This is a genomic window from Dyadobacter sp. SG02 (assembly GCF_900109045.1).
Taxonomy (GTDB): Bacteria; Bacteroidota; Bacteroidia; order Cytophagales; family Spirosomataceae; genus Dyadobacter.
The window spans coordinates 173,014-288,356 of the sequence record NZ_FNYL01000007.1 but is presented as its reverse complement, the minus strand read 5'-3'; the positions used below and the strand labels follow the sequence as shown (position 1 = coordinate 288,356).

At 51.5% G+C, this 115,343-nt stretch carries 94 protein-coding genes (2 of these 94 only partly in view); 51 read left to right on the top strand and 43 right to left on the bottom strand.

The window, feature by feature from the left end:
• The 3 genes from BMW93_RS18530 to BMW93_RS18520 all read right to left on the bottom strand — a co-directional run.
• A protein-coding gene (locus tag BMW93_RS18530) for an ammonium transporter (RefSeq protein WP_090379535.1) crosses the window boundary here: on the bottom strand, positions 1-855 show its 5' portion. Its footprint begins 465 nt before the window's first position; only the first 855 of its 1,320 coding nucleotides appear in the window; it begins with the start codon at positions 853-855; its stop codon lies off the left edge, out of view.
• A 65-nt stretch (positions 856-920) separates the two neighbouring features.
• Positions 921-2,120 (bottom strand): porin, encoded by a 1,200-nt coding sequence (locus BMW93_RS18525; protein ID WP_090379532.1) that lies wholly within the window; start codon positions 2,118-2,120, stop codon positions 921-923.
• Positions 2,121-2,466: 346 nt separating this feature from the next.
• Positions 2,467-2,814, bottom strand: coding sequence for a 4Fe-4S binding protein (locus BMW93_RS18520; protein WP_083769031.1), 348 nt, complete (start codon positions 2,812-2,814; stop codon positions 2,467-2,469).
• Positions 2,815-2,943: 129 nt separating this feature from the next.
• On the opposite strand from BMW93_RS18520, the gene BMW93_RS18515 reads away from it, so the two are divergent.
• Positions 2,944-3,969 (top strand): acyl-CoA reductase, encoded by a 1,026-nt coding sequence (locus BMW93_RS18515; RefSeq protein ID WP_090379528.1) that lies wholly within the window; start codon positions 2,944-2,946, stop codon positions 3,967-3,969.
• Here the strand turns inward: BMW93_RS18515 and BMW93_RS18510 are convergent.
• The gene (locus BMW93_RS18510; RefSeq protein WP_090379525.1) at positions 3,966-4,754 is read right to left on the bottom strand and encodes an esterase family protein; all 789 of its coding nucleotides are present in this window, start codon (positions 4,752-4,754) and stop codon (positions 3,966-3,968) included. The two genes, BMW93_RS18515 and BMW93_RS18510, sit on opposite strands and share 4 nt — an antisense overlap.
• A 133-nt stretch (positions 4,755-4,887) precedes the next feature.
• On the opposite strand from BMW93_RS18510, the gene BMW93_RS18505 reads away from it, so the two are divergent.
• The 9 genes from BMW93_RS18505 (at position 4,888) to BMW93_RS18465 (ending at position 13,760) form a co-directional block, all read left to right on the top strand.
• The gene (locus tag BMW93_RS18505; RefSeq protein ID WP_090379522.1) at positions 4,888-5,601 is read left to right on the top strand and encodes an esterase family protein; all 714 of its coding nucleotides are present in this window, start codon (positions 4,888-4,890) and stop codon (positions 5,599-5,601) included.
• Between the two features lie 26 nt (positions 5,602-5,627).
• Positions 5,628-6,935, top strand: coding sequence for a RimK family alpha-L-glutamate ligase (locus tag BMW93_RS18500; RefSeq protein WP_090379519.1), 1,308 nt, complete (start codon positions 5,628-5,630; stop codon positions 6,933-6,935).
• A gap of 28 nt (positions 6,936-6,963) precedes the next feature.
• Positions 6,964-8,064, top strand: coding sequence for a carboxylate-amine ligase (locus BMW93_RS18495; protein WP_090379516.1), 1,101 nt, complete (start codon positions 6,964-6,966; stop codon positions 8,062-8,064).
• A 122-nt stretch (positions 8,065-8,186) separates the two neighbouring features.
• A complete protein-coding gene (locus BMW93_RS18490) occupies positions 8,187-9,029 on the top strand; it encodes a type 1 glutamine amidotransferase (RefSeq protein ID WP_090379513.1) in 843 nt (280 codons plus the stop codon).
• Positions 9,022-10,215, top strand: coding sequence for a hypothetical protein (locus tag BMW93_RS18485; protein WP_090379510.1), 1,194 nt, complete (start codon positions 9,022-9,024; stop codon positions 10,213-10,215). Before BMW93_RS18490 ends, BMW93_RS18485 begins: the two co-directional genes overlap by 8 nt.
• Position 10,216: 1 nt before the next feature.
• Entirely contained in the window at positions 10,217-11,428 is a 1,212-nt protein-coding gene (locus tag BMW93_RS18480) for an aspartate aminotransferase family protein (protein WP_090379508.1), read from the top strand.
• A gap of 5 nt (positions 11,429-11,433) precedes the next feature.
• A complete protein-coding gene (locus BMW93_RS18475; protein WP_090379505.1) occupies positions 11,434-12,324 on the top strand; it encodes an aldose 1-epimerase family protein in 891 nt (296 codons plus the stop codon).
• Positions 12,317-12,913 (top strand): Crp/Fnr family transcriptional regulator, encoded by a 597-nt coding sequence (locus tag BMW93_RS18470; RefSeq protein WP_090379502.1) that lies wholly within the window; start codon positions 12,317-12,319, stop codon positions 12,911-12,913. Before BMW93_RS18475 ends, BMW93_RS18470 begins: the two co-directional genes overlap by 8 nt.
• Positions 12,914-13,067: 154 nt before the next feature.
• Positions 13,068-13,760: a hypothetical protein gene (locus BMW93_RS18465; protein WP_229240574.1), complete on the top strand. Its 693-nt coding sequence runs from the start codon at positions 13,068-13,070 to the stop codon at positions 13,758-13,760.
• Positions 13,761-13,851: 91 nt separating this feature from the next.
• On the opposite strand, the gene trxA is transcribed toward BMW93_RS18465, so the two are convergent.
• The 3 genes from trxA to BMW93_RS18450 form a co-directional block, all read right to left on the bottom strand.
• Positions 13,852-14,184, bottom strand: a complete 333-nt coding sequence (trxA, locus tag BMW93_RS18460) for a thioredoxin (protein ID WP_090157505.1) — start codon at positions 14,182-14,184, stop codon at positions 13,852-13,854.
• A gap of 85 nt (positions 14,185-14,269) precedes the next feature.
• Positions 14,270-17,920 carry a DNA polymerase III subunit alpha gene (gene dnaE / locus BMW93_RS18455; protein ID WP_090379499.1) on the bottom strand — a complete coding sequence of 1,217 codons (3,651 nt, stop codon included), beginning with the start codon at positions 17,918-17,920 and terminating at the stop codon, positions 14,270-14,272.
• 49 nt (positions 17,921-17,969) lie between these two features.
• Positions 17,970-18,641 (bottom strand): DUF2461 domain-containing protein, encoded by a 672-nt coding sequence (locus BMW93_RS18450; RefSeq protein ID WP_090379496.1) that lies wholly within the window; start codon positions 18,639-18,641, stop codon positions 17,970-17,972.
• A gap of 116 nt (positions 18,642-18,757) precedes the next feature.
• On the opposite strand from BMW93_RS18450, the gene BMW93_RS18445 reads away from it, so the two are divergent.
• The 6 genes from BMW93_RS18445 to BMW93_RS18420 are packed head-to-tail and all read left to right on the top strand — an operon-like array spanning position 18,758 to position 22,424.
• A complete protein-coding gene (locus tag BMW93_RS18445) occupies positions 18,758-18,979 on the top strand; it encodes a hypothetical protein (protein ID WP_090379493.1) in 222 nt (73 codons plus the stop codon).
• Positions 18,976-19,269 carry a type II toxin-antitoxin system RelE/ParE family toxin gene (locus BMW93_RS36300; RefSeq protein ID WP_177194121.1) on the top strand — a complete coding sequence of 98 codons (294 nt, stop codon included), beginning with the start codon at positions 18,976-18,978 and terminating at the stop codon, positions 19,267-19,269. Before BMW93_RS18445 ends, BMW93_RS36300 begins: the two co-directional genes overlap by 4 nt.
• Positions 19,270-19,285: 16 nt before the next feature.
• Positions 19,286-20,263 (top strand): tryptophan--tRNA ligase, encoded by a 978-nt coding sequence (gene trpS / locus BMW93_RS18435; protein WP_090379486.1) that lies wholly within the window; start codon positions 19,286-19,288, stop codon positions 20,261-20,263.
• Positions 20,260-20,835: a phosphatase PAP2 family protein gene (locus BMW93_RS18430; protein WP_229240573.1), complete on the top strand. Its 576-nt coding sequence runs from the start codon at positions 20,260-20,262 to the stop codon at positions 20,833-20,835. Before trpS ends, BMW93_RS18430 begins: the two co-directional genes overlap by 4 nt.
• Before the next feature lie 42 nt (positions 20,836-20,877).
• The gene (locus BMW93_RS18425; protein ID WP_090379483.1) at positions 20,878-21,822 is read left to right on the top strand and encodes a ribose-phosphate pyrophosphokinase; all 945 of its coding nucleotides are present in this window, start codon (positions 20,878-20,880) and stop codon (positions 21,820-21,822) included.
• 35 nt (positions 21,823-21,857) lie between these two features.
• Positions 21,858-22,424: a 50S ribosomal protein L25/general stress protein Ctc gene (locus BMW93_RS18420; protein ID WP_090379480.1), complete on the top strand. Its 567-nt coding sequence runs from the start codon at positions 21,858-21,860 to the stop codon at positions 22,422-22,424.
• A gap of 60 nt (positions 22,425-22,484) precedes the next feature.
• Here the strand turns inward: BMW93_RS18420 and BMW93_RS18415 are convergent, their stop codons facing one another.
• Complete coding sequence (locus BMW93_RS18415) at positions 22,485-23,498, bottom strand: 2-hydroxyacid dehydrogenase (RefSeq protein WP_090379477.1); 1,014 nt, start codon at positions 23,496-23,498, stop codon at positions 22,485-22,487.
• Positions 23,499-23,506: 8 nt separating this feature from the next.
• Here BMW93_RS18415 and pdxA point away from each other — a divergent pair, with 8 nt between their 5' ends.
• The 7 genes from pdxA to BMW93_RS18380 all read left to right on the top strand — a co-directional run bounded on the left by pdxA (position 23,507) and on the right by BMW93_RS18380 (position 33,253).
• Positions 23,507-24,613 carry a 4-hydroxythreonine-4-phosphate dehydrogenase PdxA gene (gene pdxA, locus BMW93_RS18410; RefSeq protein WP_090379473.1) on the top strand — a complete coding sequence of 369 codons (1,107 nt, stop codon included), beginning with the start codon at positions 23,507-23,509 and terminating at the stop codon, positions 24,611-24,613.
• Positions 24,614-24,760: 147 nt separating this feature from the next.
• Positions 24,761-25,648, top strand: a complete 888-nt coding sequence (locus BMW93_RS18405; RefSeq protein WP_090379470.1) for a YicC/YloC family endoribonuclease — start codon at positions 24,761-24,763, stop codon at positions 25,646-25,648.
• Complete coding sequence (locus BMW93_RS18400; protein WP_090379467.1) at positions 25,648-26,271, top strand: DNA-3-methyladenine glycosylase; 624 nt, start codon at positions 25,648-25,650, stop codon at positions 26,269-26,271. Before BMW93_RS18405 ends, BMW93_RS18400 begins: the two co-directional genes overlap by 1 nt.
• A gap of 70 nt (positions 26,272-26,341) precedes the next feature.
• The gene (locus tag BMW93_RS18395; RefSeq protein ID WP_090379464.1) at positions 26,342-28,144 is read left to right on the top strand and encodes a sensor histidine kinase; all 1,803 of its coding nucleotides are present in this window, start codon (positions 26,342-26,344) and stop codon (positions 28,142-28,144) included.
• A 72-nt stretch (positions 28,145-28,216) separates the two neighbouring features.
• Complete coding sequence (locus BMW93_RS18390) at positions 28,217-29,401, top strand: SAM-dependent methyltransferase (protein WP_090379461.1); 1,185 nt, start codon at positions 28,217-28,219, stop codon at positions 29,399-29,401.
• 71 nt (positions 29,402-29,472) lie between these two features.
• Complete coding sequence (locus BMW93_RS18385; protein WP_090379459.1) at positions 29,473-31,794, top strand: RND family transporter; 2,322 nt, start codon at positions 29,473-29,475, stop codon at positions 31,792-31,794.
• Positions 31,795-31,870: 76 nt separating this feature from the next.
• Complete coding sequence (locus tag BMW93_RS18380) at positions 31,871-33,253, top strand: M28 family peptidase (RefSeq protein ID WP_090379456.1); 1,383 nt, start codon at positions 31,871-31,873, stop codon at positions 33,251-33,253.
• 43 nt (positions 33,254-33,296) lie between these two features.
• Here BMW93_RS18380 and BMW93_RS18375 read toward each other — a convergent pair whose 3' ends face one another.
• Positions 33,297-34,019, bottom strand: a complete 723-nt coding sequence (locus tag BMW93_RS18375) for a peptidase (protein ID WP_090379453.1) — start codon at positions 34,017-34,019, stop codon at positions 33,297-33,299.
• 106 nt (positions 34,020-34,125) lie between these two features.
• On the opposite strand from BMW93_RS18375, the gene BMW93_RS18370 reads away from it, so the two are divergent.
• Entirely contained in the window at positions 34,126-34,947 is an 822-nt protein-coding gene (locus BMW93_RS18370) for a maleylpyruvate isomerase N-terminal domain-containing protein (RefSeq protein ID WP_090379450.1), read from the top strand.
• Positions 34,948-35,000: 53 nt separating this feature from the next.
• Complete coding sequence (locus BMW93_RS35855) at positions 35,001-35,189, top strand: hypothetical protein (protein ID WP_229240572.1); 189 nt, start codon at positions 35,001-35,003, stop codon at positions 35,187-35,189.
• Between the two features lie 173 nt (positions 35,190-35,362).
• Here BMW93_RS35855 and BMW93_RS18360 read toward each other — a convergent pair whose 3' ends face one another.
• The 3 genes from BMW93_RS18360 to BMW93_RS18350 form a co-directional block, all read right to left on the bottom strand.
• Positions 35,363-35,686, bottom strand: coding sequence for a 2Fe-2S iron-sulfur cluster-binding protein (locus BMW93_RS18360; protein WP_090379447.1), 324 nt, complete (start codon positions 35,684-35,686; stop codon positions 35,363-35,365).
• 2 nt (positions 35,687-35,688) lie between these two features.
• Positions 35,689-36,693, bottom strand: a complete 1,005-nt coding sequence (locus BMW93_RS18355) for an NAD(P)/FAD-dependent oxidoreductase (RefSeq protein WP_090379445.1) — start codon at positions 36,691-36,693, stop codon at positions 35,689-35,691.
• A gap of 110 nt (positions 36,694-36,803) precedes the next feature.
• Positions 36,804-37,706, bottom strand: coding sequence for a diacylglycerol kinase family protein (locus BMW93_RS18350; protein WP_090379441.1), 903 nt, complete (start codon positions 37,704-37,706; stop codon positions 36,804-36,806).
• Between the two features lie 85 nt (positions 37,707-37,791).
• Here BMW93_RS18350 and surE point away from each other — a divergent pair, with 85 nt between their 5' ends.
• The 4 genes from surE to BMW93_RS18330 all read left to right on the top strand — a co-directional run bounded on the left by surE (position 37,792) and on the right by BMW93_RS18330 (position 44,783).
• On the top strand, positions 37,792-38,526 hold the full coding sequence (gene surE, locus BMW93_RS18345) for a 5'/3'-nucleotidase SurE (protein WP_090379438.1): 735 nt from the start codon (positions 37,792-37,794) through the stop codon (positions 38,524-38,526).
• Positions 38,527-38,756: 230 nt separating this feature from the next.
• On the top strand, positions 38,757-40,049 hold the full coding sequence (locus BMW93_RS18340) for an MFS transporter (RefSeq protein WP_090379437.1): 1,293 nt from the start codon (positions 38,757-38,759) through the stop codon (positions 40,047-40,049).
• Positions 40,050-40,105: 56 nt separating this feature from the next.
• Positions 40,106-42,427, top strand: coding sequence for a c-type cytochrome (locus BMW93_RS18335; protein ID WP_090379434.1), 2,322 nt, complete (start codon positions 40,106-40,108; stop codon positions 42,425-42,427).
• 286 nt (positions 42,428-42,713) lie between these two features.
• On the top strand, positions 42,714-44,783 hold the full coding sequence (locus tag BMW93_RS18330; RefSeq protein ID WP_090379432.1) for a T9SS type A sorting domain-containing protein: 2,070 nt from the start codon (positions 42,714-42,716) through the stop codon (positions 44,781-44,783).
• Between the two features lie 185 nt (positions 44,784-44,968).
• Here BMW93_RS18330 and BMW93_RS18325 read toward each other — a convergent pair whose 3' ends face one another.
• Positions 44,969-46,003, bottom strand: coding sequence for a type VI immunity family protein (locus tag BMW93_RS18325; RefSeq protein ID WP_090379429.1), 1,035 nt, complete (start codon positions 46,001-46,003; stop codon positions 44,969-44,971).
• Between the two features lie 237 nt (positions 46,004-46,240).
• Between BMW93_RS18325 and BMW93_RS18320 the strand changes: the two genes are divergently transcribed.
• The 4 genes from BMW93_RS18320 to BMW93_RS35495 all read left to right on the top strand — a co-directional run bounded on the left by BMW93_RS18320 (position 46,241) and on the right by BMW93_RS35495 (position 49,288).
• A complete protein-coding gene (locus BMW93_RS18320) occupies positions 46,241-46,795 on the top strand; it encodes a TetR/AcrR family transcriptional regulator (protein WP_090379427.1) in 555 nt (184 codons plus the stop codon).
• 51 nt (positions 46,796-46,846) lie between these two features.
• Positions 46,847-47,755 (top strand): NAD(P)/FAD-dependent oxidoreductase, encoded by a 909-nt coding sequence (locus BMW93_RS18315; protein WP_090379424.1) that lies wholly within the window; start codon positions 46,847-46,849, stop codon positions 47,753-47,755.
• A 100-nt stretch (positions 47,756-47,855) separates the two neighbouring features.
• Positions 47,856-49,019, top strand: a complete 1,164-nt coding sequence (locus BMW93_RS18310) for a class I SAM-dependent RNA methyltransferase (RefSeq protein WP_090379881.1) — start codon at positions 47,856-47,858, stop codon at positions 49,017-49,019.
• 101 nt (positions 49,020-49,120) lie between these two features.
• Positions 49,121-49,288, top strand: a complete 168-nt coding sequence (locus tag BMW93_RS35495; protein ID WP_177194120.1) for a hypothetical protein — start codon at positions 49,121-49,123, stop codon at positions 49,286-49,288.
• Positions 49,289-49,390: 102 nt separating this feature from the next.
• On the opposite strand, the gene BMW93_RS18305 is transcribed toward BMW93_RS35495, so the two are convergent.
• On the bottom strand, positions 49,391-50,830 hold the full coding sequence (locus BMW93_RS18305; RefSeq protein WP_090379421.1) for an arabinose isomerase: 1,440 nt from the start codon (positions 50,828-50,830) through the stop codon (positions 49,391-49,393).
• A 202-nt stretch (positions 50,831-51,032) separates the two neighbouring features.
• Between BMW93_RS18305 and BMW93_RS18300 the strand changes: the two genes are divergently transcribed.
• On the top strand, positions 51,033-51,605 hold the full coding sequence (locus tag BMW93_RS18300) for a hypothetical protein (RefSeq protein ID WP_090379878.1): 573 nt from the start codon (positions 51,033-51,035) through the stop codon (positions 51,603-51,605).
• On the opposite strand, the gene treZ is transcribed toward BMW93_RS18300, so the two are convergent.
• Both treZ and glgX read right to left on the bottom strand, forming a co-directional pair.
• On the bottom strand, positions 51,592-53,439 hold the full coding sequence (gene treZ / locus BMW93_RS18295; protein ID WP_090379418.1) for a malto-oligosyltrehalose trehalohydrolase: 1,848 nt from the start codon (positions 53,437-53,439) through the stop codon (positions 51,592-51,594). The two genes, BMW93_RS18300 and treZ, sit on opposite strands and share 14 nt — an antisense overlap.
• On the bottom strand, positions 53,436-55,616 hold the full coding sequence (gene glgX / locus BMW93_RS18290; RefSeq protein WP_090379415.1) for a glycogen debranching protein GlgX: 2,181 nt from the start codon (positions 55,614-55,616) through the stop codon (positions 53,436-53,438). The genes treZ and glgX overlap by 4 nt, the downstream gene beginning before the upstream one ends.
• Before the next feature lie 408 nt (positions 55,617-56,024).
• Between glgX and BMW93_RS18285 the strand changes: the two genes are divergently transcribed.
• The 6 genes from BMW93_RS18285 (at position 56,025) to BMW93_RS18260 (ending at position 63,471) form a co-directional block, all read left to right on the top strand.
• The gene (locus BMW93_RS18285) at positions 56,025-57,620 is read left to right on the top strand and encodes a response regulator (RefSeq protein ID WP_090379412.1); all 1,596 of its coding nucleotides are present in this window, start codon (positions 56,025-56,027) and stop codon (positions 57,618-57,620) included.
• A gap of 13 nt (positions 57,621-57,633) precedes the next feature.
• On the top strand, positions 57,634-61,236 hold the full coding sequence (locus BMW93_RS18280) for a response regulator (RefSeq protein ID WP_090379409.1): 3,603 nt from the start codon (positions 57,634-57,636) through the stop codon (positions 61,234-61,236).
• An 8-nt stretch (positions 61,237-61,244) separates the two neighbouring features.
• Positions 61,245-61,610: a response regulator gene (locus tag BMW93_RS18275; protein ID WP_090379406.1), complete on the top strand. Its 366-nt coding sequence runs from the start codon at positions 61,245-61,247 to the stop codon at positions 61,608-61,610.
• Between the two features lie 4 nt (positions 61,611-61,614).
• The gene (locus tag BMW93_RS18270) at positions 61,615-62,424 is read left to right on the top strand and encodes a protein-glutamate O-methyltransferase CheR (RefSeq protein ID WP_090379403.1); all 810 of its coding nucleotides are present in this window, start codon (positions 61,615-61,617) and stop codon (positions 62,422-62,424) included.
• Positions 62,406-62,987 carry a chemotaxis protein CheB gene (locus tag BMW93_RS18265; protein WP_090379400.1) on the top strand — a complete coding sequence of 194 codons (582 nt, stop codon included), beginning with the start codon at positions 62,406-62,408 and terminating at the stop codon, positions 62,985-62,987. Before BMW93_RS18270 ends, BMW93_RS18265 begins: the two co-directional genes overlap by 19 nt.
• Positions 62,988-63,090: 103 nt before the next feature.
• Positions 63,091-63,471 (top strand): DUF983 domain-containing protein, encoded by a 381-nt coding sequence (locus BMW93_RS18260; RefSeq protein WP_090379396.1) that lies wholly within the window; start codon positions 63,091-63,093, stop codon positions 63,469-63,471.
• A gap of 5 nt (positions 63,472-63,476) precedes the next feature.
• Here BMW93_RS18260 and BMW93_RS18255 read toward each other — a convergent pair whose 3' ends face one another.
• Complete coding sequence (locus tag BMW93_RS18255) at positions 63,477-64,349, bottom strand: helix-turn-helix transcriptional regulator (protein WP_090379393.1); 873 nt, start codon at positions 64,347-64,349, stop codon at positions 63,477-63,479.
• Positions 64,350-64,450: 101 nt separating this feature from the next.
• Between BMW93_RS18255 and BMW93_RS18250 the strand changes: the two genes are divergently transcribed.
• Positions 64,451-66,235 carry a cytochrome-c peroxidase gene (locus BMW93_RS18250; protein WP_229240571.1) on the top strand — a complete coding sequence of 595 codons (1,785 nt, stop codon included), beginning with the start codon at positions 64,451-64,453 and terminating at the stop codon, positions 66,233-66,235.
• Entirely contained in the window at positions 66,232-68,343 is a 2,112-nt protein-coding gene (locus BMW93_RS18245) for a metallophosphoesterase (protein ID WP_090379390.1), read from the top strand. Before BMW93_RS18250 ends, BMW93_RS18245 begins: the two co-directional genes overlap by 4 nt.
• A gap of 4 nt (positions 68,344-68,347) precedes the next feature.
• Here BMW93_RS18245 and BMW93_RS18240 read toward each other — a convergent pair whose 3' ends face one another.
• The 4 genes from BMW93_RS18240 to BMW93_RS18225 form a co-directional block, all read right to left on the bottom strand.
• Positions 68,348-70,696, bottom strand: a complete 2,349-nt coding sequence (locus BMW93_RS18240) for a T9SS type A sorting domain-containing protein (protein ID WP_090379871.1) — start codon at positions 70,694-70,696, stop codon at positions 68,348-68,350.
• 110 nt (positions 70,697-70,806) lie between these two features.
• A complete protein-coding gene (locus BMW93_RS18235) occupies positions 70,807-71,340 on the bottom strand; it encodes a DUF4199 domain-containing protein (protein WP_090379387.1) in 534 nt (177 codons plus the stop codon).
• A gap of 319 nt (positions 71,341-71,659) precedes the next feature.
• Positions 71,660-72,145 (bottom strand): response regulator transcription factor, encoded by a 486-nt coding sequence (locus BMW93_RS36150; protein ID WP_090379384.1) that lies wholly within the window; start codon positions 72,143-72,145, stop codon positions 71,660-71,662.
• Between the two features lie 67 nt (positions 72,146-72,212).
• Positions 72,213-72,581 carry a hypothetical protein gene (locus tag BMW93_RS18225; RefSeq protein ID WP_090379381.1) on the bottom strand — a complete coding sequence of 123 codons (369 nt, stop codon included), beginning with the start codon at positions 72,579-72,581 and terminating at the stop codon, positions 72,213-72,215.
• A gap of 125 nt (positions 72,582-72,706) precedes the next feature.
• Between BMW93_RS18225 and BMW93_RS18220 the strand changes: the two genes are divergently transcribed.
• Entirely contained in the window at positions 72,707-74,647 is a 1,941-nt protein-coding gene (locus BMW93_RS18220) for a CocE/NonD family hydrolase (protein WP_229240569.1), read from the top strand.
• A gap of 6 nt (positions 74,648-74,653) precedes the next feature.
• Here the strand turns inward: BMW93_RS18220 and BMW93_RS18215 are convergent, their stop codons facing one another.
• The 3 genes from BMW93_RS18215 to BMW93_RS18205 form a co-directional block, all read right to left on the bottom strand.
• The gene (locus BMW93_RS18215) at positions 74,654-76,387 is read right to left on the bottom strand and encodes an ATP-binding protein (RefSeq protein ID WP_090379378.1); all 1,734 of its coding nucleotides are present in this window, start codon (positions 76,385-76,387) and stop codon (positions 74,654-74,656) included.
• Positions 76,388-76,489: 102 nt separating this feature from the next.
• Positions 76,490-76,855, bottom strand: a complete 366-nt coding sequence (locus BMW93_RS18210; protein ID WP_090379375.1) for a hypothetical protein — start codon at positions 76,853-76,855, stop codon at positions 76,490-76,492.
• Positions 76,856-76,909: 54 nt separating this feature from the next.
• Positions 76,910-77,470, bottom strand: a complete 561-nt coding sequence (locus tag BMW93_RS18205; protein WP_090379372.1) for a K(+)-transporting ATPase subunit C — start codon at positions 77,468-77,470, stop codon at positions 76,910-76,912.
• Positions 77,471-77,508: 38 nt separating this feature from the next.
• On the opposite strand from BMW93_RS18205, the gene BMW93_RS18200 reads away from it, so the two are divergent.
• Both BMW93_RS18200 and BMW93_RS18195 read left to right on the top strand, forming a co-directional pair.
• A complete protein-coding gene (locus BMW93_RS18200) occupies positions 77,509-77,775 on the top strand; it encodes a hypothetical protein (RefSeq protein ID WP_090379369.1) in 267 nt (88 codons plus the stop codon).
• Entirely contained in the window at positions 77,772-78,038 is a 267-nt protein-coding gene (locus BMW93_RS18195; protein ID WP_090379366.1) for a Txe/YoeB family addiction module toxin, read from the top strand. The genes BMW93_RS18200 and BMW93_RS18195 overlap by 4 nt, the downstream gene beginning before the upstream one ends.
• Before the next feature lies 1 nt (position 78,039).
• Here BMW93_RS18195 and kdpB read toward each other — a convergent pair whose 3' ends face one another.
• From kdpB to BMW93_RS18170, 5 genes are all read right to left on the bottom strand, one after another.
• Entirely contained in the window at positions 78,040-80,079 is a 2,040-nt protein-coding gene (kdpB, locus tag BMW93_RS18190; RefSeq protein WP_090379363.1) for a potassium-transporting ATPase subunit KdpB, read from the bottom strand.
• Between the two features lie 17 nt (positions 80,080-80,096).
• Positions 80,097-81,785 (bottom strand): potassium-transporting ATPase subunit KdpA, encoded by a 1,689-nt coding sequence (kdpA, locus tag BMW93_RS18185; protein ID WP_090379360.1) that lies wholly within the window; start codon positions 81,783-81,785, stop codon positions 80,097-80,099.
• 13 nt (positions 81,786-81,798) lie between these two features.
• Positions 81,799-81,876, bottom strand: coding sequence for a potassium-transporting ATPase subunit F (locus BMW93_RS36295; RefSeq protein WP_090379866.1), 78 nt, complete (start codon positions 81,874-81,876; stop codon positions 81,799-81,801).
• A gap of 258 nt (positions 81,877-82,134) precedes the next feature.
• Positions 82,135-83,472, bottom strand: a complete 1,338-nt coding sequence (locus tag BMW93_RS18175) for a sigma-54 dependent transcriptional regulator (protein WP_090379357.1) — start codon at positions 83,470-83,472, stop codon at positions 82,135-82,137.
• Between the two features lie 42 nt (positions 83,473-83,514).
• Positions 83,515-83,940, bottom strand: coding sequence for a response regulator (locus BMW93_RS18170; protein WP_090379863.1), 426 nt, complete (start codon positions 83,938-83,940; stop codon positions 83,515-83,517).
• A 188-nt stretch (positions 83,941-84,128) separates the two neighbouring features.
• Here BMW93_RS18170 and BMW93_RS18165 point away from each other — a divergent pair, with 188 nt between their 5' ends.
• Positions 84,129-84,752 carry a YceI family protein gene (locus BMW93_RS18165; RefSeq protein WP_229240566.1) on the top strand — a complete coding sequence of 208 codons (624 nt, stop codon included), beginning with the start codon at positions 84,129-84,131 and terminating at the stop codon, positions 84,750-84,752.
• Between the two features lie 62 nt (positions 84,753-84,814).
• On the opposite strand, the gene BMW93_RS18160 is transcribed toward BMW93_RS18165, so the two are convergent.
• From BMW93_RS18160 to BMW93_RS18135, 6 genes are all read right to left on the bottom strand, one after another.
• Positions 84,815-85,579, bottom strand: a complete 765-nt coding sequence (locus BMW93_RS18160) for an SDR family NAD(P)-dependent oxidoreductase (protein ID WP_090379351.1) — start codon at positions 85,577-85,579, stop codon at positions 84,815-84,817.
• Between the two features lie 92 nt (positions 85,580-85,671).
• The gene (locus BMW93_RS18155) at positions 85,672-86,580 is read right to left on the bottom strand and encodes an AraC family transcriptional regulator (protein ID WP_090379348.1); all 909 of its coding nucleotides are present in this window, start codon (positions 86,578-86,580) and stop codon (positions 85,672-85,674) included.
• 22 nt (positions 86,581-86,602) lie between these two features.
• On the bottom strand, positions 86,603-86,872 hold the full coding sequence (locus BMW93_RS18150; protein WP_090379346.1) for a UBP-type zinc finger domain-containing protein: 270 nt from the start codon (positions 86,870-86,872) through the stop codon (positions 86,603-86,605).
• Entirely contained in the window at positions 86,872-88,533 is a 1,662-nt protein-coding gene (locus tag BMW93_RS18145) for an FAD-dependent oxidoreductase (RefSeq protein WP_090379342.1), read from the bottom strand. Before BMW93_RS18145 ends, BMW93_RS18150 begins: the two co-directional genes overlap by 1 nt.
• A 36-nt stretch (positions 88,534-88,569) precedes the next feature.
• The gene (locus BMW93_RS18140) at positions 88,570-89,970 is read right to left on the bottom strand and encodes an ATP-binding protein (protein ID WP_090379340.1); all 1,401 of its coding nucleotides are present in this window, start codon (positions 89,968-89,970) and stop codon (positions 88,570-88,572) included.
• A 97-nt stretch (positions 89,971-90,067) separates the two neighbouring features.
• On the bottom strand, positions 90,068-90,442 hold the full coding sequence (locus tag BMW93_RS18135) for a hypothetical protein (RefSeq protein WP_090379338.1): 375 nt from the start codon (positions 90,440-90,442) through the stop codon (positions 90,068-90,070).
• 117 nt (positions 90,443-90,559) lie between these two features.
• Between BMW93_RS18135 and BMW93_RS18130 the strand changes: the two genes are divergently transcribed.
• The 4 genes from BMW93_RS18130 (at position 90,560) to BMW93_RS18115 (ending at position 99,084) form a co-directional block, all read left to right on the top strand.
• Entirely contained in the window at positions 90,560-91,321 is a 762-nt protein-coding gene (locus BMW93_RS18130) for a DUF72 domain-containing protein (protein ID WP_090379335.1), read from the top strand.
• A gap of 112 nt (positions 91,322-91,433) precedes the next feature.
• Positions 91,434-94,175, top strand: a complete 2,742-nt coding sequence (gene ligD, locus BMW93_RS18125) for a DNA ligase D (RefSeq protein WP_090379332.1) — start codon at positions 91,434-91,436, stop codon at positions 94,173-94,175.
• Between the two features lie 250 nt (positions 94,176-94,425).
• On the top strand, positions 94,426-97,536 hold the full coding sequence (locus BMW93_RS18120; RefSeq protein WP_229240564.1) for a TonB-dependent receptor: 3,111 nt from the start codon (positions 94,426-94,428) through the stop codon (positions 97,534-97,536).
• A gap of 18 nt (positions 97,537-97,554) precedes the next feature.
• Positions 97,555-99,084 (top strand): RagB/SusD family nutrient uptake outer membrane protein, encoded by a 1,530-nt coding sequence (locus tag BMW93_RS18115; protein WP_090379860.1) that lies wholly within the window; start codon positions 97,555-97,557, stop codon positions 99,082-99,084.
• Positions 99,085-99,123: 39 nt separating this feature from the next.
• Here the strand turns inward: BMW93_RS18115 and BMW93_RS18110 are convergent, their stop codons facing one another.
• Positions 99,124-102,102, bottom strand: a complete 2,979-nt coding sequence (locus BMW93_RS18110; protein ID WP_090379326.1) for a triple tyrosine motif-containing protein — start codon at positions 102,100-102,102, stop codon at positions 99,124-99,126.
• Between the two features lie 140 nt (positions 102,103-102,242).
• Here BMW93_RS18110 and BMW93_RS18105 point away from each other — a divergent pair, with 140 nt between their 5' ends.
• Positions 102,243-103,670 carry a glycoside hydrolase family 30 beta sandwich domain-containing protein gene (locus BMW93_RS18105; RefSeq protein WP_090379323.1) on the top strand — a complete coding sequence of 476 codons (1,428 nt, stop codon included), beginning with the start codon at positions 102,243-102,245 and terminating at the stop codon, positions 103,668-103,670.
• A gap of 113 nt (positions 103,671-103,783) precedes the next feature.
• Here the strand turns inward: BMW93_RS18105 and BMW93_RS18100 are convergent, their stop codons facing one another.
• The 7 genes from BMW93_RS18100 to BMW93_RS18070 all read right to left on the bottom strand — a co-directional run.
• Positions 103,784-107,320 (bottom strand): VCBS repeat-containing protein, encoded by a 3,537-nt coding sequence (locus BMW93_RS18100; protein ID WP_090379320.1) that lies wholly within the window; start codon positions 107,318-107,320, stop codon positions 103,784-103,786.
• 12 nt (positions 107,321-107,332) lie between these two features.
• The gene (locus tag BMW93_RS18095; RefSeq protein ID WP_143061672.1) at positions 107,333-107,767 is read right to left on the bottom strand and encodes a hypothetical protein; all 435 of its coding nucleotides are present in this window, start codon (positions 107,765-107,767) and stop codon (positions 107,333-107,335) included.
• Positions 107,768-107,880: 113 nt separating this feature from the next.
• Positions 107,881-109,323, bottom strand: a complete 1,443-nt coding sequence (locus tag BMW93_RS18090) for a RagB/SusD family nutrient uptake outer membrane protein (RefSeq protein ID WP_090379314.1) — start codon at positions 109,321-109,323, stop codon at positions 107,881-107,883.
• Positions 109,324-109,363: 40 nt separating this feature from the next.
• On the bottom strand, positions 109,364-112,801 hold the full coding sequence (locus tag BMW93_RS18085; protein ID WP_090379311.1) for a TonB-dependent receptor: 3,438 nt from the start codon (positions 112,799-112,801) through the stop codon (positions 109,364-109,366).
• Positions 112,802-112,921: 120 nt separating this feature from the next.
• Positions 112,922-113,923 carry a FecR family protein gene (locus BMW93_RS18080; RefSeq protein WP_090379309.1) on the bottom strand — a complete coding sequence of 334 codons (1,002 nt, stop codon included), beginning with the start codon at positions 113,921-113,923 and terminating at the stop codon, positions 112,922-112,924.
• Between the two features lie 22 nt (positions 113,924-113,945).
• Positions 113,946-114,500 carry an RNA polymerase sigma factor gene (locus BMW93_RS18075; protein WP_090379306.1) on the bottom strand — a complete coding sequence of 185 codons (555 nt, stop codon included), beginning with the start codon at positions 114,498-114,500 and terminating at the stop codon, positions 113,946-113,948.
• 87 nt (positions 114,501-114,587) lie between these two features.
• Positions 114,588-115,343, bottom strand: partial view of a glycerophosphodiester phosphodiesterase family protein gene (locus BMW93_RS18070; protein ID WP_218147708.1) — the 3' portion only. It continues 45 nt past the right edge of the window; the window shows 756 of its 801 coding nt (coding positions 46-801); its start codon lies beyond the right edge, outside the window; it ends in the stop codon at positions 114,588-114,590.

Genomic DNA, 115,343 nt, shown 5'->3' with positions numbered 1-115,343 from the left:
GCCTCTTGCAGCATCAAAAAGTACCCAGGCCAAACCAGCAGCACCAGCGGCGGTGTTGGTAGTAGCGAAAGCTGAAACCGCCAATGGAGAAGCTGTCAGGGCAGAACCGGCGTTGAAACCGAACCATCCGAACCAAAGCAAACCTGTTCCCAACAATACGAACGGAATGTTTGCAGGAGGAAGCACGTGGTCTTCGAGGAGCGACTTGCGACGTTTCAGGTACAAAGCACCAGCGAATGCAGCCCAACCGGCCGACATGTGAACCACAGTACCACCAGCGAAGTCAAGCACACCCATTTTGAAAAGGATTCCATCTGCATGCCAGGTCATGTGAGCCAGTGGCGAGTAGATGAAAACACAGAACAGGATAATGAAAAGAACGTAAGAGCGGAAGTTGATACGCTCAGCCATGGAACCGGTTACAAGCGCAGGAGTGATCACCGCGAACTTCAACTGGAACATCGCAAACAATGCGAAAGGAATGGTTCCCCAGATCGGACCGTCCAATACACCTTTGAACATGAAGTGCGTAGTGGGGTTACCGACGAAGCCGCCAATATCCTCACCGAATGCGAGACTGAAACCGAAAACAACCCATACCACACTGATTACGCCCATCGCGATAAAGCTCTGGAGCATCGTGGAAATGACGTTTTTGGTGTTGACCATTCCTCCGTAGAAGTATGCCAGACCGGGAGTCATAAGCAATACCAGCGCGGATGACACCAGCATCCATGCAGTATCGCCGGAGTTGATGCCTTCCGTCACAATCTGTGTCGGAACATTGGGAATGAAGGCACCGAGGATGCTGATTACCAGGAGGATAATCAGTGGGATAAAGTTACGTTTTTCCATTGTTGTAAATTATTGTTATTGTATTAGATTAAGAAGGTATTCGTGTGAAATGCGGTGTGTCTCTCTTAGAATTTGTAAATGAATGCCAATCCGAATGTAGTCTGGCTGTTTTTGGTCCAGGCGCCGTCTGAATCTTCGAACTGCTGCGCTTCGCCCGATCCGCTCAGTTTAGGATATGCATCCAGGCGGAACTCCGGTTTTACGAGAATGTGTCCGTCGGCCAGGCTGATGTTACCGGTCAATGTAACCGAATTTACTTTGGTACCTGTTTTCGCGGCTGTGAGCAAACCTCTTACACCGTTGTCGTTATTGAAATATTCGTAACGCGCACCGATTCCGAAGTTGTCGGTGATCGCTGTGTTGGCATACACCGCGAAACCACCCCATGATTCGGTATCAACCGGACCACCTGCTCCTTGGTAATCACCCTTTTGCGATCCGTACGCGGCGTTCAGACCCAAGAGGAATTTTTCAGTAACCTGGAAGCTGGTGGTAAGGTCGAATACCTGGTAGAAACCATCCGGCTGTTTGCCGAGTGAATCGGTATTGGCCTCGTTGCTTCCGATGTAGTTCAGGTACACGTTCCAGTTGTTCACCGGCTTGAAGTACAACTGGCTGATAATTCCTTTTGCACGGTTGTTATCACCCAGTCCATCCACATTGTTCACGACACCCACCATCAACGACGCTTTGTCGGAGAATGCGTAGGTCGCTTTCAAACCGGCGTGGTAGAATGGCCCGTTGTTGAACAGGTTAGAGAGCGAGTAGTTGAAGTTGGCCGGTGCGTCGATCACTTCGTACCCGATATGTGTACCGAACTGTCCCGCTGTCATCGAGAACTTGTCGGTAAACTTGTATGTAAAGTATGCTTGCTTGATTGCCAACGCCGTGTTGAACAGTGCGTTACCGTAGTTACCCAAGTTTGCGTTCGGACCGAAAGTAAGGTCAACGACCGCTTCCGACTTTGCATTAGTGTAAGCCACTTTCGCCTGGACAAGACCGAGCGAGAACTGTCCCGATTTCTGATCGAACACCCTTGCGTTGGAGGCACCCATATTGGAGCGGGATGCGGGTTTGTTGAAATTAGCCATGTAATAGGAATCCAGATAACCCGAGAAAGCGAACGCTCCTTTGGCTTCCTCCTCGTCCTTGGCCTCTGTTACCACCGCAGTATCGGCTTTTACCGCCTTCTTATCATCTTCCGCCTTTGCAAAACCCAAAAAAGGAACCATCAAAGATAATACTGTGCAATAGACTTTTTTCATAATTATATTCTGTTTAAGTTAATATTACTCTCCGGCTGTATTACTGGATCAAATATTGTACTTAAATTATATTTATCAAATAATCTAGCCATTTTTTATATCAAAAAATCCAATTTTCTGATTTTTATCATGTTTTTTATCGTTTTTGAAACACAAAAACACTAAAAATGCTTTTTTTATCAAAAATTGAATATTCTGCATATGAACAACAAAACAGAATTTTCTCCAAAGCAACCGATTGCAATTATTAAGAAATTTTATTATTATAATGCCATTTCCAGAACCGAAAGGGCACAAAAAAAGCCTGCTGTGTAGCAGGCTTCGCATTTTTAATATTCAGCAGGGTCTATTCACCGTGCATCCATGCTTTTTTGGCAAGCAAAGTTTCTTCTTCTTCCTCGTTGTCGGGATCAGGTACGCAGCAGTCTACCGGGCAAACCGCAGCACACTGGGGTTCTTCGTGGAAACCAACGCACTCGGTACATTTATCGGTAACTATATAGTAAAATTCGTCTGAAACAGGGGACTGCTTTTCTTTGCCGCTTACGATGGTGCCATCACCGAAGTCCACTTCATCTAAACTCGTTCCATCTCCCCAAGTCCATTCTACACCTCCCTCATAAATTGCAGTATTCGGGCATTCTGGCTCACACGCCCCACAATTTATGCATTCATCGGTTATCATTATAGCCATAGTCGCCGGATTGTTTATATTTGTTGCTATTCTTCTGTATTGGGTAACAAATATAACTATTTATAGTTTCCCAACAATCAGAAAAATAAAAACGGCACCTGCCATTTAACTTTTTAGAGTCAGAGTAGAATGATATCAAGAATTCGGAGAATAAATGCATTCATCCGTCTGGGCCAGTTCATCGGCGACGCGGCAAACGAGGAAACGATCTCGGAATGGGTTGCGGGCGCCAAGAGCCGGAACAACTGGTTTACACCCCCTAATGTGAGGTTGTCACTGAATGCGATTGCCGAACAGTATTTGAATGAGGATAAACTCAAAACCTGGGCAGAAAGTTACCCCGAACCCACCCAATCGCTCAAAATAGGCGTGGTAATGGCCGGAAACATCCCGGCGGTGGGCTTTCACGACGCTCTTTGCGTACTCATAAGCGGACATATATTGCTCGCCAAACCCAGCTCCGACGACCCGCTGCTGATCCGCTCCCTGCTCAATCAACTGATCGAAATCGAGCCGGAATTCGGTGAATACATCCAGTTTGTAGAGCGGCTGAACGATTCCGACGCCTACATCGCCACGGGAAGCAACAATACCGCCCGCTATTTTCACTATTATTTTGCCAAAAAGCCTAACATCATACGTAAGAACCGCACTTCGGTTGCAGCGCTTACGGGCCATGAAACACGGGAAGAACTTAGGGCATTAGCCACCGACATTCTGCAATATTTCGGGCTCGGCTGTCGCAATGTCTCCAAAGTTTTCGTTCCGTCGGGATATGATTTTACCGGGTTTTACCAGGCAATCGAAGAAATGGCGGACGACTACATTAACCACCACAAGTATTTCAATAACTACGAATACAACAAATCCATTTACCTCGTAAACCGCATTGCCCATTCGGATAACGGCTTTTTGTTGGCAACCGAGAGCGAAGCATTGGTTTCGCCTATCAGCGTGCTGCATTACCAGCCATATGATTCGGTCGAAGAGTTGAAAGCATTATTGCGGGAATCGGAAGAACAGATTCAATGCGTGGTGGCGAGGCCGGAATTGCACATTGCCGACGCGTTGCCATTCGGCGGCGCGCAGGCGCCTGGTCTTTCCGATTACGCCGACGGTATCGACACCATGGCATTTTTAAGCAATATAGATTAGACCTTCCCTGCCCTTCCTGATGCCCACACGAGGAAATCAGGAAGGACTTTTGCCCACGTTTCGGGATTGTGCATCCCTTCTTTCATTTCCACATATCGAATATCCCGCCCCCAGGCATACCCTTTCCGTTCCAGCTCGGCAATGCATTCGAGCGTATCTTGGATGGAATCGATCACGCCGTCGCCGTCACGGTCGTCGTACTCGTCCCAGGTTCCGCATTGAAACCAGAAATTCAGCGAAGCTCTCCGTTCGGCATCCCGGATTTGCCGGTGCATAATGCGGTCGCTTTCGGCATAACCTTCGTCCAGCGCCTTTTCCCTCCACCAAAGCGAGCCTGAGAAAACACCTGCATTTGAAAATACCTCCGGATGATTCCATACCGCGTCCAGCGCCATTAACCCACCTAACGAGCAGCCGGCATAGGTAATGCCCTTGGCAACCGTATGATAATGCTGCACTAGCCACGGGATCAATTCTTCGAGGACAAAAGAGGTGGTAAGGCCTGCTTTGTCGCCTCGTCCCGCGTAATCGGGCTGGTGCGCGGTCCCGTACTCGTAGATACGTGCGCCGCCCGCGTGTATGCCCGCGACTACGCACGGGACCATTTTTCCGGCAGCCTGCAATGCAGCCACGGTCTCCGCCATTCGCAAAGTTTCGAAATCCTGCCCGTCATTGAATAGCAACAGCGGGTAAGTGTTGCCAGTATCAAAATCGAGGGGAGCCACGATCGTCACCGTCACCTCCCGACCTAAAAAAACGGATGACAGCGTGGTATTTACGGGCATTATTTTTGGAGAAGAATGGGCTGGATTCACTGCATTGGGACTGCTACGGATGGAAGTAAAACCCGAAAGTTAATAATTTGCTTCCTATGATTTGTTTTGTATATTTCATTTATCAACTATAAACCGTCTTTGTTTGGAAGAGAAGCACATTAAATACTACTCTCATCATCTCGGCAAGGACGTAGAGATGCTTGTTTTCGGCAATTGGGGCTACCCTATCCTGCTTTTCCCGACAACCCTGGGCCGGTACTACCAGGCCAAGGATATGGGGCTGATCGAATCGGTACGATGGCTGGTGGAATCCGGCAAATACAAAATATACTGCGTAGACACGATCGACGCCGACTCCTGGTATGGAAAGCACCTCAACCCCGAATACCGCGTCGCGAACCATATTCAATATGACAAGTTCCTGAAAAACGAGCTCGTACCTTATATAAGGAATGAATGTAATGTAGGCAAGATAGGCGTTGCCGGTTGCAGTTTTGGCGGCTTCCATGCCGCTAACTTCGCCTTCCGCCATCCCGAACAGGTGGCTTACCTCGTAAGCATGAGCGGCGCATTCGATATCCGCGGGTTCCTGGACGGCTTTTATGATGATACGGTGTATTTCAATAACCCGGTCGACTTCATGCCGAACGAGCAAGGCTGGCGTTTTGGCCACATGAAAATCGTACTCGGTACCTCGGAGTGGGACATTTGCCTGGATAGCAACCTCAGGCTGTCGGGCATTCTTAGCAAAAATGGCATTGACCACTGGCTCGACATCCGTGGCCAGGAAAAGCACGACTGGCCGCTTTGGAACAAAATGTTTCCCGATTACCTGTCGCGCATTGTTTTGCAATAATCAAAAACACAACTCAAAACCTGAATATGAAAAAGATTGGAATCCTGTTTGGAATGGAAAACACCTTCCCAAACGCGTTTATCGAGAGAGTCAACAGTAAGGGTGAGGACGGCATTGTCGCAGAGGCCGTAACCATCGATAAAGTGATACAAGCCGCCCCGAACGAATACGCAGTGATCATCGATCGCATTTCGCAGGACGTGCCGTTTTACAGGGCGTTTTTGAAGAATGCAGCGCTGACGGGTACGGCGGTGATCAACAACCCGTTCTGGTGGAGCGCCGACGAGAAGTTCTTCAACAATGCATTGGCAGAGAAATTGGGCATTCCCGTGCCGAAAACAGTGCTATTACCTTCCAAACAACGCCCCGACAATACAAGCGAAACTTCGTTCCGCAATCTGGCCTTCCCGATGGCCTGGGAGGACATATTTCAATATGTAGGATTCCCGGCGTACATGAAACCGCACGACGGCGGCGGCTGGAAAAGCGTTTACCGCGTTGTAAACCCGCAGGATATGTGGATTAAACACGAAGAAACAGGCCAGCTGGTGATGATGTTGCAGGAAGAAATTGTGTTCGACGACTACGTGCGCTGCTACTGCATCGGCCAGAAAGACGTGTTGGTAATGCCTTACGAGCCACGTAACCCGCACCATTTGCGCTACGCCGCCGATTTGAAAGCCCAGGGCGAAGAGCGTGAAAAACTGCTCGAAACCATTAAGGATTACACATTAAAACTGAACATCGCATTAGGTTACGACTTCAATACGGTGGAATTCGCGGTGCGCGATGGCATACCTTATGCGATCGATTTCTGTAACCCCGCGCCGGATGCCGATATTTACTCGGTAGGCCGCGATAATTTTGAATGGGTGGTGGAAGCCGCGGCCAATATGGCCATAGAAAGAGCCAAAGCGCAGGTTCCGGAGCAGATTAACCTCACATGGGGAACATTTATTAACCAGGCGGTGAATGGTGTTCCGGCAGCTGCTGTCGCGGCAGTAGCCGAAACTCCGGCCCCGGTCAAACCAACGGAGCCGGTGAAACCGAAATCTCCGGCAAAACCAACCAAGGCAACGGAGAAAGCCCCTGCAAAAACTGCCGCTCCGGCGAAAGCAACAAAGGCTGCACCCGCCAAACCTGCAAAAGAAGCCACTCCTTCTGCTACGGAGGTAAAAGTCAAAGCCGTAACCCCGAAAAAACCGGCCAAATCCCTCGGTGCGATCGCAACCGAGCCGATTCCCGTAGCGGAGCCGGCAGAACCAAAGGTACCCACTACCAAAGCGGCGGCGACCAAAGCCCCCGCCAAAAACTCCAAATTGAAGAAATCCTGACGAACTAAAATTCAGCCGCTTTTGCATTATGGCAACATTCACCCTGGGAATTGAAGAAGAATTTCAAACCATCGACCCGGTTACCCGAAACCTGCGGTCGCATATGTCAAAGCTGGTTGAAGATGGGAAAATAACCTTGAAGGAGCGCGTGAAGGCGGAAATGCATCAGGCGGTGGTGGAAGTAGGCACGAATATCTGCCATAATATCCAGGAAGCGCGGGAGGAAGTGACCTACCTGCGCAAAATGATCCTGGACCTGGCCGAAAAGCAGGACCTCCAAGTCGCGGCCGCCGGTACACACCCCTTCGCCGACTGGGTGGACCAGCTGATCACACCCGACCCGCGCTACGATGAGATCATCGACGAAATGCGCGACGTGGCGCGGGGCAACCTCATTTTCGGGTTGCACGTGCACGTGGGCATCGAGAGCCGCAACGAGGGGATTCAGATCATGAATGCGGTAAGGTATTTCCTGCCGCACATTTATGCGCTGTCGACCAACTCGCCGTTCTGGTGCGGGCGTAATACCGGTTTCAAATCGTACCGCTCCAAGGTTTTCGACAAATTCCCACGGACCGGCATTCCGGATTTCTTTTCCAGCGCAGCCGAATACGATGAGTATGTGGCATTACTGGTCAAGACCAATTGCATCGATAATGGCAAGAAAATCTGGTGGGACATCCGCGTGCACCCGTTTTTCAACACCATCGAGTTCCGCATGTGCGACGTGCCCATGCGCACGGACGAGACCATATGCCTCGCCGCGATCATGCAGGCGCTCGTAGCCAAGATCCACAAGCTGCACAGCCAGAACCTGAGTTTCCGCCCCTACCGCCGGATGCTCATCAATGAAAACAAATGGCGCGCGGCGCGGTACGGCATCAGCAGCAAGCTCATCGACTTCGGCAAGCAGCAGGAAGTGGAGTACAAAACCCTGATCCACGAGTTGCTCGAATTCATCGACGACGTGCTCGACGAACTCGGCAGCCGCAAGGAGATCGAATACATTCACCAGATCCTCGAAATGGGCACCGGCGCTGACCGTCAGCTGGCTGTTTTCGAAGAAACGGGCAGTTTGAATGCGGTTGTAGATTATATTGTTTCAGAAACCAAAATCGGGATTTGCTAAGAATTAAAACAAACTTTTAACCAAAAACCCGAACTAATCAGGAACACATTTGTTTCAAATAGGTTACCCGATTCTATCACTTAACAGCCGATTTTACTGACACGAACCGGCTACCTACTAAAATGACCACTCATGAAAAGCATTTCCGGATCGCGATCCTGGACATGTACAACGGCCACCCCAACGAGGGAATGCGATGTATCAAAAAGATCATCGCCGCATTCGGAGAGCAGCAGAGCGTGCCCGTTGAATTCACGGTTTTTGATGTAAGACAAAAACGCGAAGTGCCGGGAATGGACTTCGACGCATACATTTCTACGGGAGGTCCGGGAAATCCGGCACCGGTGGGCGAAGCCTGGGAAAAGAAATTCTTCGGGTTTTTGGATAAAATACTGGCTTACAATGCGAAGCGGCAGAACCGCGTCAAAAAGCATTTGTTCCTGATCTGTCATTCTTTTCAAATGGCCTGTATTCACTGGGAACTGGCGGCGGTGAGCAAGCGGCGGAAAACTTCGTTTGGAACGTTTCCGGTGCATAAGACGTCGAATGGCCGCAAAGATCCGCTGCTGAATGCATTGAGCGACCCGTTCTGGATCGTCGATTCACGCGATTTTCAGGTTACCCAGCCGAACCGGGCCGCATTCGATGCTTTGGGCGCCAGGCTGCTTTGTCTGGAAAAAGTCCGTCCGCACGTGCCACTCGAACGCGCCGTGATGGCAATTCGCTTTTCCAACGAGATCGTCGGCACACAGTTTCACCCCGAAGCCGATGCGGAAGGTATGCTACGCTACTTCTTAAATGAAGACAAAAAAATAGCGATTATCAAAGCGCACGGCGAGCAGAAATACAACGACATGATCGAGCATTTGAACGATCCCGAAAAGATTTCGATGACGGAGACGATCGTTATCCCTGCATTTCTGAAAAACGCGTTCAACAAAACGTTCCAGCCAGCCTATGCATAAGCAAGCCCGGGAAGCGTTCAACAACTCCTTCACGGAGAAAGGATACGAGGAATTCGTCGGATCACTCAGCGCGGCGTTTCCCGGTCAACTGGATTTCAGGGTTGCGGAAACGCCTGTTTTTATACCTAAGAACCTGACGGAGAAAATCAGGCAGGCTTCCGACGAAATCATCCGTACATTGGTTTCACCCGATTTTCGCGCCAAAACCGACCGTGCCGTACCATCGAACCAATACGTACCCGGGGAGAACGCGCATACTTCTTTTCTGGCTATCGATTTCGCGATTTGCCGTAACGAGGCAGGCGAGCTCGTTCCACAGCTCATTGAATTACAGGGCTTTCCATCGATTTTCGGGTACCAGGCATTCCTATCCGAGACTTTCAGGAAGCATTTTGACATAAATGAAAATTTCAAATACCTCTTTGGGTCGGATACTTATGATGAATATGTATCCAAACTAAAAGCGCTGATCCTCGGCGAGGAACAACCGGAAAATGTGATTTTACTTGAAATTTATCCTGAAAAGCAGAAAACACGCATTGATTTCGCCGTAACCGAGCAAATGCTGGGCATCAAGGCGGTTTGTTATACCAAACTGATCCGCGAAGGCAGGCAGCTGTTTTATGAAAAAGAAGGCAGGAAAATCCAGGTCAAACGCATTTACAACCGGCTCATTTTCGACGACCTGTTCAACTATCCCGACCTCCAAACCAGCTACCATTTCACCGACGACGTCGATGTGCAATGGGTCGGTCACCCCAACTGGTTTTTCAGGATCAGCAAGTTTGCCATGCCGTTTTTGAATGGAGAATTTGTGCCGGAGACACGCTTTCTGAGCGAGTACCAAGGCGATTTCCCCAATGACCTTCAAAATTATGTTTTGAAGCCCCTGTTCTCATTTGCCGGTTCGGGCGTGCAATTACACCTCACAAAAGCGGATCTGGACGCCATTGCCGACCCGGAAAATTATATATTGCAGCGAAAAGTCGCCTACGAGCCCGTGATCCAGGCGCCCGACGGCCTCGTGAAATGCGAAATCCGCATGATGTACGGCTGGCCCGACGATGCCGAAAAGCCCGAACTGCTGATCAGTCTCAGCCGGTTAAGTCGGGGCGAAATGATCGGCGTCCGGTACAACAAGGATTTCACCTGGGTGGGCGGCAGTGCCAGTTTTTTTGAACATTAGAATGCATATCTCACATCGCCAGCACTTTTTCGACCATCTGGCGCAAACTTCCGATTTCCCGCTTGCCCTTGAAATTGAAAAGGCCGAGGGCGTTTATATGTACGGTCCGGACGGCAAGTCGTATATGGACCTGATTTCCGGTATCGGCGTCAGCAACGTCGGGCATCGGCACCCGAAAGTCCTCGAAGCCATTCACGCACAGCTCGATAAGCACATGCATTTGCTCGTGTACGGGGAGTACGTACAAGGCGCGCAGGTACAACTCGCTAAGGCACTGACCGATACGCTGCATGTCGAAGCCCCGGACCCGTCACCTTTTGGCCTGATCGATAATGTGTATTTCACCAACTCAGGTACCGAAGCGGTGGAGGGCGCGATGAAACTGGCGAAACGTTTTACCAGGCGGCGCGAATTCATTTCCTGCTACAATGCCTACCACGGAGCTACCCAAGGTGCATTAAGTCTGGCCGGGGCGGAGTTTTTCAAAAGAAATTTTCGCCCGCTATTGCCGGGTGTGAAGCATATTCAACATGGTCATTTACCTGATTTAGAGAAAATTACAGACCAAACCGCCGCCGTCGTCATCGAAGTAATCGGCGGAGAATCGGGGGTACGCGTGCCTGATGCCGGCTACCTCGTTGCACTGCGCCGAAGATGCACCGAAACCGGCACGTTGCTCATTTTGGATGAAATACAAACGGGCTTTGGGCGAACCGGAAGTTTCTGGGCATTTGAACAATACGGTATTTACCCTGACATTCTGCTCAGCGCCAAGAGTATGGGCGGCGGTATGCCGATCGGTGCTTTCATGGCATCACAGCAGATCATGAAAGTACTGAAAACCAACCCTATACTGGGCCATATCACTACATTTGGCGGGCATCCTGTGAGTTGTGCGGCATCGCTGGCTGCCTTGCGGGTAACGATCGACGAGCAGCTGGCGGAAGCGTCCATTGCCAAGGGCGAACTGTTTAAATCACTGTTAATTCACCCGGAAATCAAGGAAATACGGGGAAAAGGCCTTATGCTTGCGGCAGAAATGGCCTCTTTCGATCAACTGAAAGCGACCATCGATCAATGCATCGAGCAGGGCGTTGTGACCGACTGGTTCCTGTTTTGTGACAATTCCATGCGCATCGCGCCGCCGCTGACTATCACAGAAGCGCAAATCCGCGAAGCCTGCGCAACCATTATCAAAGTCCTGAATTCTTGAACAATATGAACTATTCCATTCAAAACGACCATTTAAAGATTTCTGTGCAAGAAACCGGCGCCGAGCTCTGCCAGATCCAGTCGACCGTAACCGGCAAAGACTTTCTCTGGAATGCCGATCCGGCCGTTTGGGCCAGCTATGCACCTGTGCTGTTCCCGGTGATCGGGGCTATCAAGAATGGCTTTGTGAAGTATAAAGGCGGTGAATATGCGGTACCCCGGCATGGCATGGTGCGTAACAATGCGAATGTAAAACTAACAAGTCAAACAGCTGATAGTCTTACATTTACACTAAAATACAGCGAAGAAACGCTTGCTATTTATCCTTTTCAATTTGAGTTTCAGATCACTTACCGCCTGGATGGTAAGAAGGTAGTCATCGACCATAAAGTGATCAACCACGGCGGCTCGGAAATGCTTTTTTCCCTCGGCGGCCACCCTGCATTCAAATGCCCGTTGCACGAAGATGAAGTTTATGAGGATTACTATCTCGAATTCGAAGCCATTGAAAACGACTCGACCTGGATTTTGGAAAAAAGCGGGCTCGTAGGCAACACTACCAAACCCGTTCTGGAACATACCAACGTGCTGCATTTGAATGGCCACCTGTTCGATAATGACGCATTGATTTTCAAGCATTTGATTTCAAAACAAGTAAGCCTTCGAAGCACCAGATCGGGGCAGGTAATCACTGTTTATTACAAAGACTTTCCTTATTTAGGCATTTGGGCAAAAGCCGGCGGCAATCCCAAAAACCATTTCGTCTGCATCGAACCGTGGCTGGGTATTGCCGATAGCGACGATTCGGATCAAAACTTTGAAACGAAAGAAGGCATTCTGAAACTGGAAGCGGGCGGGACGTTCGAGGCGAGTTTTAAGATTGAGATTAATGAATAGCTTGACGCCGGAGCGGGAGAAACTCGTCGATTTTATCACCAAAGCATATCCGATGCCCATGAAAACCGCGTCGGATATTGCCGGGCGTTTTTACACCGTCCGTTTCGGCAAAGGCGATTTTCTACTCAAAGAGGGCTCAGTATCAAACGAATACGTTTTCCTGACCGAAGGCTATATGCGATCGTTTGCCACCGATCCCGACGGCAACGACATTACTACCAGCTTTCACGGCCCGCAGCAGGTCGTTTTTGAAATAGCGTCCTTCTTCCACCGCATTCCCTCGCGCGAAAACATACAAGCGCTCACGCCCTGCACAGGCATCGCGATCACGTACGCAACCCTCAACGAGCTCTTTCACGCATTGCCCGAGTTTCGCGAATTCGGCAGAAGCATTCTGGTGAACGGATTCTCCAACCTTAAATCCCGCATGCTGTCGACCATTACGGAAACTGCGGAAGCCCGCTATTTGCAACTGCTGCAAACCAGCCCGGACATTTTCCAGCACGCGCCATTGCGCACCATTGCGACCTACCTCGGCATTACGGACACGTCTCTTAGCCGGATCAGGAAGGAGATTTCCGGGAAGTAGCGCGGTGCATCGGAAGCATTGTCGGTCGGGGTTTGTCAGAAGTTGGCATTTGTAGTCAGGAAGGTCGGGCATTGCCGTGAGATCATTAGTTGCCATTTGGCAAGATTCTTCGCCAATCGATTGATTTTATTTGCCTGAAAATCGATCAAATGCCATGAACAACCTTCCAACATTCCTCCCCGCATTCTTCATCGCCATTGTCGTGGCGACGTGGATAATGCTTTACCAGGCTACCCGCGCTCCGAAATTCATGTGGTTTTTAGCATTGGTCTGGATGCCGGTGCAAATTGCATTGAGTGCCAAAGGATTTTACCTGGATACCACCAGTCTGCCTCCGCACTTTGCATTAGCCATTATACCTCCTGTACTTTTCATCCTCTATCTGGCGGTTTTCCAACGCAGAACCCTCATTGAAAACAGTTCTTTAAAGTATCTGACATTACTTCATACCGTCCGAATAGCCGTCGAACTTGCATTGCTTTTTCTCTTTCGAATGGGAGAAATCCCCCGACTAATGACGTTTGAAGGCAGTAATCCGGATATTCTTTCGGGCATTACGGCGCCATTACTTTGGATCGGCTACCGCAGAGGCATTATCGGCCACAAGGGATTGTTGATTTGGAATGCGGCGTGCCTGGGTTTGCTCCTCAACATCGTGGTCCGCGCCATACTCTCAGCGCCGACTCCGTTTCAGCAATTTGCTTTCGACCAACCGAATACCGGTTTGTTGAAAGCGCCATTTGTTTTGCTGCCCGCATTTATTGTCCCCGCGGTGCTGTTCTCGCATGTTGCGGCGATATTGAAATTGGCTGGCAGCAATGTTACATCCTTGCGGGATTCAGGGTGAACAGCGGATTTTGGCCGGCCATTTGCGCCGCTTGATCCACAAAAAAAGCCCCGTCACCGGGGCTTTAAACTCTTTCGCTAATCGGCGACTATCAAACTGTCGCTTCGATCTGCGCATTCAATTTATCTTCCAGGGTTGTTTTGGGAACAACGCCTACTACTTTATCTACCAGTTGGCCGCCTTTGAAGATCATCAGCGTAGGGATACTACGGATACCGAATTTTGCAGGTACCGAAGAGTTCATATCCACATCCATTTTACCGATAACCGCCTTGCCATCATATTCACCGGCGAGTTGCTCTACAACCGGACCGATCATCTTACAAGGCCCACACCACTCTGCCCAGAAATCAACCAGTACTGGCTTATCGCCCTGGATCAGTTCGTCGAAGGTGCTATCGGTAATTTCAAGTGCTTTTCCCATGTTTTAAGTGTCTAAATGTTATTTATCAATCTGGGTTAATAAGGAATATTACTATCTAAAAGTTCCTCATTTAATTCAATACAAATCAGTTTAAAAAGAATTTCACGCCCAGGGAACCTCTTAGCACCTTAAACAGCTCATTACTAGGCGCTACGCGGTAACCGCGCGACAACATTTCGACTTCCAGATGGCTCTCCGGGTCCTTCACCGTCATGCTCACCTGGCAACCGCCGGGATAACTTCCGAAGGTTTCATTGAGCACGTGAATGAACTGCGCGTCGATCTGATCCAGCGTAAGGTTGATTCTGATTTTCCGGCACATTTTTTCCATGATCTCCGGCAGGAGCTGTATCTGCGAAATTTTGAATTCAAACTGGTCTTCCTGCTTCCAGCGGTTCTGCACTTTGCCTTTGATGTACAGGAACTGGCCGACTTGGAGGTAGTTTTTAAACCTGATGTAGTCCTCACCGCCGATCAGCATTTCCATGGCGCCCTGGTAATCCTCAATTTTGAAGATCATAAAAAGGCTGCCGTTTTTCGACATCCTTTCCTGGGCGCTCGTAACAATGCCCGCCACATTGATTTCCTTGCCATAATACCGCGGCGTACGTTCGCCCTCATGGATTTCCAGCACTTTATCGACCGTGCACGAACAGAAATTGTCCAGCTCGGTCCGGAATGTATCCAGCGGGTGGCCCGAAATGTAGAAACCTACCACCTCCTGCTCGTAACGAAGTTTGGCCAGATCGTCCCATTCGCCGACGTCGGCAGCTTTGGGTTTCGCAAGCGTAGAGCCACTATCGCCCAGCATCCCGAAAAGCGACGCCTGCGCCGACGATTTCTCCGCATGGTAATTGTTCGCGTAGCGTATCAGTTTTTCGATGAAGGTACCCGTTTCCCCCGCCTCGACAGCAAAATACTGAGCCCGGTGATATTCGGGGAAACAGTCGAATGCGCCGGCGTACGCGAGGCTCTCCAATGTCTTTTTATTGACTGTCCGAAGGTTCACCCTCGTCATAAAGTCGAAAACATCCTTAAATGGCCCGTTGTTCGTGCGCTCTTCGATGATCGATTCCACCGCAGCGTCGCCGCTTCCTTTCACACCCGCGAGACCAAAACGTATCTCCTTTTTCTTGTTCACACCAAACTGGCGCTCCGATTCATTAATATCTGGACCCAAAACGGTAATGCCGAGGTTTTTACATTCTTCGAGGAAGAACGTGATCTTGTCAATACTTCCCAGCGAGCTGGTCAATACCGCCGCCATGTACTCCGACTGGTAATGCGCTTTCAGATAGGCCGTCTGGTAAGCCACGAATGCATAGCAAGTCGAGTGGGACTTATTAAATGCGTAGGACGCGAATGCCTCCCAGTCGGTCCATATTTTTTCGAGCTTCTTCGCGTCGAGGCCTTTTTCAGTGCCGCCTTTCATGAAGTCGCCTTTGAGTTTGTTCAGCGTTTCGATCTGCTTCTTACCCATCGCTTTCCGCAGCGTATCCGCCTGGCCTTTCGTAAAGCCGGCCAGCTTCTGCGACAAAAGCATTACCTGCTCCTGGTACACCGTAATACCGTAAGTATCAGCCAGGTATTCTTCCAGTTCAGGCAAATCGTAGGTTACTTCTTCCTGCCCGTTCTTCCGGCGGATGAAGTTAGGAATGTACGCGATCGGCCCTGGCCGGTACAATGCGTTCATCGCGATCAAGTGCTCGAAACGGTCAGGAATGAGGTCGCGCATGTACTTCTTCATCCCGTCGGATTCGAACTGGAATATCGCGTTGGTCTCTCCCCGTTGGAACAATTCGAAAACCTTGGGGTCGTCAAGCGGTACATCGTCGATCACAATATCTACCCCGTGGTTGTTCTTGATCATCCTAAGGGCCTCCTTAATGATCGAAAGGTTTCGAAGCCCCAAAAAGTCCATCTTAATTACCCCGGCGTCTTCGATGATTTTTCCCTGGTATTGGGTAATCAAAAAGTCGGAGTCTTTGGACGTACTCACCGGGATAATTTCCGTCAGATCGCTCGGTGCGATAATGATACCGGCCGCGTGGATACCGGTGTTCCTTACGGTGCCTTCCAATCGGCGCGCCTCCTGTAAAACACTCGCTTGCAAGTCATTACCCAATGCAATCGAGCGCATCCGCTTCACATTTTCCAATTCGTCGGGCGAAATGCCTTCTTTTTTCATGAGGCTGCCCTCCCCTTCTAACGGCGCCGTGAAAATGCGGTTCAGTGTCATATTATAGGTAGGCTTATCGGGCACGAGCTTCGCAAGCATGTTCGCGTCGGGCAGCGGAAGATCCATCACCCGCGCCACGTCCTTGATCGCCGACTTGGCGGCCATGGTACCATAAGTCACGATCTGCGCAACCTGGTTGTAGCCATATTTTTTCACCACATAATCGATCACCTTCTGACGGCCGTCGTCGTCGAAGTCGGTATCGATATCGGGCATGGAGATACGGTCGGGATTGAGGAAACGCTCAAAAAGAAGGTCGTACTTAACCGGGTCGATATTCGTGATCCCGATCGCATACGCCACCGCGGAACCCGCGGCCGAACCACGTCCCGGACCGATGAAGACGCCCATTTTGCGCCCCGCATCGATAAAGTCCGCCACAATCAGGAAGTAACCCGGGAAACCCATGTTCCGGATCGTTTGCAGCTCAAAGTTGAGCCGCTCCTCGATTTCCGGCGTTACCACTTCATATTTCCTGCGTGCGCCCTCGAATGTAAGGTGCCGCAGGTATTCCCACTGGTTCAGCACATCGGCGGTAAGCTCCTTTTTCCCCACCATTTCCGACAGCGTATGCGTCTTGAACTCGTCGGGAATCGGAAAGTTGGGCAGCAGGATGTCTTTCCGGAGATCGAGTGTTTTAATTTTATCTACGATCTCATTGGTGTTGTCCAGCGACTCGGGCAGGTCGTTGAACAGTTCCAGCATTTCGCTGGTTTTTTTGAAATAAAACTGGTCGTTGTAAAATGCGAAGCGGGAGCCTTTCGGAATACCCTTGTCATCGTCAAAATCCTTGGCCGAAGGGGTACTTTGCTTATCTCCCGTATTAATACATAGCAGGATATCATGTGCATTCCAGTCGTCGCGATCCACATAATGCGAGTCGTTCGAGCAAATGATCTTGACATTATATTTTCTCGCGAACTTGATAAGCACCTCATTCACAATATATTGATCACGAATATCGTGACGCTGCAATTCCACGTAAAAATCGTCTCCGAACAGATCCAACCACCACCGGAATTCCTTTTCCGCGGCCTCTTCGCCCTGGCGAATGATTGTTTTCGGGACCATCGCACCAATGCAACACGTCGTGGCGATCAATCCCTGATGATATTTCACGATCAGCTCCTTGTCGATCCGGGGATATTTACCGTACATCCCCTCCATGAAGCCCAGCGAGCACATTTTCACGAGGTTTTTGTAGCCAATTTCATCTTTTGCAAGCAGCAACTGGTGAAAGCGGACATCCTTTTTGTCTTTGGTAAACTGCCGCACATGCCGGTCCTCCACCACATAAAACTCGCAACCGACGATCGGTTTGATACCCTGCTTGTTCCCCTCGGCCACAAACTCGAACACCCCGAACATATTACCATGGTCGGTGATGGCGACGGCGGGCATATTGTCCTCCTTGGCCTTTTTGAAAAGCTTTTTGATATCGGCAGCACCGTCGAGCAGCGAGAACTGTGTGTGACAGTGCAAATGTGAAAATTGCATATTAAATGGGTTGTAATGGGTATGGCAGCCTTGTCAGATCCGGGTCGGGTCAATGCTCTTCCGCCTCTTCGTACAATACATAATTCATATAATCGGTAAAGGGTTTCAGCAATTGAATGCCTTTCAAAACCTGGTCACCGAAGTCTTTGGAAGCCACCTGTTTATCGGTATATCGATGCATGAAGAAAAGTTGTTTGCGTTTCAGCAGCGCTATTTCCGGGTGATCTTTGGAATATCCTTTCGGCACTGTTTTCAGGCTTTCGCCGTGAATTTCAGGAAAATAGTCATAAAATTCCTTTTCGTGAATGATCGTCTTCAGCTCGTCGGCATTGTAGTCAATCTCCTGGCGGAAGCGGGCAAGTTGTTCTGTGGTCACCTCCCACATCCCGCCACCGAGGAACGTCTGGTCCCCTGGCTGAACTTGCAGGTAATAATCAATTTTCCCCGAACTCTTCCCGCCCGGACCGATGCCCGCGGCCAGATTTTTCTTGTACGGGTCTTTATTTTTCGAGAACCGGACATCCCGGTAAATGCGCAGCATGCAATCCTTAACTTGTATATTTCCGAGGTCCTCGAACTTCCCTACCTCGGTGATCAGGTACCCGACCAGCTTCTCCATATCCGCCTTCGCGGCCTCATAAAGTTTCTTATTTTCCTGAAACCACTCCCTGTTATTGTTTTCGGCTAATTGACTGAGAAAGTGCAGCGTTTTAGAATCCATGTCGCGTTGGTGAAGGTATAAAATTCAAATTTACTACGTTTTCTGGTTCAATTTAACGAATTTTGGGATTAAGAAAAGGCTAATGCTTACCGGAAAACGCTAACCTGTTGATAGCTATGAATGTGCAGTATTTGTCGAATGAGAAGGGAGAAAGAACTGGTGTTTATATCTCCATGAAGGATTGGGAAAAAATCCAGAAAAAGCTCGAATACACTGATTTTTGGGATGAACTTCCTGATCATGTGAAAGATAGCGTAGACCGCGGTTTGAAACAATCAGCGGCAGGTGAGACTATCCCTCACGAGGAAGTGATGAAAAAATTCAGTAAATATCTGTGAGTTTACCCATACACTGGACGGCAGAAGCAGTGGAAAGCTTTACCGACATAATCGCACACTTGGAAAGTAATTGGTCTGAAAGGCAGATCAGGAAATTCATCCGAAAAACAAAGGATGCACTAAAACAAATAGCGGCATTTCCTTTGATGTACGAGGCTTCACGAATGAGGCCAGGCGTGCGTAAAGGGTTCATTACCAAACAATGCTCACTATTGTACAAGGTAAAGGAAGAACACATCGATCTAATTGCCTTTTGGGACAATCGCCGCAAACCAACATCAAGTAACTAAGTATCAATAGTAATAAATGGCCAGAATCCTAACAGGCATTCAAAGCAGCGGGCGACCTCACCTGGGTAACATCCTGGGAGCCATCAAACCTGCGATCGAACTCTCTAAAAATCCTCAGAACGAATCTTTTTTCTTCATTGCCGACCTCCATTCGCTCACGACGCTGAAAAATGGCGAAGAACGCGGCGAATACGTCCGCGCGATTGCCGCTACCTGGCTCGCATTCGGATTCGATTACCAAAAGAATGTATTCTGGCGGCAATCGCGGGTGCAGGAGCATACAGAACTCGCCTGGTACCTCAATTGCTTCACGCCGTTCCCGATGCTGGCCAATGCGACTTCATTCAAAGACAAATCGGAGAAGTTGGCGGATGTGAATGCGGGGCTTTTCACCTATCCTGTTTTGCAAGCGGCTGATATTCTGCTTTATAATGCCAATATCATCCCGGTAGGCAAGGACCAGAAGCAGCATCTGGAAATGTCCAAAGACATTGCCAACCGCTTCAACATCCTGGCAGGCGAGGAAATCCTGGTACTTCCCGAGCCACAGATAGACGAGCGCATTATGACGATTCCCGGCCTCGACGGACAGAAAATGAGCAAGTCGTACCATAATTACATTGATATTTTCCTCCCGGAAAACGAGTTGAAAAAGATCACGAAAAAGATCCTTTCCGACTCGAAGCAACTCGAAGAACCCAAAGATCCGGACAACGACATCACATTCCAGCTTTACAGCCTGGTAGCGAGTGAAACCGACGTTGAGACGATGCGCCAGAACTACCTGAACGGCGGTTACGGCTACGGGCACGCCAAACAGGCACTTTTTGAATGCTTCCTGGAAGTGTTCGCTGAGCCACGTCGCATTTTCAATTATTATATGGAAAATACCGAAGAGCTGGAAGGCATTCTGGACGCAGGCGAAGCCAAAGCCCGGGAAATTGCGCAGGATACGATCGGTAAAGTGAGAAAAGTACTCGGTTTCAGTTCATGACGGAGGCGGTACAAAGCATAGTCCGCATCGACCAGGAGCTGTTTTTATGGCTCAACGGCCTGCACACGCCCTGGCTCGACACGGTCATGTACTGCATTACCTATAAATTCACCTGGATACCGCTTTACATGCTGCTGATCGCATTGACAATCAGGGCGGAAGGCTGGAAAAAGGGCGGATTGATCGTGATTACCGTGGTACTGGCCGTTGCTGTGGCCGACAAAGTTACCTCGGGATTCATGAAACCCTATTTCCTGAGGTTAAGGCCCTGCCACGACCCGACAATCACGACGGTCATGCACCACGTGACGGATTGTGGGGGTCTTTACGGCTTTGCGTCGTCGCACGCGTCCACCAGTTTTGCATTGGCGACAGCGTGGTTCAGCTTGCTGCGAAGCAAAATACCTCAAATGGCGTTTTTGTTCCTCTGGGCGCTCGTATACGCTTATAGCCGGGTATATGTAGGGGTGCATTACCCGCTCGATATCCTGGTCGGAGCGCTGGTCGGACTGCTCGTCGGGTACTGCGTTGTGCAGCTTTATTATATTTTTTTTAAAAAGATACTATCTTAATTAACTGGTTTTATTTAATTTTGCGCAAATTTTAGTTTGGCCATGGGTTCATTCAATACAGTAAAAATATTTTCGGGGAGTCAGTCCGAATATTTGGCCAAAGACATTGCCAGGTATTATGGTAAGGAACTGGGAGGCTACACGTTGCGCAAATTCAGCGACGGTGAGTTGTCGCCAAGTTTCGAGGAGTCGATCAGGGGTTGCGATGTTTTTCTCATCCAATCTACGTTCCCTCCGGCCGATAACCTGATGGAGTTGCTGCTGATGGTGGATGCGGCCCGTCGTGCTTCGGCGCATTATGTGACGGTGGTGATCCCCTATTTCGGCTACGCCAGACAAGACAGAAAAGACAAGCCACGCGTGGCTATCGCAGCGAAAGTCGTTGCGAACCTCCTCACGGCAGTGGGAGTTGACCGCGTGATGACCATAGACTTACACGCCGGACAGATCCAGGGCTTTCTAGACCTGCCTGTCGACCACCTCGAAGGAACCTCGATTTTTGTTCCTTATATCAAATCCCTGAACCTCAAAAATCTTCTGATCGCATCGCCCGACGTAGGCGGCGCCGCACGTGCACGGAATTTTGCCAAGTTCCTGAACGCGGACATGATCCTTTGTGACAAGCACCGGAAACGCGCCAACGAAATCGCGAGCATGCAGGTGATCGGAGATGTGGAGGGGATGGATGTAGTGCTGGTAGACGACCTGATCGATACGGGAGGTACGCTTTGCAAGGCAGCCGAGATTATCATGGAAAAAGGTGCGTCGTCTGTGCGGGCGATCAGCACACACGCGATCATGTCTGGCAAGGCGCATGAAAATATTGCCAACTCGGTGCTGGAAGAGCTGATTGTAACAGATACAATCCCTCTTAAGCAACAGAATGAAAAAATCCGCGTGCTGTCTGTTGCAGAAATTTTTGCAAAGGCAATAGGTCGGATCCGCGATCACGAATCTATTAGTTCATTGTTTATAAATTCTCAGTAAATTTTCTTTTATTTAACTTTATTATAAAAATTCTTATGAAAAGTCTTGAGATTGTAGGGTTTAAAAGAGCGAATCTCGGCAAGGTGGAATCACAAAACTTGCGCGCTCAGGGTTATGTTCCATCTGTGCTGTACGGAGGTAACGAACAAGTGCATTTCTATGCACCGACAATGTTGTTCCGTGAATTGCTTTTCACACCGGATATTTTTAACGTTACACTGAATATCGAAGGTACTTTGTACAATGCCGTTCTTCAGGAAACACAATACCACCCGGTCAACGATGCGCTAATCCACGCGGATTTTCTTCAGATCGTACCCGGAAAAGAAATTAAAGTTGAAGTACCTATTAAATTGACAGGTACATCCAGCGGGGTAATGAAAGGTGGTAAAATGAACCAAAAATTGCGTAAATTGCGCGTACAGGGTCTTGCGGATAATATCCCTGACTATGTAAATGTTGATGTAACTGAACTGGATTTAGGAAAATCTGTGAAGGTTGGTGCACTCAAAGCTGAAAATTTTGTTATATTGACAGCGGCAAGTAATCCGATCGCATCAGTTGAAATCCCACGTGCGCTTCGCGGTACACTTGGCAAGTAAGTATTTTATTTTTCATGGCTAATAGATGCAAACGTGCCGACCATTGGTCGGCATATTTGTTTATAGCCAGTTTAGTATTTGTTCTACCAAAACCTTATTGATCCGGACGTAACTCTCGTGTGTCCAGCCGCCAATGTGCGGTGTAAGCACCACACGGTTCGATGCTGTCAAATAGTCAAACACTTCCTGCTGTTCCGCCGTCAGTTTCCCGATCTTCTCATTTTCAAGTACATCCAGGCAGGCGCCTTTGATTTTACCGCTTTCCAATGCTTCGGTAACCGCCTTTAATTTCACCACTTCACCTCTGGATAAATTCAATAAATAAAATGGCTTGGCAAAAGCGCTGATAAATTCTTCATTTACCAGGTAACGGGTAATGTCGGTCAGCGGAATGTGCAGGCTCAGAACGTCGGCTTCTCGCTGGATTTCTTCGATCGTCGATTCCGTAGCGAATGCATCGCCGTAATGGTCACGGTACTTGTCATACGCAAGCACTTTGCAGCCGAAACCGCTCAGTCTCTTCGCAGTAGCCGAGCCATTGTTGCCATAGCCGATCAGGCCGACGGTTTTGCCCATCAGTTCCACTCCCCTATTGCCTTCGCGGTCCCAGATACCGTTTCGAACCTGTTGGTCGGCGCGGAGTATATTGTTGAAAAGTGCCAGCAGCATGCCTAATGCCTGTTCCGCAACGGCATCGCGGTTGCCGGTACCGGCATGAAATACCTCGATACTCAGTTCCTTCGCCACTTCCAGGTCGATCAGGTCCAAGCCCGCGCCCGCTCGTGCGATGAAGCGCAGATTCCGGGCATTTTCAAGCATTTCACGGTCGAGGAAGGTCTTGCTTCGGATCATGAGCCCGTCGTAACCGGGCAATGCGTTCTTTATGTCTTCTCTTTTGTATTCAGGATGGTAATCGTATTCCCACTTTTGCTCTTCCAGCATCTCGAATAATGAGTTATGCATGGAGTCTGCGATCAGGATTTTCATAGTAGCACGGGATTTTTTGTAACTTGCCGGTTGAACCGTTCGGCAAAAGTAATACAGAATTACGCAGGAGAACACATAGAACAGCATTTACCTACATGAGCGAACAACAGAGTGATAAGCCGGTTATCGGGGTCACAATAGGCGATTATAACGGCATTGGCCCGGAAGTAATCCTTAAAGCATTAGAGGGGAACCAGTTATCAAAATTGTGCACACCAATCATCTACGGCTCCCTGAGAGTACTGAACCAATACCGCAACCTGCTTGAAATGAAAGACTGGAACCTGCACGGTATCCAGAAAGTCGAGCAGGTCAACCATAAACTGACCAATGTAATCACCTGCTGGCACGACCATCAGACAGAAATACAACCCGGAAAGATCACCGCGGAAGCCGGACAGGGCTCATTTGCCTCGTTGAAGCGTGCTGTGGAAGACCTCAAAGAAGGAAAAATCCAGGCGCTCGTCACCGGCCCTATCAACAAGGATAATATCCAGAACGAAGATTTCAAATTCCCCGGCCACACCGAATTCCTCGCGGAAGCATTCGGCAAGGACGACGCGCTGATGTTCATGGTCGCGGGCGACCTGCGCGTGGGCGTGCTCACCGGCCATATGCCCCTGCAAAATGTGAAGGAGCATATTACCGCGGAAAAACTCTCGGCCAAGATCGAGCAGATTTTGCAGTCGTTGAAAGGGGATTTTGGTATAAAAAAACCTAAACTGGCTGTGCTGGGCCTGAACCCTCACGCGGGCGAGAACGGTTTGCTCGGATCGGAGGAAATCGAAATCATCCAGCCGGTGATCAAGCAATTTAAGGAAAAAGGCCACCTGGTAGTAGGCCCCTTCCCGGCCGACGGCTTCTTTGCGGCAGGTACTTACCGCCAATACGACGCCGTACTTGCTATGTACCACGACCAGGGCCTGATTCCATTTAAAACACTGGCATTCAACGAAGGCGTAAACTTTACCGCCGGACTTTCGGCCGTGCGCACCTCACCCGACCACGGCACAGCGTACAATATTGCCGGCAAAAACATCGCAGAACCCGGCTCTTTGCTCCAAGCGCTGTACCTGGCCTGTGATATATCGAGGTTCCGCATTTTCAACGCCGATATGGAGAAGAATGCATTGGTCTCGAAGCCACAACCATCCGAAAGCCAGCACCCGGCCAAGTCGGGCGGGAAGCAACGGTTCAACTAGGCCTGACGGCCGACCATGGGTTGTCTTCGACAACCGACCATAGACCGTAAACCATGGCACGATTAAGCAATATCATGGCCGATGTTTCATCGTCCATGGTCAAAAAATAAATTAACCTGTTCCACACCGGAACCAACGCACATCCTTATGTTAAAATCAATGACCGGATACGGTGTATCCAACATCGAATCCGAATCGATCAATGTCACGGTGGAAATCAAGACATTGAATTCCAAATTCCTGGATATTTACTGCCGCATACCGCGTAATTACTCCGAAAGGGAGATCGAAATCCGTAACCTCATTACCCAGTCGCTCGAACGCGGCAAGGTTGAATTTACACTGACTGTCCAGCCCGTGGGCAAGACAGTCGCCTCTACTTCGGTAAACAGACAGTTGGTGGGCGCCTATTATCAGGATTTGTCGCAAACCGCTACCGACCTGGGTTTCATGCCGGATTTCACCGAGCTCTTTCGCATCGCATTGCAGTTGCCGAATGCCTACAACAATGAAACGGTGGAGGACAGCAGCAAAGAGGACGACTGGGCGCAGATCAAGGTGGCCGTACTGGAAGCGTTGCGCAAATGCTCCGTTTTCCGCGAGCAGGAAGGCCGTATGACAGCCGATAAATTCGCCGAATACATCGATACCATTCAGAACCTGCTCAATCAGGTGGCGGAACAGGACAAAACCCGCATTCCGGCCGTCCGCGAACGCCTTGAAAAGCAGGTAAGGGAATTGCTGACCGACGATAACTTCGACCCGAACCGTTTCGAGCAGGAGCTGATCTATTATGTCGAAAAATTCGATATTTCGGAGGAGAAAATCCGTTTGGCCAACCACCTTACCTACTTCACCGAAACGATGAAAGCTTCCGAAAGCAACGGCAAGAAGCTCAATTTCATCGCGCAGGAAATCGGCCGGGAAATCAACACCATCGGCTCGAAAGCCAACGACGCTACGATCCAGCATTTGGTAGTACAAATGAAGGACGAGCTCGAAAAGATCAAAGAGCAAACGATGAACATTATCTGATGCCCGGAGAGCAACTCCCTCTTTCCTTTTTCTCGCAATACGATACCCGCACGCTCGCTCAGAAACTACTGGGCTGCGAGCTGGTGCACGAAAGCCCGGATGGCCTCACGAGCGGCATTATCGTCGAAACGGAGGCCTACTTGCAGGACGATCCCGCGTGCCACGCATTCAACCGCCGCACGGCACGTACCGAGCCGATGTTCGGCTTCGCCGGCACAGTGTATGTGTACCTCATTTACGGCATGTACCAATGCTTTAATATCGTGAGCAATGCGGAAGGTATCGGCGAAGCGGTGTTGATCCGTGCATTACAGCCCACGGCGGGCATCGAGCTCATGGAGATGCGGAGGCTTCTGCGGCCGGGAAAAACACAAATTACTTCATCGGCTGGCAAGGTCGCATTGAAAGAACTTTGCCGGGGCCCGGGCAAGCTGGTGCAGGCCATGGGCATCGAGCGCGATCTGCACAATGGTACTTTACTCTCCGGTGACGCATTATACGTTCGCCCGCAAGTAGCAGCAGCCGAGACGGTTATCGCCGGTCCGCGCGTAGGTATTAATGTAGGCCGCGAGCTTCCTTACAGATATTACATAAAAGACAATATTTTTGTAAGTAAAGGTTAACTAATCACGCCTTATTAGTCCAGCCTTCGACAACCCACTACGCACCTAACTATCAATAGATCAGTGCTATATGAATGAATTCTACAAACTAATTCTCCTCTTCTCGTTAGGATGCATTCTTTCTTTTAGCCAATGCACATCCACCGGCCAGGGAAATGCCGCAAGCAGAAATGCCGAAGTGGTGGAAGCCAAGCCGCAGGAGGGCTTTGCGGAAGACACGGTGCTTATCTACAAATACCACAAGCTTGCTTCCGAATACCTGTTTCAGGATGCTGAAAAGTCGATGTTTTATTCCAAACACGTACTGAGGCTTGCACAGAAACACCAATGGGGAAAAGGCAAGCTGCTTGCCTACAACGTACTGAGTACCTACTACTTGCTGGACGGCAGCTACGACGTTCTCAGGGAGCTATCCAATGAAACGATCACCCTTTCGAACCAACTGAACCTGCCGATGTTCACCGCCCACGGCAAACGTTTCCTGGGCGAGAGCTACTCCGAGTACCGCCAATGGGACTCTTCGCGGATCAATTACGAGCACGCCGTGCAGATTTTCACCCAATTGAAAGCCGACAGTTCGCTCGCATTGAGCATCGAAAACCTGGGAAATTGCTACCGCGAAAAAAGCAAGTATGATATCGCGAAAAAGCTTTATGATCAGTCCTATAAAATGTTCGACAAAATGAACTCCGACTGGGGACGTGCTGTCGTCCTCCAGAGCATCGGGTACATGTATGTGCGAACCGGCAATTACGCAGAGTCCGAAAAGTATTTTTTACAGAGCATTGCACTATTCCGCAAGATCCAGAACCGGTACGGCGAGCTGAACTGCCTGAACGACCTGGGTAATACCTATTATTACCAGAAAAAGTACGATAAGTCCATCGAAGCGGGGCTGCGCGCGTTGGCCTATTCCAAAATTTACCATTCGACCCAGCAGACCAACTGGGCGCTGGTAACGCTCTCCCGCGCCTACAAGGCCAAGGGAATGCATGATGTGGCCCTGGATTACAGCCAGGCCGTCAACTACACGCGCCGTATGATCCACGACGAAACGATCAAGAGGCAGTACACCATGTACCAGCTCATGTACGACAACAAGCTGATGGACTCCGAAATCCAGCAGAAAATTATCAACGAGCAGCGTACCGTACAACAGGTCCTGATCGGCTTTTCCTGTCTCGTGATCTTGTTCGCGATCTTCCTTTGGTTCAACAACAAAAAGCTCCGCAGGAAAAATGCAGAAATCCAGGCGGCTATGATCGAAGGGCAAACGATCGAGCGGAAACGCGTCGCCGCGGAGCTGCACGACCACCTCGGCGGAACACTGGCATCGCTAAACTGGTATTTATACGGGATCGATAAAAAAGTACTTTCCGCGGAAGAACAGAAGATCTACGAAAGCGTGCATCAGATGGTAGGCGCGGCTTACAAGGAGGTCAGGAGCCTTTCACACAACCTGATGCCGGCAGAGCTGGAAGAACACGGGCTGAGTATGGCGCTACACCGGCTGATCAGTAAATTGAACGAAAACAAGAATATCGCATTCCTTTTCAACCAGAAGGGAATGAATAACCGGCTCAACAACAAGATCGAGTTTGAGCTGTACAGCATTGTGCTGGAATTGACCAACAACATTATCAAACACTCCGGTGCGTCCGAAGCGGTAGTTGACCTGACCGAAAATGTCAAAACGATCGTCCTCGTGGTAAGTGATAACGGCAGCGGGATGATCGATCCCGACCGGCAGGGAGTCGGCCTGAGAAATATCAAAAGCCGCGTGGAAAGTCTGCACGGTAAAATACAGATTCACAGCGAGGCACAGAACGGCATCCGCGTCGAAATCGAGATCCCGAAAGTGATCATCAAGTGATTATTCCCGCTCATCGAGACTGTAACGGCACATTTGGTCGTTACCTCTTATAGAAAAGATTGAAGCACCCTCATGAATATTACCGAAAAAGCTCAGGAATTCATTACCGAGAGCCAAAACAGCCTGCACAACGGCTCCTTTGTAAAACTCTCGCTCGGAAACTACCACGGGACCGATGAAAGCCTGAAAAATATCTACATCAAAAAAGTCCTCATCAAAAAAGAGCCGCGACTGAGCCTTACCTACCGGCACAAAACGCGGGACATTACTAAAAATCACACGTTCGAAGAGGTTACCGAACTGTTGGGACAATGGCTGGGAAGCGATTTCCGCGTGGCCACTTTGCAGACGACCGATTCGGATATTCTTTTTGAAACACACCCCAGCGGCAAGACGACCCTGAAAAAAAAGGCTGTCGCAAACCGCGATACGCCGTCTTTGAGTCACGACAAGAACAAAAACCGGCTCATTTCACCCGATAACAAGGGCTACCTGTTCGACCTGAAAATCACCGACCAGCAGGGCAACGTCTTCCATAATGCGCAGGACAAATTCCGGCAGATCAACCATTACATCGACATTCTGAGCAGCCTGATCCGCGAAATCAATCCGGGGAATGCCGTAAAAGTCGCGGATATGGGATCGGGCAAGGGTTACCTCACATTTGCACTGTACGATTACCTCAAAAATGTATTGAATCTCGCCCCGGAAGTGACCGGTATCGAGTTCCGCGAAGACCTCGTGACCTTATGCAACCAAATCGCCCAAAATGCAGGGTTCGGAGGTTTGTCGTTCCGGGAAGGCACCATTGACCAATTCGATGCCACCGGCACTAACATCCTCATCGCGCTGCACGCCTGCGATACCGCTACCGACGACGCCATTTTCAAAGGCATTCAGGCAGAGTCAGATTTAATTGTAGTCGCGCCCTGCTGTCATAAACAAATCCGCAGACAAATCGAGCAGCATAAGGCGGAAAACGACGTCAGCTTCCTGACCCGGCACGGTATTTTCCTGGAAAGACAGGCGGAAATGGTAACCGATGGAATCCGCGCGCTGGTATTGGAATATTTCGGCTACAAAACGAAGGTCTTCGAATTCATTTCCGATGCGCACACGCCCAAAAACGTGCTGATCGTGGGAACCAAGGGTAACAAGAGCGAAAAATCGCAGGCTGCGGCGCTCGAAAAGATCCGGGAAGCCAAGCGGTTCTTTGGCATTGAATACCATCACCTTGAAAGATTGACGGGCATTTGAAGCCTCAAAAATGCCCCTTTTCCCGTCCTAATAGCTATATTTGCAACTTTTTGTGAACTCAATAATCGATTATGTGGAATAAAATAGCAGCTTACATCATCCGCTACCGGCTTTTGTGGGTTGCATTAGTGTTAGTATCGACGGTCTTCATGGCCTATGAAGCCAGCAAAATTGAACTCTCCTACAATTTCGCACGTATCCTGCCCTCCAACGACCCCGTAGAGAAAGAATACCAGGACTTCCGCAAGCTTTTCGGTGAAGACGGCAGCGTGATGGTGATCGGCTGGCAGGACCCGCAACTTTTCGAGCTCAACAAATTCCGCGACTGGTGTAAACTCTCCCAGCAAATTAAAGAGACCGAGGGGATCAAAACTGTGCTTTCGCTGGCGAATGTATACAAGATTACCCGCAACGACAGCCTCACCCGCTTCGATTTCTCCCCGGTTATCCGCGATATTCCCAATACCCAGGCCGAAACCGACAGCATTAAGAAAGAAATTGCCAACCTGCCTATCTACGAAGGGCTGGTACTTAACAGCAAAACCAATGCGACGCTCATTGTCATCACCTTCAACGATAAGGAGCTCAACTCCAAACGCCGCCTGACAATCGTCGACGATATCGAAAAAATGGCGGAAACCTTCGCCACCAAATACAATACCGATCTGCATTATTCCGGGATGCCTTACATCCGGACGGTGAATATGAAGAAGATCTCCGGCGAAATGGAGCTTTTCATGGGACTGGCCGTATTTGTGACGCTGCTCATTCTCTGGGCATTTTTCAGGTCGTTCCGGCTTACTTTGCTCTCCATTATAGTGGTATTGATCGGCGTGGTGTTTTCAGTGGGGATATTGCATTTATTTAACTACAAAATCACCGCATTAACCGGCCTCATCCCTCCCCTGCTCATCGTTATCGGCGTTCCCAACTGCGTGTTCCTGATTAACAAATACCAGGCTGAGCTCGTGCTGCATAACAACAAGGACGAGGCATTGCGTGAAATGATCCGGCAGATCGGGCTATCGACATTCCTTGCGAACATGACGACGGCCATCGGTTTCGGGGTGTTTTATTTCACAAATAGCATTTTGCTCGTGGAATTCGGCGTGGTTGCGGCGATCAGCGTGATGGTCACTTATGTGCTTTGCCTCGTGCTGCTCCCCATTACCTTGCATTACATGAGCACACCTAAGCCCCGCCATTTGAAACACCTTGAAGGAAAATGGGCGTTCGGGTTCCTGAGGATGGTGAACAACCTCGTGCATAACCGCAGGAAAGAGATTTACATCGTGATGGTGATCATGATTGTCGTCTCCGCATTTGGTATGACGAAGATCCAGACGATCGGTTATGTGGTGGACGATCTGCCCAAAAAGGATGTCGTTTATACCGATCTCCGTTTTTTTGAGAAGAACTTCAATGGCGTGCTGCCTTTCGAAGTGATGATCAATACCAAAAAGCCGAACGGTATTTTTGCCGACCAGGCCAAGACGCTCTATAAAATCAAGGCATTTCAAAACGAAATGTCCAAGTTTCCGGAATTCTCCAAACCTGTTTCCATCGTGGAGGCTTCGAAATTCCTCTACCAGGGCTACCGGGGCGGCGATTCGAAATATTATGCATTGCCCGGCGTATTGGAGCTGAACAAAATGACGCAGTACGTGCAAAGCCAGCAGGGCGCTGCCAAGCAACTGACCTCATTCGTCAACGAAGACAAGAGCGTTACCAGGGTCAGTTTCCAGATGGCCGACGTCGGTTCGGAGCGCATTAAGGAACTCATGAGCCGCATCCGCCCGAAAGTAGATTCGATTTTCAGCCCTGAACAATACAAAGTGAGCCTCACCGGCCACAGCCTCGTGTTCCTCAAAAGCAACGATTATTTGCTCAGCAATCTATACGAGAGCCTTTTGATTGCGATCGTCCTGATCGCGATCGTGGGTATGGCGCTTTTCCGTTCCATCCCCATTATCCTGCTTTCGAAACTGCCCTGCCTCATCCCGCTCGCGTTGACGGCCGGTATTATGGGTTATTTCGATATTTATTTCAAACCGACGACCATTCTGATTTTCAGCATTACTTTCGGTATTGCCTCGGACGGAACGGTTTACTTCCTGACGCGCTACCGCGAGGAGCTGTACAAAAAAGGCCTGACGCCTTCGAAAGCGGTGACGGCATCTATTTTCGGTACGGGTCTGAGTATGATTTACACGGCGGTGATCCTTTTTTGCGGATTTTCGATCTTCTCGGCGTCCAGCTTCGGCGGTACGGCTGCCATGGGGGTGATGGTATCGATTACCTTGCTGGTGGCGATGTGTACCAACCTGATCCTTTTACCCGCATTATTGCTTTCAATTGCCAAGCGGCAGGGAAAAAATGTGAAACCGAGCTAAATGGAGTTTAATGTTTATGAGTTTGAGTCCAAAGTTTACCTATGTTTACTTTAAACTCATAAACTCCTGTCACTCGATGAAAAAACTCTTTACAGCGCTGTCCCTTGCCATTACAGGGATGGCGCTTCCTGTTTCGGCCCAATCCGACTTCCAGGCCGACTCTGTCTTTATCCGCAAAATCTACGATACTGCCCTCGGAGAAGGGAAATCCTACGAATGGCTGCGACACCTCACCCAGCAGGTCGGACCGCGGCTGAGCGGCTCGGACGGCGCTTCGAAGGCAGTTGCGTATACCAAATCGGTGATGGAAGGCGAGCATTTCGACAATGTGTTCCTGCAAAATGTGATAGTCCCGCATTGGATACGCGGCGCGAAGGAGAAGGCGCAGATCATCCATGGTAAACAGAAAACAGAGGTAACCATTGCGGCATTAGGAGGTTCCATTGCCACGCCGAAAGGCGGTATCAAGGCGAAAGTGATCGAGGTGAAGAGCTTCCAGCAGCTCCGCGACCTGGGTACCGAAAAAGTGAAAGGTAAAATCGTGTTTTTCAACCGGCCGATGGACCCGACCAAAATCAATACTTTCGAAGCCTACGCCGGTGCGGTAGAGCAACGCGCCGCAGGCGCGAGCGAGGCGGCGAAATTGGGCGCCATAGGCTCCATTACCCGCTCGATGACGACGCGATCGGACGATTTCCCGCACACAGGCAGCATGCGCTACGCGAGCGGTGCACCCATGATCCCGGCAGCGGCCATCAGTACCAATGGTGCGGAACTGCTCAGCAAAGCATTACAGGCCAATCCTGAAACAGAATTCTATTTCGAGCAAAGTTGCGAGACGCTCCCCGACGCTCCCTCCCATAACGTGGTTGGCGAGTTGAAAGGAAAAACAAATCCGGCCAAATACATTGCCGTCGGCGGTCACCTCGATTCGTGGGACTTCGCGGAGGGCGCGCATGACGATGGCTCCGGTTGCGTGCAGGCCATCGAGGCTGTCCGCATTCTAAAAGCATTGGGTTACCAGCCTAACAATACGCTGCGGGCGGTGATGTTTATGAATGAGGAGAATGGCATGAAGGGCGGTGTTACCTATGCGGATTCTGCTAAATCGAGGAAGGAAACGCATATCGCGGCTATTGAATCGGATCACGGCGGGTTTTCGCCGCGCGGTTTCGGGATTGTGGGTACGGCAGCGCAGAAGGCTAAAATCCAGGAATGGGGAAAGCTGTTTGCGGCCTATGGTGTGCATGAGCTCGGACCGGGCGGCGGCGGCGCGGATATCGGGCCGCTGGCGCAACAGGGAACCGTGCTGCTCGGGCTGATGCCGGATACACAGCGGTATTTTGACTACCACCATGCCGCTAATGATAAATTTGAGGCTGTCAGCAAGCGGGAATTGGAACTGGGGGCTGCCGCTATGGCTTCGATGCTGTACCTTATCGACAAATATGGCTTTTAGGCCATCCCTTTTCGGAGAGTAAGGGGACTTTTGGTCCCCTTACCTATTCCATTTTTTCGAAAGTTTTTTCCATCCATTCTTCCGGGATGTCGTCGAGGGCTTGTTTGAGCTTTTCGGCCCATATCCTCGATATTTCTTCCATATCCTTCTGCTCGTAGCGGTGTTCGGCTATGGCGAAACTGTCCTTTTTGTATAACACCACATCGATCGGAAAGTCTACGTCATTATTGCTCACGCGCGTGGAGTCGAATGACAAAAAACCTGCTTTCAGCGCCTGCTTCATGGTCGAGTTTTCGTTCAGTACGCGGTTCAATATGGCTTTTCCCTGACCGGAATTGCCGATGATCACATAAGGCGAACCTTCGTCGAGCTCCACCCAGTTACCTTCCGAATAGAGCAGGAACAGTTTATGGTCCTTGTCGTCTTTCAGCTGGCCACCCACGATGGTGTTCAGATTGAATTTAAGGCCGGCCCTTTCGAGGCTCGCTTTATCTTCCTCCGCCACCCGTTTGATTTGCTCGCCAAATGCGTTTACCGCCTTGTAAAGCTTATTGTAAACGACGCCTTCGCTAATCAGGTCTTCAAAATAATGTACTGCCTTGTCGCGTACAGATCGCAACCCGCTGGTCATGATGAACATCGAATAGTTATCCTGCTGGGTTACGTACATTTTCTTTTTCGTTGTCGTATTGGTGCCTGCGGTGATGCGCGTGTCGGCCAGGGCAACGAGGCCCTCTTTTACTTTTATTCCTAAGCAATAAGTCATTTTTCTACACTTTGTACCAGCCCAAAAATACCAAATCACATCCTTAACATCACAACAAATCCCTTTTTCATCGATATTTAGGACAAAACAAGTCCACACCACCGCCATGATTCACACCATTCACCTGTTCGAAGAACTCGACGAACACCTCATTGACTTACTAAAATCCCTCACCCCCGAAGAGTGGGAAAAGCCGACCGTTGCACGCCTGTGGAAGGTACGCGACGTGGCCGCGCATTTGCTCGACGGCAACATCCGCGACATTTCGATGTACCGCGACGGCCATTTCACGGCGCCCGACCGGGAAATCAACAGTTATGATGATCTGGTAGCCTATTTAAACCGGTTGAATGCAGATTGGGTAAATGCGTCGAAACGAATGAGCCCCGCCCTGCTCACCGAACTCATCGAAAGCACCGGAAAGCAATATACCGTCATCATGCAGCAGCAGGACCTCGAAGCGGACGCTATTTTCTCCGTTTCCTGGGCAGGTGAAGCCGTTTCCAAAAACTGGTTCCACATCGCCCGCGAATACACCGAAAAGTGGCATCACCAGCAGCAGATCCGCGACGCTGTCGGCAAGCCCGGCATTATGACGCCCCGGCTTTTCCGCCCGCTCATCGAAACCTTCCTGCGCGGACTCCCGCATACGTACAGGCACACGCAGGCGCCCACAGGCACAGCTGTGCGTATAGGTATCGTGCTCGACGAAACCTTCGAATGGTTTTTAATTAAAACAGAAAATGGATGGCTGCTCACTGAAACTTCCGAAAACGCTCCGGAAGCCTCGCTAACCTTCGATGCCGACACCGCCTGGAAGCTTTTTACCAAAGCCATTAAACCGGACGAGGCATTGCCAAAGGCACATTTAACGGGAAATAAAGAACTTGCAGGCATTACATTAAACCTAATCGCAGTCATGGCCTGAGCTAATTTTACATTATTTCAATCCAAAACCCTCCGTAAAACGGTATATCAGGCATGAAACTGTTTCAAATTGCTATCCTGATCTCCATGTTGTCCTGCGGCGGCAGCCCGGGTCCTTCGCCTGCCGCGCCCGAGCCGGTCGATGAAAGCGGTAAGCCGCAGTACCTCGCGCTGGGCGATTCCTACACGATCGGGCAGGGTGTGTCCGTGGACGACCGCTGGCCATTTCGAGGCAGGCTTTGACCGATCCGATGATGATTGCCGACGACCATCTGCATTTCTCCGGAAAAATGTACAGGCTCTGGGTCGACGAGGCATTACCACAGGTGAAACGGTTGTTTTGAAAACTAAAAACCTCCGCTGCATGCCCAGCGGAGGTTTATGTACTATTATTCCAAAATTCTAATAACCTTATTTCAAGCTTCCTGCAATGCTTTCAGGCGGAAGACGAGCCCGTCCATTTCCTCGGACGGCCGTAGCTGGCACGAGAGCCTGCTGTTGCTGTCGGCATTCGGCAGTGTGTCGAGCGTGTCGAGTTCCTGGTCGTTGGAGTCCGGCAGTTTTTCCTTGCCTTCGAGGACTTCTATATGGCAGGTCGCGCAGAGGGCCATGCCGCCGCAGGTTGCCTGGATGTCGTATTCGTATGCTTTGAGCAGTTCCATCAGGTTGAAACCCATATCTGTGGGTATTTCCAACGCCTGACGTTCTCCTAAATCGTTCTCTATGAATATATTGATCATGGCTAAAATGGATTGACACCGTTCACAGTGGTGTATTTGAAACTCAATTTCTGATCCGGGTAAACGTACTTGAATGCGCTCTGCATCATGATGGCCGCTTCATGGAAACCGCACAAAATGAGTTTCAGCTTGCCCGGATAGGTGTTGATGTCGCCAATAGCATAGATGCGTTCGACGTTGGTCGAGTAATCGAAGGTATCCACGATCACCGCGGATTTCTCTACGCCCAGGTTCCAGTCGGCAATGGGGCCGAGTTTGGGACTGAGGCCAAAAAGCGGGATAAAATCGTCCGTAGGAATGGTGAAGACCGACTTGTCATTGCCCAGAATGGAGACTTCTTTGAGCACGCCATTACCACCCAGCTTGTTCACCTGCGCTTGAAGTACGAGGTCGATTTTGCCTTTACCGGCCAGGTCGTATACCTTTTCTGCCGAATCCGGCGCACCGCGGAAGGTATCGCCCCGGTGCACGAGCGTCACGCGGGAAGCGACATCTGCCAGGAAGATCGTCCAGTCGAGCGCGGAATCGCCGCCTCCGGCAAGTACCACATTCCGTCCGCGGAACTGCTCCGGCTTTTTCACCATATAATGCACCCCTTTGCCTTCGAAGTATTCCAGCTGCTCCACCGCCGGCTTGCGCGGCTCGAAACTGCCGAGGCCTGCGGCGATCACCACCACCTGGCAATGCACATCGGTACCTTCGTTGGTACGGACAATGTAACTGCCGTCGTCCTGCTTTTCGAGCGCTTCAACCCGCTCGCCCAATGTGAACCCGGGTTTGAACTCCTCGATCTGCTTCATGAGGTTGTTTACCAAATCTTCGGCGATGATGGCCGGGGCGCCGGGAATGTCGTAGATTGGTTTTTGGGGATAAATTTCAGCAAGCTGGCCGCCTACCACAGGCAGGGCGTCGATGAGGTGGCAACGCATTTTGAGCAGTCCGGCTTCGAAAACCGCGAAGAGCCCTACTGGCCCCGCTCCGATAATGCAAATGTCTGTGTGGATCATAATTCAATGTGAATGAGAATTTTGGAAAACTTTGATGTTCCAAAAGTAGCCCTCATTCCCATCGTACGCCAATCACAATTGGTTATCCGCTATAACCAAAAGTTATGGGTTCAACTTTCCGTGATCATAAATTGCAGCATATCAGGCAGTATTTCAATCTCTACTTCCACCGGTTTCTCGATTTTAAGCCGCTCGTCATCGGCATGGACGTCTTTTCCGTCCCAGAACACCTTTACCTTCTTCGCGCGAATGGTCGAAAAACTGAATTCTTTGTCCTCGTCATTGATGCGGCTGAGCAAAAACGATTCGAATTTGTTACGGCTCCCTTCCGACACCATCACCACATCGAGCAGGCCGTCGCCCGGGTCGGCGTCACCCGCGAGCACCAGGTTGGGCCCCATGGAGCGGATATTCATGATTTCCACCATAATATAATTACCCGAATGCTCGACGCCGTCGGCCACGATCGTGCATGGCCGGGCCTCATAGCTTTGCACGATTTCAAGCAGCACCGCACGCGCCGCTTTCAGCTTTTCTTCTGCGGTGTCGCCGATATCGCTCTCTATTTTATCCATTACCTTCATCAGGCGCGGAAAGATGCCGTAACCGAATGCTTCAAGGATGAAAAGATCTTCGCCTACGCCATGTACGCGACCGATATCGAACGGTTGTAGCTTGTAATGATGCCAATGCGGAATAATATCCTTCGGGTGCCCCTCGATCTGCAATGCGGTCGCGATGTTGTTGGCGGTACCGTGTGGCAACAGGGCCAGCGGATATTGCTTATCGAGCCGTTTACGCTTCATGAGCGCTTTGGCCGCCCGCCGCACGGTGCCGTCGCCACCGGCTACGATCAGGAAATCGGTGTCGTTTTCGAAATTATCCCAACCTTCCTCCTTCACCGAGGCATAGGCGCAATCGAAACCTTCTTTTTCAATCAGTTTGACCAGCTCTTTTTTGGAAAAATCATTATCACCGGCTGTCGGGTTGTGCAATAGGGTCGTTTTTTTCATATCAGGATGTATAGCATAATCCCGGTTTTATAAAAAACATACCAGGCATAATTTTATTAACAACCACCTGAAAACGCTATACGTTATGAAAATCCTGGTAACGAACGACGACGGAATATACAGCCCGGGCATTGCGGCGCTTGCCAAAATCGCCTCGCGGTTCGGGGAAGTGAAAATCGTGGCGCCCGATGTGGAGCAATCCTCTATGGGTCATGCCATTACGGCCTCCCGGCCACTTTCCTATAAAAAATCACCCATTGAATTCGAGGGCATCGATGCCTACCGCGTGAACGGCACACCGGCCGACTGCGTGGCATTAGGGCAACACCTCTGGGACAAACCCGACGTGGTGCTTTCAGGGATCAACATGGGGCCGAACCTGGGGAATGCGATGTGGCATTCGGGCACACTCGCCGCAGCCAAGCAAGCGGTGCTTTTCGGAATCAAAGGCATTGCATTGAGCACGCCCACCGACGTGGAACCCGATTTTGTAAAACTCGACCCATTTGTAGAAAAGGCATTGCAGCTGCTTTTCGAAAACCCACATTTAAATCTGGTGAATGTCAACTTCCCGCACGATCCCAAAGGCGTGCGCTGGACGCGGCAATCGGTGCGGCTGTACGACAACAACATCGTTCCCGCCCTCGACCCGATGGGCCGGAAGCACTACTGGTTTACCGTGGTACCCCTGGAACCCGCCGAGGAAGGTACCGACCGCTGGGCCATTGAAAACCATTTCGTCTCCATCACGCCCCTCCGCCTAGACCTCACCAACGAAGCCGAACTGGTAAAAGCGCAGCTGGCGTATCCTATTACATAAGTAAATGCGACGACGCTGTGCCTTTTAAAAGTGATAGTGTGTTTTAAAATTATTTACGATACGTTCCTTCTATTACCCCCGATCCCGCGCCTTAACCCGGTGCGGGATTCCTTTTTGTTCAAGTCTTTTGCAAATACATTAAGGGGTAGAATGGGTAAAATGCAGTCTTATCCCCAAGACAGACGTATTTTTATCAATTCCTGAATCCAAGAAATCAGTTTTTCCCCATCATGAAACAAACCAATATTGGCAACTATCGCTGGGTTATTTGCGCATTACTCTTCTTTGCAACCACCATCAACTACATCGACAGACAGATTCTTGGATTACTAAAACCCACCCTCGAAACAGAATTCAACTGGACTGAAACCGACTATGCGAACATCGTAATGGTTTTCGCGGGCTGCTATGCGGCGGGTTACATCGTCTTCGGTAATATAATCGACAAGATCGGTTCGAAATTGGGTTATGCCATTTCTATTATCATATGGAGTATTGCCGCTGTGGCGCATGCGTTTGTCAAAAGTACTTTCGGCTTCGGTGCCGTCCGCGCGGTATTGGGGCTTGGCGAGGCTGGTAACTTTCCTGCGGCGGTCAAAGCGACAGCCGAATGGTTTCCCAAACGCGAACGCGCGCTCGCAACGGGTATTTTCAACTCCGGTACCAGCATCGGTGCCGTAGCCGCGCCTATTCTGGTGCCTTGGCTTTTAGCTACTTACAGCTGGCAGGGCGCTTTTCTGATCACTGGCGCAATTGGTTTTATCTGGCTGATATTCTGGTGGTTGATGTACGAAATCCCTTCACGCCATAAGAAAGTAGGCCCGGAAGAATATGCATTCATCCACAGCGACAACGAAGCCGGCGATGGAGAGAACCAGAAAACCATCCACTGGACCAAGCTCGTCAGCTTGCCGCAAACATGGGTATTCATTATAGGTAAATTCCTCACCGACCCCGTGTGGTGGTTCTTCCTGTTCTGGCTGCCTTCCTATTTTGCTACCACATTCGCACTCGATCTTAAAAAACCCAGCATGCATTTGGCCATCGTTTACACGGCGACCACATTCGGCAGCATTGGCGGCGGTTATTTGTCATCTTATCTGATCAAAAAAGGCTGGGCGCCGCTCCGGGCGCGTAAAACCACCTTGCTCGTGATGGCATTCGCCGTCATGCCGATCATTCTTGCCCAATTCGCAACGGATATCTGGACGGTCGTAGGCATTATCGCCATTGCCACGGCGGCGCACCAGGCTTGGAGCGCGAATATTTTCACGATCGTCTCCGACATTTTCCCGAAACGCGCCGTTAGCTCGGTCGTAGGCATCGGCGGTATGGCCGGTTCACTGGGTTCGACATTCTTCCCGTTGCTCGTGGGCGCATTGCTCGACCATTACAAGGGAATCGGCAACATCGGCGCGGGCTACAACATCCTGTTCATTGTGTGCGGGCTGGCCTACATTGTCGCCTGGCTCGCCATTCATTTCCTGACCAGCCGCATGAAACCGGTGGAGGAATCGTTATAAACAACTGATTGACCCAAAAATTACCATAGCTGTTAATTTGCTAGCATAGCATTCTGATGAAGAAGTACCGTTATCCCCTATTGATTCTGGCGGTTTCGACTCTGTTGGTATATTGTAAAACCAACAAACAAACCACCCAGCAAACCGCCTCTTCCGCTGCTACCACCGTTGCGAAAGAAGAAAAACCCGCCCAGACACCCGGAAAGTCGCCTTTCATACCCGCATCCGAAACCATCGGCAAAATGGTGATCGAGGATGGTTTTGAAGTCAAACTCGTTGCTTCCGAGCCGCTTGTAAGCGCGCCTGTGGCCATGCAGTTCGACGACAAAGCCCGAATGTGGGTCGTGGAAATGGTTGGTTACATGCCCGACACCATCGGTACCGGCGAGGATATCCGCAACGGTAACATCGTGATCCTCGACGACAAGAACAAGGACGGCGTGTACGACGACCGCAAAGTGGTGATCGACTCGCTCGTGCTCCCACGCGCGATATGCCTGATTGAGAACGGCATCCTCGTAGCCGAGCCGACCAATCTTTGGTTTTATGAACTGAAAAACGACCAGGTCGTTAAAAAAACGCTTGTAGACCCTAAATACACCGAGGGCGGCAACGTGGAGCACCAGCCAAACGGCCTCCTCCGCGCAATGGACAACTGGATTTACAATGCCAAATCCGACAAACGCTACCGGCATATAGGGGGCAAATGGGTGATCGAACATACGCATTTCCGTGGTCAATGGGGCATTTGCCAGGACAACTACGGCCGGCTTTATTACAACAACAATTCCCAGAACCTGCTCGGCGATTACTTCCCGGCCGGCCTCGGCGCGTGGAACAAAAACCAGCGAGGTGTGGCAGGCTACAATGAAAAGTCGGTGGCGAACAACAAAGTGTACCCGCTCCACCCCACACCGGGCGTGAACCGCGGCTATATGAAGAATGTCCTCGACGACAGCCTCCGCCTGAACGAATTTACAGCAGCTGCGGGGCCGGTGATCTACCGGGGTGATCTGTTCGGCAAGAGTTACGAATTCAATGCATTCGTGCCGGAACCTTCCGCTAACCTCATCAAACGCGATTTCCTGAATGAAAAAGGCTATGTGGTCAAAGGCGATATCGCTTACAAAGGCAAGGAGTTCCTCGCCAGCACCGACGAGCGCTTCCGTCCGGTAAGCCTTTACAATGCCCCCGACGGCAGCATGTTCGTGCTCGACATGTACCGCGGCATTATCCAGCACAAAACCTACCTGACACCCTACCTGAAAGACCAGATCGGCAAACGCGCCCTTACCCAGCCACTGTCGGCGGGCCGCATTTACAAGATCGTTCCCAAAGGCTCGCAACCCAGGCCGGTAACAATTCCGGACGGCGCACAGGAACTGGTGAAGCTGCTCGGCCACCCGAACGGCTGGGTACGCGACCGCGCGCAGCAAAAACTGATCGACGGTAAATACAACCAGACCGTGCCCGCGCTTCGGGAAGCTGTTAAACAAACCGCCGACCCATTGCTGGCCATCCACGCATTGTGGACGCTCGAAGGTTTGAACGCTTTGAAACCGGAGGAAGCGCTGAGCTGGATTCGCCAGTCCGCCTGGACTTTCCGTGCACAAGGGCTTTACGCATCGACTGCTGTGATCACTCCGACGTCCTACCAGCAGTTTGCCACGGCATTCGACGGCATCGTCGATTCCGGCGACACCCTGGCGGCACCTTACATTGCCCTCCTTGCCAAAAGCATCGAGAAATTCGACCAGAACGCATCCCGCGGCCTGCTGAACAAGCTCGCTGCCAAATATCCGAACAATCGCTACGTATCCGACGCCATTATCAGCAACTTGCAGGATCAGGAAGAAGCATTCCAGGGCGCTATTTCGGCGTCGGTATCCGATCAAAATGCATTGCTCAACAAGCAATTGACCCGTGTGGTAACGGCTGTCCGCAGCGCGCAAGGCAACCGCAACCCCGAAATGCTGAAAAAAGAATTTCCTAAGGGCGAAGCATTGTTCACCTCCATATGCCAAACCTGCCACGGTGCCGATGGCGGCGGCGTGAAATCGCTCGCACCGCCGTTGAACCAGTCGGAATGGGTGACCGGCAACAAGGATAAACTCATCTCCATTGTCCTTTTCGGCCTGACGGGCCCGGTAAAAGTGAACGGCCACGTGTACCAGACGCCCGAAGTAAGCGGCGATATGCCCGGCATAGGCTACGACAAGGACATGCCCAACGAAGACATTGCCCAGCTATTAAGCTTCATCCGCCGCTCGTGGCGCAACAATGCCGACAAGGTTACCACCGAAGAAGTAACCAAAGTTCGCACCAAGCTCACCGGTCGCGAAAAAGCATTCACCGAATCCGAGCTGAACGGCATTTGATGGCATGTTGTTGATTTTGAATAAAAGACGCCTCGAAAGGGGCGTCTTTTTTCGTGCATTACCTGCATAATGCAGGCTGCAAGCCTGCCAGATCTTCTTCCTTCCCGGACATTCATGCCATGAATTTAATTGTGACGTTTTTGTGACGCGCGCTCTAACCGCTTTCGAGAGAATTAGGGCTTAATTGTCCGGCTAATGTGCCCTTCCATGCTGCCCCGATACCCGGCAGTGCTTCCGGTAATGCGTTCTCCGAATTCAATCAAGACACCATCATCCTTTGGACTTTATGCGCAAACTTTACTTCACAATCGCCCTTAATTTTCTTTCGGTTTGCCTTTGGGCACAATGTCCTCCCGATGGGGACATCACGCTTTCCACACAGGCCGAAGTAAATGCTTTTGGTACGAGTTATGCAGGTTGCTCCAACCTGACCATCGCCGGAGACCTGACTATTGAAGGCGCGGACATTACCGACCTCACCCCGCTGCTCATCATCGACGCCGTTGATGGCGATTTGCGGGTTTACAGCTGCGATGCATTGTCGTCATTGGCCGGATTGAACGGTTTGGTGAGCATCGGTGAAAAGCTGGATATTAACTCCAATGCCAGCCTGACAGCGCTTACCGGCCTGGCCGCGCTCAACGTTGTGGGCGGCATTAATATCGCAAGCAATGCCGCACTCACCGACCTGTCGGCACTCGCGGGCGTTACCTCGCTTAGCGGAGGTCTCACGATCGATACCAGCGATGCACTGGCGTCGCTCAACGGACTTCATAATATCACCAGCGTGGGCGACTACGTGCTCATCCTTAACCTGTCCGCCCTGGCAAGCCTTAGTGAACTGAATATCAATAATATCGGCGGCGACCTGCGGATCAATGATATGGATATATTGACGGATCTCAGCGGCATCGGGACATTCACCAGTATCGGCGGGGCACTGGACCTGTCAACCAATCCGCTGCTGGAATCGCTCGACGGACTGGAAGCGGTTACCTCCATCGGCGGGGATGTACTTCTGAATTTCAATTCGTCACTGCAAAATATTACGGCGCTCAGTGCCCTTGAATCTGTGGGTGGCAGTATTCATATTTTTCTAAACCCGGCCCTGACGAGCCTGTCCCCCCTCTCGTTGATTGAATCGGTGCCGGGTTATCTGATGGTTTTGTCCGCCTCGGCCCTGTCCGACCTCAACGGTCTGCACAACATTACGACGGTCGGAGATTATGTTCTTATCCAGGCGAACCCGGGTTTGGTGGACCTGACCGGTTTAACGAATCTGCTATCTGTCGCGAATGGCATTACAATAAGTGAAAATGAGAACCTTACTTCCCTGACCGGACTGGCGGCGATTACGACCGTCGGTGGTGGGTTGTCTTTATCAGATAATAGTTCGCTCACAGATATCAGCGCATTAAGCGGGATTTCCAGTTTGGGTAGTCTGGTCATCAAAGGCAATCCCCTGCTGGCCGATCTCACCGGACTCGATCACCTAACATCGATCCAATTTGACCTGGATATCCAGCTCAACGATTTGCTCGAAGACCTTTCAGCCCTTTCGGGACTTACCTCGTCAATGGCCGGTGTGACCCTGGCCAGCAACCCTTTGCTGGCCAATATCGAGGGGCTGAAAAACATCACGGGTTTTTCCGATTACGTTTATATCAATGACAATCCCTCTCTCAACCACTGCGCCATTCCTGCTGTATGCTTATTCCTGAGCGGCTCAGCAGTCCCCGGAAGCATCAACTTGAATGCGGGAGACTGCGCCACCACGGACGATGTCCTCGCCGAATGCGGATCGTTGCCTGTTACGCTGATCAGCTTCGCCGGCAAAAAGGAAGAATCTAAAACAAAGCTCGTCTGGGCAACCAGTACCGAGGTTAACAGTGATTTCTTCGAGGTGCAGCATAGTTTAAACCCCGGCAAGAACTGGATTCCGATCGGGACAGTCGCCACAAAAGGTTCTCCTTTATCAAAAGCCGCATATGACTTTGTGCACGATCACCCGGCAGGAGGGATTAATTATTACCGGCTGAAAATGGTGGACAAGGACGGGTCATTCGCATTCAGCAAGATAGTGGCCGTAACTTTCGCAAAAACCACCGGGAGCTGGCTTGCCTATCCCAATCCCGTAAAAGACAGGCTCACCATCGACACGCGCTCCGACCACGACATCGTCAGATTTGAAGTGATCTCATCTTCGGGAATCAAAGTATACGATTCTCCCGGCAGTGCAGTAGCAGATCAAAGCATACGCCACATCGATCTTAGGGGCAAACCTGCGGGAACCTACCTCCTCCGCGCCACCCGGAACCACGGCGAGCGCACGACCCGTCATATCATCAAAGAATAGGTGCCTTGGCAAGAGTGCGCGATATATGGGCTTGGAACAATACGCGCATTCAAGTCATAATCTCGAATAGCAGGAGAGGCTTCATAGCCACGCGCGAGACGTTTACCTGTATTACAAGAATTAGTACGAGCTCATGAAATAAGAATAAGACAATATTAATTCAATTCAGTAAGTAGAACCCATGGTCAACCCGCGGGCTCTTCCAGCGAGCGCTGCCATTCCTCAACCCATGGCTCTGGCTCGCCGCTTGGCCCGACAATGACAGGCATTCTCAGCGGCCGCAGCACCGAAGCGGCAGCACGGTAAGCGGCGAGGCGACCGCGGTCTGCCGGATTCCCGAAGTTCGGCGCGTCGCCCGCCTGAATGACGGCACCGCTGCCCAAAAGGTGGACGCGCAGAGACGGATGGGCCGAAGCCGCGGACAGCACATCAAGGCCCCCGAGGCGCTCAACACAGCCGGAGCCGATCAACGTGAGCCAGGATACCCGAGTGATCTGAGGAACACGATTATCGGTCGGAACGTCCCAACGCAACAGCCTGTGCACTGAACTCCGAGGAATCTTCCACTCCGTGCCGGGATACCTGCGGCACACGGCAGCCAGCCGCTGGATCATCGGCACGCGAATGTCCGAGGCGGACACGAACTCGTCATAGTTCACGGCGACGCCGCACGTGCCCGATAGGAAGGCCCCGCGCTTCACCAAGGAGAACCCGAGCACCCACTCGGCGAGCGAGGCCGGATCCTGGGCGAGGGCATGATCGAGCGGTAGAGTCACGCGCAGCGTGTTCATCCCAGGCCAGAATAGATCCGCACCATGGGCGAACCACGAGCGCCAGGTTTCACGCCCACGCTCAAGTTGCGCCTCCGTCATTGGCTCCCCGAATGAGAACTCGAGCCCTAAGCTGGCAGCTGTTACCCCCGAGCCGTTATCGCATCCACTAAAATCGATAATGTATTTTTTTTCTTTTGTAGGGTTGCTGATCCACGTTGGCACCATGGATTCCGCTCGCATGTTGATTTTGGCAGCACGCCTCATGGACGGGGTCGAGTAATGGGTGAGGAGAGATCCAGCCACCACTCGCGTTCGCTGGTAGAAGTCGAGGATGCCTTCGCCATCGTAATACTGAAGATACAATGTGAACGACACACATGGGGTGACGGCGGTCGTGCCGTCAACGACCAGTGTGAACTCAGAGGGATTGACTGGTTGATAGATCATATGGAGAATAAAAGGATTCACAACTTTCAGCTGTTGGATTTACAGCTATTTAAAATCTTCCATCAAACCTAGCAAACCTTATTTACGGTGGAATTGTAGATTTAACCTTCATACGACATCAATAATTGAATGGTTAAATTACAGCTCTATTCCATTCTCTCTCTCTCTCTCTTTCTCTAACTTTATTCCGCGAATAATGTCACATATTTGAGACATTATTCTTACATTTGCCTCATCATGAAAGACACCGAGCAAAGCATTATCGAGGCGGCGATCCTGATTTTCAATGAGGACCTCTCTGCGCCGCTGGAAAAAGTGGCGGACCAGGCGCAGGTTACGCGCAGGACTTTGCACCGGTATTTCAAAGATCGGAAGGAGCTGATGGACAAATGCCAGAAGGAAATCCGGAAAGCTTGCGCGGCAGCCATGGCGAATGCGTACAACACAACCCAAAACCCGAAAGAAAGGCTGGAAGCGATGTTTTACGCCGGACTCGATTGCGGCTCTAAAAACACCTTTTTACATAAATTACACACGCTCCACGATCACAAACACCAGGCGGCCAACGAAGAATGCTCCGAATACGACCATACTTTCGAGCTCTGGAAAGGAAATCTGCAATTATTACTCACAACAGGCATTATCAACCAGGGCATGACGGTGGATTGGATACATAACTTCTTCCAGAGCGTAGTGGTGGTGTTTATCAATTCGCAGCAAAAGGGCTCGCTTGCACGCGCGGAGGCACGCCAGCTTGCTTGGTTTTCATTCAGTAAGGGAATAGGTATCTAAAATTTTTTGTCCACCCATGTCTCATTTTTGAGACATTTATATATTTCAAATATGACTGATCAACAACTATTCGACGTCGCCATTATCGGCGGCAGTTATGCCGGGCTTTCGGCAGCCATGACCTTGGGCCGCGCCCGCCGGAATGTGATCATTATCGACAGCGGCAAACCTTGCAACCGGCAGACACCGCATTCGCATAACCTCATTACCCACGACGGCAAGACGCCCGCCGAAATCTCCGCACTCGCACGCGAGCAGGTACTCGCCTACCCGACCGTACACATGCGCGCAGGCCTCGTTACGCACGTGAACGGCAGCGATGGGGCATTCACTGTCACTACCGACAACGGCCATGCATTACAAGCCAAAAAACTCATTTTCACAACAGGTATCCGCGACATTATGCCGGAAATTCCCGGTTTCGCCGAAAGCTGGGGCATCAGCGCCATTCATTGCCCCTACTGCCACGGCTACGAGTACAGCGACGCCCGCACCGGCGTGCTCATGAATGGCGAAATGGCATCGGAATACCTGAAAATGATCCGCAACTGGACCGCCGACCTGACCCTCTACACCAATGGCCCCGCGACATTCGAGGAAGCCGCGCGCGAAAAAATGCTTGCGTTTGGCGCGGAAATCGTCGAACAGCCCATTGCATCCCTCAACCATGAAAGCGGTTACCTCGAAACGCTACGCCTGGCCGATGGAACCACCCGTGAAATCACTGCGCTTTACCACCGCCCGGCCTTCGTACAGCATTGCCTGATACCCGAAGAACTCGGCTGCGAGCTCAATGCGCAAGGTTTTATCAAAGTAGACGAGGCACAAAAAACGACAGTCGCAGGCATTTACGCAGCAGGTGATAACAGTGGTGCATTCAGGGGGTTAACGGGGGCCATGGCTGCGGGTACCACGGCCGGGGCGAGGCTTAATCACGAATTAATCAACGAAGAGTACTGATTGGCGCGCCAATGTGGTAGTTTTGCAGCTTTCGGCGGTCGGCAGTCAATGGTCGGCGGTCAAAAAAATGTTATTTTATCAAAAAGCCGGCAGCCAATCAATGTCCCTATTCAAAACCACCGCCCCCATTACCATCACTTGTTACAAACGCCTCGCGCCATTTCTTGAAAAAGAGGTGACGGAACTGGGTTTCCGGGTGGAAGAGACATTTGCGACGGGCGTACAGCTGCGGGGTACGGTTACTGATTGCATCAAACTGAACCTGAACCTCTACTGTGCGAGCCAGGTGTTATACAGCCTCGGCACATTCAGCGCGCAGCACCCCGACGATGTTTACCGGTTTTTGTCCAAAATGCAATGGGAGAATATCCTGGCCGACGACGCGTATTTCTCGGTGACCAGCAATGTGATGACTGCGACCGTAAACAATACCATGTTCGCGAACCTGCGCGTGAAGGACGCCATCGTGGACAGGCTGCGCGACAAAAAGGGCGCCAGGCCGTCAACCGGCTCGGAGTTGAAAGGTGCAGTGGTGCATTTGTTCTGGAAAGACGACCGCGCCGAGATCTTCATCGATACCTCCGGCGAAACGGTAGCACGGCACGGGTACCGCAAAATCCCCGGCGCAGCACCCATGCTCGAATCGCTGGCCTCGGCGACTATTCTGGCCAGCCAATGGAACCATAACTCGGCATTCATAAACCCCATGTGTGGCTCGGGCACGCTCGCGATCGAGGCCGCATTGATCGCTACCAACAGCCGACCGGGGCTTTTCAGGGATAATTATTCGTTCATGCATTTGCTCGGATATGACGAGGAAGTGTATTTCGCGGCGCAGGACAAGCTCGAAGCGCAGATCATCGAAGCCCCGAATGCCCGCATTATTGCTACCGATCACGATCAGAATGCGGTGGCCAATGCCAAAAAGAATGCGATCGCGGCCGGGGTCGCCGATATGATCGAGTTCGGACTTTGCGATTTTGCCGACACCGAAGTGCCGCAGGATAACAAGGGCGTGTTTTTCGTGAACCCCGAGTACGGCGAGCGGCTCGGCGAGATCAGCGAACTTGAAGAAACTTATGGACGGATTGGTGATTTTATGAAACAGAAGTGTGGAGGATATTTCGGATATGTGTTCACCGGCAACCTCGATCTGGCCAAAAAAATAGGTCTTAAAGCCAAACGCAGAATGGAGTTTTATTCCGGAAAAATAGATTGTCGCCTGCTCGAATACGAGTTGTACGAGGGATCGAGAAGGATATAGTACAAAATCGCCGGCGGGGCGCCGCTGCTTTTGGCATCCTAATCCGGCAACTTTGGCATAATATTTAGATAATACATGACATAACCATTTAGAAAATTGTCATGAAACATTCACAAAGTTCAGGAACCATGCCGAAAGGCCAGGCTCAGAACAGACCTGAAAACAAAGACAATCTGGACAGCAGACATCGTGAAGAAGAGATGGTGAAAGGCAATCATATTACCAGCAACCAGAAAGAGAATCACAGTCTGGGAAAACAGCAAAGGTAGCATTCAAATGCACCCTTAAATGGTTCCTAAGTTGAGAACGAAGTCCGCATGAAACGATCATCCGGACTTCGTTTTTTTTGTGCCCTCACGGGGCATCTGCGGCTAGCAGACCTTCACCATTTCAATCCCCAGCAATTTCCCCAGCTTATCGATTTTGGACGCAATATGCCCGATCCCTACCGCACAGTGGTGCGCCGGGCCGTGGCTGTTCCACCGTTCCGTGAAGCGTTTCGCGCCGATCGGAAACCGGTACCGGCTGTTGGTATTTCCGATTTCCAGAATCGGCCCCGGTACCGACTCTCCTTCCGCTACCAGCAAAATCACCTTCCCTTCCACCGTTTCCACGACCGACAGCAATGTTACCGGCCCGTGTGCGACGCTCATTTCCACCGACAGCCCGTTCCCTACTTTCCCGTGATAGACATACAGCGGTTTTACCTTTGTTTTTCCCTCCGCAATGGCAATATGGCCGGGGCCATCGTGGCCCATCAGCACCACATCATCTTTAAAATCCATCGCATAATACTCTGTGAATGAACCTCCCGCACCGAAACTATCCATAATCTTCATCGCCTGCGCATTTTTCACTTCGTACTCGCCAGCCACGGGAATGCCCCGGGCCGTCAGCAGCGAGTTACCAAGGATGACCGAGCTCATGGTGTCCTCATTCTCCGCATTGCCCGTGCCCTTGTGATAGTAGGCCATCGAGCCCAATTGGTGTATTTCAACCAGTTTTTCCAATGCGGCGGCCGTTCGGGCGGCCCTTTTTATTTCAAATTCAGAACAGTCGTCCTGGATATCGAATGTCGCTCCGAAAGTCCCGATCATTGTTTGCACTTCTTCGTCCGAAACCGATTCGCGGAGGGCCGAGAGTTCATCCACTTCGATAATTTCCACATGCCCGCCGAATGTGGCGCATTGCAATGTGAGGTTGGAATAAATATCGAGCATGCCGCCGTAGTAGTTGCCCATCACGCCCAGACGGTTGTGCGCCATCGTATGTGCTACTTTGGCCGCCTCTATCCACTCGCGGGCCTCCTGCCATACCTCCGGGTCGTCGTGCAATGTGCCGGTGACCTGGTAAAACGGAATGCGCGAGCGGCGGAACACGTTGGCGATCTCGGGTACGGGACAGGCCGAGCAAAAGGCGAGCCATTCGCCGGTCATACGCGTGCGGTCGCCCAATGCATTGAACCATTGGTAATCGATCGCGGGTTCCGGCGTCAGGTTCAGGACGATCACCGGCACCTTCGCGCGCGACACCACCGGCAGCACGGTCGACGACAATGCGTAGGTGGTCACGTAAAGGAAGATCAAGTCCACATCCTCCCGCCGGAACTGGTGGCCGGCTGCCAACGCCTTCTCAGGCGTATCGATGAGTCCGAGGTTGACGATTTCCGCGCCATAACCGCCCAGCCTTTCAGTTACAATGCCGACGTAACCTTTCAGCCGCGCTTCGAGACCTTCAAACTGTGCCCAATAAGCATCCAAACCAATGCCGAACAGGCCCACGCGTAGATTGTATGCATTCTCTTTTGTCATAATCTATACCAGATTGTTGCTTATTCAAAAAGCTTCAATCACAAAGTCTTACTCAAAAAATGTGTTGATATGACACCATCTATCCTTGTGAAAAAGCGGATACAAGTTGACTGATATCCAATTTTCAGGCAGATTGTGCGTTCCTATGCTGAATTTCTGCCGGTCGCCGATCGGCCGGTATTTACACCAAAAACCAGAACCGATGAAACGATATCTGATGGCGCTTACCCTCCTGACCGGCGCCGTTTCCTGTGAATGGATCGGCAATACGCCGAGTTTTGGGGACGATTTTATTACTTATGATATCAAGGCCGGCAACCATGAGGTCGAGCGAAACCTGAATACACCGTTCACAGCCTCTTCCATGCGTTTTCAGGCCGTGTTCGACAGCAGTTGTGTTTACAAAACCAATATCCCTGAAAACCAGAACGATATCAACAAGCTCTACGGTTTCTCGGATTGCAGTTCGCAGCACCAGAACAACAGCGCGCGCTTCGGCTGGAACTGGCGCGAGGGCGCGTTACGCATCTACGCGTACATATATGTGAACGGCGTGCGCCAGGAGCGCGAACTCGGCACCGCCGAGCTCAATGAACTGAACAGCTTCCGGATCGATATCCGCGAAAATACGTACGTGTTTACCTACCGCGGCATCGAAACCGTAATGCCCCGCCACTGCTCGGGCGGTGTGGGTGTTGCCTATAAATTGCTCCCCTATTTCGGCGGCGACGAGGTGGCCCCGCACGATATCCGCATCAAAATCAGGAATTTATAATATTGGCATAAACTGTAATGGACTCCGCCGCGACGGTCAATGCGCCTGCCTCGGCTTGCTCCGGCATTTCCAATGGCCCGTTCCAGGCTGAATCCGAAGATGCCATGAGTTTATGCCAGGAAAGGTGTTCGAAAGGCAGCGACACCTCCTGTGAGGATTTCGAAAAATTGAGAAACGCGACCAAATGCTGCCTGCCCCAAACCCGCTGAATGCAAAGCAGCTCTTTTTCCCCGAAAACTTCCACCGACAAGCCGTTACGGTCGCATTCGCGCAGTAACTGCTGGCTTTTCCGCAACACGATCCATTGCCGGTAGTATTGCAGCATGGTGCCGTGCGGCGGCTGGTCGATGAGCGCCCATTGCAATTTGGAATTTTCAAATGTCGACACCGCCATAGGGTCGGGCGCCTCGCCTTCGAGATGGAATGCGGCAAACTCGCTTTTCCGGCCTTTTCGCACGGCTTCGGCCAGCTCTTCCTCGGTATGGCTCACAAAATACTGGAATGGGTTCGGCTCAGCCCATTCTTCACCCATAAAAAGTAACGGTACAAACGGGCTCACGAACACGGTACCCGCCAGCAGTTTCTGCATTTCAAAACTCACCAATTGGCTTGTACGCTCGCCCAGCATGCGGTTACCGATATGGTCGTGGTTTTGGGAAAAAACAATGAATTGCTGCCCGGGAATGCCGTCCGCTTTTATGCCAAACTTCCGTTTCCGGTGGTCGGAATAAAGGCCGTCGAACACATAGGCGTCCCTGAACGACTTTCCCAGCGAAGCAACCCCATCGAAATCAACATAGTAACCATTCCGCTCCTGCCCGGAGCTCACGCGTAATGCGTGGTGGAACTCGTCGACCCATTGCGCATGCATTCCGTAACCGCCGGCTTCGATAGGTTTTACAAAACGCGTGTCGTTCAGATCCATTTCGACGATCAGGTAATGCTCCCGACCTGTCTCGCGCACGAGCGCATCGACCTGCTGCCGGATTTCCTGCAAAATATGTACGGGACTGAAATCCTTGATCGCGTGCACGGCATCCAGGCGCAGGGCATCGATATGGAAATCGCGGAACCACATCAACGCATTTTGTACAAAGTAATGCCGCACGGCATCCGACCAGGCATCGTCGAAATTGATCGCATCACCCCAGGGCGTGTGGTATTTATCCGTAAAATAATGTCCGAAATGACCAAGTGTATTGCCCTCCGGCCCCAGGTGGTTGTACACCATATCGAGTATGACGGCAATGCCTTTTTCATGGCACGCGTCGACAAGTTGTTGCAACATCGCCGGCCCGCCATACGAATTCTGGGTGCTGTACGGAAATACGCCATCATATCCCCAGTTGCGATCGCCCGCAAACTGGGAAACCGGCATGAGCTCGATCGCATTCACCCCCAGCTCCACAAGATGGTCAAGCTTAGCTTCCACCGCCGCGAACGTACCCTCCTCTGTAAACGTACCCGTGTGAAGTTCGTAAATGATATAATCCTTCATGGATGGATTCTTCCAATTCCGGTCAGACCATTCATACTCCTGTAAATCAAATGCTTCTGACGGGCCGTGCACGCCTTCGGGCTGGTAAAGCGTCGCCGGGTCGGGGTACGGCCCCTTTCCGTCGAGCAGGAAGCGGTAGCGGTCGCCCGGCCATAAAGCGCGGGTTTGCAACGTCCAGAAACCATAGTCCTTCGGTTCCATGTCGAGCATTTTCGCCTCTTCGCCGAATTGTAATTGCAACTTCTCCGCCTTGGGTGCCCAAACGAGCACCTGAGCCTCGCCGCGCGCATCGAATGTAACGCCCGGCCGCATGGCCATCAAATCGTCGTAGCTCATATTTTCTGTTCTTCCAATGCATGTCTGAATACCACTACCGAACGGCTTTCGACCGCAAAACTGTCACCCGGTTTCAGCACCTGGCCGTCGTCGCTCACGCAGGCGGCGGCGGTGTCGATCACTTTTCGCCATTCGCTGCCATATTTCGCGGGCGGCAGCGTGTATTCCACAGGTTCGTAATGCGCATTGAATATCATGTAAAAACTGTCGTCGTAAATAGGTTTGCCTTTCGGATCCATATGCCTGATACCCTTTCCATTCAGGAAAATACCGAGAGATTTGGCGTAATCGTGGTTCCAGTTTTCATCGGGCATTTCCTGACCGTCGGGCAGGAACCAGGCGATGTCTTCGAGTCCGGCGCCCTTGATCGGCACGCCGCGGAACCAGTGCTTGCGCCGGAACGTGGGGTGCGCTTTACAGAACGCGATCAGCTTACGGGTGAATTCCAGCAACTTTTCATCCATTTTGTCCCAATTCAGCCAGGAAATCTCATTGTCCTGACAATAGGCATTGTTGTTACCATTCTGCGAACGGCCCCATTCGTCGCCGGCCACGAGCATCGGTACGCCCTGTGAGAGAAATAGTGTGGTCAGGAAGTTGCGTTTCTGCTTGTTGCGCAGCCCGATTATCTCCTCGTCGTCGGTAGGCCCTTCGGCACCGCAGTTCCAGGAGCGGTTGTGGCTCTCGCCGTCCTGGTTCTCTTCACCGTTTTCATCATTACGCTTATCATTATACGAAACAAGGTCATTCAATGTAAAACCGTCGTGGGCTGTGATGAAATTAATGCTTGCCGTCGGGAAGCGGTCCTCCCCTTTGTACAGATCGGAGCTGCCTGTGAATCGCTCGGCAAATTCGGCGAGCATACTGTCCGCCCCACGCCAATAATCGCGCATACAGTCGCGGTAACGGCCGTTCCACTCGGCCCAGCCGATGGGGAACTTGCCCACCTGGTAGCCGTCGAAACCGATGTCCCAGGGTTCGGCGATGAGCTTCACTTGCGAAATCACAGGGTCCTGGTGAATAATATCGAAGAATGCGCTCAGCCTGTCCACCTCGTGCAGCTCGCGTGCGAGCGTGGATGCGAGGTCGAACCGGAAGCCGTCGACGTGCATTTCGGTGATCCAGTAACGGAGGCTGTCCATAATGAGCCGCAGTACGCTGGGGAGCCTGGCATTCAACGTATTGCCTGTACCGGTATAATCCATATAGTACCGGCCGTCCATGAGCCGGTAATACGCCATATTGTCGATTCCCCGGAACGATAATGTCGGCCCGAGGTGACTGCCCTCACCGGTGTGGTTGTACACGACATCGAGAATCACTTCGATACCGGCCTTATGGAGCTCCTTGACCATATTTTTAAATTCCTTCACCTGTTCTCCATGCGTTCCGGAACTGCTGTACCGCACATCCGGGGCGAAAAAACCGATGGAATTGTAGCCCCAGTAATTGGCTAATCCACGTTCCTGCAAGTGCCTGTCGGAGATAAAATGGTGCACGGGCATCAGCTCCACGGCATTGATACCCAGTTTTTTCAGATAGGCAATGCTGGCCGGATGCGCCAATCCGGCGTAGGTTCCGCGAATGTCTTCCGGCACATCGGGATGCAGGCAGCTGAACCCTTTCACGTGCAACTCATAAATGACCGTGTCGTGGTATGGAATCCCCGGTGCTTCCACGCCTTCCCAATCGAATAAATGGTCTACCACCACGGATTTGGGAATGTAAGGGGCGCTATCAAGCTCGCTGAAACTCAGGTCTTCTTCCGGGTCACCTATATTGTACCCAAACAGCGCATCGTGCCATTGTACAGTGCCGGAAATGGATTTGGCGTAAGGATCAATCAGTAATTTATTGGGATTGAAACGCAGCCCTACCGTCGGTTCATAGGGCCCGTGCACGCGGTAACCGTACAACTGGCCGGGTTTGAGCCCCGGAACATATGCGTGCCACACGTGATGCGATACTTCTTTGATCTGTATTTTAATATGCTCGTTTTTGTCGTCGGCATTTTTGAACAGGCACAGTTCCACACCTGTGGCATTCTCGGAATACAGCGCAAAATTCACCCCTTTACCGTCCCAGGTCGCACCCAGCGGGTACGGCTCGCCGGGAAACACCTTCACGCCGCTTTCACGCGATTGTTCTACAAGTTGTTTATTGGCAATCTTCTTCATATCAGTCTGTTTGAGTTCGGATACACCATTTCTCCACGCATCTGCACAAGCTCAATGTCGGAAGCATTCGATGGGAAAAATGGCTGTTTCACGGGTTGCCTGATACAAAATTATGCCAACACAGGTCGAACACACCCGGGAAGAATTTCCACAGTCACACCGTGACTGCCCATTGAACATAAGTCAACTTGCGGGCACTTCTTGCTTTTCCACAGGTTGTTACAAAAAACTACCCGTACGAGCCATTACTGGTACAATTTTTGTACAAAATACTTACTACACACACGGTAACACTTGTACACACACTTAACAAAATTTGTGTTATTACGAGCCAACCGTATACACGTCCCGGTGTAGCTGCACAGGGTGTCGACGAAAACCAACTGAGTGCCTATTTTACCCGAAACCATGATATTAATTGTCGACGACAGGCCGGAAAACATTTTACCGCTAAAAAAAATCCTGGAACTCCACAATTTTAAAACCGACACCGCGGAGTCGGGAGAGGAGGCATTGAAAAAGGTTTTGAAAACAACCTACTCGGTGATCATCCTCGATGTACAAATGCCGGGCATGGATGGATTTGAAGTGGCCGAGGCCATTGCCGGGTTCGGGAAAGCACGGGACACCCCGATTATCTTCCTTTCGGCGGTTAATACCGAGAAAAAATTCATTACAAAGGGCTATACCTCAGGTGGTATCGACTATCTTACCAAGCCCGTCGACCCTGATATCCTCTTACTCAAAGTCAAGACGTTTTATCGTCTTTTCGAGCAGCAGCAGGAGCTGAAAGCCATTCAGGAATCGCTCCGGCAGGAGATCGACATTCGCAAGCATGCGCAGGAAGAGCTCGCCGCACGGATGGACGAGCTTCGCTTCATTCTCGAATCGTTGCCACAGATCGCATTCACGATCCGGACCGACGGCAAGGTCGAATATGTGAACCAGCTTTGGTTCCAATATTCCACCGACGCCCGGACATTCCCCGAGACGCACCCCGACGACCCCACTTACGAACGCTGGCAGGAGCATTTCCTTAACGGCCTGGAATTTTCCGGCGAGGCGCGTTTGAAACAGCTCGATGCGGACGATTACAAATATTTTTTACTTAAAATCATCCCGGTACTTCAAAACGGGGCTATTGTGCGCTGGGTAGGCACGTTTACCGACATTCACCAGCAAAAAATGGCCAACGAGCTACTGGAACACAAGGTGGAGCTGCGGACCAAAGAGCTCGTCGATAAAAATTCGGAACTGGAAACGACCAACCACGAGTTGCAGCAATTTGCCTGGGTGGTATCGCACGATTTGAAAGAACCACTTCGTAAAATACAGACATTCAGTCATTTAATTAAAGACAAATACCTCACCGGCAACGACGAGGCGGTTTCCTACCTCAACCGGTCAATCAGCTCGTCGGCCCGGATGTCGCGGCTGATCAGCGATCTGCTCGATTACTCGCGACTTTCTGTGACCGCGCATTTCCAGCCTACCAACCTGAATCTACTCGTGGACGAACTGCTCGCCGATTTCGACGAGACTATCCGGGAAAAGAAGGCCGTTATCCGGAAAGACCAACTGCCGATAGTGGAAACGATCCCCAGCCAGATCCGCCAGGTATTCCAGAACCTGATCAGTAATGCATTGAAATTTTCCCGGCCCGACGTTGCCCCCGTCATCGATATCCGCTGCGAGGTTACGGACAGCAAGGCGGTTTCCGGCCCGGCGTCTCCCGACGGTCCGTACTGCCGGATCTCCATCGCCGACAACGGCATCGGGTTCGACGAGAAGTTCCTCGACCGGATCTTCGTCATTTTCCAGCGGCTCAACAACCTCAATGCCTATGAAGGCACGGGCATCGGGCTGGCGATCGCGAAGAAGATCATGGACAAGCACAACGGGCTCATTTCCGCCCGCAGCGCCGAAAACGAGGGCTCCGAATTCATTCTCATACTTCCGTTTGTGCAGGAACATGCATTGACGGCCATTAAAACTGACATTTAGCTGACGCTTACCTATGAAGAAAGCTTCCAATTCGATCATCCAGCAATTACAGATCGTCTTTTCCTTCTCCATCCTTCTCCTGTTCTTCAGCCTTCTGGCCTCCTATTACAGCACGCAGAAGCTGATCAACAATTCGGAGCTCGTCAACCACACCAATGAAGTCCTCATCGAGGCCGAGGCGATCATTTCGCATATGAAAGATGCCGAAACCGGCCAACGGGGGTACCTCATCACGACCGACGCGCGATTCCTCGAACCTTACGAAGGCGCGTATGAAAAAACCACTGACAGCTACAACAACCTGGTGGAACTGACGGCGGATAACCCCGTCCAGCAAAAGAACCTGCGCGAAGTAAAGGCACTCTATGAAGCCAAATTCGGTCAGATGCAGAGCATCATCGATATGGCCAGAAAGAATTCCAATTTCGTGTATGATACCGACGCCCGTTTGCGGGAAATGGTGAGGGGAAAAAAAATCATGGACGACCTGCGGCTCACTACCGAGCGCATTAAGGAAGAGGAAAGCAACAAACTGACAGAACGTCTCGAACAGCAGCAGATTTACATTAAATATACCCCTATCCTGCTGATAGCGGCGGCGTTGATATCGATCCTGATCACCATTTCCTCGTACATGCGCATTCGCGCGGACGTGGGCAAGCGCATCGCGCAACAGCAGCTAGACGAAGAGAAATATGCCGAAACCAACCGCCGCATCGGCCACATCGAACAGGTTACGCAGCGGGTCTCGGACGGAGATTACTCGACCCGAAGCCTCGATGATACCGACGACGAGCTCGGCCGGATTTCCATAGCCCTGAACAAAATGACCAGTTCGCTCGAACAGACATTCAATGACCTGAGCGTGCAAAACTGGTTGCAGGCAGGCGACGTGCAGATCAACGACGCAATAAGGGGCGAGCGCGTGCTCAAAAAGCTATCCGCCAAGCTCATCAACACGCTTACCGCCTACTCCGGCGCGAACCTCGGGACGATGTATATCCTCGATACCGACTGGAATTTCCGCCTCACAGGCACCTTTGCAGCCCAAAACGCGCCGGAAACTGTTGTGACCGGGCAAGGATTATGCGGGCAGGTGATCGAAACGAAAAAGCCGCTGCTCGTGCGCGACGTTCCGGCCGGGTACCTGAAAGTAACATCCAGCCTGGGCGAAACCAGCCCGGCGGCCCTCGCGATCCTCCCGCTCGTGTACTCGTACGAGTGCATAGGCGTGATCGAGCTCGGCTTTTTGAAGGCGCCGGACGACCTTACCATGCGTTTCCTGGAAGAAAACCTGGAAACAATGGCCAGCGGCGTCAATGCCGCATTGGACTATGTGAAACTGCAAAACTTCCTCGAAGAAACGCAGGCGCAGGCCGAGGAACTGCAAACGCAGCATAATGAACTCGAAAACCTGAATGCGGAACTGGAAGCGCAGTCGCAGAAATTGCAGGCGTCGGAGGAAGAGCTGCGGGTACAGCAGGAAGAATTGCAGCAGACCAACGAGGAACTGGAAGAGCGAAGCGGCCTGCTGGAAGAAAAGAACATTGAAATACAGAAAAAAGCGGAAGAACTCGAACTCACCACACGGTACAAATCCGAGTTCCTGGCCAATATGTCGCACGAACTACGCACGCCGCTGAACTCGATCCTGCTGCTGAGCCGCCTGCTTGCCGAGAACGACGACAAGAATCTGACCGGCGAGCAGATCGAATATGCGACGGTGATCCAGTCGTCCGGTAACGGCTTGCTGGGGTTGATCGACGAGATCCTCGACCTGTCAAAAATCGAGGCGGGGAAAATGGAGCTGGATTATGTAACGGTTTCTATCAAAGAGATTTGTGATGATATGAAAGGGCTATTCGCTCCGGTAGCAAAAGAAAAAGGGCTCCGTTTCTCGGTTACGGTCGCCAGCGACGTTCCGGCGGTGATCGAGACGGATAAGATGCGGATGGAGCAGATTTTGAAAAACTTGGTTTCCAATGCACTGAAATTCACCGCACAAGGATCCGTCGACATTACCGTGAAGCTAAACGCCGGAAACGATAAAATGCTGTGTTTCGTGGTCAGTGACACAGGCATCGGCGTCGCACCCGAGAAGCAGCACCACATTTTCGAAGCATTCCAGCAGGCCGACGGTTCTACCAAACGCAAATATGGCGGAACGGGTCTCGGGCTGTCGATCAGCAGGGAACTGGCCAAGCTGCTGGGTGGAGAAATATCGCTCACGAGCGTGGTCGGCCAGGGCAGCGAGTTCACCCTATTTGTCCCGATCAGGGCTTCCTACGGTAACACTGAGCCGGAAACGGTCAGTTTCTTCGGCAATCGCCCGGAAGAGACGGCTTCCAAAATGACGCACGCAGCTCAAAGCAAGTTTATCAGCACGGTCATCCCGGAAAGTATCCCCGACGACCGCTCCACCATGACCGAAGCCGCGAAAACGATCCTGATCATCGAAGACGATACCTTTTTTGCCAAATCACTCCTGGATTACACCCGCAGACAGGGTTACAAAGGCATTGTGGCCGTACGCGGGGACGAGGGCCTGGAACTGGCGCGGACATTCAAGCCAATGGGTATTTTGCTCGACATTCAGCTGCCCGTCGTGAGCGGGTGGGAAGTGATGGACCAGCTTAAAAACGATCCTGAAACGCGGCACATTCCGGTACACATCATGTCGTCGCACCGGATGAAGAACGAGAGTTTGCAAAAAGGGGCCGTCGACTTTATCGACAAGCCGGTGGCGATCGAGAAGATGGACGAGATTTTCCGGAAGATCGAATTTGTGATCAGCAAGAAGTCGAAGAAAGTGCTGATTGTGGAAGATAACTCCATGCATGCCAAGGCATTGGCCTATTACCTGGGCACATATGATATTAATTCGGAGCTGAAAAGCGATATTAACGACGGCATTAACGCACTGTCCAACAACGAGGTCGACTGCGTGATCCTCGACATGGGCATTCCCGATAAAAAGGCCTATGATATGCTCGAAGAGGCCAAAAAGAACCCGGGTTTCGAGCATGTGCCGATCATTATTTTTACCGGAAAAAGCCTTTCGATGACCGAAGAGCTGCGGATCAAGCAATATGCGGATTCGATCATCGTCAAAACCGCGCATTCCTACCAACGCATGCTCGACGAAGTGTCGCTCTTCCTGCACGTGGTGGAAGAGAACAAGAAAAACAACCGCCAGGGTATGGACGCGCGCAAGCTCGGCGGGCTCGGCGAGATTTTGAACAATAAAACTGTATTGATAGCCGATGACGATGTTCGGAACATTTTCTCTCTTTCCAAATCATTGGAAAACTATAAAATGAATGTCCTGACGGCACTCGACGGCGCGGAGGCATTGCAGAAACTGGGCGAAAACCCGGAAGTGGACGTGGTACTGCTCGATATGATGATGCCGCAAATGGACGGTTACGAAACCGCCAGACGCATCCGCGAGAACCCGCAGTGGCGCAACCTGCCGGTGATCGCCGTTACGGCCAAAGCGATGACCGGCGACCGCGAGAAATGCATTAATGCGGGCGCATCTGATTATATTACCAAGCCCGTGGATATCGACCAGCTGATGTCACTCCTGCGCGTGTGGCTTTACGAAAAATCCTGACCCTCACGATGGAAAAGAAAAAGATCATGATCGTCGACGACGACGCCCGGAATATTTTTGCGCTCAAAGCGACCCTCAAATCGAAGGGCTTCGAGTGCATTTCGTGCTCGGCGGCCACCGAAGCATTGGATATCCTTCGCACCGACGCCCCGGTAGACGCCGTGCTGATCGATATGATGATGCCCGAAATGGATGGCTATGAGGCCATTCCGCTGATCAAAGACCTCGGTAATAGGCAGTCGGTACCGGTCATCGCCGTCACTGCGCAGGCGATGGTGGGCGACCGGGAAAAGTGCCTAGGTGCCGGTGCCAACGACTACATTTCCAAACCGATCGATGTCGACAAGCTTTTGAAGATACTTAGTACGATCTGACGGCATGATAGAAGAGGAAGACATCGACCTTTTGCTGAATGACCTGTTCGATCTTTACGGGTACGATTTCACGCGGTACTCGCGCGCTTCGCTGAAACGCCGGGTGGTGCGGTTGTGCTCGCTCGACAAGTTCCCGAGCTTCGCCGAGCTGCGTTACCGTGTGCGGAACGATCCGGCTTATCTCAAACGGTTTGTGGAGGAAGTGACGGTGAATGTCACGGAAATGTTCCGCGACCCGGCATTTTACCGAGCCTTGCGGGACGAGGTACTTCCCGTGCTGGGTACCAAGCCGTTTATCCGCATCTGGCACGCGGGTTGCTCCACCGGCGAGGAGGTGTATTCGATGGCAATCCTGCTCAAAGAGGCTAATTTGCTGCGGCGTTCGCTGTTGTATGCGACCGACCTCAACCCGAGCGTGCTCGAAAAAGTACGGAAAGGCATATTTTCGCTCTCGCTGATGAAGCAATATTCCGAAAGCTACATCGCCTCGGGCGGCACCCAAGATTTTTCCAGCTATTATACGGCGCAATATGGCCAGGCCAAGTTCGACCACGAGCTTTCGGAGAAGATTATTATTTCGACCCACAACCTGGTCTCCGACAGTTCCTTCAACGAGTTCGACCTGATCCTCTGCCGTAATGTGCTGATTTACTTTGACAAGGAATTGCAGGACAGGGTGCTCAAACTCTTCGATGCAAGCCTTGGTACTTTGGGTTACCTTGCATTGGGAACCAAAGAGACATTGAAATTCTCGGCTGTGCAAAACAAGTTCAAGCAACTGAACCGGGAAAAAATATGGAAGAAAACCATTTGAACCCTACCTGCGAATTCCTGTTGATCGGCGGCTCGGCGGGAAGCCTGGAAGTACTATTCCGCCTGCTACCGCTGCTGCGCAGCGACCTGCCTGTTCCCGTAGCATTGATATTGCACCGGCGCAATTCCGCCGACTCGTCGTTATCGGACCTGCTGGGTTCCAAGACATTAAACCCGACCCATGAAGTAGAGGACAAGGAACCCATTACACCCGGAACAATATACCTCGCCCCCGCCGATTACCATTTGCTCATCGAACGCGACCGCACATTCTCGCTGGACTATTCGGAAAAAGTCAATTTCAGCCGGCCCAGCATCGACGTCACATTCGAATCGGCCGCGGAGGTCTACGGGCCGGGACTTGTTGCGATATTGCTTTCGGGTGCGAACGAGGACGGTACCGGCGGGCTGATCGCCGTAAAACGCGCCGGCGGCAGGGCCATTGTTCAAAATCCCGACACCGCGCAAATGCCTTTCATGCCGCATTACGCCCTCACCCACCTCCCTATCGACCACGTCTTCGATACCCTGCAAATGGCCGCTTTCATCAATTCGCTGGAATAGTTTTCGTGAGGTATCATTGATTTCTACCACAAAAGCGAGATTCAGTCTTTCTTTTTAAACGGCTTATTGAGGAGATTTGTAGGGAGTTTAAAACAGTAAGATCATGGCAAAGCCCAATAAAATATACAGCGTTTTATTCAACAAATGCCCCCAATGCGGCGTGGGCGACTTTTTCATCACCAAAAGCGCCTATAACCTCCGGAATTTCGACAAAATGAACCGTCACTGCCCCAACTGCGGCGCCGACTTCGTTCCCGAACCGGGTTTCTATCAGGGTGCATTGTATATCAGCTACGCCTTGTACGTGGCATTTATGGTGATTTACTTCCTGATTTTCGTCAACTTCTTCGGACAATACCTCGATTACTTCCTGGCAAGTATTATCCCGATCCTCGTCATTCTGACGCCGCTATTCTACCGCATGGCACGCCGGACGTGGCTGGCATTGTTCATCAAACCGGTTTCAACCAAGGAACACGCATAATGCGTTTACAACGCCGGGCTCTTCCGGAAATCTTCGGGCGTCATGCCGGTTTCTTTCCGGAAGAACTTGGTGAAATACGAGTTATCATTGAAATTCAGCTTGTAAGCGATTTCGGAGACGGTCAGATCGAGGTTGATCAGCAACCTTTTGGCTTCCAAAACGATCCGGTTGCGGATCAGTTCCCCCGCCTGTATGCCCAGGTGCTCCTTGCATAATGCATTCAGGTGATTAGGCGTTACGTTCAGCATTTCGGCATATTGGCCGGGTAGCCTCAACCGGTCGTAATGCTTGTCGATCAGCCGGATGAAATTGCGTACCGTCGCATTCTTCCCTTTTTCCGCATTCTTTTTCCCGTCGACCGAGTCGCTTTGTTCGATAATCAGGAAGATTTGAAGTAATAAAACCCGCACCATATCGTCGCGCCAGGCCGTTGCGCGGGCATTTTGGCTTAGTAATTCTTCAAACAACCCGCATATGTGCGCACGGATGCCTTCGGACAGCGTCAGCACGTTGTTACTGCTGTCCTGATCGAGAAATGAAAACGAATCGAGGTATTCGGGTTGCAGCAGGAAGGATTTGAAAAACGAATCCGAGAAATTGACCACGTAACCATCCATTTCTTCCTGGAAATCCCACGTATGTACCTGCCCGGGGATCATGAAATAGATCTGAAACGGGAAGGCCTGAAAATGGTGGAAATCAATGGTGTGACGGCCGTTGCCTTCGGTAAAAAGTACCAGGTGATAAAAACTGTGGCGATGCGGAAAAACAAGGCTTTGATGCTCGTGAACGTAATCCGAAAACCGGGCGATCATGATATGGTCTTCGCGGTATTCGGAAAGCGGGCCGATGTCGAGCCGTGGAAATGAACCGTGCATGGCAATACTGATATTGGGTCAGAAACGGCAATTTAAGGTTTATTCGTGATTTGACACCTGTTCCGTATCTTGCGGATATTTCCAAAACCCTTTTTCTGCCGATGTGGAAGGCCTTCGCGTTGTGTATGGCGTTGTTACTGCTCGTTGCCGCATCAGAGCGGGAAACGATCGGCGTGCAAAACTGCACCGATCGCTTCCGGTCTGACGCCAAAGCATTTGCGGCGAGCGTGACGGAAATGCGGATTGCGGTCGAACAAATCGATACCACCAATGCCGGGAGCATTGCGCACGCAAAGCAAAAGCTGAAAGAAGCGCGCCTGGCCTACAAACGCATCGCCTTTTTTCTCGACTACTTCTTTTTTACCTCGTCCCGTATTTACAACCGTCCTCCCAAGAACGAAATAGAAGAACCACACCTCGAATACGGAGCACCCACCGGGTTGCAATACATCGAGGCGCTGCTCTTCGATAACCCCGGTTTGCATAAAACAGAAATACTCCAACAATGCCGGTTCCTGGAAACGTCCGCGGAAGATCTGCCCGCATTGCTTTACAATTTCAAAGCCACCGACGCACAAGTCCTGGAAAGCGTGCGTATCGAGCTGGTGCGGGTGCTGACGCTCAGCATTACTGGCTTCGACGCGCCATTGCTGAAAAGCGGGCTTAAAGAAGCGCTTGTCTCCCTGCAAGCGATCGACGCGGTGTTGACGCCCTACATGAAACACGCCAAAGACGATATTTTATGGAAATCGTTTGTTTCCTGTGAGGTGTCACTTGCGAAAAGCAACGATTTCGATACGTTCGACCGGCTTGATTTCCTGAGGAGTTACGCATTGCCGTTACAGGAGCGTCTCGGCAATATGATCCGTGGAATGGGTTTGGAGCTCAATGAGAAAGGGGTTCTAAATTATGAAGCCAAAAACATTTTCAGTCCCGATGCATTTACGCAAGCCGCTTTTGGCGGGAAGATCAGCAAAGACAGCACGTTGGAGAAATTGGGTGAAAGACTGTTTTTCGAAACGCGTCTATCATCCAACGGCACCCGCAGCTGCGCCTCCTGCCACAATCCCGCCCTGCATTTTACCGACGGGCTCCCCCAAAGCATAGGCATTCACCCCGGTCAGTCCGTGCGCCGTAATGCGCCATCTTTAATGTACAGTTCATTCCAACACGCGCAATTCTGGGACGGGCGTGCACGTACGCTGGAAGAGCAGATCCGCACCGTGATCCACGACAGCCTCGAAATGAATGGCAAACCGGCAGAAATAATCCGCAAACTGGCCAGGCGGCGCCCTTACCGGCGGCTGTTCCGAAAGGTATCCCCCAACCGCAAAGCGTTGAATGATACCATTATTTACAAGGCCATCGCAGCGTACGTGCGTACTTTGCAGCCATTCACCTCCGATTTCGACAGATACATGGCGGGCAACAGGTCGGCTTTGACCGACCGGCAGGTAAACGGGTTCAACCTTTTCATGGGCAAGGCGCAATGCGCTACCTGCCACTTCGCGCCGCTTTTCAACGGGCTGATCCCGCCTACGTATACGCTCACGGAGTTTGAAATACTGGGCACCACCGCTACGGACGATTTCCTGCGCCCCAAAGCGAGCCCCGATCAGGGACGTTTTGAAACCCGCCCTACCCCCTATTATCGGGGTGCATTTAAAACACCTACTGTCCGAAATGCGGCCGTAACTGCTCCCTATATGCACAACGGCGCCCTGGGCAGTCTGGAAAAGGTGATGGAGTTTTACGACAAAGGCGGTGGCGCAGGCCTGGGCCTCGCTATTCCCGAACAGACATTGCCTTCCACACCGCTTAATCTCTCGGATGAGGAAAAATCTGATATCGTTGCCTTTTTACATTCGCTTACCGACCATTTATGAAAACATATTTACTGACCTTCCTTTTATTCCTCTCTCTCGCAGCCGCCCACGGGCAAGGTACGCTCCTGCGCGGCCCGTATCTGCAAGTAGCGACGCCCACCAGCATTGTGATCCGCTGGCGGACCGATCAGCCTTCCAATTCCGTAGTAAAAATTGGCGGCAGTGCACAATCGCTCGGCCAGACTTTTACCGATAATACGGCTACCACCGAGCATGAAGTGAAAATCACCGGCCTGCAAGCGGAGACACGCTATTACTACTCCATTGGTTCGCAAACGACGGTTTTGCAGGAAGGCGTTGAAAATTATTTCCAGACAACCGCCGTCGCGGGCAAGCCGGGAAAATACCGTTTCGGCCTGCTGGGCGATTGCGGCACCAACTCGATCATACAGGATGCGGTAAAGTTCAGGATGATCGAATACCTTGGACTCAACTACATGAATGCGTGGCTTCTGCTCGGCGACAATGCCTATTCGTTTGGCCGGGATGCCGAGTACCAGTCCAATTTTTTCAACCGGTACAAGGATAACCTGCTCAAAATGTACCCGCTCTTTCCTTCTCCCGGCAACCACGATTACGACAACGACAATCTGGCCCGCCAGAACGATCATAAGATACCCTACTACGATGTATTCACAATGCCGACCCAGGGCGAAGCAGGCGGCGAGCCTTCCGGCACCGAATCATTCTACTCGTTCGATTACGGCAACGTCCATTTCCTCTCGCTCGATTCCTACGGCCGGGAAGACAATGCGACACGGCTTTACGACACGCTCGGCAGGCAGGTGCAATGGATCAAAAAGGACCTTGCGGCAAATAAAAACAAAGATTGGGTCGTGGCATACTGGCACCACCCACCCTATTCGAAAGGTTCACGCGAGTCGGACGGTGACCCTGAAATGGCCGCCATACGCCAAAATTTCATCCGCATCCTCGAACGGCTCGGAGTGGACCTTATCATCTGCGGGCACAGCCACGTGTACGAGCGCTCGCGCCTTATGGGCGGGCATTACGGGCAAAGCAATACTTTCGACGCGTCCAAACACGTCGTCGACCCCTCCTCGGCGCGGTACGACGGGTCGGAAAACTCGTGCCCCTACATCAAAAACACCCCGCAAAGCCGTGGGACCGTGTACGTCGTAGCCGGTTCGGGCGGACAGCTGGGAAATCCCAAACCCGATTTTCCGCACAAAGCCATGTACCATTCCGACGCCGAGCATGGCGGAGCGCTTATGCTGGAAGTAGAAGGCAACCGGCTGGATTTGAAATGGATAGCAGAAGACGGCGTCATCCGCGACAAGTTTACCATGGAAAAAGGCGTGAACAACGAAACGACGCTGGAATTAGCAAACAACCAGCCTGTCGAGCTGAAAGCGTCGTTTGTGGGGGATTATGTTTGGAGTAATGGTTCAAAGACACGAATGATCAATGTGCAGCCAACAGAAAATACCGACTACACGGTGAAAGACGGGCAGAACTGCATTCAGGACGTGTTTCATGTAAAAGTTGCGCAACCTAAGCCTGATCCTGCGAAACTGTTCAGTCTTACGGCAGACAGGGATAGTAAAAATGCAGTGACCGTTAAATGGACTAGCGAAATGGAAACAGAACTATCACATTATGCCGTCCAGCGCTCTAACGATGCCACGAATTTTACCGAAGTAGGAAAAGTAACGGGCGGCCCCAACTCGCAGCAACGAAAAGACTACGTATTCGTGGACACTCAAAGCCAAAGTTTGCCAATCAACAACACCTATTACTACCGTCTGGCTACCAATGCCCTGGATGGCCGCATTGTTTATTCCCGCATCGTCTCCGTGAAACTCACAGACCCAATCCTCGCTGCCGAACCCAATCTTTCGTTGGACATAGAAATCATCCCGAACCCGTCATCAGCGAGCCAAATGCAAATCCGGACAATCAGCCAAACGGCCCAAATAGCCGAGTTAACACTGACCGACGTTTCGGGAAGGACCCTGGATACCCGGAAAATGACGATCAGCAACGCGCCAGCCACATTCCTGCCTCCCCAACTCACGACCGGCATTTATTTCCTGAAAGTGAGTGTAAACGGCCGGAATGCGGTGAAAAAGCTGGCGATCCATTAGAGGCCTATTTTTTGACAAACCTTCCCGTATGTACGGCCCCGTCGGCGTAGGCGACTTTGGCTACGTACATTCCGCCCGGTAAAAGGCTCGTATCGATCGTCGCGGGTTCCGGTAGAGACATTGTATTCAAAGATTTGATTACGACACATTTACCGGCGGCATTATACAAAGTAATCTCCCGGATGGCACCGTTCGTCGGACGGATGATCAGGCTGGCCGCTACCGGATTGGGGTATATTTCAAACACCGGAAGATCATCAAAGCGCACCGCCTGAATGCTGCTGAATGCAAATGTACCGTCCCGGTCTACCATTTTAAGGCGGTACAGATTGCCGCCTTTCAGTGGATTCGAATGCGTAAAAGTGTAGGTTTTCACCATGGCACTTTCACCGGCAGCCGCTTTTTTGCCTATTGAAACCCACGACTTTCCGCTACCGCTATTTTGTTGTATTTCAAAATAATCGCTGTTCGTTTCCTCGCTCGTCGACCATTCGAGCATTGCCGATTTCCCTTCTTTCCTTGCCACGAAGGAGATCAGCGTGACCGGGAGCTGAACGCAAGCGAGGTCCACCATTTCCCGCGTTTCGCAATCGCCCAGGTTGTTCTCGATCAGCGCGTCTTCCTCTGATTTGGTTTTCAGTATCGCGCAGAATTTCGTTGTAGCGCAAGTTTCGAGCGCGGCATTGTCGACAATCGTAATCGTACCGCCAATCGCATCGAGACTGCTCAATCCATCCAGGCTCGTAAGCAGCGAGTCTTCGGCCAGCAGGAAACCACCACCGATACTCTGCAATGCCGCCAGGCCATTGAGATTGGCCAGACTATCATTATAGGTTATTGACAAAGAGTCGATTATCGAAGTGATGTTGTCCAGGCCATCCAGTGATTTGAGGCTGGGATTGGCCTCGATGAAAACGCGGCCGGCGGTTGTCAGGCTGTTGAGCCCCTGCAAATCAGGCAGTAAGAGGTTCGCACCAATCACCAGGGTTCCGTCCTGTCCGAGTGATTGCAGGCTACTCAGGCCGGCAAGGCTTGTCAGCGAAAAGTTATAAATCACCATCAGGTCGCCGTCGATGGACGTCAGCGAGGATAACCCGTCCACATTTTGCAAAGAAAAGTTGAGTGCGAGTTGTATACCCATATTTCCGACAGAAGTCAGCCCGTTCAGCCCGTCCAGGTTTTCCAGCACGGGATTGAGTGTGATTACCATTTCGGCGCCGAAAGACAGCACGTTCTGCAAGCCATCCAGGGTGGTAAGCGACGAATTTGCGAACAAATAGAACCCGCCGCCCACGAAAGAAAGGTTAGTCAACGCCGACAGGTTTGTCAGACTATCGCTGTCCCCGATCGTGAGATGGCTGCCAATGGAAGCCAGCTGATTGAGCCCGTCCAGGTTTTGGAGAAACAGGTTGTATTCCAGAAAAAGCTCGCCACCGACCGACGTCAGTTGGTTAAGACCTTGCAGGTTGAGCAGGCTGTCATTAAAATCGATAAACGCGCTACCTCCTACCGACGCCAGCCCGTTCAGCCCGTTCAGGTCCTTGATCGAGTAATTATTCGTGATTTCCAGGTCACCATTGAGTTGCGTAATGCTCTCCAACCCCGCGAGGGAAGTAAGATTGGTATTGAAACCAATGCGAAGGGAATTATCGACGGATACAACCGCGAGATCATCGAGCGTCGTGAGCGAATCTGTTGTGCCGATGACCAGCGACCCGCCTACCGCACCGATGTTCCCGATTCCCGCCAGGTTTTTCAATGCCAGGTTGCCGTCGATGATCAGGTCGCCGGGCACGATGTTCAGGCCTTCGAGCCCCGCCAGGCTTTCCAATGCGGCATTATCATAGATTTCCACCACCGAACCGACCGAAGTAATCGTAAGGTCGCTGATCGATTTCAGGGAATCGCTCTGCGCGATCACCAGCGAGTCGGTTACCGAAGCGATGTTTCCGATCCCCGCGATGTCTTTCAGCACGGTATTGGAATCTATTACCAGACTGCCCGTCAAAGCGGTAAGGCCTTCGAGCCCGTCGAGGTTTTCGAGTAACGGATTACCATATATTTTCACAGAAGAGCCGACCGAAATGATATTCGCAAGGCCCGCCAAACTTGTCAGCGACGGGTTATTCCTGATCGTGATACTGCCTCCCACACTGGTAAGCGTACTCAGCGAATCGAGGTTCGCGATATCATCCCCTTCAACAATGAGGTTACCCGGCAAATTAACGCAACCCGGATTGGTCGCCACGAAATTATCCAGCGTGAGCTGATCGCCGACGATGAGGTCGGTAGGACATTGTGCCCAGGCGGCAAGCGGCAGCAGCGCTACCAGCAGGAGGTAGAATTTTTTCACAAATAGGAAGGGTTTGTGTTTATCGAAAAATTTTCCGGCGATTATAGCTAAAAACCTTTGAATCACAAACCCTTACCCGTAGTATTAGTTTTAATTTTTAGGTATCGGAACTATGCCGACTGCATCTTGGCCCCGGGCTTTTTAAGAATCAGCGCCGAAATGAGCGTCACCACCAATCCTACCGGTAATATCTCGGCATAAGTCCACAGGATAACCATCAATGGGCTTTGGTACATCTCCTTGTACCCGGCCAGTTCGGTCACCTTCGCTTCGAGCTCCGCGGGTGAGGGGCCTTCGGCCTGGAACTGTTTCAGCAAATGCGCCGTGTATTTGTCCATGAAATCGGGAATGAAAAGGTAGTAATCGATCAGCCAGACGATCACATACACCGTCGATGCGACCAATGTAATGTACAACCCGATTTTGAATGCCTTGCCAAATGTAACCGTGCCGCCGCTGTACTTGTCGCGGTAGTTTTTGATCCCCACGAACACCATGGAGAACGACAGCAGCATGGCCGCGTAACCCAGCAGCATATTACCTTCAAACTCCTGTTTTTGATAGCAAACCGCCATGGAGCAAACCATGAAAGTCGACACAAGCGCCCCTGAAATCAGCCCGCAGATAACGATAATCCTGTTCATATCATTTTGATTTAAATGTCTTATAATGCTGCGAAATTGGGCTGTAATGGCCATTTCCGATTCATACTTTCGGGTGATTTTACATCAGGGAGGTAAAATTATCGCCTGTTCTTTAGTCATGTGTTGTCACGGTTGGTCAGCTGTTGTCAAAATTATGTAGTGACCACACCTGACCACACTTGACAACACATGACCACACATGACAACACCTGATCACTCTTAACAACACTTGACAACACTTGACAACACTTGACAACACCTGACAACACCTGACCACACCTGACCACACCCGACAACACCAACATCACCCATACCAGCATCATGCGATCAGCCTGAGACGCCTCGCGCGCTCGACTGCCTGCGTGCGGTTGCGAACTTCCAGCTTTTCGAAAATCCGTGAAGAATGCGTCTTGACCGTGTTCAGCGATACGAACAACCTTTCGGCGATCTCCTGATTACTCAGCCCTTCGGCCACCAATTGCAGCACTTCCAGCTCCCGCTGGCTAACGCCCAGCCGCAGCCGCTCCGGCTCGTTGACCGTAAAATCCTCGCCCGCCGTCACGTACACCTCCCGCTCCACGATCCTCGTCTCCACTTTGGGTGTGGTAAGCTTGTGAGCCAGCCAGATGCCCAACCCGGTGAACATCAGCGCGATAGCCCCTACGTAAATTTCGATGATATGGTCCATGATCAGGAACCGCAATTCGAGCCACCTGAGCACAAAAAGCAACAAGGCAAGCGATACCCCGTAGAGTAACTCCTGCCTGTGTTTGTGGTAAAAATCGCTGATCGTTTTGGAAACCATTTGTAACCAGTCCGTTGGTTTTCCAAAAATAGAAATTTTCGGCCAGCGGTCGCGGTTTTGCAGGCCGCTATTTGTGCCTGAGAATGACGTCCTTCACCCCTTCGCAAAGGTTTTTGATACGGTGGTAAGAATCGCGGCTGTTTTCCTCCTTGTCGAGGTAGATCATCACCTCGCCCGGCGACGATTCGACGGTCAGTTTTGTCTTGTCTTCCAAAATCGTGACGATCTTGGAATCCCGCTCGGGGTCAATGCGGATCGACTGAATATGGTCGTTCAAGAACTCGCTGACCTCCGGCGACAGGTTATCGTCGAAATGGGCTTTGAAGCGATAATAATCGTCTTCGTCTTTGACGGCAATGCTTACATCACCGTTGTTGCAAGAAGTGAGCATGCCGAGCATGACAATTTGAGAGAAAAGTAATGATTTTAATTTCATGGCTAAAAGTGCTTTACAAGGTACTATGCAATATACAGTACCTGTTTGAAAACTGCAATAGTGATGTGATGAGCGGCAATGCGTGTTTTGTATTAAATTGGCTAAAAACTAATCCTGCAACCGCCTTGAAAACAACCTTGCTTCACTCCTTGAATGGCCGGTACCCGAAACCGCGCCTGTTTTTATTCATCCTGTTGGCGATCTTTGCGATAGCAAATGTGCGCGCTCAGACCGCTCCAAAAGAAGACTCCCTCTACGTCCGCGAGCATTATACCAAAATCGAGCGGCAGATCCCGATGCGCGACGGTGTGAAGCTCTTTACTTCCATTTACCTACCAAAGGACATTTCAAAAAGCGAAACCTACCCCATCCTGCTCAACCGGACGCCTTACAGCGTGGCACCTTATGGCGAGAATGTCTATAAAACTTCGCTCGGGCCGAGCATGCTCTTCGCGCGGGAAGGATATATTATTGTGTATCAGGATGTAAGGGGAAAGCTCATGTCCGAAGGTGATTTCGAGGCTTACCGACCGTTTATTCCTGTCAAAAAGGCTAATACAGACATTGACGAGAGCTCGGATACCTACGATACGATCGAATGGCTCCTTAAAAACATCGAGGGAAACAATGGCAAAGTAGGTACCTGGGGCATTTCGGCACCGGGATACTATGCTACCATGACGGCCGTGGATGCCCACCCGGCATTGAAGATCGCCTCGCCGCAGGCACCGGTTACCGACTGGTTCATGGGCGACGACCGCCACCATAACGGCGCATTTTTCCTGATGGGCACATTTGCATTCCTGTCGTCTTACGGTGCGCCGCGGCCAACGCCTACGCCAAAGCCCTCGCCCCAGTTTTCGGCCTGGGGAACGCCCGATTCCTATGAGTTTTACAAGAAAATGGGTCCGCTGAAAAACTTTAACGAGCAGATTTTCAAAGGCCAGAACCGTATCTGGAACCAGATGATGGAGAATGAAACATACAACGATTTCTGGAAAGCCCGCACGCCGGTGCCGCATTTGAAGAATGTCAAACCGGCGGTAATGGTCGTGGGCGGCTGGTTCGACCAGGAAGATTTGTACGGGCCGCTCAAAACGTACCAGGCCGTTACTTCCCAAAATCCTCAAACGCCCAACTGGCTCATTATGGGTCCCTGGATTCACGGCGGCTGGGCGCGCGGTACGGGGGAATCGCTGGGGAATATCCGGTTTGGGGCCAAAACCAGTACGTTTTACCAAAAGGAAATTGAACTGCCGGTTTTTAACCATTACCTGAAAGACCAGCCCGACCCTAAATTGCCGAAAGCCTACATTTTCGAAACAGGGGCTAACGAATGGCGTAAGTACGACCAGTGGCCTCCGAAAAATACGGTCGAGAAAAAGCTCTATCTGCATCCGGACGGCACATTATCCTTTTCTCCGACGATGACCAGAATGCAGGTGGGCGCCAAACCTGCGTTCGACGAATATCTCAGCGACCCGGACAAGCCGGTGCCGTACACTTCTGAAATCCGCATTATCCGCGGCGCCGATTTTATGTACGAAGACCAGCGCTTCGCCGCCTCGCGCCCGGATGTGCTCGTGTATGAATCCGAAGTTTTGAAAGAAGACGTGACCATTTCCGGCAACGTTTTTGCCGATCTGTTCGTGTCCACCACCGGCACCGATGCTGATTTTGTCGTAAAACTGATCGATGTCTACCCCGGCGACGCGCCGAATGACAGCCCCGTTAACCCGAACATGAAAATGGGCGGCTTCCAGCTGCTGGTCCGGGGCGAGGTAATGCGTGCCAAATTCCGCAAGAGCTTCTCCAAACCCGAACCGATGACGCCCGGCAAGGTCGAAAATGTGAAATTCGATATGCAGGATGCCGCGCACCGCTTCAAAAAGGGCCACAAGATGATGGTACAAGTGCAAAGCTCCTGGTTTCCGCTCGTGGACCGCAACCCTCAGAAGTTTGTAAATATTTATAAAGCCAACGCCTCCGATTTCCAGAAGGCTACGCACCGCGTGTATCTCTCGGGCGAGGCGTCCTCGTACGTGGGCGTGCGCGTGGTCGAGTAGCGCGCCTCAGGCGAGCTTTTTGAATGCAATGGTGAAAGTACTTCCCGCGCCCAGCTCGCTTTCGACAGTGAGCGTACCGTCCTGAGCTTCCATGAATTCGCGACTGATCGCGAGGCCCAGGCCGGTACCTTCCCTGGTGGAGCCCGGCACGCGGAAATAGCGGTCGAAAATCTTGTTCTTATATTCCTGCGAAATGCCCTGACCGGTGTCGGTTACGGCAATACGTACTTTCTCCGTGTCTTCTTCGAGGATAATGCGGATGGTGGAATGGTCGTAGGAATAGCGGATCGCATTGGAAACGAGGTTGGTAAGCACCCAGGCAGCCTTTTCCGAATCCGCCAGGATGTTGGATCGCACGTCATGGTCTTCTATGTGAAGTCGGATATCACGGCTTTCGGCCTGCGTCTCGTTGGATGCGACGGCATACCGGACGATTTCGCGGGGCGACGTCCCGGCAATATTGAGCTGAATTTTACCGCTTTCCACCTGGGTGATATTCAGCAGCTCGCCGGTGATTTTCAAAAGGCGGTCGGCGTCCTCGCGGATGCTGTCGAGCAGGCTGCGCTGTTCTTCGTTGGTATCGCCCACCCGTTCGTTGCGCAGCAGGTCGAGGGTTATTTTAATGGAGGAAATAGGCGTTTTGAGCTCGTGCGAGACGTTGGCGATGAAATTCGTTTTGGCAAAATCCAGCTCTTTGTAAGGCGTTACATTCCGCAGGATGATCACGTGCCCGATCGAGCGCGGCTGATGCTCGCCCGTGGGAACGATGGAAATATCGACATATTCCTTCTCAAAATAGCTTTCCTTGTCGTCGGCATAGATTTTCATCGCCATGCTTTGTCCGTTGCCCCGCTTTTGCGGCTCGAAAATATCTTTCACCAGCGAACGGACCAGGTCGTTGTGCAATGCAACGTCCGTCGCGTCGCGGCCTACCAGCTCCGAGGCCTGCAAACCGGTCACCTTACGGGCCACCCCGTTGGCAAAAATCACTTTCCGGTTTTCGTCCAGGCCTATTACCGGGTCGTGCATATTGTCGATCAGCGTCTCCACCCGCTTTTTCTCGATCATCAGTTTGGCGAGATTACTGCTGTTGTATTCTTCCAGCTTCTCGGCCATGGTATTGAACGACTGCGCCAGCTGCCCGTATTCGTCGTGGCTACCGAAATGCACCCGTTCAGTATAGTTCTCATTGGCTATCTGCCGGATACTTTCGGTGAGCTCGCGGATCGGGTTGGCAATGTTGCCCGGCAGGTTTACGAACAATGTGAATGCGATAACAAAACACAATGTGCCCGTAATCCCGATCCAAACCATCGAACTTTTGGCCGTCTGGCCCGCAATATGGCTTTTCCGGTTGATGGCATCCAGGTTAATGCTCATGATTTCCAGGGCATCGTTACGGATCAGCGCCACCGTTTCCTTATCACGGACATTCGTTTTCAGTTTTTCAAAATGGCCTGCCAGCTGCGCCGTAAGTTCCTTTTCACCTGTTTCAGTGATATTCTTCCGCTGGGCTTCGAGGTTCTTTTTAAATGCATCCAATGCCCCGGCGTGCACTTCCAGCTCGTCGAGCGCTCGGAGCATCTGGCGGGTATATTCAAGGGAGTTGTGATTGGCAATGAGGATATTGCGCGAATCGGCCGAAAGCAGGCTTACCTGTCTGATACCCACCACGGCCAGCACCGTGATCATGGCGAAAAGCAGGCCGATACCCAGCCTTAGTTTGGTTTTGATCTTCATTTCAGGAACGAATTACGAGGTCAATGTCGGAAGAAGACATTTTATTTAAAAGCCCGTTGAACACATTCGTAGCCAGAATGATGTCCGGCGCTGGTTTCCATATCAGCAGCCGCTGTCGTTCAGTTGTTTCAAATGTATTTTATACAAAACGTCGGGAACAATGTCGGCGGGCAGTGGCGACGGCGTGTTTCTGGCCTTCGTCCATACATTGGCATACACAAACACGTTCTCGATCAGGAGCTTCACCATCGTGTCTCCTTCCCGGTAGACTTCCTCAGCAAGGCTGAAACAACGTCGCGCCGCGCGGAAATGCCGGTGCTCCATGGTGTTTTTCGTGCAAGCCGACAGGTAATGGATTGATGAATGGATAGAATTGAAAGTATGCGCCGACACTACCGCGCAATCCGCACCGGCCACGACAGGAAGTTCATTTTTGAGCAGGTTAATGATTTGTAACTGGGTAAACATGGCTGTAATGAGTTTAAAACCAGGCAGGAATGGCTCCCTGCCCGGCTGTTGGGGTTATTTCAATTGATCGAGTGCCAGGTTCAGTTTCAGCACATTGATTTTCGCCGGCCCGAACATGCCGAGCAATGGTCCGTTGATATGATCCTTCACAAGCTGTTGCAACTTCTGCTCCGGCAGGTTACGAACCTTGGCGATCCGCTCCACCTGCACCAGCGTCGCTTTTTCGGAAATGTCCGGGTCCAGACCGCTCCCGCTCGCAGTGACGAGCTCAACCGGAATATCAGCCTTCTTCACGCCCGGGTTATGCACGAGAAAAGTATCGATACGGGCCTGAACCACGCCCAGGTACTCTTCATTGGAAGGGCCCTTGTTGCTACCTCCGCTACCGGCCGCATTGTAACCCACCGCCGAAGGCCGCGAGTTGAAGTATTTGTCATCCGTAAACGACTGCCCGATATTGGCATAATAACGCTTGCCATTTTGCTCGATTACCTCACCTTTACCATGGTTAGGGAAAACCTGGGCCGCACCCAGAACCACCAGCGTATACACGCCCGAGAAGAATATCAGCGTCACGATCGTCAACCGGACCGCTGGGAGAATGTGTTGTTTCATGATATTTATATTTTTATTTTTGAGAAAAAAGAAATGGTATGGATGCTGTGTTAAAAATTCAATCTTCGGAATTCACAGATGAATTGATCGAGAAAATCAAGGCGCTGATTCGTGGTAAGGAAAACTCGGAAATCACCATCAGCATTAGCGACCAGGCTTCCAATGGCACCCTTCGTGAAGAAACCCGCGAAGAATATTTTGAACGACTTGAAAAAGGCATCAAAAACCTTGAGAAAGGCGATGTGATCACTTTCAGCGGCGATTCTTTTGAACTTTTCAGCAAACATCTGACAGAAAAAGAATGAAAAACACGGTTTTCGATCCTATTGCATTCGAAGACCTTGCACAATGGGCTAAAACTGACCCGAAACTGACAAAAAAGGTTTTTGAACTTATTGCCGACATTCATAAGCATCCATTCGAAGGGCTTGGCAAGCCCGAAGGATTGAAACATCAGTTCAAAGGATATTGGAGCCGCAGGATAACCGACGAACACCGATTGATTTACAAAGTCCTTACTTCCGGCGAAATTTTCGTGCTGAGCGTCCATGGCCATTACGAGCAATAAGTTAAAACCAAACACTAACCAGCAAGTCAATCGCCTTAATCCCCACAAAAGGCACCAGCACCCCTCCTAATCCGTAGATCAGCAAGTTCCGTCTCAGCAATGCGCTGGCGCCGATAGGCTTGTAAGTCACCCCTTTCAATGCGAGCGGAATAAGCAGCGGGATGATGACGGCGTTGAAGATGATGGCCGAGAGGATCGCGCTCTCGGGGGTGTGCAGGCGCATGATGTTGAGGCCTTGCAGGGCCGGGATCGATGCGATGAACAGGGCCGGCACGATGGCGAAGTACTTGGCGACGTCGTTGGCAATACTGAATGTCGTGAGCGTACCTCGGGTCATGAGCAACTGCTTACCGATTTCGACGATTTCGATCAGCTTGGTCGGGTCGTTGTCCAAATCCACCATATTACCGGCTTCCTTGGCGGCTTGTGTACCGGAGTTCATGGCCACGCCCACGTCGGCCTGCGCGAGGGCCGGTGCGTCGTTGGTACCGTCGCCCATCATGGCTACGAGTTTCCCTTTTTGCTGCTCGGCTTTGATGTAATTCATCTTATCCTCGGGCTTGGCCTCAGCGATGTAGTCGTCGACACCGGCCTTTTCGGCGATAAATTTGGCAGTCAACGGGTTATCGCCGGTTACCATCACCGTTTTGACGCCCATTTTGCGCAACCTATCGAAACGCTCCTGAATGCCAGGTTTGATAATATCCTGCAACTCGATCACACCGATTACTACCTCATTTTCAGCGACTACCAGCGGCGTACCGCCATTGCTGGAAATATCCCTCACTTTCTCCGCAGTATCAATTGGAAATGCATTACCTGCTTTCTCCGCCAGTTTGCGGATCGCGTCGGACGCGCCCTTGCGTATGCGGGTGTCCAGGAAGTTCACACCCGAGCTTCTCGTTTCAGCCGTGAATTCGATGAACGTCGGGTTTTCGACGCGCAGCTGATCGGAATGCAGGTCGGCGAGCTCTATAACGGACTTACCCTCAGGCGTTTCGTCGGCAATGGAGCTCAGTGCGGCCGCTTTGATGAAGTAGCTTTTGTCGACACCTTTGGCAGGCCAGAAATTGGTGGCTTTACGGTTACCGATCGTGATGGTACCGGTTTTATCGAGCAACAGGGTGTCGATATCACCGGCTGTTTCCACGGCCTTACCACTTTTGGTGATCACATTGGCGCGCAATGCGCGGTCCATACCGGCGATACCGATGGCCGATAGCAAGCCGCCGATGGTAGTCGGGATCAGGCAGACGAACAGGGAGATGAATGCGGCGATGGTAATAGGTGTGTTCGCGAAATCACCGAAGGGTTTCAACGTGATACAAACGATGATGAATACCAGGGTAAAACCGGCCAAAAGGATCGTCAACGCGATCTCGTTCGGCGTTTTCTGGCGGCTGGCGCCTTCTACGAGGGCAATCATTTTATCCAGAAAACTCTCGCCCGGTTCGGTGGTCACTTTCACTTTAATGCGGTCGGAAAGGACTTTGGTACCGCCGGTAACACTGCTTTTGTCGCCTCCCGCCTCGCGGATCACGGGCGCGGATTCGCCGGTAATGGCACTTTCGTCGATGGTGGCAAGACCTTCGATGATCTCCCCGTCGGTCGGAATAATATCGCCCGCTTCGCAGAGGAAAATGTGGCCCTTGCGCAACTGCGAGGAAGGGACGATTTTGATTTCATTCACATACATATCACCCACCGGCTGGATCCATTTCGCAGGAGTTTCTTCGCGGGTTTTACGCAAACTGTTAGCCTGCGCCTTACCACGCGCCTCGGCGATAGCTTCGGCGAAGTTGGCGAACAAAAGGGTGAGCAAAAGGATCAGGAAAATCACCAGGTTGTAAACTATACTGCCCTGCGATTTTTCGCCTGATATGACCCAGATATTCACGATCAGCATCACAAACGTACCGATCCATACGGTGAACATCACGGGGTTACGGAACATGATCCGCGGGTTAAGCTTCACAAAGGATTGCGCCAGCGCTTCCCGTACGAGGTCTCCCTGAAAAAGGGATGTATTTTGAGCTTTCATTTTGGGTATTCGGTTAATTATTGCATTGAAAAATATTCGGCGATCGGCCCGAGGGTCAATGCGGGGAAGAAGGATAATGCGGTGATGATTACGATCACTGCGAACACCATGATACCGAAGGTACCGGTGTCGGTTTTGAGGGTACCGGCGCTTTCCGGAACGTGTTTTTTGGATGCGAGAATGCCCGCAATGGCTACCGGACCGATGATCGGGATAAAACGCGACAGGATGAGCACGATACCGCAGCTGATGTTCCACCAGGGCGTGTTGTCGCCCAGGCCCTCGAAACCGCTGCCGTTGTTGGCCGCCGAGGAAGTGTATTCATAAAGCATTTCGCTGAAACCGTGGAAACCGGGGTTATTCAGCGTGCCGGCGGTCAGTTCGGGCATCGCAACGCCCAATGCGGTGGCGGCGAGGATCAGCAACGGGTGCAGCAGAGCGACGATCATGGCGATCTTCATTTCCCTCGCTTCGATCTTTTTACCCATAAATTCGGGCGTACGGCCGACCATAAGTCCGCTGATAAAGACAGCCAGGATGATGAATATGTAAAAATTGAGAATCCCCGCGCCCGCACCGCCGTAGAATGCGTTGGTCATCATGGACAGCATTTGGGTCAATCCCGAGACGGGCATGAAGCTGTCGTGCATGGAGTTGATCGAACCCGTAGAGATAACGGTAGTGGCTATACTCCAAAACGCAGAGGCCGTTGTCCCGAACCTGGTCTCCTTGCCTTCCATCGCGCCGGAGCTCATATCTACGCCCATTTGGGCGATTTTAGGGTTACCGTGTAATTCACTGATAATAGTGGGAACGGTGAGCAGCAAAAAGCCGAGTGTCATGACGCCGAAGATCACCCACGACAATCTCCTTCTTTTTACATAATAACCCAATGCGAAGATCATCGCCAGCGGAATGATCATCTGGCCGAACATCTCGGTCATATTGGTCGCGTAGTTGGGGTTTTCCAAAGGGTGCGCCGAGTTAGCCCCGAAGAACCCGCCGCCATTGGTACCGACGTGCTTGATCGGCACGAATGCGGCTACGGGGCCGGTCGAAACCTGCACGGTATCCCCCTGCATGGTGTACATGGTATCCTTGCCATCGAATGTCATCGGGGTACCGTTAGAAAGCAAAATCAGCGCGATCACGAACGAAACCGGCAGCAGAATGCGGGTACAGGATTTCACGAGCAAATCGTAAAAGTTACCCAGCTTGTCGGTCGTGCGCTCTTTGATGGCGATGATCACGACAGCCGCGGCCGCCATACCGGTGCCGGCGGTGACGAATTGAAGGAACATCAGGAACAACTGGCCCAGGTAACTCATTCCGGTTTCGCCGGAGTAGTGTTGCAGGTTACAGTTGACGACAAACGAAATGGTGGTATTGAATGCCAGATCAGCCGATTGGGAGGGGTTACCGTCGGGATTGAGCGGGAGCCAGCCCTGGTTCATCAGCACCAGCATTCCGAGGAAAAACCAGACCATGTTGATCGTTAGTAATGCGAACAAATGCTGCTTCCAGTTCATTTCCACATTCGGACGGATGCCGCTTAAACGGTAAAACCCTTTTTCCAAAGGGTTGAAAATGGGGTCGAGGAGCGTTTTTTCCCCTCCATATACTTTCGCGATGTATTTGCCGAACGGTACCGCCAATGCGACCGTCACGACGAACAATGCGATTATGCCAAATAATTCAGTGTTCATTGGATTGGGTGTTTTAGAATTTTTCAGGCTTCACGAGCACGTAGCACATGTACACGAAGACGAGGATCGAGACGATGAATAGCGCGAGCATGATTTCAGATCTTTTCGAAGTAGTGAACGGTTTTGTAAAACAGCGCGAAACTCAAAGCGCCGGCTGCCAGAAGAAGGAGTGTTGTCATGATTTTCAAATTTTAAATCTTTGCAACACTATAATCCATTTCTATTCCCGTAGACTTAAGTCGACGGCAAGGTGTTGATTTTTAGAGAGATGAATTGATTTTGAGTTTTGGGGCACAAAAAAAGCCTATCAAAATGATAAGCTTCTTTATCAGAATGGAAATGCGGTGCTTTACAGTTTGTATTCTTCGATCTTTCGGTAGAGCGTCGCGATGCCTATTTCCAGGAGCCGGGCGGCTTCGGCTTTGTTGCCGTTGGTGTAGTTCAGGACTTTTTGCAAATGCAGTTTTTCGGCACTGGCCATCGAGAATGCCGACATATTTTTACCGCCTTCCTGCCTCGGATGCTGCATTTCGAATGGCAGGCTTTCCGTATCGAGCACCGGGCCGTCGGTGAGGATCACGCTGCGTTCGATCACATTTTTGAGTTCGCGGATGTTGCCGTTCCAGGGATTTTTTTCCAGGGCAAGGATAAACTCCGGTGAAAGCGACGCGATTTTCTTGTTGGTTTTCAATGCAAACTGCGTGGCGAAACTGGTCGCCAGCGCGCCTATGTCGGCCGTGCGCTCGCGTAATGCGGGTAATGTGATCTGGAAAACGGAAAGCCGGTAGAACAGATCGCTACGGAACTCGCCGGCGGCTATTTGTTTGGGCAAATCGCGGTGCGTGGCGGCGATCACCCGTACATTCACTTTGGTTGGATGTGTTTCCCCTATTTTGATAAATTCCCCCGATTCGAGCACGCGCAGTAACTTGGCCTGCAATTCCGGTGCGAGCTCCCCTATTTCGTCGAGGAAAATGGTACCATTGCTGGCTTCTTCGAAAAGGCCCTTTTTGTCGCGCACCGCACCCGTGAATGCCCCCGCTTTATGTCCGAACATCTCGCTTTCGAGCAGATCTTTCCCGAAAGCGGAGCAATTAATGGCTACAAACGACTTCTTGGCCCTGCCACTCGCCTGGTGGATGGATTGCGCGAAAACCTCCTTACCAGTGCCGGTCTCGCCCAACAGCAGCACCGTCGTGTCCGTGGGCGCCACGCGGCGCGCGAGGTCGATGCAGGCTTGCAGGTTTTTGGATTTCCCGATAATCGCGTCGAACGACCGCCTTTCGCCCAGCTGCTTTTCGAGGCTCACCACCCGGCGGTTCAGCTCGGTCTTTTCAATGGCTTTGTACAGCAGCGGGATGATCTTGTTGTTGTCGTCGCCTTTGGTAATGTAGTCGAACGCGCCGTTTTTAATGGCCTGCACACCGTCGGGAATGTTGCCATACGCCGTTAGCAGGATCACCTCCACCAGCGGATATTTCTCCTTCAACTCCTTCGAAAATTCCACGCCGTTACCGTCCGGCAACTTCACATCGCACAGCACCACATCGATATCCGACTGATCGAGCTTTTTCCAGGCGGTCTTAATATCTCCGGCCTCGATCACCTCAAAGCCTTCCAATTTGATCACGCGGGCCATCAGGCCGCGTAACTTCTCCTCATCATCTACTATTAGTATTTTCCTCATGCAGTCTGCTTGCCCCGGATTAGGTCCGGGGTTAATGAATGGCTAAAGATAATGGTTAGGGTGCAAGCAGTAAGCCCAGTAATCGTACATAACCCTGATCCTCGTTTTCAACTCCTCAAAGCTGTTTTCTTTCTTAAAAAAACCCTGGATCGTCGATTCGTAGGCCGTTTCGATCACGAGCGGGTTATCGGCGGTGCTCAGGAAGACGAACGGGATTGATTTCTTGCGGAGATATTCGTTCTTATCGATCCGCTCGCGGAGTTCCAGTCCGTTCATGACGGGCATGTTGATGTCGCAAATAATCAGGAATGGCTGGTCTCGCGTGGTTTCGAGATAAAGCAGGGCTTCTACGCCGTTTCCGAAAAACAAAAGCTCGTTGGGAATGTCAAGCTCCTCTATCACGCTCTTGATTAAAAACTGATCGTCTACGTCGTCCTCGATCGAAATAATGGGTCCTTTGACTGACATTGCCCGTGGATTAATGACTAAAACTTCGGTTGCAAATAACGCAATAATTGGTTCCAATACCAATCGGCCTGCCATTGCTTCAAAATCCGCTTCGCGTAGTTTTTCATCCGTCCCGCGTAGGCCCCTGCGGGAAATCAGCCCTTAGTTTTGCATCAGAATCAAAATCAGCCATGAAAACAAATCAAACCATGAAAAAGCAATTTCTAACACTGTTAACACTTACCACACTATTCACAAGCTGCACCGACCACGACGCGCCGACTAGCGCCACCAATTACCACCTCGACGAAACCTCGGTGGCGGAGTGGAAAGGCTTCCTCAAAACGGGTTACTTCAACGAGGGTTTCATGGAAGTGGAAAGTAACAGCCTGGTGATCGAAGGAGGAAAGGTAAAGAGCGGGGCATTTACGCTCCCGCTCGCATCGATCGTGAATCTCAACCTGCCTACCGACGAGTTGAAGCATCAGTTGGTACACCACCTCCAAAGCGCCGATTTCTTCAATATGGCGCTCCACCCGAACGTAACCTTCGAAATCATGAGCGTAGCGCCATTTTCGGGAAGCGGTGCAGGCGTGGTTTCAGGCGCTAACTTCGAGGTGACAGGACATTTAACACTGTTAGGTAAGAGCAATCCGATCAAATTCCCGGCCCGGATCGATTTGAGCGGCGACGCGTTCAAATTGGAAGCTATCACGCAGTTCGACCGCACTTTGTGGGGCATGAACTACGCCACAGAACCCGGCCTGCCGGACGAAGCGTCCATTAAGCCGGGTATCGAGGTGCACCTTAAACTCTCGGGCAACAAAATGTAGCAAACGGGCGTCTGCCAAAGACCAGGCCGCCGCGGGTTCACACCTGCGGCGGCATTACTATTTCAGAGGAACATTCCTCCCGAAACTTCGATCCGCTGACCGGTGATCCAGCGCGCATCTTCCGAGCACAGGAATGCGACCACGCCGCCGATGTCGTTCGGCTCTCCGACGCGTCCCAACGCAGTGATGCTGCTGATGAAATCGGTTAGCCCGGGATGATTATCGAACGAGTCGCTGTTAAAATCGGTGTAGATCGCACCTGGTGCTAATGCATTCACGGTAATACCCCTGCCGCCCAGTTCTTTCGCCATGTAGCGCGTGAGCGTATCGATCGCTCCCTTCATGGATGCGTAGGCGGCGTACCCGGGCGTGGAGAAGCGGGCGAGGCCGGTGGAAAGGTTCACAATGCGGCCGCCGTCCGCGAGTAGCGGCAATGCTTTTTGGGAGAGGAAATAAACGCCTTTGAAATGCACATTCAGCAGCTCGTCGAAATCTTCCTCGCTGGTTTCGGCGAATGCGGAAGGGCGGCTGATACCGGCATTATTGACGAGAAAGTCGAAAGAAGTCCGGTTCCATACGTCTTTCAGAATGCCCGAAAGCGTGGTAAAGAAGCTTTCGAAAGACTTCACATTCGCTGTATCCAGCTGAACGGCCACCGCCTTTTGCCCCAAAGCTTCTATCGCCGCTACCACTTCGTTCGCTTCCTGTTCTTTGCTTCGGTACACGACGATCACGTCGTTTCCTTTTTCTGCGAGGCGCAGCGCCATGTTTTTTCCCAAACCACGGCTGGCGCCGGTAACCAATGCTATTTTACTTACTGATTCCATCTTTTTTGTTGTTTAAAATTGATGGATCAAAGGTACCGGACACTCTCCTGGCGGATTTGCGGCTTTCAAATCAAAACTTACGAAATTCAAATCTAAGCCCTGAACGCCCGCGGACTAAGCGCCGTATGCTTCTTGAAAAGGTTATTGAAATGCGAAGCTTCCTCGAAACCGAGGCTGTACGCGATCTCAGAGACATTCCAGTCGGTATGCTTCAAAAGTATCTTGGATTCCTTGACAATGCGCTCGGTAATGAGCTCGGTGGTGGTTTTGCCGGTGATTTCCTTTAAAACCTTGTTGAGGTAATTGACATGGATCGAAAGCTGGTCGGCATAGTCTTTCGCCGAGCGCAAATACAGCTTCTGATGGGGTGGTTCTACGGGAAACTGGCGTTCGAGCAACTCGATGAAAAGTGACGAAACGCGTTTATAGGCATTGGTTTCCGTAAAAAGCGAGGTCGCAGGCTGCAACTTCTGCCCGAAATGGATCAGCTCAATTACATAATTGCGCAGCAGATCATATTTATAAGCATAATCCGACTCGATTTCCCGGAACATCTTCCTGAAAATGTATTTAATATCCTCTATCTGCTCGTCGTTGAGGAAAAAAATCGGGTTGCCGCCCGGTTTGAAAACCGGCAGCTCGCGCAGGCGCACGCCGCTGTTATCCTGCGTCAGGAAATCTTCGGAGAAAATACAAAAGAAGCCGGCCTGGTTCTCGTCCTGGGGAACATAATTGTAGGGAATCAGCGGCGTCGCAAAAAGCAATGCATTATGCTCTATATCAACCACTTTATCCGCATATTCCGCCCGGTTACGCCCGATGATGAGGCTGATTTTGTAATAAGCACGCCGGTTGTAGGGCATCACCCGGTTTTTCGCCGCCACCCGGTAAAGTTCATCGGTCCTGAAAATATTGAAATGCCCCACCTCCTTCTGAACCGGCGCCGGGATCAGCATGAAGGTGTCCTTGTAAAACTGTTCGATCGTCGCGGATTTCGTCATGGGGTAAAGTTACGAAATTCACTCATTCAAACTCTACAAACACCTCATCCGCATAGCACCACAGCCACTTCTCTCCGGGCTCGGCGGAAGAGGCCACGGGGTGGCCGGTGTGGTGGAAATGCTTGGTCATGTGCTTGGCGGGGGAGCTGTCGCAGCACAGGGTGGCGCCGCAGGTCTGGCAGGTGCGCAAATGCACCCACCGGCCGTCTACTTTCACGCATTCTTCGCAAACGAGCTCCTCAGAAACCTTAATCTCCTGAATATCTTCTATATGCTTACAAATCTCTGCCATTATACTTCGCTTAAATATTGGTGAACAAAACTGATGGACATCGAGCCCTCGCCTACCGCCGACGTCACGCGGTTCATCGCCCCCGCACGCACGTCGCCCGCGGCGAAAATGCCCGGCGAGCTTGTTTCGAGCAAATACGGGTCGCGATTCGCCTTCCAGATCTCTTTGAAATTGTCGTAATTCTTCATTTCACGGCCCGTTTCGATGAAACCCTTCTTGTTTTTGATGATTTCCAGGCCCACCCATTCGGTATAAGGCTTCGCGCCGATGAAAATGAACAGCGCGTCGGCCGGAACGATGCGCTCCTCGCTGGTATTCAAATCCACCAGTTTCAAATTTTGAAGGTGGCCGTCGCCCTGCGCTTCCACAATTTCCGTGCAGCCCAGCACAGCGATATTCTCCGTACCGGCGATCTGATCGATCAAATACGACGACATCGAGGAAGTCAAATCGTTCCTCCTGACCAGTATGTACACGTTACGCGCGAATTTCGACAAATACATCGCCGCCTGCCCAGCCGAATTACCGCCGCCGAGCACGTACACATCCTTATTACCGCACGAACTGGCTTCGGTACTGGCGGCGCCATAGTAAATGCCTTTTCCCGTAAAATCCTCAATACCACTGGTTTCCAGCTTTCGGTAATCGACGCCCGTCGTGATCACGACCGCTTTCGCATTCACCTCGTTACCATCACCCAGGACCACCGTCTTATACTTATCTTTTAACCTGATCTCCTTCACAAACTGCGGCGAAAGGAACTCGGTACCGAAACGCGTGGCCTGCGTAATCGCGCGGCGGGTAAGTTCTGCGCCGCTCAAACCGGTCGGAAAGCCGAGGTAATTCTCGATCCGAGAGCTCGTACCAGCCTGACCGCCAGGCGCTTTACGCTCGATCAATAAAGTACTTAAACCTTCCGAAGCGCCATATACCGATGCCGCCAGCCCAGCCGGGCCGGCGCCGATGATGACGACGTCGTAAATCTGTTGTTTCGTTTTGGGGTTCAGCCCGATGCGCTCCGCGATATCGATCAGCGAAGGCGTTTTCAGCAACGAACCGTCCTCAAAAATCACTGCCGGAAAATCGACCGGGCAAAGGTTATTGTTCGCGGAAATCTGCCTTCCGGATTCATTCGATTCCGCATCCAGCCAAAGGTAGGGCACCAGATTACCCGCCAGGAAGTCCTTGATTTCGTGTGCTTTGGGCGAAAACTGATAACCTATCACTTTAATACCCTTGAAATCGGGACGGTAATAGCCCTGCCAGTCGCGGAGCAGCTCGTCGATCGCCGGGTAGAGCTTTTCCTCGGGCGGGTCCCAGGGTTTCATCAGGTAGTAATCGAGCTGGACGTCGTTGATCGCCTTGATCGCCGCCTCGGTATCGGAATAGGCCGTGAGTAGCACCCTTTTCGCGAAAGGGAACATTTTCATGGCCTTCTGGAGGAAGTCAACACCCTGCATTTCCGGCATCCGCTGGTCCGAAATGAACATCGCCACCTCGTCGCCGCGGTTCTGTAATTCGAGCAGACTTTCCATCGCCTCGGCCACGGACGTAGTGCTCAATATCCTGTATTTTTCGCGGTAATGGGATTTCAGGTCGCGGCTGATCGCCCGGAGTACCTGCGGATCGTCGTCAATCGAAAATATAATGGGCAAAGCCATGGGCGCCTCTGTTAAAAAGTGAGTTGAGAATTAAAATTATCCATTAAAAGGGAAACATACCACGAACTCGGTACGCCCGGGCTGTGAATGCAGCGTTACCGTCCCACGGTGCTGGCGCACGATGCGGTTCACGACGTCGAGCCCGAGTCCGGTACCTTTCCCCACCGATTTGGTCGTAAAAAACGGGTCGAAAATCTTCGAGCGTATCTCCGCCGGCACACCCGGGCCGTTGTCGCACACGGTCACCTTCACAAACTCCTTGTCACGGCGGGTAATGAGCGTCAGTTCGGCTTCCGGCTGGCTGTCAAGCGCGTCGACCGCGTTATCGATCAGGTTCGTCCACACCTGGTTGAGCTCGCCTACCATCGCTTTCACAGGCGGTAATGTGAGGTCGAAGTCCTCCGTCACTTTGATATTGCCTTTTTTCAGCTTGTAGTTCAGCATGATGAGCGTGTTACGGATACCCACATGTATATCCACGTACTCGCGCTCGCCGCCGCGGTCCATATGCGTGAAAGTTTTCACGGAGCCCACGAGCTCGGCAATACGTTTGGAAGCCTCTTGAATATCGGCTACCATCCGCTCGGTCGTCAGGCTGTTGTTGATCCAGGTAAGGACCGGCGAAAGATCAGTGTGGTTGATTTTGGTTTTCAAATCTTCCAGGTCATTTTCCCCGACCCCGAACTCCACCAGGTTATCGGCAATATCCTCACAGCCGTCGATATGGTTCGAATCGAGCCAATCAAGGATCTCGTCCTCTTTTTCAGACCGCTTCATCATCGACAGCACCGGCCGGTTAGTATTGTTGAGCAAACTCACCATTTTATCATTCAAAAGGTCAATTTCCTCATGCGACAAATGAATAGAAAGCAGCGATTTAAATGAATCTGGCTGCATCAGCAAATGCTCTTTCAAGGAAGCCGAACTCCGCACGATCGCCGCCGCGGGGTTATTCAGCTCATGCGCGAGCCCCGCCGAAAGCTTGCCGAGCGCCATCATCTTCTCGTTCTGCTGTTCGAGCTCGGTAAACTCCCGCACGCGTGACGTCATCACGATCACGAGCGCCTGCGTGAGTTCATAATGCAAGGTTATCAGCTCGCGTAACGACTCTTTCGGAAAAGTCATCAGCTGGGCGGTTTCCAGGCAAACCCCGTAAGCAATGGCTATTTTCCCCCGCGAAAACGGCAGAATGCCCGTCACGTTACCCGGCAACAGTTCGGCGATAATCTGTTTGGTATTATTTTGAACCCGGTATAGCTCAATCCGGCCCGAGAAAATGACATGCGTACCCACCAGCGGCTCTCCCGGCCGGATCATCATATCGCCCTCCTGTAATTCATAATGCTGGCTACGGTCGATCATCCATTGCAGCTGATTTTCAGGCACCTCCTTAAAAACCTCGATGGCAAGCAAATCCTGAACACTGATATCTTTCATGAGCGAACGCAGTAATGGTGTGAGTTAACGGGCCAATTTCGAAATAAACGCGGACTTTTTCGAGCGAACCTCTTGAATGCACAACGAAATCCAGCGTTTATACGATTTCGCCGGTTACCAGGCGCGTGTAAATCTTGTACTCCGGGAGTCCGCCCGACACCTCCGAGAGGCTCACCTCCACCCAGTCGCGGTTGGCCGGGTGCACGAATGCGCCGTTGCACGCAGGAAAAAGCCGCCGCAACCGCTCAAACGACTCCGCTTCGAGGTTAATTTCCTCGTGCCCGAGCTCGGTCGACAAATAATGCCCGGTACAAAGCCCGAGCGAAGTTTCAAATTCGATTTTTACCATGCTGCCCACAATTTCCTGCTGCATGGTGTCGAGAATCACCTCCTCACGGATGTCGTCGGCGGTACCCAACGTTTCCTCCTGGTCGCCGGCGATGTCGATCCCCGGGATATCAATAACTGCCATAGGTTTCCGGTTGTTTTGGGTATTTAAAATTCAAAAACCGTTCCCGTGACCAGAAGGTCTAAGCCAATTATCGTTCGGTATGATTATTGCTTTCAAAGGCTTCACAACGAACTGAAAATGAAAGTGAAGCGAAAGATACACATCGGCACTTCGGGTTGGAGCTACAAGCATTGGAAAGGCAATTTCTATCCTGACAATGTGAAAGCCGCGGAATACCTGACATTTTATGCCCGATATTTCCCCGTTTCGGAGATCAACAACAGCTTCTATAAGCTACCTGCGAAAGAGATTGTGGCGAAATGGGTAGATACGGTGCCGGAAGGTTTCCTTTTTTGTCCCAAAATGAGCCGATACCTCAGTCATTTAAAGAAACTCCGCGATCCGCAGGAGCCGTTGGAACGGTTTTTCAACATTTTCCGGCCGTTTCAGGAATACCTTGGACCGGTCCTCATTCAGCTACCCGCCAACTCCCGGTTCAAAGCGGAGGTCGCGGAGACATTTTACGAGGAAACAGACCGGTACGACGACTTCCGTTTTGCACTCGAAGTGCGGCATCCGTCGTGGTTTTCGGAAGAAAGCATTGGATTGATGAAAAGTCATGGCATTACGCTTGTCTTCTCGCAAGCCGACCGTTTACCCTACCACGAAGAAATCACCGCCAAAGATATTTACCTCCGTTTCCACGGCCCGACAACCCTGTACAGCTCCTCCTATTCCGACGACGTACTGGAAGACTACGCCGAAAAATTCGCCGCCTGGGCCGACGACGGTCACGAGGTTTGGGCATTTTTTAATAACGATATAGGAGGTCACGCGGTGGCCAATGCGATGAAGTTGCAGGAACGAGTCGACGCCCTGACGGGTGTAATGATTGAATGAGTGAATGGTCCAGTCATTCAATCATTCACACATTCAATCATTCAATCATTCAATCATTCAATCATTCAATCATTCAATCATTCAATCATTCAATCATTAACAATTCCCAGCCATGTCTCTCTCCAAATACAACGAAAAACGGTCCTTCGACAAAACGCCCGAGCCGAAAGGGGGCAAAGCCGAAAAAGAGGCGCTCATTTTCGTGATCCAGAAACACGACGCCAGCCGTCTGCATTATGATTTCAGGCTGGAAATGGACGGCGTGCTCAAAAGCTGGGCCGTACCGAAAGGCCCTTCCACCGACCCGTCGGTGAAGCGGCTGGCGATGATGGTGGAGGACCATCCTTACGATTACAAGGATTTCGAAGGCATCATTCCCGAAGGAAATTATGGCGCCGGAACGGTAATGGTCTGGGATTTTGGCACTTATGAGCCATTGGAAGAGGTGGAGGGCAAGTTGAAAGAGGTTAAAGGCAAAAAGGCGCAAGAGAAACTGCTACGAAAAGAGCTGCACTCGGGCTCCATAAAAGTCCGGCTGAACGGCAAGAAATTGAAAGGTGAATATGCATTGGTAAAAACGACAGGCATGGCGGAAAATGCCTGGCTGCTGATCAAGCACCGCGATAAATATGCTTCGGGGGACGATATTACGGAAAAAGACCGCTCAGCCGTGTCGCGGAGGACGCTTGCAGGCATCGAGAAAGAGGGTGATGCGGTTTGGGAAAGCAACCACGAAGAGAAAAAATCCTCCAAAAGCACGAAAACAAACGCCGCTACTAAAAACAAAGCTTCCAAAACCGAAGCCAAAGACCCCGCGGAAGACGCAGCGACAGAAAAAAAAAGTCCGGACGTCGACATAGCGGCCATTCTGAAAAAGGGTAAAAAACAAAAGTTTCCGGACGACCTGCAACCGATGCTTGCCACGCTCGTGGACGGGCCTTTCGACGATCCGGGCTGGGAATACGAGGTCAAATGGGACGGGTACCGGGCATTGGCATACCTGAATAAAGGCGAGGTGAGCCTGCAATCGCGGAACAAAAAATCATTTAACGACAAGTTTTACCCGGTTTACCAGCAATTGCAGGAGTGGAAAATCAATGCGGTAATCGATGGGGAAATTGTGGTAATTAATGAAAAAGGCCTTTCCGATTTCAATGCATTGCAAAACTGGCGGAGCGAGGCCGACGGCGAGCTGGTGTACTATGCCTTTGATATTCTCTGGATGGAGGGTAAAAGTCTCATGCACTTGCCGCTGAGCGACCGAAAGGCTGTTCTGCAAAACATTGTCGATGAAAACAGCCCGGTACAACTCGGTTACAGCGTCGAAGCAGATGGCAAAGCGTTTTTCGAAGCAGCTCAGAAAATGGGTTTGGAAGGTATCATTGCCAAAAAATCCGACAGCGAGTACTATTCCGGCATCCGCACGCGCGACTGGCTGAAAATCAAAATTAACAAGCGGCAGGAAGTGATTATTGCAGGTTATACATTGAATGAAGGTTCTTCGAAACTTTTCAGCGCATTGCTGCTCGCCGCTTATGAAAAAGGCGAACTGCATTATGTCGGCAAAGTCGGCACGGGTTTCAAGGAAAAACAGCAGAAGGAAATGCTGGCGCTTTTCAAACCTTTGGTTATTAAAAAAAGCCCGTTTAAAGAAACGCCCGATTACAACAAACCCTCGCGCTTCCGCCCGAACCCGCCACACGCGAACGCGACCTGGCTGAAACCGGAGCTGGTATGCGAGATCAGTTTTACCGAAATCACAGCCGATGGCGTGTTCAGGCATCCATCGTTCGAGGGAATGCGGGAGGATAAATCCGCAAAGGAAGTGGTGCGGGAAGTGGAAAAACCGGCGGAGGAAGTCGTGGATGACGCGGAAAATACCGGTAAAGAGATCAGCAAAAAGCCCGGTAAAACCAAACGAAAAACCCTTTTGAACCCGAAAGAAGAAACACAGGTCCGGAAAATCGACGGCCACGAAGTGAAATTTTCGAATTTGGGTAAACTTTACTGGCCGGACGATCAAATACAGAAACGCGAGCTGATCAACTATTACTACCAGGTGGCCCCGTTCATCCTGCCCTATCTCGAAAACAGGCCGCTTTCACTCAACCGTTTTCCGAACGGTATCAAAGGCAAGAGCTTTTACCAGAAAGACGTCACCGGCAAAGTCCCGGAATGGATCGAAACGACCCCTTACACTTCCGAAGGCGAGCACAAGAACTTCATGCTCTGCAACGACGAGGCCACACTGCTTTACATGGCCAACCTGGGCGCCATCGACGTAAACCCCTGGAACAGCCGGATCGAAACACCCGACAACCCCGACTGGTGCCTGCTCGACCTGGACCCCGACACCAGCAACACATTCGAGCAGGTGATCGAGACCGCACAGGTTATAAAAGGCCTTCTGGATTCGCTCGGCGTACCTTCCTACTGCAAAACCTCCGGCTCCACGGGGCTGCACATTTACATTCCGCTCGAAGCAAAGTACAGTTACGACCAATGCCAGCTCTTCGCCGAGTGGGTAGCGGGCCAGGTACAGCACCAGCTCCCGGATTTCACCAGCGTGGAGCGCATGACCAAAAACCGCAAAGGCAAACTCTACATCGATTATCTTCAAAACCGCCCCAAAGCCACGCTCGCTGCGCCTTATTCCGTCCGGCCGAAACCCGGCGCCACCGTGTCCATGCCCCTGCATTGGGACGAGGTGAAAAAGGGACTACAACTGAAAGACTTCACCATTCACAACGCCATCGATCGCATTCAGCGCGAGGGCGACCTCTTCAAACCCGTTTTGGGCAAGGGAATAGACCTGGAAGAGGTAATAGGAAAAATGGATGTGACCGCCGGGTAAAAGTCAAAATCCTCCTAGTTTTTATCAATAAATAACCACCGAACCCCTCGTTGTAGTAGTAATGTAGGGGTGATTTTTCCGTGAAAACATTTCACTTGTGCAATATGAGGTAGTAATGTAGTAATGCATTGCTACCCGGCTGCCTACCTGTGCCTCTACCTTTGTCGACGATACGCAAGTATTACTTTTTCAATAATTAATTGGGCAAAGATCATTTGCCGGATCTACTAAATTTTTAATACTAACATTTATGAGCAAAAAATTTGTACTATTATGTAGTGTGCTGATGCTATATGGCCTGGTACAGACCGCCCTGGCCCAGAGCAGGGTCGTGAAGGGCAAAGTGTCGGTCAAAACGAAGGGCGAAGAGCTGGTAGGCGCTACGGTGGTAGTAGAAGGCACCAACTACGCGACGATCACCGATGCGACCGGTAATTACTCGATCGAGGTGCAGCCCAACTCCGTCCTTGTAGCTAGTTTCATCGGCATGCTCACCCAGAAAATCACCGTGGGGAACCAATCCGAAATCAATTTTGAACTGGAAGAATCTATCGACAACCTCACCGAAGTAGTCGTGGTAGGTTATGGCGCGCAAAAGAAGAGCGTGGTCACCGGCGCTATTTCCAGTGTAAAAGCCGCCGATTTAGAGTCTATGCCGATTAACCGACTGGAAGAAGCATTGCAGGGCCGGACTTCCGGCCTTACAATCGCTTCGAACTCCGGCCAGCCCGGTTCGGCCGCAACGGTACGTGTACGCGGGGTCACCACACTGAACAACAACGACCCTTTGTATGTCGTGGACGGAGTTGTAGTGGATAATGGTGGCATCGGCTTTCTGAATCAGTCTGATATCGAGTCGATTGAAGTATTGAAAGACGCTGCTTCTCAGGCCATTTACGGTGCGCGGGCCGCTGCGGGGGTAATTTTGGTTACCACTAAAAAGGGCAAAGCGGGCGGTATCCGTGTGAATTATAATGGCTATATCGGCGTGCAGGCACCAGCGAGAAAACTCGACCTGCTGGACGCAACTCAATATGCGACGATCCGCAACGAGGCGGCCGTCAATGCAGGACAAGCGGCTCCATATGCCAATCCAGTGGCATTCGGCAAGGGCACCGACTGGCAGGACCTGATCTTCAACAACAGCGCCAAGCGCCAAAACCACGAGCTGAGCATTAGTGGTGGTTCAGAAAAGTCAACTTTCTATCTTTCATTGGGTTACCTCAACCAAGAAGGTATTGTTGCGACGGATATTTCCAAATACAAAAGGACGAGCATTCGCTTGAACTCGGAGCATAAGCTGGCCAAATGGCTCACATTCGGGCAAAATCTCGGTTACGCCCATGACAAATCGGTGGGACTGGGCAATACCAACAGCGAATTCGGTGGTCCGTTGAGCTCCGCCATTAACCTCGACCCTATTACACCGGCGGTGATCACTGATCCTGCGGTGGCGAATGCGGCGCCTTACACCAACAAAGGCATTCGTCGCGATGCGAATGGCAACCCTTACGGCATTTCGCAGGCAGTGGGCCAGGAAATGAGCAACCCGCTTGCGTATATCCAAACCCGTTTAGGCAATTACAGCTGGTCCGACAACATCGTAGGCAATGCCTACCTGATGGCCGAGCCGATCAAAGGCCTGCAATTGAAATCGACGATCGGCAGCAAACTGGCATTCTGGGGCAATGAGAGCTTCACCCCTATTTCGTGGCTGAATGCGGCTTCGGTAACTTCCCAAACCAGTTTCAACCGCACCAACAACCGCCGTTTCGATTACAATTTGGAAAACACCATTTCCTACACCCGCCCATTCGGTCTGCATAATCTGAATGTGCTTTTGGGACAAGGTGCTTACCTGGACAATAACACGAGAATGACCAGCGTGACGTTCTTCAACGTTCCTGCCGACAATTTCGACGACGCTTCCCTGAACTTCAAAGTACCTGCCGACCAGCGTAACTCCGACGGCTCCGAGGGCGCAAATCACACTGTGAGTTCACTTTTCGCCCGTTTGAACTACGATTTCGACGAGAAATACCTCGTACAGGCATTGGTTCGCCGCGATGGTTCTTCCCGCTTCGGCTCGAATCATAAGTATGGTGTGTTTCCTTCCTTCTCGTTGGGCTGGGTACTCTCGCGTGAAAAGTTCTTCCCGACCAACAATGCGGTTAACTTCCTGAAATTCCGCGGCGGTTACGGCGTGGTGGGTAACGACGGTATCGGCGACTTTGCGTACCTCTCGACCATCGGGAGCGGCCGTAACTACACCATCGGTACCTCGGGCAGCTACATCATCGGGTACAGCCCCAATGCCCCTGCGAACCCGGATCTGAAATGGGAACAAACCAGCCAGACCAACATCGGTTTCGACGCTACGATTTTCAATAATGTGAATGTGACTTTCGAATGGTTTAAAAAAGCGACCAAGGATATTCTGCAAAACCCGCGCATTCCGGGCTATGTAGGCGCTATTTCAAACCCGGCAGCTAACATTGCCGACATGGAAAATACCGGTGTGGAACTCGAACTCGGCTTCCGCAAGCGTCTCGGCCAGGTTGATTTCTCCGTGAATGGAAACGTTTCCTACATTAAAAACGAAGTAACCAACCTCGGTAATGGCGTGCAGTACCTCTCTGGCGGCGCGAGCTTCCAGGGCGCTCCCCCGATCACACGTACGCAGGTAGGCCAGCCGATCGGTTCGTTCTTCGGCTACGTAAACCAGGGCATTTTCCAGACGCAGGAAGAAGTGGATTCGCACGTTTCCGCCGAAGGCAAGAAAATCCAGCCAAATGCCAAACCGGGCGATTTCAAATGGCAGGACCTGAACGGCGACGGTACGATCACCGAAACCGACCGTACGTTCATTGGTAACCCTACTCCGAAATGGAACTACGGCTTGACTTTGAATGCGGCATACAAAGGTTTCGACATCGTGGTATTTGGCCAGGGCGTTGCCGGTAACCAGATCTTCCAGGGCCTCCGCCGCCTCGATATCGCCAATGCCAACTGGCAGACGGACGCCCTCGACCGCTGGACAGGTCCGGGTACTTCCACCACTTTCCCGCGCATCGTGAACGGCGACCCGAACAAGAACTTCCAGAACCCGTCGAGCTTCTACCTGGAAAAAGGCGACTTCTTCCGCTTGAAAACGCTGCAAATCGGCTACTCGTTGCCGAATTCGATCATCAGCAAAGTGGCGATGAAAAAGGCACGTGTGTATGTGATGAGCCAGAACCTGTTTACCCTCACCAAATACACCGGCTACGATCCCGAGATCGGCGGAAGCGTGCTAAGCATCGACAAGGGCATTTACCCGCAGGCGCGCAGCTTCATGGTAGGTTTGAACATTGGTTTTTAATTGATTAATACGAATAAGATGAAATTGAGATATAACAAATTCGTGACTGCCCTGGCATTTACCGCCGGTTTGCAGCTCATGTCCTGCTCCGACAGCTTTCTCGACGTGAAACCCAAAGGGCTGAACCTCGAAGCGAACTATTACCGCAACCAGGAAGAGGCATTCAACGGCCTTGTAGCCGCCTACGACGTGGTGGGCTGGCAGGGTAACGGCTACGTTTCCACGATCGCAACGATGAATGCGGCTTCCGACGACCATTTTGCAGGCGGCGGCGGCCCGAGCGACATCATGGATTTTCAGGTCATTTCCAACTATACCCTAAACCCGACCACCGGACCACAGGGAGAACTATGGAGAAAGGGCTTCTCGGGCGTGTTCCGCACGAATTCCATTCTCGAAAAACTCCCTGCGGTGCCGATGGATGAAACGCTGAAAAAGCGCTACACGGCCGAAGCTAAATTCCTGCGCGGGTATTTCTACTTCGAGCTGGTAAGGTTGTTCAAGAACGTGCCGCTGTTTACCCGCACCATTTCCACACAGGAAATGTACGACGTGCTCCAAGCTACGCCGGCAGAAGTTTACGCACAGATCGAAAAGGATTTGTCGGAATCAGTCGCGGACTTGCCGGTTACGATTAATGTAGCAACGGAAGGCGGACGCGTAGGGCAAGGCGCGGCGCATGCGATTTTAGGTAAAGTGTATTTGTATCAAAACAAATTCGCGCAGGCAGCCCAGGAGCTGGCGAAAGTGAATGGCACGCCGGGCGGCACCAATACCTACGGCTACAAGCTGCTCGACAATTTCGGCGACCTTTTCAAGACGAAGAACAAGTTCAACAGCGAGTCTATTTTTGAATTGTCCTATACCAATACTTCCGCAGGCGGATGGAGCTGCGTGTCGTGTACGGAGGGTAATGTAATGAACATCATCACGGGCCCACGGGGCTACAACCGCAAGTCGGATGCCGCGCCGGACTACGTTTCGGGATGGAGCTTTCTGCCGGTGACGCCGTCGCTATTCGAAGCGATCCATTTCGATCCGCGTTACAAAGCAACCGTTGCCAACCTTGACAGCCTCGAAAAAGCGGGCGCCGTGGCCTATGAGAAAGGTTATATGAATACCGGCTATTTCCTCGAAAAATTCGCGGGACGGCAGTCAGACCGCTGGACCGGTGCCGGCGCCCCCGAGCTGAACTTCCCGCAGAATATGTACGATACCCGCCTGGCCGACACCTATTTGCTCGAAGCCGAAGCCCTCGTACGCGGTGCAGGCGACCTCACCCGCGCAGCCGCGCTCCTGAATGCGGTACGCGCACGGGTAGGATTGAAACCGGTAGCAGCGACGTTTGAAAACATCAAAAAAGAACGCCGTCTCGAACTCGCGGGCGAAGGCCACCGCTGGATGGACCTCGTACGCTGGGGCGACGCGGCTACCGTGCTCGGACCGAAAGGCTTCGTGGCAGGCAAGCATGAAATTCTTCCGATTCCTTTGCTGGAAATGGAAAACACGAAAATCGAGCAGAGTAAAGAATGGGGAGGAACAAGGTAGCGTTTCCTTACCCAGATCAGAAAGGCTTGGAGCTTTGCTCTAAGCCTTTTCTTTTGCCTCGTCTATATGAAATCCGAGGAAGAAGTTGAACATATTCACTTCGGTAGGCAGCTGTAATTTTTTGCGCAGTCGGTAGCGGCTCACCTCCACCCCTCTCAGCGAAATGTTCATGAGCTGCGCGATTTCCTTACTGGAAAGATTCATACGCAGGTAGGCACTCATTTTCAGCTCATTGGCCGTAAGGTTCGGGTATTTTTCTTTCAATGCAATGAGGAAATTGCTGTGGACACTGTCAAAATGCTTCGAGAACTGGCCCCAGTCCTTGTCCACCTTGTTTTCGTCCCCCACTACCTTGATCATCTTTTTCAGATCGTCGTTAATCTTATCGTCCTCGGCACTTTTGGTAATTTTAACCAGATCCGTTTTGAGCTTCGAAAGCAGCTCCGCCTTTTGCACCAGATGCATGGCGGAGGTAGCCAGGTCGGTGTTTTTGTGCAGGATTTCGGCTTCCAGCTTCTCGTTTTTGAGTTTGATAATCTCTTTCTCGCTCTTTTCCAGTTCCAGCTGATGCAGGTATTGGAGCCGTTTCTGCTCTTCCAAATGCATTTGTTGCTGTTGCAGGAAACGTTTTTCCTGCCATTTGTAAAAGAGCCACGCACATCCCAGGATCAACAAACCATACACAAGGTACGCCCAGATCGTCTGGTACCACGGCGGCAGGATCACAAACGAGTAACCCGCTATCGCAGATTCGCTCCCGAAGTTATTCCGCGCTTTTACTTTGAATGTATAATGCCCCGGCGGCAAATGCGTGTACTCTTTCGCACTCCGCGCCGACCAGTTCGACCAGTTGCTGTCAAACCCTTCCAGGAAAAAGGCATATTCAATGCTGGATTGCTGGCTGAACAATGTAGAAGAGAATTCAAATCCTACTGAATTCAAGCGATTCGCAATGCGTGGTACCTGGTTGTCGGACTGCTTTTTAACCTCATTAATTTCTCCAAAATACCCCCCGAAAAGCAGCGAATCGGTGCCGAATGAACGCATGGCGCTGATCTGGACGTCGATATGGCTTTTGGTCTGTTTGTATTTTTTGTAATTGATATGAAAAATACCCTTTTCACCACCTATCAGGATGTTTTCTTCATTTAAGGGGTGAATGTATTCAAAGCCGGACACCATTTTGTGGTTGATCTCGGGAAGGAAAATGATCTTCGGATTGCCGCCGCTCATGTCGACCACGCCGAGCTCCTTTCCCCGCACAAACCATACATTACCGTCCTGATCTTCTTTGAGATAGCGTACACCGAGGTTCTTAAATATCCCGTTGTAGTAGGCCGACGCCGCGAACCGGTCGGCAGCGGCATTGTATTCGTAAATACCTTTTTCGGTGGCTACCAGGATCTTGTTTTTGACTTTGTATATATAATTGTGGTTCAGCGAAAGCGGCAATCCGTCCTTGTGCGTGTACAAACGTGCGCGAGACTTTTCATCGTCCGACAGCGTAACCTTGTACACGCCGCGGTAAGGGTGCGACGTCCAGATCACATTTTCCTCGCGTGCGTCCGTGCACAGGAAGCGCGCGGCCACATCGAAGCCGGGAACCCCTCCGGCAGGCCGGAATGCATGACCATCATATTCCAGGAAATTGATCCCATTATAGTTTCCTACCGCCACCTTTTTGACCGGATAAATGCGCGAAAGCGGCAAAAAGCCCCAGAAACCGTTCCGCTTTTCGATCGTCCGGGCCTGGTTACCCTCCACCTCGAAAATGCCCTCGTGATGCGCCATCAGCAGCCGCCCGTTGAGCTCCGCAAGTCCCCACACCTGCCCGCGTGAGTTTGCCACGCTGGTGAATGTGCCCTTGACATAACTCAGGTCATTGAACTGCCCCACCGCCACCGAATACAAGCCATTAGAGGTCCCCACATACAGACGGTCCTTGTAAATCACGGATGCATAACCTGCCTCGTCTTTCGTGGCCGCCGGGTACATCGTCTTAATGGCGTTGTCGTAAGCGATAAAATCGATACCGTTATCGAGTCCCAGCCACAGGTTTTTATCCTGGTCGCGGAAGACGCTCAGCACATTGTTGTTCTGCAAACCGTCGGCACGGGCGAAGCGGTGTACGAATTCGCCCTCATTGGTGACGATGTAACAACCGCCGAGGCTCGTAGCAAGGGCGATCAGCTTGTCGTTCACCCGCGTCGCCGCATAGATCCGCTCGCTTTTCACCTGATCGATGAATGCGGATTGCAGGCGCGTGGCCCGGTCTCCGGAGAGCCGGTAAAGGCCGGCGTCCATGGTTACCAGCAGAGAAGTTTGTTTATCGACTGGTAACAAGCCCGTTGTGAGGTATTCGGAAGGCAACTCGCCGGCGGTGATCCAGGGAATCCAGCGGCCATTATCATACCGTAGCAGGCCGCTCGCTGCATCCTGCGCCACGGCTATGCCATTGCAAACACCCATGAAGCGCCAATGCGAACCGCCGTTGAAAACACTAACAGCATTGTCTTCATATACGAAAATGCGATTGCTGGCCCTGAAAAACACGCTCCCGTTCAGCACGGCCACATTCCAGATATCGGCAAAGCTGTGGTCGCGCTCATGCACAAGATTCCGCAGCGAAACGTAATGCAAAACCCCGCGCGCGTCGGGCGTGAAATAGCCGAACTCATTCTCGCCTCCGATGTAAATGCGGCCATCCGTCCCGATTTCCAGCGAGCGAACCTTCGTTTTATTAGGTAATGGGTAAGTACGCCAGTAAATGCCGTCGAAAGTGAGCAACCCCTCGTTGTTGGCAAAATACATCATGCCATTCCGGCCCTGTCGGATTGCCCAGTTCTGGGTACCGGCGTGGTAGGTTTGTTTGGAATAATTGACTACCTCGGGCAATCCGATCGTATTCTGCCCATGCAGCTGTCCGCAAAAAACGATCAGAAACAGGACGAAGGTAACTCGTGTCCTATTCCGGCATTGCAGTACACCGATGAGCGGATTGACGTAGTGACGGGCCACGTCAGGGCAATTATTTCGCAATTTTGTCAGGTTGTTGTAGTAATGTAGTAGCCCGCAATGCACGTTGTTGTGCAGGTTCCCCTACATTTGAACTCGCAATATATTACATTATTTTCAGTGTATTTCAATATGAGTCTATCATGAGATTTCTCAACCTAAAATCCACATTGCTGCTTGGCATTTGCCTCCTGACCTGCCTGATGGCATCCGCCCAATCGAAAAAAGTCGACTTCTGGCTGACCAATCTCGATAAGTCTGCATTGTTTCAGCAGCAGCCTGCCCTCGTATTCCAGAAACCTGCGGCTTCCGCCGAAACACCTGCGATCAGCATCGACGCAAAAAAGAAGTTTCAGGAAATCGACGGCTTCGGTTTCACGCTTACCGGCGGCAGCGCACAGCATTTAATGGGAATGAGCAAAGCCTCCCGTGCCGCATTGCTGAAAGAACTTTTTGCAACATCGGGTAATGGTATTGGCATGGCTTACCTGCGCGTGAGCATCGGCGCATCCGACCTGAACGAGAAGGTATTCTCCTACGACGACATCCCGCAAGGCCAGACCGACCCGGAAATGAAGCATTTCAACCTCGGTCCCGACCGGAACGACGTGATACCCGTTTTGAAAGAAATACTGGTCATTAACCCGAAACTGAAAATCCTGGGCTCGCCCTGGTCGCCACCGGTGTGGATGAAGGACAACGGCGATACCCGCGGCGGAAGCCTGAAACCGGAATGGTACGACGCCTATGCCAGGTATTTCGTGCGCTACGTGCAGGATATGAAAAAAGAAGGCATCCGCATCGACGCCATTACCGTGCAGAATGAGCCTTTGCACCCCGGCAACAACCCCAGCCTGCTGATACTCGCGAAAGATCAGGCCGTTTTTGTTAAAAAGCATTTGGGACCCGCATTCGAAAAGGCTAAAATCGGTACCAAAATCATCGTTTACGACCATAATGCCGACAAGCCCGAATATCCGATCACGATCCTCGACGACCCGGAAGCGAAGAAATACGTGAACGGCTCCGCATTCCATCTCTATGGCGGTACCATCGACGCATTATCGAAAGTCCACGACGCCCATCCCGACAGGCACCTCTATTTCACCGAGCAATGGATGGGAGCGCCGGGTAATTTTACCAAAGATTTCCCGAACCATATCAAAAACCTGACCATCGGCGCGACCCGCAACTGGGCCCGCACCGTGCTCGAATGGAACCTGACCAGTAACCCGCAAAACCGCCCCTACACCGATCGCGGCGGCTGCGACCGCTGTCTGGGCGGCGTCACCCTCGATGGAGACAACGTCACCCGCAATGCGGCATATTATGTGGTAGCGCACGCATCCAAATTCGTGCGGCCGGGCTCCGTGCGAATTGCATCCGGCGCCGACGTAACTAAAAGCGCAGACGAAAAATTATTGAATGTGGCGTTTTTACGTCCCGATGGCAAGAAGGTTTTGATCGTGTTGAACGATTCGGACGTGGAAAAGAAGTTTACGATTCAGGATGGTGGAAATGCGGCGGCGGTGAGCCTGAAAGCCGGGTCGGTTGGGACGTTTATTTGGTAGAAGCGAGCGCAAATCGCGTAGCGATGTAACATTGGTAGAAAGAACACCTATTTGATGGACGAAAATCCCGTCAGGGATGCGACAACAACTAAAACGCACACCCGCACTTGCGCCTAAAATGCAACCTCCCGCATACGCCCGCGGAAATCCGTCAATACCACTTTCGTCAACCCCTCGCGCGGCAGTGCTACATTACGGCCCGATTGCGATAAATAACCTGAACCGTAGGATAATTCGAAGCGCCTCGAATGCCCGTCGGCATAGGTTGCAACCAGCGCCGCATCCTGAGACTTGGTTTTAATATGAACCGACTCATCCGCCGCAACGCCTGCAAATGCCAGCAAAGGCGCATTATTCTGTGCGGCTAACACCAATGATCGGCCATTTCCCAATCGTAAATGCACCATTCCCTTGGCGTCGCCGGGTACAAAAATGCCACTTCGGTCCACATTAAGCGGTTTAAAGGCGCCCTTGCCGTCTCCAACCATCAGCAAACCATTCAACCCGTCCAGCCGCCCGCTGATCGATTCGGTGGCGTAGGTGTTGCCGGAAAGCAGCAGATCGAGGTGGCCGTCCTGATTTAAATCTTCGGTTACGAGGCCATAAACAGCGCCCATTTGGGCTGCGGATGGCAGGTATTTCAATTCAAACTTGCCGCCGCCCTTGTTTTCCAGCATCACCGATTGCATGGTTTCGCAAACCAGTTTCTGCGCGTCTTTGAGCTCCTCGGGTTTAAAAACATCGGTGATTTTCGCTTTGGAATAATCGGCGTAGTAGATGAACCGCTTTTTGAGGAAATTCATCTGGCTGTTCATTTCGTCGCGCGGGTGCGTGGGATACAGGTCGTTGCCGATATATCGGGCGATTACCGGGTCCATGGTGCCGCTTTTATCAAAATCCTTGGCTAATAGGGTCAGCGGCTTGTCGTTGGAGGGCTTTCCTTCGCTGTTGAGGCCAACATTACCGAGTACATAATCGGTGTCGCCGTCTTCGTCGAAATCGCCGGAAACGATGCTGTTCCACCAGCCGGTGGTGTTTTTCAAGCCGGTTTGCGGGCTGACGTTGCGTAATTTGCCGTGACTATTTTTGTAAAAAACAATGGGCATCCATTCCCCGGTTACGATGAGGTCGACCCAGCCATCCTGATCGAAATCGGTCCATAATGCAGTGGTAACCATGCCAATGGTCCTGATTTCAGGACACACCTGCTGTGTTATTTCCACAAACCGGCCGCCGTCGTTCCGGAGAAGGTAACTTTCGCCGGGCATCGGGTAAGCGCCGGGACAAAGCCTGCCTCCGACGAATAAATCGAGATCGCCGTCGCGATCGAAATCGGCAGCGTTTACGGTAGACCCACTGCCCGAAAGTGGCGGTAATGCATTGGTATTCAGGTTAAAATTACCTTTGCCATCATTGATATACAACCTGTCCTGATAATATTTGGAACCGGCCTCGAACTCGTTGCTACCGCTCACGACGTACAAATCGTGGTCGCCGTCGCCATCGGCATCGAAGAAGAGCGTGCCCATATCCTCCTCGTATTTTTGCCCGGCCACCAGTACTTTCGAGCTGAAACGCTGCTGCTTGTCCTGCACAAATACGCGCCCCGACTGATTAAATGCCCCGCCCACGTAAAAATCGTCGAGCCCGTCGCCATTCACATCGGCCACAGCAACACCCGGACCGTTTTGGGATAATAAATGCGGCAGCAGCGGCTGTATTTTGAAATCAATATAAAGGTCGTCCTTATGCTGGAAATCAATCCCGGTATTTTGCACCCCTGCAAACAATGGGGCATTAGCCACCGGCAATGCGTAGTTAGCAGGTGCATTACCGGTTGCCCTGGCGTGATCCAGTTCGAGCCATTGATCCGCTTTTACATGCTTCAAAACCTGCATCCGCGAATCGGGCCAGACAATGGTCACACTATCGATTTGGGATACATTACCCAATCCGAAATGCACACGGTTCGGTTCCGTCGTCGACTGGTACCCGCGGTAGGGCGAATGCTCGGCATACTGCTTGCCTTTGGCTGTCCAAAGCCAGATTTTAGCGCCGAGACCGTCGCGGTTCAGCGCGGGGCCTTTCAGTTTGACGGTCAGTGAATGCTGATCGGGCTTTCGTTCGGAGTGGTTTTCGTATAAAAATGCCTCGCTATCGATGTTGTTCATCGCAATGTCGAGATCGCCATCGTTATCGAAATCGGCGTAGACGGCGCCGTTGGAGAATGAAGGGATATCAAAGCCCCATTCGTTGGATTTATTGGCGAATGTGAGGTCGTGATTGTTCGCGAAAAGGTAATTGGGCACGTGAGCCCCTTCTACTTTCTTTAATGCTTCGGCCAGCTTGCGACTGTCGCCGCCGCCCGAGCGCATTTGCATTTCGTACTCGGCCATGCGGTAAATCACGAAATCGCGGTTGGTAATGTCCTTGGGGTAGCCGTTGGTGATCATCAGGTCGCGGAAACCGTCGTTATCATAGTCGGCAAACAATGCGCCCCAGCTCCAATCCGTGGCTTCCACACCCGAATACCGCCCTATTTCGCTGAAAACCGGTTGCTTTCCGCCTGGCGTATTGCCTTCATTGTGCTGCAACGTGTTGCGCATGAACTGCGGCTCGTAACCCATCCGCAGCTCCGATAAATGCCGGTCATAGTTCATCAGCCCGAACATATTCTTGCGGCGAACAGGGTCTTCGGGCAGCATATCCACGGTGATGAAGTCCACCAGGCCGTCGTTATCGATGTCCGCCGCATCGTTACCCATCGCCGAATAGCTCTGGTGTTTGAAATAGGAGGCTATTTCGTTTTTGAATGTACCGTTGTGCTGATTGATATAAAGCAGGTCATTCGAGACATAATCGTTTGAAATGTAGACATCCGGCCAGCCGTCGTTGTTCACATCGGTCACGGCAATACCCAGGCCGTAACCTTCTTCCTGAATGCCCGATTCCTTTGAAACATCCGTAAATGTGCCATTTCCATTGTTGCGAAAGAGTCGGTCGGCGTTCGGCGAAGAGCCGTCGCTTACCTTGGCCCGGATGTTATTCGGGCCGCGCATATTCATCACATTCGTTACGAGGTAGGCATCCAGATCGCCATCGTGGTCGTAATCGAAGAATGCGGCCTGGGTGGTATTACCGTTGTAGTCCAGCCCATATGCTTTTGCTTCTTCTTTAAATGTATTGTTTTTCTGGTTGATGAAGAGCAGGTTGGATAGCGTACCCACCTGTGCGGGTCCCGCGCGGCAAACGTAAATATCAAGGAAACCGTCGGCATTAATATCCACCATCGCCACGCCCCTCGCCCAGCCTTCGGGTATGTGAATGCCCGATTTTGCCGTAATATCTTCAAATTCAATCCGCTGATCTTTGCTTTTATTGACGTACAACTTGCTCTCCGACATATTTCCGGTAAAGAACAGGTCGGTCAGACCGTCGTTGTTGATGTCGCCCGCTCCTACCCCGCCGCCGTTGTAAAAATATTCGTAGGTAAGGATATTGAGCTGGTCGTCCTCGTGGAGCCGGTTGTTGAAATGAACGCCTGTTTCGTCCGGTGAAAGCAGTACGAACAACTTTTGATCGTTCTTTTTAGTGGTACAAGCGCAGATCAGCCAGATAATGCACAGAAACAGGGATAACGGACGGGTCATGAGCGAATGCTATTATTGCGATCCTGCGGCAGGTTTTGCATGAATTTTGGTAAAAAACCGGACTTCATACAACTCCTGATTTTTTCCCGGAAGATACGGTTTCTGAGCCTTTTTCAATATCAAATGCTCGTCTGTCAGCTTCACGATCTGAAACCCACTCAACCGATGGCCCGTCGAATCGGTATAAACCAGTGAGTCAGCGGTTGGAAGCTGGTAACGATAGGTTTTAAACTTCTCTTTCTTCCGCTCCGTCATCATGCCATCGGCATCATACTCGAACGTGGACCAATGCTCGTCGAAAGTATTATTGGTAAAGCTGAACCCATTCACAAAGTTGCTGATCGAGTCCGTACGCCAGACGCCTGTGAGCTCGCGCTCGCGGGTATCGCAGGACGCCAAAACTAGGACCGGTAAGATCACGGTCAGGAGGATTCGAAATTTTAGCATGGCCATTTAATTTTGAATGATTGAATGAGTGAATAGTTTGTAAAGAAAATATTCACTCATTCACTCATTCAATCATTCAATCATTCCCCGTTCCACGGCGGCTCATTCAATCATTAGTAATTACCGTTCTGCTTCAAAACCCCATTACTCAAATCCACTTCACGTTGCGGGAGTGGGAAGTAGTAATGTTTGGGTTTAATGAAATTGCGGCTTGGTTTGAATGGCCCCCGGGCGATTTTGTAGTGCGCGGCAATGTCGATCAGCCCGGCTTTGTCCCAGCGCATGAGGTCCTGGTGGCGTTCGTTTTCGCCGGCCAGTTCTACGCGGCGTTCGTGCATGATGTCGGCTATTTTCGCGCCTGTTTTGGCGGGTAGTCCGGCACGTTTCCGGACAGCATTCAGTTCGGTATCACCGCTTTGGCTGGAACGGATTTTCGCTTCGGCCACGAGCAGGTACACGTCCGCCGAACGCAGGAAAGGCGCATTCAGGCTCTGGCTCATATCGCCGGCGTCGGTGAAGCTGGTGTACTTACGGAACGAATAGCCCGTCACGCGGGTCATATTGGCTGCGAAAGTAGTCGTTCCCGCCGAGCCACGATTGATCTTGTCGCCCGGGCTGTAAATGGAGTACGCTCGGCGCGGGTCGCCTTTTTCGAACTCCTGCACGAGATCTTCGATCGGTTCGTGGAAGCCCCATCCGCCAAATGCCTGCGGCGTGTGGTAGAAAGTCGGTGAATTGTCCGTCGTCCAGCCGGTTTCGTATTGAAGGGAGAACAGGATTTCGGGGTTATTCTCGGTCGTGAGCTGGAAGTTCTGGTCGTAGTTGTCGGCCAGCTTGTAAGCTGCATTACCGATTACTTTTTGTCCCGACTCAATCGCTTTTGCCCAGTTTTCCTGGTATGCATACAATTTTGTCAAAAACCCGTTCGCAGAACCCTGCGTAACCCGGCCCGATTGTCCATCGTCATAACTTACGGGCAGTAACGTAGCCGCCTTTTGAAAATCCGATTCAGCCTGCGCGCGTACCTCCGCGAGCGTTGCTTTGGCCTTGTTATAGTTGTTTTTTAACGCGTCGTCTTCCAGGATAATAGGTACTTCGCCGTAAATCAGCGAAAGGCGCCAGTATACGAACCCGCGAAGGAAATACGCCTCGCCCATGCTGCGGTTGCGCAATGCTTCGTCCATAGTCACTTTCGGGGCGTTGATCAGCACCGCATTGGCGCGGGAAATCACCTCGTATTTGGTAGACCAGGTAGCCAAAATGTGCGAATTGGCCGCATCGAAGGTGAACATTTCGAGCGAAGTCTCGTCGGAATGGTCGCCTGCGCGGTTCATATCGTCGGAGCAGTTGTCGAACGTGTATTCGGTGTGGGCGAAACCGTCTTCGTTCAGCAACGGGGCGTAAATGGCGTTGGTGGCTGCCACCACGTCGTCGCCATTGCGCCAGAATTGCTGGGAGGTTACCTGTCCGTACGGCGTGCTGTCGAGCAGGTCGTCGTTACAACTGGTTACGGCCATCAGGAAAAGCCATCCGGCCAGTATATGTATCTTTTTCATGTCGATTGTCTTTGATATCTGCTTTCGATCTGAATTTTGGTTAAAAGGACAAAGTGGCGCCGATCGTCCACGTGCGCGCCTGTGGGTATTGCGCGTAGTCGACGTTCAGCTGATTGTACAATCCGGCTGCCTTGTCTCCGCCCACATAACCCAGCTCGGGGTTCAGACCGCTGTACTTCGTGATCGTGAACACGTTCTGACCGGTCACGTAAATCCTGGCCTGCGTCAGTTTCACCTTCTCTATCACAGATTTAGGAATGGTATAACCCAATGTGAAGTTTTTGAGACGGAAGAAATCGCCTTTCTCGATAAACAAGTCCGAGGGACGGAAGTTACGGTTAGGGTTATCGATGCTCACGCGCGGCACCGTGTTGCTGGTGCCGGCATCATTCCAGCGCTCGCTCGCTTCCTGGTACAAATTGAAAGAATAGCTCGCATCGAGGCCCTGCATGCGGTCGGCATTGAAGATCGAAACGCCGCCTACGCCCACGAAGAACAGGTTAAAGTCAAATCCTTTGTAGTTCAACCCTGCATTCAAACCATAGTTTACCTTCGGTTGAGGGCTTCCTATAATCGTCCGGTCCTTGTCGTCCACAATGCCGTCGCCGTTCAAATCCATGAAACGAACGTCGCCGGGGTGAATCTGCCCGTTGCTTTTGCGGGAATCGTTGGCAATGTTCGGGTCGGAATCGATTTCCGCCTGGCTTTGGTATAATCCGTCGGCTTTATAACCGTAGAATGTGCCATATGGATGGTTCTCGTACGTGCGCACGATCTCCTGCTGCCCGCGTCCGTACAGCTGCGAGGCGAGGAAGCCGCCCGGCGTAGCGAGTTGGGTAATGCGGTTTTTGATGAATGTGGCATTACCGCTCACGTTCAGGGTCAAATCGCCGAAAGAGTGGCGGAAGGATGCCTCTATTTCTACACCCTTGTTGCGCAGCTGGCCAATGTTCTGGTCAGGGATAACCGAAGTACCGATCGTTCCGACAGACGGCGGCGCGAGCAACATTTTCTTGGTATCCTTGATGAAATAGTTGACCGAGAGATACAATGCATTCTTCCAAAGTCCCGCTTCCACGCCGAAGTTGCTCATTTCCGCCGTTTCCCAGCCTATTTGCAGGTTAGCCAGGCGGCTCTGTGCAGCGCCCGAAATCGGGTTTTGCGTGCCGCCCGCGCCCAATGCGTAGCGGTACGACGAGTTGATCAGCGCCAGGTATTGCAGCGAGTTCACGTTCTGATTACCCAGCTGGCCCCAGCCGCCCGTCAGCTTGAAGTTGCTGAACACCGGCAATGCGTTTTTGAAGAAATCCTCTTCGGAAAGCCTCCATCCCAACGAGAATGCGGGGAAATAACCCCAGCGGTTGCCCGGCGCGAATTTGGAAGAACCATCGGAACGGAAGGTGGCCGTGAGCAAATAGCGATCCATGAACGAGTAGTTGGCACGGCCAAACCATGACGCCAGCGCATCGTAACTGCGGTTACCATCCTCACCCGCCACGGATACGATCGTTCCCGCATATTGCAGGTAACGCAAGGTCGGGTCCTCGCTCGCGAAGTCGCGGCCGCGTTGTTTGGAGGAAATGCTGTTGAATGTTTGCGAAGTATAACCGCCGACAAGGTTCAGGCTGTGTGCACCGAATTTTTTGTCGTAGGAAAGAAAATATTCCTGCAAGAACGACCAGTATTTACCATGCGTCAGATCCAGCTGATTGTAGGAATTGGTACGGAACTGGTCATTGATTTTTACCTCGAAATTCGTGCTTTCGGAAAAAGTAGCGTCCATAGCAAGGTTTGCACGCAATTTCAGGCCTTTCAGCAATTCGAGCTCGCCGGTAAGGCTACCCAGAATGCGGTTGCGGATATTGTTCTGATCCTGGTTATCAACCGTGAAAATGGGGTTATTAATGTCCCCAAACGCGCCGATACCTTTGGTTGAGCTGTAAGAACCATCGGCATTGCGGATCGGCAAGCCGGGATGGAAGCGAATGGCGCTCCAAAGCAAACCGGTTTGCGAGGAGGTCGTATTCGGCGAGGTGTTATGCGTATTCGTGAATTGCAGGTTCTGCCCTATTTTCAGCCGCGAACCAATTTTGTGATCCGAGTTGACGCGGAATGTATACCTTTTATAATAAGACTTGCCGATAATACCCTTTTCATTATAATATCCGCCTGAAATCGAGAAAGACGAATATTTGCCGCCTCCACGGATCGCCGCGTCGTAGTTCTGGGTAACGCCTTGTTTGAGCAATGCGTCCTGCCAGTTGGTTTTCTGGGTCTGGTATTGGGCATCTTCCCAAATCGGTGGTACCGGTAAGCCGTCATTTTTGTAAGCCTCCCGTTTCAATGCCGCCAGGTCGGGCGCTTCCAGCATATCCAGGGTTTTGATACGGTTGCTGATACCGGCATACCCATTCAACGTTACACTGATCGGGTTGTCGAAAGTACCACGCTTGGTGGTGATGATCACGACGCCGTTCGCCGCGCGTGTTCCGTAAATGGCGGATGCCGAAGCGTCTTTCAGGATTTCAATGGATTCGATATCGTTCGGGTTCACGTCATTCATCGAACCGGCCGGGACGCCGTCGATGACCACCAGCGGATCGGCATTATTCACCGTTCCAAAGCCACGGATCTGGATCGTTCCCGCATCGCCCGGCGCACCACCGTTACGGATCACGTTCACACCCGCAGCGCGGCCTTGCAATGCCTGTTGCGCACCGCCGGATGGAAGGTTTTGAAAATCAGAACCTTTGACGGATGATACCGCGCCGGTAACATCCTTTTTCTCCTGGGTACCATAACCTACCACCACCACTTCTTTCAATGCGCTCACATCCGGCGCCATTGTAATGTTAATGGCCGAGTTATTGCCGACCACGGCATCCTGGCTCACATAACCGATGAACGAAAACCGTAATGTGGCGCCATTGTCGGGCACACTAAGCTGGTACTGACCGTTTTGATCGGATGTGGTGCCTTTCTGGCTGCCTACTATGAGGATATTCACGCCCGGGAGGCCGTCTCCCTTCTCGTCCACCACCTTTCCGGTAATGGTCCGCTCGACGATGGTACCCGCGGTCCCGGCGCTAAAGGGCGCTGCGCTTTGCGGGTCGCTCTTTTTTCGCAACAATATCCGCGAATTCCCTACTACCTCGTACGACACGTTCAGGGGCGTGAGTAATTGGTCGAGCACGCGGCTGAGCGAACCCTGGAGCTGTTTGGCAGCTACCGTACTCCTGCCCTGGACGCTGCCCGAGCTGTATACGAACTTGACGTCGGCCTGCTTTTCGATCTGGCGTAAAACCTGCCGGATTTCCAGCGACTCGACTTTCAGCGAAATCTCCTTATTCAGCAACTCCTGGCTATAAACGCCGTGTGCCATGGAGATCCCGCAGCATATCAAAGCAAGCAAAAGTTGTTTAGCCGTAGTACTCATGACTTTGTAAACAACCCTTTTGTAGGGTATTTTTTTATGCATAATTTTAAAGGTTTTTGTGATCTGAACAACTCAAAAACAAACGGGTAACCTTCTGCCAGGAAGGGTATTCAAAACGGCCGGACATGTTAGCGCATGACCGGCTTTACTTTTCATTATCAATCAGTTAGAACAACCTTCGCCTGAAACAAACAGCGAGGCGCCGCGGCGCTCATATTCCACATTCACCGCCTTGCAAATCAGGTCGAGCTGATCGAACATCGGTAATTCGTTGAGGTCCCCGGTAAAAAGACAATTCCGCAACACATCGCCTTCCACGACGATATCGATGCCGTAGGTCTTTTCCAGCAATGCCAGCACATCCTCTGCGGGCGTTTCGGCAAATTCAAACCGCGTCCCCGACTCGGCCGATTTTACCGCTACCGGGTTTTTCACAATGCCCAGTTCCATTTTCCGCGATTCCTTATCGAACACGACTTTCTGGTTGGGCGTCAATATGAAACCGTTTTTGCTGGCCGTCTTGCTGTCGGAGTTCTCGTACACGGAAACGCGCCCGGTAGCGACCTGCACCTCGATCGAGCCTGCGCCGTCGTAAGATTTTACATTAAAACTAGTCCCCAGGACCTGTGTAGCCAAATTTTCCGTAGAAACGATAAACGGCTTCGTCACATCTCTTTTTACTTGAAAAAACGCTTCTCCATGCAGGTACACCATTCTTTTCCGCTCTCCGAAATGCTCGGGATAACTGATCCGGCTATTGGGTTGGAGAATGACCACGCTGCCGTCTTCCAAAGTCAGTCGCTGGGGTTTGTGCGAGGTGTTGCGTACGGCAAAGCCTTCGTCATCGTCGTTCCAGGTCCATATCGAACTCAATGCAGGAAAGTAGGCAGCCCGCTTGGGCGCATTATACCAGAATACCCCTGCCAGTACTGCTACCGACGCCGCTACGGCAGCCCACCAGCCTATTCTCACGGGCTTTCTCGTGGTGTTCGCCAGCAATTTCTGCCGGATACGTCGGCCGATTTCCTCCTTTTCAGACAACAACACTTCCGAATCGTCAGCCGGATTCTCTTTGAGGTACTGCTCCACCCGCAAATCCTCCTCTACCGACGTCTCCCCGGCAATATATCTCTCAATCAGTTTTTCGTAGCTATCATTTGTCATTTTGCGAAGGCGTGTATAGGTTTTAGTTACTGGAATAATACATCCAGAGATTTTCTCTCAATGCTTTCAATGATTTGGTAATATGGTATTCCACGGCTTTTTCGGAGATATTCAGTTCCTCGGCAATATCCTTCACCGGTCGGTTTTCGAAGCGGCTCAGCTGGAATACCCGGCTGGTTTTTTCAGGCAGCTTGCGCATTACATCGTCCACAGCGCGTGACAAGTCCGAAAACTGCACGATCTCGTCCGTCGAATAGGTTTCCTGGATTTTGTTCAGGATCAGATACTCCTGGTACCTGCGCCAAGTGATTTGTGATTTGATAAAATTGGTCACCCGGTACTTCATCGCAATCACCAGGTATGTTCCCAGATTTCTGATTTCGGTATCCGACCGCTTGTTCCAGAGACTCTCGAATATATCGTGCACCAGTTCCTCCGATTCTTCCCGCGATCCAACCTGACGATAGGAAATGCAAAACAGCTTGTACCAGTAACGGTCGTAGATCTCCTCGAAAGCACGCTTGTTGCCTTCCCGGAGCTGCGTTACCAGCTGTTCATCGGTTAGAAATTTAGTCATGAGGGTGCTCCTTTATCCGGAATCTGCATGTAGAGTCAAACAACTTTCGCTAACCCCTAAACAGATTTGTCTTTTTTTTCAGAAAAACTATTTCCGCAGAAACTGCCGGAACTCCGAATCGATCTGAAATTCGGTCACCCCGTAGGCAAGCATGCGCTCACAATCCTTTTTTGCGTCAGCCATCATGTCGGCGGATTTGCGGTAATGGAACTTGTTGGCCGCCGCCACAACGCGGATGCCGTTTTCCCGCGCCCACGCTACATCCTCGCGCGTGAGGCTTGCCGGCCTTTCGAAAAGGTAATAGTGATCTGGCCGATAACCCGGCTTTTGCTTATTCTCCTCCAACTGTTTTCGGGAACAGCTCAACCGCACTTTGCCAGTAAAGTATCCGGTAGATTCGTCGGTACCGATCATCAGGGCTGTTTCCCTGAGGTGATACCGATCGAGCATTGCGTTGAGCCCGGAAAAGAGTGCGGAATCCAGTCCGACGATTTTGTTATCGAGCATGACGGCCATTTTATTTTCAGCACAAAACCTGAACACATCTTCGAGAAGCATCGGGTGGTTGCCATCCAGTTTGCTGGTGAGTTTGTGTGCATCCGCCCAGGTCGTCTCCGTTACTTTGCGCGGATCGCCATAGAACCGGTTGAAATCCGCATCGTGGTTGGCGATCAAAACACCGTCGGCCGTCACGCGCATATCCGTTTCGATCATTTTGTAACCTTGTCGGGCCGCCTCTTTCAATGCAGGCAAGCCATTTTCCGTAAAAGAGCTGTCCACTACCCCGCCCCGGTGAGCGATCAGGCCGATCGTCTTACCCTGACCATATACGTTGGCGAAGTA

What these genes read in the sequence shown, in the direction of transcription:
- BMW93_RS18380 (WP_090379456.1), top strand. Translation starts at nt 31,871, where the DNA reads ATGAAAAAACTCTTTACAGCGCTGTCCCTTGCCATTACAGGGATGGCG.
- BMW93_RS18385 (WP_090379459.1), top strand. Translation starts at nt 29,473, where the DNA reads ATGTGGAATAAAATAGCAGCTTACATCATCCGCTACCGGCTTTTGTGG.
- BMW93_RS18475 (WP_090379505.1), top strand. Translation starts at nt 11,434, where the DNA reads ATGAACTATTCCATTCAAAACGACCATTTAAAGATTTCTGTGCAAGAA.
- BMW93_RS18315 (WP_090379424.1), top strand. Translation starts at nt 46,847, where the DNA reads ATGACTGATCAACAACTATTCGACGTCGCCATTATCGGCGGCAGTTAT.
- BMW93_RS18300 (WP_090379878.1), top strand. Translation starts at nt 51,033, where the DNA reads ATGAAACGATATCTGATGGCGCTTACCCTCCTGACCGGCGCCGTTTCC.
- BMW93_RS35495 (WP_177194120.1), top strand. Translation starts at nt 49,121, where the DNA reads ATGAAACATTCACAAAGTTCAGGAACCATGCCGAAAGGCCAGGCTCAG.
- BMW93_RS18370 (WP_090379450.1), top strand. Translation starts at nt 34,126, where the DNA reads ATGATTCACACCATTCACCTGTTCGAAGAACTCGACGAACACCTCATT.
- BMW93_RS18155 (WP_090379348.1), bottom strand. Translation starts at nt 86,580, where the DNA reads ATGACGAAATCCGCGACGATCGAACAGTTTTACAAGGACACCTTCATG.
- BMW93_RS18270 (WP_090379403.1), top strand. Translation starts at nt 61,615, where the DNA reads ATGATAGAAGAGGAAGACATCGACCTTTTGCTGAATGACCTGTTCGAT.
- BMW93_RS18355 (WP_090379445.1), bottom strand. Translation starts at nt 36,693, where the DNA reads ATGATCCACACAGACATTTGCATTATCGGAGCGGGGCCAGTAGGGCTC.
- BMW93_RS18520 (WP_083769031.1), bottom strand. Translation starts at nt 2,814, where the DNA reads ATGGCTATAATGATAACCGATGAATGCATAAATTGTGGGGCGTGTGAG.
- BMW93_RS18195 (WP_090379366.1), top strand. Translation starts at nt 77,772, where the DNA reads ATGAAAAACACGGTTTTCGATCCTATTGCATTCGAAGACCTTGCACAA.
- BMW93_RS18245 (WP_090379390.1), top strand. Translation starts at nt 66,232, where the DNA reads ATGAAAACATATTTACTGACCTTCCTTTTATTCCTCTCTCTCGCAGCC.
- BMW93_RS18320 (WP_090379427.1), top strand. Translation starts at nt 46,241, where the DNA reads ATGAAAGACACCGAGCAAAGCATTATCGAGGCGGCGATCCTGATTTTC.
- BMW93_RS18105 (WP_090379323.1), top strand. Translation starts at nt 102,243, where the DNA reads ATGAGATTTCTCAACCTAAAATCCACATTGCTGCTTGGCATTTGCCTC.
- BMW93_RS18510 (WP_090379525.1), bottom strand. Translation starts at nt 4,754, where the DNA reads ATGCCCGTAAATACCACGCTGTCATCCGTTTTTTTAGGTCGGGAGGTG.
- BMW93_RS18165 (WP_229240566.1), top strand. Translation starts at nt 84,129, where the DNA reads ATGAAAAAGCAATTTCTAACACTGTTAACACTTACCACACTATTCACA.
- BMW93_RS36295 (WP_090379866.1), bottom strand. Translation starts at nt 81,876, where the DNA reads ATGCTCGCGCTATTCATCGTCTCGATCCTCGTCTTCGTGTACATGTGC.
- BMW93_RS18425 (WP_090379483.1), top strand. Translation starts at nt 20,878, where the DNA reads ATGGGTTCATTCAATACAGTAAAAATATTTTCGGGGAGTCAGTCCGAA.
- BMW93_RS18170 (WP_090379863.1), bottom strand. Translation starts at nt 83,940, where the DNA reads ATGTCAGTCAAAGGACCCATTATTTCGATCGAGGACGACGTAGACGAT.
- BMW93_RS18465 (WP_229240574.1), top strand. Translation starts at nt 13,068, where the DNA reads ATGAACAACCTTCCAACATTCCTCCCCGCATTCTTCATCGCCATTGTC.
- BMW93_RS18400 (WP_090379467.1), top strand. Translation starts at nt 25,648, where the DNA reads ATGCCCGGAGAGCAACTCCCTCTTTCCTTTTTCTCGCAATACGATACC.
- BMW93_RS18135 (WP_090379338.1), bottom strand. Translation starts at nt 90,442, where the DNA reads ATGGCAGTTATTGATATCCCGGGGATCGACATCGCCGGCGACCAGGAG.
- BMW93_RS18420 (WP_090379480.1), top strand. Translation starts at nt 21,858, where the DNA reads ATGAAAAGTCTTGAGATTGTAGGGTTTAAAAGAGCGAATCTCGGCAAG.
- BMW93_RS18485 (WP_090379510.1), top strand. Translation starts at nt 9,022, where the DNA reads ATGCATAAGCAAGCCCGGGAAGCGTTCAACAACTCCTTCACGGAGAAA.
- BMW93_RS18280 (WP_090379409.1), top strand. Translation starts at nt 57,634, where the DNA reads ATGAAGAAAGCTTCCAATTCGATCATCCAGCAATTACAGATCGTCTTT.
- BMW93_RS18145 (WP_090379342.1), bottom strand. Translation starts at nt 88,533, where the DNA reads ATGGCTTTGCCCATTATATTTTCGATTGACGACGATCCGCAGGTACTC.
- BMW93_RS18450 (WP_090379496.1), bottom strand. Translation starts at nt 18,641, where the DNA reads ATGGATTCTAAAACGCTGCACTTTCTCAGTCAATTAGCCGAAAACAAT.
- BMW93_RS18130 (WP_090379335.1), top strand. Translation starts at nt 90,560, where the DNA reads ATGAAAGTGAAGCGAAAGATACACATCGGCACTTCGGGTTGGAGCTAC.
- BMW93_RS18115 (WP_090379860.1), top strand. Translation starts at nt 97,555, where the DNA reads ATGAAATTGAGATATAACAAATTCGTGACTGCCCTGGCATTTACCGCC.
- BMW93_RS18090 (WP_090379314.1), bottom strand. Translation starts at nt 109,323, where the DNA reads ATGAAAAAGATACATATACTGGCCGGATGGCTTTTCCTGATGGCCGTA.
- kdpB (WP_090379363.1), bottom strand. Translation starts at nt 80,079, where the DNA reads ATGAAAGCTCAAAATACATCCCTTTTTCAGGGAGACCTCGTACGGGAA.
- BMW93_RS18175 (WP_090379357.1), bottom strand. Translation starts at nt 83,472, where the DNA reads ATGAGGAAAATACTAATAGTAGATGATGAGGAGAAGTTACGCGGCCTG.
- BMW93_RS18390 (WP_090379461.1), top strand. Translation starts at nt 28,217, where the DNA reads ATGAATATTACCGAAAAAGCTCAGGAATTCATTACCGAGAGCCAAAAC.
- BMW93_RS18515 (WP_090379528.1), top strand. Translation starts at nt 2,944, where the DNA reads ATGATATCAAGAATTCGGAGAATAAATGCATTCATCCGTCTGGGCCAG.
- BMW93_RS18215 (WP_090379378.1), bottom strand. Translation starts at nt 76,387, where the DNA reads ATGAAGATCAAAACCAAACTAAGGCTGGGTATCGGCCTGCTTTTCGCC.
- BMW93_RS36150 (WP_090379384.1), bottom strand. Translation starts at nt 72,145, where the DNA reads ATGGTTTCCAAAACGATCAGCGATTTTTACCACAAACACAGGCAGGAG.
- BMW93_RS18305 (WP_090379421.1), bottom strand. Translation starts at nt 50,830, where the DNA reads ATGACAAAAGAGAATGCATACAATCTACGCGTGGGCCTGTTCGGCATT.
- BMW93_RS18265 (WP_090379400.1), top strand. Translation starts at nt 62,406, where the DNA reads ATGGAAGAAAACCATTTGAACCCTACCTGCGAATTCCTGTTGATCGGC.
- BMW93_RS18375 (WP_090379453.1), bottom strand. Translation starts at nt 34,019, where the DNA reads ATGACTTATTGCTTAGGAATAAAAGTAAAAGAGGGCCTCGTTGCCCTG.
- BMW93_RS18235 (WP_090379387.1), bottom strand. Translation starts at nt 71,340, where the DNA reads ATGAACAGGATTATCGTTATCTGCGGGCTGATTTCAGGGGCGCTTGTG.
- BMW93_RS18140 (WP_090379340.1), bottom strand. Translation starts at nt 89,970, where the DNA reads ATGAAAGATATCAGTGTTCAGGATTTGCTTGCCATCGAGGTTTTTAAG.
- kdpA (WP_090379360.1), bottom strand. Translation starts at nt 81,785, where the DNA reads ATGAACACTGAATTATTTGGCATAATCGCATTGTTCGTCGTGACGGTC.
- BMW93_RS18210 (WP_090379375.1), bottom strand. Translation starts at nt 76,855, where the DNA reads ATGTTTACCCAGTTACAAATCATTAACCTGCTCAAAAATGAACTTCCT.
- BMW93_RS18200 (WP_090379369.1), top strand. Translation starts at nt 77,509, where the DNA reads ATGGATGCTGTGTTAAAAATTCAATCTTCGGAATTCACAGATGAATTG.
- glgX (WP_090379415.1), bottom strand. Translation starts at nt 55,616, where the DNA reads ATGAAGAAGATTGCCAATAAACAACTTGTAGAACAATCGCGTGAAAGC.
- BMW93_RS18205 (WP_090379372.1), bottom strand. Translation starts at nt 77,470, where the DNA reads ATGAAACAACACATTCTCCCAGCGGTCCGGTTGACGATCGTGACGCTG.
- BMW93_RS18395 (WP_090379464.1), top strand. Translation starts at nt 26,342, where the DNA reads ATGAATGAATTCTACAAACTAATTCTCCTCTTCTCGTTAGGATGCATT.
- BMW93_RS18095 (WP_143061672.1), bottom strand. Translation starts at nt 107,767, where the DNA reads ATGCTAAAATTTCGAATCCTCCTGACCGTGATCTTACCGGTCCTAGTT.
- BMW93_RS18075 (WP_090379306.1), bottom strand. Translation starts at nt 114,500, where the DNA reads ATGACTAAATTTCTAACCGATGAACAGCTGGTAACGCAGCTCCGGGAA.
- BMW93_RS18490 (WP_090379513.1), top strand. Translation starts at nt 8,187, where the DNA reads ATGACCACTCATGAAAAGCATTTCCGGATCGCGATCCTGGACATGTAC.
- BMW93_RS18225 (WP_090379381.1), bottom strand. Translation starts at nt 72,581, where the DNA reads ATGAAATTAAAATCATTACTTTTCTCTCAAATTGTCATGCTCGGCATG.
- BMW93_RS18250 (WP_229240571.1), top strand. Translation starts at nt 64,451, where the DNA reads ATGTGGAAGGCCTTCGCGTTGTGTATGGCGTTGTTACTGCTCGTTGCC.
- BMW93_RS18275 (WP_090379406.1), top strand. Translation starts at nt 61,245, where the DNA reads ATGGAAAAGAAAAAGATCATGATCGTCGACGACGACGCCCGGAATATT.
- BMW93_RS18495 (WP_090379516.1), top strand. Translation starts at nt 6,964, where the DNA reads ATGGCAACATTCACCCTGGGAATTGAAGAAGAATTTCAAACCATCGAC.
- pdxA (WP_090379473.1), top strand. Translation starts at nt 23,507, where the DNA reads ATGAGCGAACAACAGAGTGATAAGCCGGTTATCGGGGTCACAATAGGC.
- BMW93_RS18080 (WP_090379309.1), bottom strand. Translation starts at nt 113,923, where the DNA reads ATGACAAATGATAGCTACGAAAAACTGATTGAGAGATATATTGCCGGG.
- BMW93_RS18150 (WP_090379346.1), bottom strand. Translation starts at nt 86,872, where the DNA reads ATGGCAGAGATTTGTAAGCATATAGAAGATATTCAGGAGATTAAGGTT.
- dnaE (WP_090379499.1), bottom strand. Translation starts at nt 17,920, where the DNA reads ATGCAATTTTCACATTTGCACTGTCACACACAGTTCTCGCTGCTCGAC.
- BMW93_RS18480 (WP_090379508.1), top strand. Translation starts at nt 10,217, where the DNA reads ATGCATATCTCACATCGCCAGCACTTTTTCGACCATCTGGCGCAAACT.
- BMW93_RS18310 (WP_090379881.1), top strand. Translation starts at nt 47,856, where the DNA reads ATGTCCCTATTCAAAACCACCGCCCCCATTACCATCACTTGTTACAAA.
- BMW93_RS18525 (WP_090379532.1), bottom strand. Translation starts at nt 2,120, where the DNA reads ATGAAAAAAGTCTATTGCACAGTATTATCTTTGATGGTTCCTTTTTTG.
- trxA (WP_090157505.1), bottom strand. Translation starts at nt 14,184, where the DNA reads ATGGGAAAAGCACTTGAAATTACCGATAGCACCTTCGACGAACTGATC.
- BMW93_RS18350 (WP_090379441.1), bottom strand. Translation starts at nt 37,706, where the DNA reads ATGAAAAAAACGACCCTATTGCACAACCCGACAGCCGGTGATAATGAT.
- BMW93_RS18335 (WP_090379434.1), top strand. Translation starts at nt 40,106, where the DNA reads ATGAAGAAGTACCGTTATCCCCTATTGATTCTGGCGGTTTCGACTCTG.
- trpS (WP_090379486.1), top strand. Translation starts at nt 19,286, where the DNA reads ATGGCCAGAATCCTAACAGGCATTCAAAGCAGCGGGCGACCTCACCTG.
- BMW93_RS18500 (WP_090379519.1), top strand. Translation starts at nt 5,628, where the DNA reads ATGAAAAAGATTGGAATCCTGTTTGGAATGGAAAACACCTTCCCAAAC.
- surE (WP_090379438.1), top strand. Translation starts at nt 37,792, where the DNA reads ATGAAAATCCTGGTAACGAACGACGACGGAATATACAGCCCGGGCATT.
- BMW93_RS18430 (WP_229240573.1), top strand. Translation starts at nt 20,260, where the DNA reads ATGACGGAGGCGGTACAAAGCATAGTCCGCATCGACCAGGAGCTGTTT.
- BMW93_RS18285 (WP_090379412.1), top strand. Translation starts at nt 56,025, where the DNA reads ATGATATTAATTGTCGACGACAGGCCGGAAAACATTTTACCGCTAAAA.
- BMW93_RS18085 (WP_090379311.1), bottom strand. Translation starts at nt 112,801, where the DNA reads ATGCATAAAAAAATACCCTACAAAAGGGTTGTTTACAAAGTCATGAGT.
- BMW93_RS18330 (WP_090379432.1), top strand. Translation starts at nt 42,714, where the DNA reads ATGCGCAAACTTTACTTCACAATCGCCCTTAATTTTCTTTCGGTTTGC.
- BMW93_RS18160 (WP_090379351.1), bottom strand. Translation starts at nt 85,579, where the DNA reads ATGGAATCAGTAAGTAAAATAGCATTGGTTACCGGCGCCAGCCGTGGT.
- BMW93_RS18120 (WP_229240564.1), top strand. Translation starts at nt 94,426, where the DNA reads ATGAGCAAAAAATTTGTACTATTATGTAGTGTGCTGATGCTATATGGC.
- BMW93_RS18405 (WP_090379470.1), top strand. Translation starts at nt 24,761, where the DNA reads ATGTTAAAATCAATGACCGGATACGGTGTATCCAACATCGAATCCGAA.
- BMW93_RS18415 (WP_090379477.1), bottom strand. Translation starts at nt 23,498, where the DNA reads ATGCTGTTCTATGTGTTCTCCTGCGTAATTCTGTATTACTTTTGCCGA.
- BMW93_RS18340 (WP_090379437.1), top strand. Translation starts at nt 38,757, where the DNA reads ATGAAACAAACCAATATTGGCAACTATCGCTGGGTTATTTGCGCATTA.
- BMW93_RS35855 (WP_229240572.1), top strand. Translation starts at nt 35,001, where the DNA reads ATGAAACTGTTTCAAATTGCTATCCTGATCTCCATGTTGTCCTGCGGC.
- treZ (WP_090379418.1), bottom strand. Translation starts at nt 53,439, where the DNA reads ATGAGCTACGACGATTTGATGGCCATGCGGCCGGGCGTTACATTCGAT.
- BMW93_RS18445 (WP_090379493.1), top strand. Translation starts at nt 18,758, where the DNA reads ATGAATGTGCAGTATTTGTCGAATGAGAAGGGAGAAAGAACTGGTGTT.
- ligD (WP_090379332.1), top strand. Translation starts at nt 91,434, where the DNA reads ATGTCTCTCTCCAAATACAACGAAAAACGGTCCTTCGACAAAACGCCC.
- BMW93_RS18360 (WP_090379447.1), bottom strand. Translation starts at nt 35,686, where the DNA reads ATGATCAATATATTCATAGAGAACGATTTAGGAGAACGTCAGGCGTTG.
- BMW93_RS18255 (WP_090379393.1), bottom strand. Translation starts at nt 64,349, where the DNA reads ATGCACGGTTCATTTCCACGGCTCGACATCGGCCCGCTTTCCGAATAC.
- BMW93_RS18100 (WP_090379320.1), bottom strand. Translation starts at nt 107,320, where the DNA reads ATGACCCGTCCGTTATCCCTGTTTCTGTGCATTATCTGGCTGATCTGC.
- BMW93_RS18260 (WP_090379396.1), top strand. Translation starts at nt 63,091, where the DNA reads ATGGCAAAGCCCAATAAAATATACAGCGTTTTATTCAACAAATGCCCC.
- BMW93_RS18470 (WP_090379502.1), top strand. Translation starts at nt 12,317, where the DNA reads ATGAATAGCTTGACGCCGGAGCGGGAGAAACTCGTCGATTTTATCACC.
- BMW93_RS18325 (WP_090379429.1), bottom strand. Translation starts at nt 46,003, where the DNA reads ATGATCTATCAACCAGTCAATCCCTCTGAGTTCACACTGGTCGTTGAC.